The 110,551-nt window shown below is 72.9% G+C and carries 106 protein-coding genes and 5 pseudogenes (1 of these 111 cut by a window edge); 65 read left to right on the top strand and 46 right to left on the bottom strand.

The window, feature by feature from the left end; translation table 11 throughout:
* The first annotated feature begins 419 nt into the window (after positions 1–419).
* The 3 genes and pseudogenes from IEZ07_RS20310 (at position 420) to IEZ07_RS20300 (ending at position 5,080) form a co-directional block, all read left to right on the top strand.
* Complete coding sequence (locus tag IEZ07_RS20310) at positions 420–1,559, top strand: hypothetical protein (RefSeq protein WP_191896173.1); 1,140 nt, start codon at positions 420–422, stop codon at positions 1,557–1,559.
* 582 nt (positions 1,560–2,141) lie between these two features.
* Positions 2,142–2,887 (top strand): annotated as a pseudogene (locus IEZ07_RS20305) (DDE-type integrase/transposase/recombinase).
* A 198-nt stretch (positions 2,888–3,085) separates the two neighbouring features.
* Positions 3,086–5,080, top strand: a complete 1,995-nt coding sequence (locus IEZ07_RS20300) for a Xaa-Pro dipeptidyl-peptidase (protein ID WP_191896172.1) — start codon at positions 3,086–3,088, stop codon at positions 5,078–5,080.
* A gap of 140 nt (positions 5,081–5,220) precedes the next feature.
* Here IEZ07_RS20300 and IEZ07_RS20295 read toward each other — a convergent pair whose 3' ends face one another.
* On the bottom strand, positions 5,221–5,592 hold the full coding sequence (locus tag IEZ07_RS20295) for a PRC-barrel domain containing protein (RefSeq protein WP_191896171.1): 372 nt from the start codon (positions 5,590–5,592) through the stop codon (positions 5,221–5,223).
* 248 nt (positions 5,593–5,840) lie between these two features.
* Positions 5,841–7,088, bottom strand: a complete 1,248-nt coding sequence (locus tag IEZ07_RS20290; protein WP_239320243.1) for an alpha/beta hydrolase family protein — start codon at positions 7,086–7,088, stop codon at positions 5,841–5,843.
* 325 nt (positions 7,089–7,413) lie between these two features.
* Between IEZ07_RS20290 and IEZ07_RS20285 the strand changes: the two genes are divergently transcribed.
* Positions 7,414–7,584, top strand: a complete 171-nt coding sequence (locus IEZ07_RS20285; protein WP_189240065.1) for a hypothetical protein — start codon at positions 7,414–7,416, stop codon at positions 7,582–7,584.
* A gap of 103 nt (positions 7,585–7,687) precedes the next feature.
* On the opposite strand, the gene IEZ07_RS20280 is transcribed toward IEZ07_RS20285, so the two are convergent.
* Entirely contained in the window at positions 7,688–8,902 is a 1,215-nt protein-coding gene (locus tag IEZ07_RS20280) for a pyridoxal phosphate-dependent aminotransferase (RefSeq protein ID WP_191896170.1), read from the bottom strand.
* A 99-nt stretch (positions 8,903–9,001) separates the two neighbouring features.
* Between IEZ07_RS20280 and IEZ07_RS20275 the strand changes: the two genes are divergently transcribed.
* Entirely contained in the window at positions 9,002–9,637 is a 636-nt protein-coding gene (locus tag IEZ07_RS20275) for a winged helix-turn-helix transcriptional regulator (RefSeq protein WP_191896169.1), read from the top strand.
* A 100-nt stretch (positions 9,638–9,737) separates the two neighbouring features.
* Here the strand turns inward: IEZ07_RS20275 and IEZ07_RS20270 are convergent, their stop codons facing one another.
* The 5 genes from IEZ07_RS20270 to IEZ07_RS20250 form a co-directional block, all read right to left on the bottom strand.
* Entirely contained in the window at positions 9,738–10,307 is a 570-nt protein-coding gene (locus IEZ07_RS20270; RefSeq protein ID WP_191896168.1) for a TrmH family RNA methyltransferase, read from the bottom strand.
* An 83-nt stretch (positions 10,308–10,390) separates the two neighbouring features.
* Positions 10,391–10,984, bottom strand: coding sequence for a class I SAM-dependent methyltransferase (locus IEZ07_RS20265; protein ID WP_191896167.1), 594 nt, complete (start codon positions 10,982–10,984; stop codon positions 10,391–10,393).
* Between the two features lie 68 nt (positions 10,985–11,052).
* Positions 11,053–12,000, bottom strand: a complete 948-nt coding sequence (locus IEZ07_RS20260; protein WP_068904170.1) for a VWA domain-containing protein — start codon at positions 11,998–12,000, stop codon at positions 11,053–11,055.
* Positions 11,997–12,941, bottom strand: a complete 945-nt coding sequence (locus tag IEZ07_RS20255) for a DUF58 domain-containing protein (protein ID WP_204054457.1) — start codon at positions 12,939–12,941, stop codon at positions 11,997–11,999. Before IEZ07_RS20255 ends, IEZ07_RS20260 begins: the two co-directional genes overlap by 4 nt.
* Before the next feature lie 35 nt (positions 12,942–12,976).
* Positions 12,977–13,981 (bottom strand): AAA family ATPase, encoded by a 1,005-nt coding sequence (locus tag IEZ07_RS20250; RefSeq protein ID WP_191896165.1) that lies wholly within the window; start codon positions 13,979–13,981, stop codon positions 12,977–12,979.
* A gap of 115 nt (positions 13,982–14,096) precedes the next feature.
* On the opposite strand from IEZ07_RS20250, the gene IEZ07_RS20245 reads away from it, so the two are divergent.
* The 7 genes from IEZ07_RS20245 to IEZ07_RS20215 all read left to right on the top strand — a co-directional run bounded on the left by IEZ07_RS20245 (position 14,097) and on the right by IEZ07_RS20215 (position 21,773).
* A complete protein-coding gene (locus IEZ07_RS20245) occupies positions 14,097–14,864 on the top strand; it encodes a hypothetical protein (RefSeq protein WP_191896164.1) in 768 nt (255 codons plus the stop codon).
* Between the two features lie 144 nt (positions 14,865–15,008).
* A complete protein-coding gene (locus IEZ07_RS20240; RefSeq protein WP_068904163.1) occupies positions 15,009–15,221 on the top strand; it encodes a hypothetical protein in 213 nt (70 codons plus the stop codon).
* Between the two features lie 176 nt (positions 15,222–15,397).
* Positions 15,398–16,396: a LacI family DNA-binding transcriptional regulator gene (locus tag IEZ07_RS20235; protein ID WP_191896163.1), complete on the top strand. Its 999-nt coding sequence runs from the start codon at positions 15,398–15,400 to the stop codon at positions 16,394–16,396.
* Positions 16,397–16,704: 308 nt separating this feature from the next.
* The gene (locus IEZ07_RS20230) at positions 16,705–18,093 is read left to right on the top strand and encodes an ABC transporter substrate-binding protein (RefSeq protein ID WP_191896162.1); all 1,389 of its coding nucleotides are present in this window, start codon (positions 16,705–16,707) and stop codon (positions 18,091–18,093) included.
* 88 nt (positions 18,094–18,181) lie between these two features.
* Entirely contained in the window at positions 18,182–19,114 is a 933-nt protein-coding gene (locus tag IEZ07_RS20225; RefSeq protein WP_191896161.1) for a carbohydrate ABC transporter permease, read from the top strand.
* Positions 19,111–20,094 (top strand): carbohydrate ABC transporter permease, encoded by a 984-nt coding sequence (locus tag IEZ07_RS20220; protein ID WP_191896160.1) that lies wholly within the window; start codon positions 19,111–19,113, stop codon positions 20,092–20,094. The genes IEZ07_RS20225 and IEZ07_RS20220 overlap by 4 nt, the downstream gene beginning before the upstream one ends.
* Positions 20,095–20,147: 53 nt before the next feature.
* Positions 20,148–21,773 (top strand): glycoside hydrolase family 13 protein, encoded by a 1,626-nt coding sequence (locus tag IEZ07_RS20215; RefSeq protein ID WP_191896159.1) that lies wholly within the window; start codon positions 20,148–20,150, stop codon positions 21,771–21,773.
* A gap of 227 nt (positions 21,774–22,000) precedes the next feature.
* On the opposite strand, the gene IEZ07_RS20210 is transcribed toward IEZ07_RS20215, so the two are convergent.
* Positions 22,001–22,777, bottom strand: a complete 777-nt coding sequence (locus IEZ07_RS20210; protein WP_191896158.1) for an IclR family transcriptional regulator — start codon at positions 22,775–22,777, stop codon at positions 22,001–22,003.
* Between the two features lie 207 nt (positions 22,778–22,984).
* Here IEZ07_RS20210 and IEZ07_RS20205 point away from each other — a divergent pair, with 207 nt between their 5' ends.
* On the top strand, positions 22,985–23,752 hold the full coding sequence (locus IEZ07_RS20205) for a TSUP family transporter (RefSeq protein WP_191896157.1): 768 nt from the start codon (positions 22,985–22,987) through the stop codon (positions 23,750–23,752).
* Between the two features lie 164 nt (positions 23,753–23,916).
* Here the strand turns inward: IEZ07_RS20205 and IEZ07_RS20200 are convergent, their stop codons facing one another.
* Both IEZ07_RS20200 and IEZ07_RS20195 read right to left on the bottom strand, forming a co-directional pair.
* Positions 23,917–25,086, bottom strand: a complete 1,170-nt coding sequence (locus tag IEZ07_RS20200; RefSeq protein ID WP_191896156.1) for an MFS transporter — start codon at positions 25,084–25,086, stop codon at positions 23,917–23,919.
* Positions 25,087–25,130: 44 nt separating this feature from the next.
* The gene (locus IEZ07_RS20195) at positions 25,131–25,889 is read right to left on the bottom strand and encodes a DeoR/GlpR family DNA-binding transcription regulator (RefSeq protein ID WP_191896155.1); all 759 of its coding nucleotides are present in this window, start codon (positions 25,887–25,889) and stop codon (positions 25,131–25,133) included.
* A 53-nt stretch (positions 25,890–25,942) separates the two neighbouring features.
* Between IEZ07_RS20195 and IEZ07_RS20190 the strand changes: the two genes are divergently transcribed.
* On the top strand, positions 25,943–26,950 hold the full coding sequence (locus tag IEZ07_RS20190) for a helix-turn-helix transcriptional regulator (RefSeq protein ID WP_191896154.1): 1,008 nt from the start codon (positions 25,943–25,945) through the stop codon (positions 26,948–26,950).
* A 272-nt stretch (positions 26,951–27,222) separates the two neighbouring features.
* On the top strand, positions 27,223–27,426 hold the full coding sequence (locus IEZ07_RS20185) for a cold-shock protein (RefSeq protein WP_068904148.1): 204 nt from the start codon (positions 27,223–27,225) through the stop codon (positions 27,424–27,426).
* Between the two features lie 296 nt (positions 27,427–27,722).
* On the opposite strand, the gene IEZ07_RS20180 is transcribed toward IEZ07_RS20185, so the two are convergent.
* Together IEZ07_RS20180 and IEZ07_RS35810 are read right to left on the bottom strand one after the other, a co-directional pair.
* On the bottom strand, positions 27,723–28,022 hold the full coding sequence (locus IEZ07_RS20180) for a DUF6223 family protein (protein ID WP_239320245.1): 300 nt from the start codon (positions 28,020–28,022) through the stop codon (positions 27,723–27,725).
* Between the two features lie 203 nt (positions 28,023–28,225).
* A complete protein-coding gene (locus IEZ07_RS35810; protein ID WP_204054458.1) occupies positions 28,226–28,483 on the bottom strand; it encodes a hypothetical protein in 258 nt (85 codons plus the stop codon).
* Here IEZ07_RS35810 and IEZ07_RS20175 point away from each other — a divergent pair.
* The 3 genes and pseudogenes from IEZ07_RS20175 to IEZ07_RS20165 all read left to right on the top strand — a co-directional run bounded on the left by IEZ07_RS20175 (position 28,461) and on the right by IEZ07_RS20165 (position 30,457).
* Positions 28,461–29,501 (top strand): sensor histidine kinase, encoded by a 1,041-nt coding sequence (locus IEZ07_RS20175; RefSeq protein WP_301549330.1) that lies wholly within the window; start codon positions 28,461–28,463, stop codon positions 29,499–29,501. The two genes, IEZ07_RS35810 and IEZ07_RS20175, sit on opposite strands and share 23 nt — an antisense overlap.
* Before the next feature lie 20 nt (positions 29,502–29,521).
* Positions 29,522–30,186, top strand: a pseudogene (locus tag IEZ07_RS20170) (response regulator).
* A gap of 55 nt (positions 30,187–30,241) precedes the next feature.
* On the top strand, positions 30,242–30,457 hold the full coding sequence (locus IEZ07_RS20165) for a hypothetical protein (protein ID WP_191896153.1): 216 nt from the start codon (positions 30,242–30,244) through the stop codon (positions 30,455–30,457).
* A gap of 102 nt (positions 30,458–30,559) precedes the next feature.
* On the opposite strand, the gene IEZ07_RS20160 is transcribed toward IEZ07_RS20165, so the two are convergent.
* From IEZ07_RS20160 to IEZ07_RS20150, 3 genes are read right to left on the bottom strand one after another with little or no spacing between them, the layout of a single operon-like run.
* Complete coding sequence (locus tag IEZ07_RS20160) at positions 30,560–31,762, bottom strand: MFS transporter (protein WP_191896152.1); 1,203 nt, start codon at positions 31,760–31,762, stop codon at positions 30,560–30,562.
* A gap of 49 nt (positions 31,763–31,811) precedes the next feature.
* Positions 31,812–32,603, bottom strand: a complete 792-nt coding sequence (locus IEZ07_RS20155) for an SDR family NAD(P)-dependent oxidoreductase (protein WP_239320249.1) — start codon at positions 32,601–32,603, stop codon at positions 31,812–31,814.
* Entirely contained in the window at positions 32,600–33,076 is a 477-nt protein-coding gene (locus IEZ07_RS20150; RefSeq protein WP_301549329.1) for a MarR family winged helix-turn-helix transcriptional regulator, read from the bottom strand. Before IEZ07_RS20150 ends, IEZ07_RS20155 begins: the two co-directional genes overlap by 4 nt.
* A 120-nt stretch (positions 33,077–33,196) precedes the next feature.
* Here IEZ07_RS20150 and IEZ07_RS20145 point away from each other — a divergent pair, with 120 nt between their 5' ends.
* The 4 genes from IEZ07_RS20145 to IEZ07_RS20130 all read left to right on the top strand — a co-directional run bounded on the left by IEZ07_RS20145 (position 33,197) and on the right by IEZ07_RS20130 (position 39,994).
* Positions 33,197–36,442 carry an efflux RND transporter permease subunit gene (locus IEZ07_RS20145; RefSeq protein ID WP_191896150.1) on the top strand — a complete coding sequence of 1,082 codons (3,246 nt, stop codon included), beginning with the start codon at positions 33,197–33,199 and terminating at the stop codon, positions 36,440–36,442.
* 170 nt (positions 36,443–36,612) lie between these two features.
* Entirely contained in the window at positions 36,613–38,043 is a 1,431-nt protein-coding gene (purB, locus tag IEZ07_RS20140; RefSeq protein ID WP_191896149.1) for an adenylosuccinate lyase, read from the top strand.
* A 3-nt stretch (positions 38,044–38,046) separates the two neighbouring features.
* Positions 38,047–38,865, top strand: coding sequence for a GNAT family N-acetyltransferase (locus tag IEZ07_RS20135; protein ID WP_191896148.1), 819 nt, complete (start codon positions 38,047–38,049; stop codon positions 38,863–38,865).
* A gap of 124 nt (positions 38,866–38,989) precedes the next feature.
* On the top strand, positions 38,990–39,994 hold the full coding sequence (locus IEZ07_RS20130; RefSeq protein ID WP_239320252.1) for a DUF4037 domain-containing protein: 1,005 nt from the start codon (positions 38,990–38,992) through the stop codon (positions 39,992–39,994).
* Between the two features lie 38 nt (positions 39,995–40,032).
* Here the strand turns inward: IEZ07_RS20130 and IEZ07_RS20125 are convergent, their stop codons facing one another.
* A complete protein-coding gene (locus tag IEZ07_RS20125; RefSeq protein ID WP_239320255.1) occupies positions 40,033–40,365 on the bottom strand; it encodes a DUF3817 domain-containing protein in 333 nt (110 codons plus the stop codon).
* Positions 40,366–40,643: 278 nt separating this feature from the next.
* Between IEZ07_RS20125 and IEZ07_RS20120 the strand changes: the two genes are divergently transcribed.
* Positions 40,644–41,489 (top strand): MerR family transcriptional regulator, encoded by an 846-nt coding sequence (locus IEZ07_RS20120; RefSeq protein WP_239320257.1) that lies wholly within the window; start codon positions 40,644–40,646, stop codon positions 41,487–41,489.
* Between the two features lie 83 nt (positions 41,490–41,572).
* On the opposite strand, the gene map is transcribed toward IEZ07_RS20120, so the two are convergent.
* Positions 41,573–42,340, bottom strand: coding sequence for a type I methionyl aminopeptidase (map, locus tag IEZ07_RS20115; protein ID WP_191896145.1), 768 nt, complete (start codon positions 42,338–42,340; stop codon positions 41,573–41,575).
* A 66-nt stretch (positions 42,341–42,406) separates the two neighbouring features.
* On the opposite strand from map, the gene IEZ07_RS20110 reads away from it, so the two are divergent.
* Positions 42,407–42,661, top strand: a complete 255-nt coding sequence (locus tag IEZ07_RS20110) for a helix-turn-helix domain-containing protein (RefSeq protein WP_068904120.1) — start codon at positions 42,407–42,409, stop codon at positions 42,659–42,661.
* Positions 42,662–42,865: 204 nt separating this feature from the next.
* On the opposite strand, the gene IEZ07_RS20105 is transcribed toward IEZ07_RS20110, so the two are convergent.
* Positions 42,866–43,969, bottom strand: coding sequence for a tyrosine-type recombinase/integrase (locus IEZ07_RS20105; protein WP_191896144.1), 1,104 nt, complete (start codon positions 43,967–43,969; stop codon positions 42,866–42,868).
* A gap of 183 nt (positions 43,970–44,152) precedes the next feature.
* On the opposite strand from IEZ07_RS20105, the gene IEZ07_RS20100 reads away from it, so the two are divergent.
* Positions 44,153–44,590, top strand: a complete 438-nt coding sequence (locus IEZ07_RS20100; protein WP_191896143.1) for a 50S ribosomal protein L7/L12 — start codon at positions 44,153–44,155, stop codon at positions 44,588–44,590.
* A gap of 54 nt (positions 44,591–44,644) precedes the next feature.
* Here the strand turns inward: IEZ07_RS20100 and IEZ07_RS20095 are convergent, their stop codons facing one another.
* Positions 44,645–45,385 (bottom strand): CTP synthase C-terminal region-related (seleno)protein, encoded by a 741-nt coding sequence (locus IEZ07_RS20095; protein ID WP_191896142.1) that lies wholly within the window; start codon positions 45,383–45,385, stop codon positions 44,645–44,647.
* 77 nt (positions 45,386–45,462) lie between these two features.
* On the opposite strand from IEZ07_RS20095, the gene IEZ07_RS20090 reads away from it, so the two are divergent.
* Positions 45,463–46,434 (top strand): LysR family transcriptional regulator, encoded by a 972-nt coding sequence (locus IEZ07_RS20090; RefSeq protein ID WP_191896141.1) that lies wholly within the window; start codon positions 45,463–45,465, stop codon positions 46,432–46,434.
* Here IEZ07_RS20090 and IEZ07_RS20085 read toward each other — a convergent pair.
* The 3 genes from IEZ07_RS20085 to IEZ07_RS20075 form a co-directional block, all read right to left on the bottom strand.
* On the bottom strand, positions 46,377–47,771 hold the full coding sequence (locus tag IEZ07_RS20085; RefSeq protein ID WP_191896140.1) for a serine hydrolase domain-containing protein: 1,395 nt from the start codon (positions 47,769–47,771) through the stop codon (positions 46,377–46,379). The genes IEZ07_RS20090 and IEZ07_RS20085 overlap by 58 nt on opposite strands.
* Before the next feature lie 47 nt (positions 47,772–47,818).
* Positions 47,819–50,098 carry a HelD family protein gene (locus IEZ07_RS20080; RefSeq protein WP_191896139.1) on the bottom strand — a complete coding sequence of 760 codons (2,280 nt, stop codon included), beginning with the start codon at positions 50,096–50,098 and terminating at the stop codon, positions 47,819–47,821.
* A 164-nt stretch (positions 50,099–50,262) separates the two neighbouring features.
* Complete coding sequence (locus IEZ07_RS20075; protein ID WP_204054461.1) at positions 50,263–51,450, bottom strand: NAD(P)/FAD-dependent oxidoreductase; 1,188 nt, start codon at positions 51,448–51,450, stop codon at positions 50,263–50,265.
* A 93-nt stretch (positions 51,451–51,543) separates the two neighbouring features.
* On the opposite strand from IEZ07_RS20075, the gene recD2 reads away from it, so the two are divergent.
* From recD2 to ygiD, 4 genes are all read left to right on the top strand, one after another.
* A complete protein-coding gene (gene recD2 / locus IEZ07_RS20070) occupies positions 51,544–53,763 on the top strand; it encodes an SF1B family DNA helicase RecD2 (protein WP_191896138.1) in 2,220 nt (739 codons plus the stop codon).
* Between the two features lie 150 nt (positions 53,764–53,913).
* On the top strand, positions 53,914–54,885 hold the full coding sequence (locus tag IEZ07_RS20065) for a GlxA family transcriptional regulator (RefSeq protein WP_191896137.1): 972 nt from the start codon (positions 53,914–53,916) through the stop codon (positions 54,883–54,885).
* Entirely contained in the window at positions 54,882–55,577 is a 696-nt protein-coding gene (locus IEZ07_RS20060) for a DJ-1/PfpI family protein (RefSeq protein WP_239320261.1), read from the top strand. The genes IEZ07_RS20065 and IEZ07_RS20060 overlap by 4 nt, the downstream gene beginning before the upstream one ends.
* A gap of 186 nt (positions 55,578–55,763) precedes the next feature.
* A complete protein-coding gene (ygiD, locus tag IEZ07_RS20055) occupies positions 55,764–56,636 on the top strand; it encodes a 4,5-DOPA-extradiol-dioxygenase (protein ID WP_239320263.1) in 873 nt (290 codons plus the stop codon).
* Here the strand turns inward: ygiD and IEZ07_RS35805 are convergent.
* Positions 56,540–57,019: a cobalamin B12-binding domain-containing protein gene (locus IEZ07_RS35805; RefSeq protein ID WP_239320288.1), complete on the bottom strand. Its 480-nt coding sequence runs from the start codon at positions 57,017–57,019 to the stop codon at positions 56,540–56,542. The genes ygiD and IEZ07_RS35805 overlap by 97 nt on opposite strands.
* Before the next feature lie 130 nt (positions 57,020–57,149).
* A pseudogene (locus tag IEZ07_RS36315) lies at positions 57,150–57,401 on the bottom strand (hypothetical protein); the annotation flags it as partial.
* Positions 57,402–57,774: 373 nt separating this feature from the next.
* Here IEZ07_RS36315 and IEZ07_RS20045 point away from each other — a divergent pair.
* Positions 57,775–58,980, top strand: a complete 1,206-nt coding sequence (locus IEZ07_RS20045) for a L,D-transpeptidase (protein ID WP_239320265.1) — start codon at positions 57,775–57,777, stop codon at positions 58,978–58,980.
* 136 nt (positions 58,981–59,116) lie between these two features.
* On the opposite strand, the gene IEZ07_RS20040 is transcribed toward IEZ07_RS20045, so the two are convergent.
* The gene (locus IEZ07_RS20040; RefSeq protein ID WP_191896135.1) at positions 59,117–60,073 is read right to left on the bottom strand and encodes a radical SAM protein; all 957 of its coding nucleotides are present in this window, start codon (positions 60,071–60,073) and stop codon (positions 59,117–59,119) included.
* 209 nt (positions 60,074–60,282) lie between these two features.
* Here IEZ07_RS20040 and IEZ07_RS20035 point away from each other — a divergent pair, with 209 nt between their 5' ends.
* Together IEZ07_RS20035 and IEZ07_RS20030 are read left to right on the top strand one after the other, a co-directional pair.
* Positions 60,283–60,846 carry a GNAT family N-acetyltransferase gene (locus IEZ07_RS20035; RefSeq protein ID WP_191896134.1) on the top strand — a complete coding sequence of 188 codons (564 nt, stop codon included), beginning with the start codon at positions 60,283–60,285 and terminating at the stop codon, positions 60,844–60,846.
* A complete protein-coding gene (locus IEZ07_RS20030; RefSeq protein WP_191896133.1) occupies positions 60,843–61,250 on the top strand; it encodes a DUF952 domain-containing protein in 408 nt (135 codons plus the stop codon). Before IEZ07_RS20035 ends, IEZ07_RS20030 begins: the two co-directional genes overlap by 4 nt.
* 46 nt (positions 61,251–61,296) lie before the next feature.
* On the opposite strand, the gene IEZ07_RS20025 is transcribed toward IEZ07_RS20030, so the two are convergent.
* The gene (locus IEZ07_RS20025; protein WP_191896132.1) at positions 61,297–61,488 is read right to left on the bottom strand and encodes a DUF6203 family protein; all 192 of its coding nucleotides are present in this window, start codon (positions 61,486–61,488) and stop codon (positions 61,297–61,299) included.
* A 155-nt stretch (positions 61,489–61,643) separates the two neighbouring features.
* Here IEZ07_RS20025 and IEZ07_RS20020 point away from each other — a divergent pair, with 155 nt between their 5' ends.
* The 3 genes from IEZ07_RS20020 to IEZ07_RS20010 all read left to right on the top strand — a co-directional run bounded on the left by IEZ07_RS20020 (position 61,644) and on the right by IEZ07_RS20010 (position 63,453).
* Positions 61,644–61,898, top strand: coding sequence for a hypothetical protein (locus tag IEZ07_RS20020; RefSeq protein WP_068904094.1), 255 nt, complete (start codon positions 61,644–61,646; stop codon positions 61,896–61,898).
* Between the two features lie 162 nt (positions 61,899–62,060).
* A complete protein-coding gene (locus IEZ07_RS20015; protein ID WP_191896131.1) occupies positions 62,061–62,945 on the top strand; it encodes an MEDS domain-containing protein in 885 nt (294 codons plus the stop codon).
* A gap of 136 nt (positions 62,946–63,081) precedes the next feature.
* Positions 63,082–63,453 carry an ATP-binding protein gene (locus IEZ07_RS20010; protein ID WP_191896130.1) on the top strand — a complete coding sequence of 124 codons (372 nt, stop codon included), beginning with the start codon at positions 63,082–63,084 and terminating at the stop codon, positions 63,451–63,453.
* Here IEZ07_RS20010 and IEZ07_RS20005 read toward each other — a convergent pair.
* Positions 63,436–64,476, bottom strand: coding sequence for a tyrosine-type recombinase/integrase (locus IEZ07_RS20005; protein WP_373868867.1), 1,041 nt, complete (start codon positions 64,474–64,476; stop codon positions 63,436–63,438). The two genes, IEZ07_RS20010 and IEZ07_RS20005, sit on opposite strands and share 18 nt — an antisense overlap.
* Positions 64,477–64,785: 309 nt before the next feature.
* On the opposite strand from IEZ07_RS20005, the gene IEZ07_RS20000 reads away from it, so the two are divergent.
* Entirely contained in the window at positions 64,786–66,459 is a 1,674-nt protein-coding gene (locus tag IEZ07_RS20000; RefSeq protein WP_191896128.1) for an ATP-binding protein, read from the top strand.
* 332 nt (positions 66,460–66,791) lie between these two features.
* On the opposite strand, the gene IEZ07_RS19995 is transcribed toward IEZ07_RS20000, so the two are convergent.
* Both IEZ07_RS19995 and IEZ07_RS19990 read right to left on the bottom strand, forming a co-directional pair.
* Positions 66,792–67,055, bottom strand: coding sequence for a prolyl oligopeptidase family serine peptidase (locus IEZ07_RS19995; RefSeq protein WP_191896127.1), 264 nt, complete (start codon positions 67,053–67,055; stop codon positions 66,792–66,794).
* Positions 67,010–67,684, bottom strand: a pseudogene (locus IEZ07_RS19990) (hypothetical protein); the annotation flags it as partial. The gene IEZ07_RS19995 and the pseudogene IEZ07_RS19990, both read right to left, overlap by 46 nt.
* 389 nt (positions 67,685–68,073) lie before the next feature.
* Here IEZ07_RS19990 and IEZ07_RS19985 point away from each other — a divergent pair.
* Positions 68,074–68,451 carry a hypothetical protein gene (locus IEZ07_RS19985; protein ID WP_191896126.1) on the top strand — a complete coding sequence of 126 codons (378 nt, stop codon included), beginning with the start codon at positions 68,074–68,076 and terminating at the stop codon, positions 68,449–68,451.
* Positions 68,452–68,577: 126 nt separating this feature from the next.
* Here IEZ07_RS19985 and IEZ07_RS19980 read toward each other — a convergent pair whose 3' ends face one another.
* Positions 68,578–69,102, bottom strand: a complete 525-nt coding sequence (locus IEZ07_RS19980) for an Lrp/AsnC family transcriptional regulator (RefSeq protein WP_068903911.1) — start codon at positions 69,100–69,102, stop codon at positions 68,578–68,580.
* A gap of 128 nt (positions 69,103–69,230) precedes the next feature.
* Between IEZ07_RS19980 and IEZ07_RS19975 the strand changes: the two genes are divergently transcribed.
* Positions 69,231–69,917: a nitroreductase family protein gene (locus IEZ07_RS19975; protein ID WP_191896124.1), complete on the top strand. Its 687-nt coding sequence runs from the start codon at positions 69,231–69,233 to the stop codon at positions 69,915–69,917.
* Positions 69,918–70,168: 251 nt separating this feature from the next.
* Positions 70,169–71,698 (top strand): glycosyl hydrolase family 18 protein, encoded by a 1,530-nt coding sequence (locus IEZ07_RS19970; protein WP_191896123.1) that lies wholly within the window; start codon positions 70,169–70,171, stop codon positions 71,696–71,698.
* A gap of 62 nt (positions 71,699–71,760) precedes the next feature.
* Here IEZ07_RS19970 and IEZ07_RS19965 read toward each other — a convergent pair whose 3' ends face one another.
* The gene (locus tag IEZ07_RS19965; RefSeq protein WP_191896122.1) at positions 71,761–72,414 is read right to left on the bottom strand and encodes an HD domain-containing protein; all 654 of its coding nucleotides are present in this window, start codon (positions 72,412–72,414) and stop codon (positions 71,761–71,763) included.
* A gap of 71 nt (positions 72,415–72,485) precedes the next feature.
* Here IEZ07_RS19965 and IEZ07_RS19960 point away from each other — a divergent pair, with 71 nt between their 5' ends.
* Entirely contained in the window at positions 72,486–73,442 is a 957-nt protein-coding gene (locus IEZ07_RS19960; RefSeq protein WP_191896121.1) for a GlxA family transcriptional regulator, read from the top strand.
* Positions 73,443–73,486: 44 nt separating this feature from the next.
* On the opposite strand, the gene IEZ07_RS19955 is transcribed toward IEZ07_RS19960, so the two are convergent.
* Both IEZ07_RS19955 and IEZ07_RS19950 read right to left on the bottom strand, forming a co-directional pair.
* A complete protein-coding gene (locus IEZ07_RS19955; RefSeq protein WP_191896120.1) occupies positions 73,487–74,389 on the bottom strand; it encodes a PaaX family transcriptional regulator C-terminal domain-containing protein in 903 nt (300 codons plus the stop codon).
* Positions 74,386–75,003: a GNAT family N-acetyltransferase gene (locus IEZ07_RS19950; protein ID WP_191896119.1), complete on the bottom strand. Its 618-nt coding sequence runs from the start codon at positions 75,001–75,003 to the stop codon at positions 74,386–74,388. Before IEZ07_RS19950 ends, IEZ07_RS19955 begins: the two co-directional genes overlap by 4 nt.
* 106 nt (positions 75,004–75,109) lie before the next feature.
* Between IEZ07_RS19950 and IEZ07_RS19945 the strand changes: the two genes are divergently transcribed.
* Positions 75,110–76,141 carry an alpha/beta hydrolase family protein gene (locus IEZ07_RS19945; RefSeq protein ID WP_204054462.1) on the top strand — a complete coding sequence of 344 codons (1,032 nt, stop codon included), beginning with the start codon at positions 75,110–75,112 and terminating at the stop codon, positions 76,139–76,141.
* Positions 76,142–76,195: 54 nt separating this feature from the next.
* On the top strand, positions 76,196–76,492 hold the full coding sequence (locus tag IEZ07_RS36310; protein ID WP_204054463.1) for a transposase: 297 nt from the start codon (positions 76,196–76,198) through the stop codon (positions 76,490–76,492).
* On the opposite strand, the gene IEZ07_RS19935 is transcribed toward IEZ07_RS36310, so the two are convergent.
* The 6 genes from IEZ07_RS19935 to IEZ07_RS19915 all read right to left on the bottom strand — a co-directional run bounded on the left by IEZ07_RS19935 (position 76,425) and on the right by IEZ07_RS19915 (position 81,571).
* The gene (locus tag IEZ07_RS19935) at positions 76,425–76,835 is read right to left on the bottom strand and encodes a RidA family protein (protein WP_191896117.1); all 411 of its coding nucleotides are present in this window, start codon (positions 76,833–76,835) and stop codon (positions 76,425–76,427) included. The genes IEZ07_RS36310 and IEZ07_RS19935 overlap by 68 nt on opposite strands.
* A 149-nt stretch (positions 76,836–76,984) precedes the next feature.
* Positions 76,985–77,371 carry a TipAS antibiotic-recognition domain-containing protein gene (locus IEZ07_RS19930; protein WP_204054464.1) on the bottom strand — a complete coding sequence of 129 codons (387 nt, stop codon included), beginning with the start codon at positions 77,369–77,371 and terminating at the stop codon, positions 76,985–76,987.
* A 114-nt stretch (positions 77,372–77,485) separates the two neighbouring features.
* Complete coding sequence (locus IEZ07_RS35800; RefSeq protein ID WP_275413845.1) at positions 77,486–77,617, bottom strand: hypothetical protein; 132 nt, start codon at positions 77,615–77,617, stop codon at positions 77,486–77,488.
* A gap of 53 nt (positions 77,618–77,670) precedes the next feature.
* A complete protein-coding gene (locus IEZ07_RS19925; protein WP_191896116.1) occupies positions 77,671–78,360 on the bottom strand; it encodes an alpha/beta hydrolase in 690 nt (229 codons plus the stop codon).
* A 372-nt stretch (positions 78,361–78,732) separates the two neighbouring features.
* Positions 78,733–79,104 carry a spore germination protein GerW family protein gene (locus IEZ07_RS19920; RefSeq protein ID WP_068903895.1) on the bottom strand — a complete coding sequence of 124 codons (372 nt, stop codon included), beginning with the start codon at positions 79,102–79,104 and terminating at the stop codon, positions 78,733–78,735.
* Between the two features lie 151 nt (positions 79,105–79,255).
* Positions 79,256–81,571 carry a phosphoketolase family protein gene (locus tag IEZ07_RS19915; protein WP_191896115.1) on the bottom strand — a complete coding sequence of 772 codons (2,316 nt, stop codon included), beginning with the start codon at positions 81,569–81,571 and terminating at the stop codon, positions 79,256–79,258.
* 211 nt (positions 81,572–81,782) lie between these two features.
* Between IEZ07_RS19915 and IEZ07_RS19910 the strand changes: the two genes are divergently transcribed.
* Complete coding sequence (locus IEZ07_RS19910) at positions 81,783–82,196, top strand: pyridoxamine 5'-phosphate oxidase family protein (protein ID WP_191896114.1); 414 nt, start codon at positions 81,783–81,785, stop codon at positions 82,194–82,196.
* A 249-nt stretch (positions 82,197–82,445) separates the two neighbouring features.
* On the opposite strand, the gene IEZ07_RS19905 is transcribed toward IEZ07_RS19910, so the two are convergent.
* Positions 82,446–82,952 (bottom strand): hypothetical protein, encoded by a 507-nt coding sequence (locus tag IEZ07_RS19905; RefSeq protein WP_191896113.1) that lies wholly within the window; start codon positions 82,950–82,952, stop codon positions 82,446–82,448.
* A gap of 247 nt (positions 82,953–83,199) precedes the next feature.
* On the opposite strand from IEZ07_RS19905, the pseudogene IEZ07_RS36460 reads away from it, so the two are divergent.
* From IEZ07_RS36460 to narI, 7 genes and pseudogenes are all read left to right on the top strand, one after another.
* Positions 83,200–83,601 (top strand): annotated as a pseudogene (locus tag IEZ07_RS36460) (DUF8744 domain-containing protein).
* 6 nt (positions 83,602–83,607) lie between these two features.
* Positions 83,608–86,298 carry a multicopper oxidase domain-containing protein gene (locus tag IEZ07_RS19895; RefSeq protein ID WP_191896111.1) on the top strand — a complete coding sequence of 897 codons (2,691 nt, stop codon included), beginning with the start codon at positions 83,608–83,610 and terminating at the stop codon, positions 86,296–86,298.
* On the top strand, positions 86,295–86,732 hold the full coding sequence (locus IEZ07_RS19890; protein WP_191896110.1) for a hypothetical protein: 438 nt from the start codon (positions 86,295–86,297) through the stop codon (positions 86,730–86,732). Before IEZ07_RS19895 ends, IEZ07_RS19890 begins: the two co-directional genes overlap by 4 nt.
* A gap of 342 nt (positions 86,733–87,074) precedes the next feature.
* Positions 87,075–90,809, top strand: coding sequence for a nitrate reductase subunit alpha (locus IEZ07_RS19885; RefSeq protein ID WP_191896109.1), 3,735 nt, complete (start codon positions 87,075–87,077; stop codon positions 90,807–90,809).
* A complete protein-coding gene (gene narH / locus IEZ07_RS19880; RefSeq protein WP_191896108.1) occupies positions 90,809–92,473 on the top strand; it encodes a nitrate reductase subunit beta in 1,665 nt (554 codons plus the stop codon). Before IEZ07_RS19885 ends, narH begins: the two co-directional genes overlap by 1 nt.
* Complete coding sequence (narJ, locus tag IEZ07_RS19875; RefSeq protein ID WP_191896107.1) at positions 92,470–93,096, top strand: nitrate reductase molybdenum cofactor assembly chaperone; 627 nt, start codon at positions 92,470–92,472, stop codon at positions 93,094–93,096. The genes narH and narJ overlap by 4 nt, the downstream gene beginning before the upstream one ends.
* A complete protein-coding gene (gene narI / locus IEZ07_RS19870; protein ID WP_204054465.1) occupies positions 93,093–93,824 on the top strand; it encodes a respiratory nitrate reductase subunit gamma in 732 nt (243 codons plus the stop codon). The genes narJ and narI overlap by 4 nt, the downstream gene beginning before the upstream one ends.
* Positions 93,825–93,947: 123 nt before the next feature.
* Here narI and IEZ07_RS19865 read toward each other — a convergent pair whose 3' ends face one another.
* Positions 93,948–94,541, bottom strand: coding sequence for a TetR/AcrR family transcriptional regulator (locus IEZ07_RS19865; protein WP_191896106.1), 594 nt, complete (start codon positions 94,539–94,541; stop codon positions 93,948–93,950).
* An 83-nt stretch (positions 94,542–94,624) separates the two neighbouring features.
* Here IEZ07_RS19865 and IEZ07_RS19860 point away from each other — a divergent pair, with 83 nt between their 5' ends.
* The 4 genes from IEZ07_RS19860 to IEZ07_RS19850 all read left to right on the top strand — a co-directional run bounded on the left by IEZ07_RS19860 (position 94,625) and on the right by IEZ07_RS19850 (position 97,575).
* Positions 94,625–95,797 (top strand): DUF418 domain-containing protein, encoded by a 1,173-nt coding sequence (locus IEZ07_RS19860; protein WP_191896105.1) that lies wholly within the window; start codon positions 94,625–94,627, stop codon positions 95,795–95,797.
* Positions 95,798–95,823: 26 nt separating this feature from the next.
* The gene (locus tag IEZ07_RS19855; RefSeq protein ID WP_204054466.1) at positions 95,824–96,792 is read left to right on the top strand and encodes a LuxR family transcriptional regulator; all 969 of its coding nucleotides are present in this window, start codon (positions 95,824–95,826) and stop codon (positions 96,790–96,792) included.
* Between the two features lie 3 nt (positions 96,793–96,795).
* Positions 96,796–96,984: a response regulator transcription factor gene (locus tag IEZ07_RS35795; RefSeq protein WP_275413849.1), complete on the top strand. Its 189-nt coding sequence runs from the start codon at positions 96,796–96,798 to the stop codon at positions 96,982–96,984.
* A gap of 294 nt (positions 96,985–97,278) precedes the next feature.
* Complete coding sequence (locus IEZ07_RS19850; RefSeq protein WP_191896104.1) at positions 97,279–97,575, top strand: hypothetical protein; 297 nt, start codon at positions 97,279–97,281, stop codon at positions 97,573–97,575.
* A gap of 43 nt (positions 97,576–97,618) precedes the next feature.
* On the opposite strand, the gene IEZ07_RS19845 is transcribed toward IEZ07_RS19850, so the two are convergent.
* Entirely contained in the window at positions 97,619–98,863 is a 1,245-nt protein-coding gene (locus IEZ07_RS19845; RefSeq protein ID WP_204054468.1) for an MFS transporter, read from the bottom strand.
* 296 nt (positions 98,864–99,159) lie between these two features.
* On the opposite strand from IEZ07_RS19845, the gene nhaA reads away from it, so the two are divergent.
* The 4 genes from nhaA (at position 99,160) to merT (ending at position 101,938) form a co-directional block, all read left to right on the top strand.
* On the top strand, positions 99,160–100,482 hold the full coding sequence (gene nhaA, locus IEZ07_RS19840) for a Na+/H+ antiporter NhaA (protein WP_191896103.1): 1,323 nt from the start codon (positions 99,160–99,162) through the stop codon (positions 100,480–100,482).
* Positions 100,483–100,767: 285 nt separating this feature from the next.
* Positions 100,768–101,166 (top strand): hypothetical protein, encoded by a 399-nt coding sequence (locus tag IEZ07_RS19835; RefSeq protein WP_204054469.1) that lies wholly within the window; start codon positions 100,768–100,770, stop codon positions 101,164–101,166.
* Between the two features lie 8 nt (positions 101,167–101,174).
* The gene (locus IEZ07_RS19830) at positions 101,175–101,615 is read left to right on the top strand and encodes a MerR family transcriptional regulator (RefSeq protein WP_239320267.1); all 441 of its coding nucleotides are present in this window, start codon (positions 101,175–101,177) and stop codon (positions 101,613–101,615) included.
* On the top strand, positions 101,612–101,938 hold the full coding sequence (merT, locus tag IEZ07_RS19825; protein WP_191896102.1) for a mercuric ion transporter MerT: 327 nt from the start codon (positions 101,612–101,614) through the stop codon (positions 101,936–101,938). Before IEZ07_RS19830 ends, merT begins: the two co-directional genes overlap by 4 nt.
* A gap of 694 nt (positions 101,939–102,632) precedes the next feature.
* Here merT and IEZ07_RS19820 read toward each other — a convergent pair.
* Entirely contained in the window at positions 102,633–103,709 is a 1,077-nt protein-coding gene (locus IEZ07_RS19820) for a coiled-coil domain-containing protein (protein ID WP_191896101.1), read from the bottom strand.
* Positions 103,710–103,871: 162 nt separating this feature from the next.
* On the opposite strand from IEZ07_RS19820, the gene IEZ07_RS19815 reads away from it, so the two are divergent.
* The 3 genes from IEZ07_RS19815 to IEZ07_RS19805 all read left to right on the top strand — a co-directional run bounded on the left by IEZ07_RS19815 (position 103,872) and on the right by IEZ07_RS19805 (position 105,897).
* Positions 103,872–104,030, top strand: coding sequence for a hypothetical protein (locus IEZ07_RS19815; RefSeq protein ID WP_191896100.1), 159 nt, complete (start codon positions 103,872–103,874; stop codon positions 104,028–104,030).
* A complete protein-coding gene (locus IEZ07_RS19810; RefSeq protein ID WP_191896099.1) occupies positions 104,027–105,202 on the top strand; it encodes a tyrosine-type recombinase/integrase in 1,176 nt (391 codons plus the stop codon). Before IEZ07_RS19815 ends, IEZ07_RS19810 begins: the two co-directional genes overlap by 4 nt.
* A gap of 239 nt (positions 105,203–105,441) precedes the next feature.
* Positions 105,442–105,897 carry a restriction endonuclease gene (locus IEZ07_RS19805; protein ID WP_191896098.1) on the top strand — a complete coding sequence of 152 codons (456 nt, stop codon included), beginning with the start codon at positions 105,442–105,444 and terminating at the stop codon, positions 105,895–105,897.
* A 60-nt stretch (positions 105,898–105,957) separates the two neighbouring features.
* Here IEZ07_RS19805 and IEZ07_RS19800 read toward each other — a convergent pair whose 3' ends face one another.
* Complete coding sequence (locus tag IEZ07_RS19800) at positions 105,958–106,254, bottom strand: sulfurtransferase TusA family protein (protein WP_191896097.1); 297 nt, start codon at positions 106,252–106,254, stop codon at positions 105,958–105,960.
* Entirely contained in the window at positions 106,251–106,907 is a 657-nt protein-coding gene (locus IEZ07_RS19795; RefSeq protein WP_191896096.1) for an ArsR/SmtB family transcription factor, read from the bottom strand. Before IEZ07_RS19795 ends, IEZ07_RS19800 begins: the two co-directional genes overlap by 4 nt.
* Positions 106,908–106,965: 58 nt before the next feature.
* Here IEZ07_RS19795 and IEZ07_RS19790 point away from each other — a divergent pair, with 58 nt between their 5' ends.
* The 3 genes in view from IEZ07_RS19790 to IEZ07_RS19780 are tightly spaced (each overlapping or abutting the next) and all read left to right on the top strand, a layout consistent with a single transcriptional unit that may run on beyond the window.
* Entirely contained in the window at positions 106,966–108,309 is a 1,344-nt protein-coding gene (locus IEZ07_RS19790) for an MBL fold metallo-hydrolase (protein WP_191896095.1), read from the top strand.
* Complete coding sequence (locus tag IEZ07_RS19785) at positions 108,306–109,598, top strand: MFS transporter (protein ID WP_191896094.1); 1,293 nt, start codon at positions 108,306–108,308, stop codon at positions 109,596–109,598. Before IEZ07_RS19790 ends, IEZ07_RS19785 begins: the two co-directional genes overlap by 4 nt.
* Positions 109,595–110,551, top strand: the 5' portion of a protein-coding gene (locus IEZ07_RS19780; RefSeq protein ID WP_191896093.1) for a cysteine desulfurase family protein. It continues 210 nt past the right edge of the window; only the first 957 of its 1,167 coding nucleotides appear in the window; it begins with the start codon at positions 109,595–109,597; its stop codon lies beyond the right edge, outside the window. The genes IEZ07_RS19785 and IEZ07_RS19780 overlap by 4 nt, the downstream gene beginning before the upstream one ends.

Below are 110,551 nucleotides of genomic sequence, written 5' to 3'. Positions count from 1 at the left end.
AAACGCAAGTGGCCCGATCCCTTGCTCTGGACCGACTGACACCCAGCACGCCACCATGGGGACCGCGCGGCCCTCGTCTCCCGCGCTCCGGGCAGGACGGAGCGTAGCCGTCGGCGGCCCCGCCCCTCAAACCTGCTTCCTCGCCGACGCTCGGTCGGCGGGCTTGCCCGCCGGGACCGCCGACGGCTCAAGACGGCCTTCCGGCCCGGGGTACCCGAATGGGTGATGCGAGTTTCGCGAGCCGCCCGCGCGGGCGCGCGTGAGGACCGGCCGGCTGGCGTCCCCATGCGGTAACCATGCGAAGAGCATGCCCGGCCTCGTTACGGTCGCGGATGACACTCCTGAGGCTTTGGGAAAGCCGACATCGCCGATACCCCTGGAGTGTTTTCCTTTTCCGATCAGGTACGGAGCACGCTCTCATGAAACCCGGTTCCTCCCGCCGTCTGGCCGCCATGGCGACCGGCGCGGCCGTACTGGCGGGCATGGCCGCTCCGACCGCCGCGGCGGCCGACCCCGCCCCGCGCCCTACCGCGGCCGTCACCCACGTCCCGGCGGTGACCCGGCCCATGGCGCCCGCCCCGCGCCCCAGCGCGGTCGCCACCTACGTCCACCCGGCCCGCACCGAACTCCTGAACCCCGCCCCGCGCCCCACCGCGACCGTCAGCCACAGGCTGGCCCTGACCGGGCCGGTCCTTCCCACCCCGCGCCTCACCGCGGTGGTCACCCGCCCTCCGGTTTCGATCGATCGCTCCCTCCGGCCGACGCCCCGGGTCACGGGACCGCTCACTCCCTTCTCGACCCTGGGCGTCGATCTGCGGGTGAAGGCGAAGGACTGCAACCGGTTCGCCCTGGAGGGGCACATCGACTACTTCGGTCCCCGGCGTGAGGGTGCCTACGGCTGGACGTTCTTCGGGGAGTTCAACCCGCACGAGCCCATCACCATGGGTGGCACCACCGTCGTGGAACGCGAGTACGACACCCGGACCAAGGAGGACGGCAGGCACGGCAGGGCGTCCCTGTGGGTCGGCACCACCTCCGGCGACACCCTGCAGCACCGCGACGAGATCGGTTTCACCTCCTGGTGTGCGCGACGGACGCGCGACACGGACGGCCCGCCGGGTACGCCGACCCCGGTCCTGTGGCACCCGAAGGTCGTCGCCGCGGTGAAACCCCCCGTCGCCACGCACACCCGCGGCGACGAGGAGTACTTCGACTCGGAGAACAGCGGCCCCTGTCCCGCCGCCGCCCGCACTTTCACCGGCGCGATCACCTACAACGGCCCGATCCCCGAGTCGGGGGAGGCGACCGTGACCTACCGCTGGGTCCGCCACGATTTCGGGACCGATCCCGTCAAGAGCGAGCCGCGCACGGCCAGGTTCCGCCGCTCGGGCCAGACGGTCGCGGTGCACGACTCGTGGATCCCCCGGCTGAAGGAGAGCGGCAAGGCAGCCGGCACCGCACGGATGATCGACATCGATGACGGTGTGACGGACACCTTCGAACACCCCGACCCGCGCACCGGTTCCGTCGTCGACCGTTACATGTGCACGTCGGAGTGACCACGCAGGCGGGGAGGGAGCACATGTCCTGCTGTCGTGCCTTCTCCCCGTCCCGCGTCCCCCGAAACAAATAACGATCTGTATTGATTTTCCCACCTGCTCTGCCAGGCGGTGCTCCGACCAGGCCTGAGGCAGCGGTCCCGGAGACGGCCGTCCCGCCGTACATGTCCACCGTGAAGGTCGCCCCCGTCGAACGAGGCGCCGCCGGTGAAGGTCACCCCGATGAACCGGACCCCGACCATGTGGAAGTGCCGGAAGTCGAGGTCGATGAGGGTGGCGCCGGTCAGGTCGATGTGCATGCCGTCCCAGAAGCGGGGATCGGCCGGTTTACCGCTGTCCCGCTCTTCAGGGGCGCGGTCGTCGCGCAGGTGCCCGGCGAGGATGCGCTGCGCGGTCAGAGGGACTTGGCACTCGCCCTCACCACCCTCGGCAGCGCCGGCCGTAGGCGGATCAGTAGGGATAGCTCTTCCGGCGGTGCAGACGGCGTGGTAGCGGCGCCGGGCCGCGCGCAGGGGGCCTCGCCCCGAAGTGTGGACACCTTGAGTGCCGGATCATGGAGATCTGGGGGCCAAGAAGTTCCGCATGGCCGTGAAGGTCTACTCAGCCGAGTTCAAAGCCGACGCCGTCGCGCTGTACCTGTCGGGCCCGGCCCGGACCTACGCCTCGGTGGCCGAGGACCTGGGCGTCAACCGCGAGACACTGCGCCTGCGGGTGCAGCAGGCGCGCGCGGCCGGCACCGTCCCGGCCGCGGCGGCACCGGCCCGGCCGGCAGCCGCCGAGGTCGCGCTTGAGCAGGAGAACGAGCAGCTGCGGACCCGGATCCGGGAACTGGAGATTGAGCGTGACATCCTCCGCCGGGCGGCCGAGTATTTCGCGGGCGAGACCAACTGATGAGGAGCCGTCAACAGCCGGCCGATCAGGCGGTGCCCGACCTGCTGGAGCGCGTCTTCACCGCGTCCGCGCCGGACCGGCGCTACGTCGGCGACATCACGTATCTGCCGACCGGCGACGGCCGGTTCCTCTACCTGGCGACCGTGATCGATCCGCCCTCGCGCCGTCTGGCAGGCTGGTCGATCGCCGACCACATGTGCACCGAGGTGGTGACCGACGCGCTGCGGGCCGTGGCCGCCACCCGGGGCGGAGCCCTGGCGGAGTCGTTCTTCGCCACGTTGAAGGGCGAACTGCTCGGGGATCGGGCCTGGTCCAGCCGGGCCGCCGCCCGCAGCGCGATCTTCGAGTCCATCGAGGGCTGGTACAACCTGCACCGGCTGCACAGCAGTCTGGGCTGCGTCAGCCCTGCCGTCCACGAGGCCGCTGTCGCGGCCTGATCACCACACCGAAGGTGTCTGCCAAAGCGGAGCAAGCTCACATTCCGCCGTGGAAGCCATGAACTGCCGGATGTTCGATGTAGCCGGAAAACCCCTGACAACGTTTGATTCGTTACATCCTGGATCTTGCGAGAGAAGATCCATCCGAGGAGATTGACGGCAGTTGTCAAATCTCCATCGGCTTTCGGAGCAACCCCCATGACCAGATGGAAACACCTCCTGCTCGCCCTGGCGGTGGCCGTGCCCACAGGCGCCCTGCCGGCGGCGACCGCCCCCGCCGCGTCGGCGTCGTCCACGCCCACCCCGACGCCCCTGCCGTCCCCGCCGATCGAAAACGGTGAGACCCAGCCGGTCCACTCACGCGCCGACGCCCTGACCGAGACCGTGTTCGTGGAGGTCGCCGGGACCGACAGCGACGCCGACGGCCGCCCCGACCGGGTCGCCGTCGACATCATGCGCCCGGCGGCGACCGCCACCGGGCTGAAGGTCCCGGTCATCATGGAGGCCAGCCCCTACTACGCGGGCGGCAACGACGTGGACAACCACGTCGTCGACCTCGACGGCTCCGACCCCGCCGGCATGGAGTACCGCCGCAACAAGTTCAACGACCTGCGCGACGAGATGTTCGGCCAGGCCGAGGACCCGGCCGCCGCCCGCGCCGCCGCCGGCCCCTTCCCGGGCTATTACGATAATTTCTTCGTTCCGCGCGGTTACGCGGTCGCGCTGGTGGAGAATCTCGGCTCGGGCCGGGCCACCGGTTGCCCGACCACCGGCCTGCCCAACGAGACCGCCGGGCCGAAGGCCGCGATCGACTGGCTGAACGGCCGGGCCAGGGGCTTCGACGCGGCCGGGAACGAGGTCCGGGCCGACTGGTCCACCGGGAACGTCGGCATGATCGGCGTCTCCTACAACGGCACCCTGCCCAACGCCGTCGCCGCCACCGGGGTCAAGGGCCTGAAGGCCATCGTGCCGATCGCGGCCATCTCCTCCTGGTACGACTACTACCGCGCCAACGGCGGCGTCGTCGCCCCCGGCGGCTACCAGGGCGAGGACGCCGACGTGCTCGCCCGGTACGTGCTGACCCGGGAGAACGGGCAGGAGGTGTGCGGCGGGCTGATGGACGCCATCGAGCGCGACCAGGACCGCGTCACCGGCGACTACACGCGTTTCTGGCACGAACGCAACTACCTGCCTGACGCGCGCAAGGTGCGCGCCGCGGTCTTCGTCGTTCACGGCCTCAACGACTGGAACGTCAAGACCGGCCAGGCCGTCCAGTGGTGGGACGCGCTGGCGAAGCGCGGCGTGCCGCGCAAGATCTGGCTGCACCAGGGTGCGCACTTCAACCCGTTCAACTTCGCCGGGCGCAACGCCGAGTGGCTGCGCCAGCTGCACCGCTGGTTCGACTTCCACCTGTACGGCCTGCGCAACGGGATCATGGACGAGCCGCAGGCCGACGTCGAGCACGGGCCCGGCCAGTGGGCGCAGCACGCGGCCTGGCCGCTGCCCGGCACGCGCGACGTGCGCTTCGCCCTGGCGGCGGGGAAGGACGGTGGTACCGGAACGCTGAGTCCGCGTCACGGTCGCGCGGAGAGGTCCACCGAGTCCTTCACGGACGCTCCCGCGCGCACGGCCGAGCAGCTCGCCGGGAACGAGGCGGCCGCCGACCCCAACCGGCTGGCCTACCTGTCGGCGCCGCTGGCCAAGGAGGTCCGACTCTCCGGCACACCGGAGGTCTCGGTGAAGGCGGCGTTCTCCGGCGGCCGCTCGCCGTACCTGACGGCGCTGCTGGTCGACTACGGCACCGACGCCCGCGCCTACGGCCAGGTCGCCTACGGCGCCACCCCGGTCTGCTACGGCCAGGGCGTGCCCGGTGACACCGGCTGCGCCCGGCTGGCCGAGCACGTCACCGCCACCGCCCCGTTCAAGATCATAACTCGGGGCTGGCTGGACGTCCGCAACCGGAACTCCGCATCCAGGACCGAACTGCTGCGCGAGGGCCGGTTCTACGACTTCCGCTTCGACCTGCAGCCGAGCGACCACATCGTCAAGGCCGGGCACCGGATCGGCGTCGTGCTGATCTCCACCGACCGCGACTTCACCCTCCGCCTGCCCGCCGGGACCCGGGTGGAGGTCAAGCCGGGCGACAGCTCCGTGACGCTCCCGCTCGTCGGCGGGCGGCACGCGCTGGACTGACCCGGCCGGCTCCGGCCGCCGGGACCGGGTCCCTCCGGAGCCCGGCGGCCGCCGCGGCTCCCGCCCGGGCCCGGCCGGCCGCACGCCGTCCCCGCGTGGTGGCGGCGTGCGGCCGACCGGGACCGGCGGGCGCACACCCCTCACCCGGCAGGGGCCCGCTCCACGAGGCGCTGGGCGTAGTACGCGCCCAGCCGCTCGCGGGAGCGGGGCGCGCCGGCCTCGGCTCCGTGGAACTGCGGAGCCTCCATGATCTCCTCCCTGGTGGGGGAGACGTGGACCGTGCGCTCGACCGGGTCGACACGGGTGATCAGGCCGGCGGGCAGCAGAGTGCTCCTGTCGGAGATCCACGATCCGGTGTCGATGACGATGTAGCTGTCGTCCGCCATGGTGCTCTCCTCCTCCACGGGGCCGATCTCCCCGTCGGGGGCCTGCACCTCGAAACCGATGAGGTCCAGCGACCGGTCGCCGCCGTAGACGTCCGGACGGTAGTTCCACAGGTTCTCGTTCGTCATGATCGGGCTCTTCTCCTGTCGGGGAACGGATGTCGGCGGCTCGTCTACCCGCCCAGGTGAGAGCAAACGAACCCGGAGAACGGCTCGCGGGACGCGGCCGCGTCCCGGCGCTCCGCGCCTGCCGCCGACCCCCGGCCGGTCCGTTCCGGCGCTCCGCGCCTGCCGCCGACCTCCGGGTCCGCGCCTGCCGCCGGCCTCCGCCCGGCCGGTTCCGGCCCCGCCGCCCGGCGTGGAGAGCGGCCGAGGCGTCAGTCCCGGAACCGAGCCTCGGGGTGGCTCCGCGAGGGGCGGTCCAGCAGCGGCTGCGGCCGGCCGCGCAGGTGCAGGTCGAAGAAGGCCCCGACGTAGGCGCGGACGACGTCCACCGCCCGCGTTCCCGGCAGCGGCTTGACGGGGGCACCGCCCGCTTTCGGGGGAAGCGAGTACTCCTCCAGCGGGATGCCGAGCCGTTTCGCGAACAGCGGGTGGTCGGAGAAGGACGAGTGGTCGGCGCCGTCGACGGTCAGCCAGCGCTTCCAGCCGGTCATCCGCCGCCAGTCGCGGTCCCAGGAGCGGTCGGGTCCGCCCGGATCGTGGATCCTGGCCGCGCCCAGCAGCAGGAACGGGCGGGAGAGCCCCTTGCGGGGCAGCGGCAGGTAGAAGGTGCCGTCCATGTTCACCCCGGCGCGCACCCGGGAGTCGGTGAGCACGACCCGGGCGGCGCTGTTGCCGCCGATGGAATGGCCCGCCATCGCGACCCGGGACGCGTCGATCAGGCCGCCGTGCTTCCAGGCCGGATCCGCCCCGGTCAGCCGGTCGAGGACGAAGGAGACGTCGGCCGCCCGGCTGCGGGTGATCTTCTTTCCGTAGCCGGGGTCGCGCTCCGCGACCTCGCAGGCGGTGCACGTGGCGGTGCGCCCGCCGGGCAGCGCCGTCCCGAACGCCTCGTGGGTGTGGTCGATCCCCGCCACTGCGTACCCCCTGCTGGCCAGATCCTCCGACAGCGCCGTCAGGGAGGAGCGGGACTGGGAGAACCCGGGCGACAGCACGACGAGCGGAAGACCGCCCGCCCGCCCGATCGGTGCGGCGTCGGTGAAGGCGTTGGTGCGCGTCCGGCTCAGCAGCGTCGCGTTCCGGCGCGTCGCCGGTGCTCCCAGCCCTTTCAGGAGCAGCGACGCCTCCTCGAAGGTCATGTACGGGGCCCGCCGCGTCCCCGGCGCCCTGGCCGGATACCACAGCGAGACCATGAGCTCGCGCGGCTTCCCGCCGGTCGCCCAGGGGTCCGGCCGGGAGGCGTCGACCAGGTGCAACGTCGTGGTGCCCACCGGGTGCGGGCCGGTCGGCTCCGGCAGGGCCAGGCCCGGTCCGGGCGGGACGGAGCCGCCGACCGGGCCGGCGGAGGGCGAGAAGGAGGAGGGGGCGGCGGCCGCCGCGGCGGGCGCGGCGAGGGCGGGCAGCGCGACGGCGGGCAGTGCGAGGGCGGCGGCCAGCACTCCGCGGAGGACGCCTGCCGGCATCGGCGACATGGTTGACATGACGATCACTCTGCTGATCTCCGTCCGACACGGTATCGGTCGAAGAGTCAGCGAAAACTTAGACTTTCGGCGCAGAAGGCATCAAGGCGCTCGTTCCGAGTGAGGAGACCGGCCGAGAGGCCGTCACCCGGATGACGGGCGCCGGCGTGCCCGCTCCCGCGATCTTCCCGCCGCACGCCGCCTGCTTCGTCCCGCTTCGCCCTGCCCTGTACGGCGGGCGGGGCGACCCTGAGGGGCGACCCTGGCTTGTCCCTGATCTCGGTCCGTGGGACCGCCGCCCGGCCCCTTCGCGCCCTACGGTGGGCACATGGGACGAATTCTGCTGATCGTGGCGGCCGTGGTGCTCGCCTTCTTCCTGCTCGGCTCGGTGCTGGGCCTCCTGTTCGGCCTGCTCAAGTGGGCCCTGATCATCGGTCTGGTGGCCGTGGTGGTCATGTTCGCGGCCAAGCTCTTCCGCTCCTCGAAGGTCCGCGGCTGACGCCGGCCGGGTGACCGCCGTCCACCGCGTCTCCGCCGGGGCCGCACCCGGCGGAGACGCGGTGGACGGCGTGACCGCACCCGGCGGGCCCCGGCGGGCGGGGTCACGCCTGGCGGTAGCCGTCGAGGAACCGGCCGATGCGGCCGATCGCCGCGTCCAGGTCGTCGGCGTGCGGCAGGGTGAGGATGCGGAAGTGGTCGGGGCGCGGCCAGTTGAAGCCGGTGCCCTGCACGACTTGGATCTTCTCCCGCAGCAGCAGGTCCAGGACGAACCGCTGGTCGTCGACGATCTTGTGCACCTCGGGATCGAGGCGGGGGAACGCGTACACCGCTCCCTGCGGTTTCACGCACGAGACGCCGGGGATCCGGTTGAGCCTCTCCCAGGCGAGGTCGCGCTGCTCGCGCAGGCGGCCGCCCGGCAGGACCAGGTCGGTGATGCTCTGCCGGCCGCCGAGCGCCGCCTGGACGGCGTACTGCGCGGGGGTGTTGGGGCACAGCCGCATGGAGGCCAGCATGGTCAGGCCCTCAAGGTAGTCGCGGGCGTGCTCGCGGGGGCCGGACACCACCAGCCAGCCGGAGCGGTAGCCGGCCACCCGGTAGGCCTTCGACAGGCCGGAGAAGGTCAGGCACACCAGGTCGGGGGCGAGCGCCGCGACGTGGTGGTGGACGGCGTCGTCGTAGAGGATCTTGTCGTAGACCTCGTCGGCCAGCACCATCAGGCCGTGCCGCCGGGCCAGGTCGAGGATCCCCTCCAGGACCTGCTTCGGGTAGACCGCGCCGGTGGGGTTGTTGGGATTGATGATCACCACGGCCCTGGTGCGAGCGGTGATCTTGGCGGCCATGTCGTCGAGGTCGGGGTACCAGCCGGCCGACTCGTCGCACAGGTAGTGCACGGCCCGCCCGCCGGCCAGGGTGGTCACGGCCGTCCACAGCGGGTAGTCCGGGGCCGGGATGAGGACCTCGTCGCCGTCGTCGACCAGGGCCTGGACCGCCATCGAGATCAGCTCGGAGACGCCGTTGCCGAGGTAGACGTCGTCGACGTCCACGTCGGGCAGGCCGCGCTCCTGGTAGTGCTGGGCCACCGCCCGCCGCGCGGGCAGCACGCCCCGGGAGTCGGTGTAGCCGTGGGCCTTCGGAAGCATCCGGATCATGTCCTGGACGATCTCCTCGGGCGCCTCGAAACCGAACAGCGCCGGGTTGCCGGTGTTCAGCCGGAGCACGCTGTGACCCGCCTCCTCCAGGGCGTCGGCGTGCTCGACGACCGGTCCGCGGATCTCGTAGCAGATCCCGTTCAGCTTGCTCGACTGCCTGAACTCCATGCGGTGGTCTCCCGATCCGTGTCCGCGTCTCCGCCGTCTGCGGTGTTACTTGGTTCTACCAAGTGAGCACTTGGAAAGTCCAACCGTTAGAGTGGCGGCATGCCACGACGGAGCTACGACCAGTACTGCGCCATCGCGCGGGCACTCGACGCCGTCGGCGACCGGTGGGCGCTGCTGGTCGTCCGGGAGCTGCTGGCCGGTCCCCGCAGGTACACCGAGCTGCACGCCGACCTGCCGGGGGTGAGCACGGACGTGCTCGCCGCCCGGCTGAAGGACCTGGAGCGGGAGGGCGTCGTGACCCGCCGCAGGCTGCCGCCGCCCGGCGCCGCCGCGGTCTACGAGCTCACGCCGCGCGGCCGCGGCCTGCTGCCGGTCCTGGCCGCGCTGGCGTCCTGGGGCGCGGACGGCCTCGCCGAGCGGAGCCCGACCGACGCCGTCCGCGCGCACTGGTTCGCCGTCCCCCTGGTGCACCGGCTCGAGCGGGTCGCGGGCGGGCGCGCCGGGGTCGTCGAGGTGGCGCTGGAGGAGGGGACCTTCCACCTGCGGCTCGGCGGGGAGGGCCCGCCGTCCTACGGGGACGGCCCGGCCGAGGCCGCCGACGCGCGGCTCGCCACGGACGCGGACACCTGCGTCGCCCTCGCCCGGGACGTCCGGACGGTCGCGGACGCCGTGGCCGCCGGACGGATCACGGTGACCGGCCGGGGCCCGCTCGCCGACGCGCTGCGGGGCGCGTGACCGCGGCCGGGACGCGCGCCCCGCACGACCCGGGCGCCGGCCGCGTGCGGTGCGCGCCGAGGAGCGCCCGGCCGCGTCCGGCACCACCCGGCCGCTCCGGTCACTCCGATTCCGCGGCGCGGGCCGGCTCCAGGGCGGCCCACTCCCGGCGGCGGACCTCCGCCACGGCGATCGCCGTGGCGACCCCGACGTTGAAGGAGCCGACCCGGCCGACCTGCGGGATGTAGCAGACGGCGTCGGCGGCCTCCAGCAGCGCGGGGGAGCAGCCGTGGTCCTCGCTGCCCACCACCAGGCACACGTCGCCGGTCAGCTCCGCCTCGTGCAGCGGGACGGCGTCGCCGGTCAGCTCCACCGCGACCACCCGGAACCCGTCCGCCTTGGCGGCCCGTACGGCCTCCGTCACCGGGACCGGCTCCTCCCAGGCGACGAGCCGGTCGGTGCCCAGCGCCGTCTTCTGCGCCTTGGGGTTGGTCGGGGGAGTGGCGTTGCCGGCCAGCCAGATGCGGTCGGCCCCGAAGGCGGCGGCGGTGCGGAAGATGGAGCCGATGTTGAACGGTCCGGTCACCGATTCGACGATCAGGGCGAGGCGGCCTTCGGTGTTCCTGCGCCAGGTGCGGTTGAGCCGCTTGACGTCGGTCGGCCGCAGCTGCCTGCGCGGGTTGGCGGTCATGGGGCGTTCACCGTTCCTGGTCGTGGGTCTCGTCGTCGTGCTCTCGCCGTCCGCCGGCCGGCTCCGCGCGGGCCGGGCGGCGCTCACCGCGCCCCGACCCGGAGGATCCGGTAGGACGACCGGGAGGCCGTACGGGTCGTGGGCCAGCCCTGCTCGTTGAGCCAGCGCTGCAGGGAGTCGGATCCCAGGTGCTTCTGGACCACCAGGTGGGCGGCGCCGTCCGGGGTCAGGCGCGACAGCCAGCGCGTCAGCATCTCGTGCAGGGCGGCCTTGCCGATGCGGATCGCCGGGTTGGACCAGATGGCGCTGAACCTGACCTCTTCCGGGACCTCGTCGGCATGCACTGACCTTACTTTGTCAAGGCCGGCGGTCCGGGCATTCACAGCGCACAGGTCCACAGAACGGCGATTCACGTCGACCGCCCAGACGGTCGCGCCGGGAGCCCGGGAGGCCATCGTCAGCGCGATGGGACCGTAACCGCATCCCAGGTCCAGCAGGTCGCCCTCCGGCGGGGGAGGGGGCACGCTCTCCAGCAGGATGCGGGTGCCCTGGTCGACCCGCTCGGGGGAGAACACCCCGCTGTCGGTCTCCAGCCTCAGGTGGAGGTCGGGGAGGACGAGCGTGACCGAGCCCGGCCGGCTGGCGCTCTCGGGGCGCTCCTCGAAGTAATGTGCCACGTGCCCATTGTCCCGCCTCCGGCGCGGCGCTCCGCACACCCGGTGGCCGGTGCGGGCTCCCGGCGAGGTCAGGGGATGCGCGAGCCCAGCAGCAGGGCGGAGACGGCGAACAGCAGGCCCGTCACCACGCCCGCCACGGTGAACCACCGGCCGATCTCCTGGTTGACCGTCCGGTAGCCGAGGGAGGTGCCGATCTGCTCGTAGACCGCCCGCAGCTCGCTGCCCGACTCCGCCTCGTAGGCGCGCCCCCCGGTGCCCTGCGAGAGGGTCTGCAGGGTGACCTTGTTGACCGGGACGTTCACCTCCCTGCCGTCGATGGAGACGGTGCCGTCCTGGGTGCCGTAGGCGATCGTGGAGACGGGCACGCGGGCGTTGACCGCGGATTCGACGGCCTCGGCCACCGACCGGCCCGAGGTGTTGTCCCCGTCGGACAGCAGCACGATCGCGGCCGGCGGGGGGTCGCTGACGGCCTGCTGGTCGAAGAAGCGGATGGAGTCGATGGAGCTGAACACCGCCTCGCCGATGGCGGTGCCGGCCCGGGTGTTCAGGTTGGCGAGCGAGGTGGCCACGGCCTGGTGGTCGATCGTGGGGGAGACGACCACGGCGGCCGAGCGGGCGAAGGCGACCAGGCCGACGTTGAAGCGCTCCGGTAGATCCCGGACGAACTTCTGGGCGGCCTCCTTGGCCGCGGCGAGCCGGTTGGGCGAGACGTCGTCGGCCTCCATCGAGAGCGAGACGTCCAGCGCGATGATGATCGTCGCCCGGTCGCGGGGAACCCGCACCGCGTCGGCCGGGCGGGCGGCGGACAGCACCAGCAGACTCATCATCAGCAGGAACAGCGCGGGGGCGACGTGCCGGCGCCAGTCCGGCCCGGAGGGCGTCACCAGGTCGAGCAGCGGCAGGTTGGTGAAGCGCACCGCGTAGCGGCGGCGGGCGAACTGGGCCGCCACGTAGGCCGCGACGAGGGCCGCGAGCGCGGCGAACAGCCAGAGCCAGGCGGGAGACAGGAAGGTCACCGGGCCGCCCCCGCCGGGTGCCGGTGCGTCAGGTGCGCGGTGCGCCGCTGCCTCAGCACGAACTGCGCGATGTCGGCCACCCAGTCGCGGTCGGTCCGCAGCACCAGGTGCGCCGCGCCGCAGCGGCGCAGCGCCATCCGGTTGACCTCCCGCTGGGCGGCCGCCGCCCGGGCGTAGGCCGCGCGCACCTTCGCGGTGAGCCGGACCTGGCGGCTCCGCCCCGACTCGGGGTCGGTGAGGCTGACCAGTCCCACGGGCGGCAGCTCCAGTTCGCGCGGGTCGATCACCTCCACGGCCAGCACCTGGTGGCGGGCGGCCAGGCGGCGCATCGGCCGCTCCCAGGGCAGTTCCAGGTCGGGGTCGAGGGCGGGTTCGGCGTCCAGGAAGTCGGAGACCACCACCCGCAGGCCGCGCCGGCGCCGCGCCGAGGCCAGCACCTCGATGCCTTCGGCCAGGTCGGGGGCGTCGGCGACCGGGCGGCCCCGGGGCGCGTCCATCAGCGAGTGCAGCAGGCCGTACAGGGCGGGCCGGCCGCCGCGGGCGGGCATCCGGTGGACGTACTCGTCGTGCAGGACGTAGGCGCCGAAGCGGTTGCCGACCCGCCGGGTGAGGAACCCGATCGCGCCGACCGCGGCGACCACCAGCTCCCGCTTCTCCACGGCGGCGGTGCCGAAGTCCATGCTGGGGGAGAGGTCGGCCAGCACCCAGGTCTCCAGTTCCCGGTCGGCGATGAGGTCCCTGACGTGCGGGACGGAGGTCCGGGCGGTCACCGCCCAGTCCATGCGGCGGACGTCGTCCTCGCCGGGGACGTAGACGCGGCTGTCGCCGGCCTCGCTGCCGGGCCCGGGGAGCAGGCCCTGGTGCGCGCCGTGCAGCAGGCCGTCCAGCCGCCGCACGATGGTCAGCTCCAGCCTGCGGAGCGCCTGCTCGGCCGTACTCATGGCGACGCGGGAGCGTCGCGGCTCGGGGGCCGGGGTCATCGGGGGCCCTGGTTCCAGACCACCAGCGGCGGGGGCACGGCGGCGAGGATCTGCCGGACCACGTCGTCGGGGTCGATCCCGTCGGCGAGCGCGTCGAAGGTGAGCATCAGCCGGTGCGACATCACGTCCACGGCCACGTCCCGGATGTCGTCGGGGAGCAGGTAGTCGCGGCCGCGCAGCAGGGCCAGGCCGCGGCCGGCGGCGACCAGGCCGAGCGTGGCGCGCGGGCTGACGCCGATCTCGATGTTCTCCTCCAGTCCGGCCAGGCCGTACTCGGCGGGCGAGCGGGTGGCCATGACCAGCCGGACGACGTAGTCGGCGACCAGCTGGTGCACCGAGACCTGGTCGGCGAGGCTCTGCAGGGCGGACAGCCGCTCCGGGTCGAGGACCGCCCTGGGCGTGGGCGGGGTGACGCTCATCCGGTGCAGGATCTCGAGCTCCTCGTGGGCGCTGGGGTGGCCGACCCGGACCCTGAAGAGGAAGCGGTCGCGCTGGACCTCGGGGAGCGGGTAGACGCCCTCGGACTCGATGGGGTTCTGGGTGGCGAGCACGACGAACGGCCTGGGCAGCGGGTGGGTCCGCCCCGCCAGGGAGACCTGGCGCTCGGCCATGACCTCCAGCAGGGCCGACTGCACCTTGGCCGGGGCGCGGTTGACCTCGTCGGCGAGCAGGAAGTTGACGAAGACCGGACCGAGCTCGACGTCGAAGGCCTCGCGGGAGGGGTGGTAGACCCGGGTGCCCACGATGTCGCTGGGCACCAGGTCGGGGGTGAACTGGATGCGGGCGAAGGTGCCGCCCACCACGGTGGCCAGCGTGGAGGCGGCCAGGGTCTTGGCGACGCCGGGCACCCCCTCCAGCAGGCAGTGGCCGCGCGCCAGCAGCGCCACGAGCAGCCGCTCCACCATGTGATCCTGACCCACGATGACCCGCCGGACCTCGGTCAGGGCCTCGCGCAGCAGTCCGGCGTCGGTCTCGCTGGGAACTTCCTCGGCGACGGTCATGGTGACATTCCACCAAACAGAGGGCTCTGCCGCATGGCTGGAGTGGTGCGCATTTCCGGTTGATACCCACCTGCGCGAGGTGTGATCGCCGCCGCCGGCTTTCCCGTGTGCTTTCATGGCAGGCGTGGCCAGTCCGCTCCAGTACGGTGACCCGCCCCGGCTCGGGCAGTTCGTCCTGCAGGCGCGCCTGCGGGTCGGGCCGGCGGGGCTGGTCTACCTGGGGCAGGACTCCGGCGGCCGGGCGGTCTCGCTGGCGGTGCTGACCAGGGGCGCCGCGCAGGACCCGGCGGCCAGGGACCGCTTCGTCACGGCGATCCGCGAGGCGGCGGCCAGCCGCGGGGTCCGGGGCTGGATGGCCAGGGCGGCGCGGGGCCGGACGGCGGTGGCCGAGGCGGTCCCGCAGGTGCTGGCCATGGACGGCGGCGCCGCGCCCTGGGTCGCCACGCCGTACGAACCGGACCGGGCCGGGGCCGAGCGGTTCCTGGAGCCGGTGCTGGTGCGCGGCACGCTGACCGGTGAGCGGCACGGCCCGGACTTCGCGCCGCACTGGGTGGGCGACCGCTCGCCCGCGCTGCCGCCGCCCTCCCGCGGGGCTCCGCCGGCGGTGGAGACCCTCAGGACGGTGGTCCTGACCGGGGCGGTGCTGACCGTCCTGCTGGTGCTGCTGGCCGCGATGCTCTGGCAGTCGTTCCGCCCGGACGACGAGGTCGAGCGGTTCCCCGCGCCGCTGCCGCCGACGAGGTTCGAGCCGACGCCGCCACCGGTGCCGGCGACTCCGGAGCCGGGACGGCCGTCGCCCTCCCCGTCGCCGTCGGAGAGCGGGACGGGACCGGGGGAGCCGGGGGGCGAGGAGGGCCCGGAGGACCCCCGCGGCGGGATCTGAGGCCCGGGGGCGGACTGCGAACGGCGCCCGTCCGGCCGCCTCCTTCCGGGCCGGCGGCGCGGGGCGCCGTGCCGCAGGCGGGCGGCACGCCGCGGAGCGGCCCTGCCCACGTGATCCCGGGACATCCCTGGGTATGGACAGCGGATGAGCAACGGGGAAGAACTGCGCAGGCTCGACGAGGAGCTGGCGCGGCTGCGCGCGGAGGTCGCGGCCATGCGCGACCAGGTCGGCGGGCTGGGCGCCACGGACGCCAACGAGCGGGCGCAGATGATCAACTTGGCCGACGAGCAGGAGAACCTGATCAACGAGCTCGAGGCCCGGCGCGAGTCGCTGCTCAGATCCTCCGGCGAGGGCTGAGGCGGCGCGTCGCGGGAGCGGGCGCGGTACGGCGGGCGGTCCGCCGCCCGCCGGGGGACCGCCCGGGATCGGTGTGCAAGAGGCCGGGACCGTGCAGGACCGGTACGCAAGCGGTCGGCGGTCGGGCGGCGCAAATCCACGCAAATATTTGCGTGAAATGTCGTACAGTTTGCGGCATGACGCGACGACTTGCACATGTGGCGAAGAAGGTCGGGGTGAGCGAGGCGACGGTGAGCCGCGTCCTCAACGGCAAGCCCGGGGTGTCGGAGGCGACCCGGGAGGCCGTGCTCACCGCCCTCGACGTGCTCGGATACGAGCGCCCCACCCAGCTGCGCGGTGACCGCGCCCGTCTGGTCGGGCTGGTGCTGCCCGAGTTGCAGAACCCCATCTTCCCCGCCTTCGCCGAGGTCGTGGGCGGCGCGCTGGCGCAGCAGGGGTTCACCTCGGTGCTGTGCACCCGGACGGTGGGCGGGGTCTCCGAGGCCGACTACGTCGACCTGCTGCTCCAGCAGCAGGTGTCGGGGGTGGTCTTCGCCGGCGGCCTCTACGCCCAGGCCGACGCCTCCCACGAGCACTACCGGCTGATCCACGAGCGGGGCCTGCCCACGGTCCTGGTCAACGCGGCGGTGGAGCACCTGGGCTTCCCCCAGGTCTCCTCCGACGACGTGGTGGCCGCGGAGATGTCCCTGGGCCACCTGCGGGCGCTCGGGCACGAGCGCGTCGGCCTGGTGCTCGGTCCCCGGGACCACATGCCCTCCCGGCGCAAACTGGAGATCTTCATGGCGTCGGCCGGCGGGGACTCCGACCTGGTGGAGCACACCATGTTCTCGCTGGAGGGCGGGCACGCGGCGGCGACCCGCCTGCTGCGCAGGGGCGTCACCGGCATCGTCTGCGCCAGCGACGTGCTGGCGCTCGGGGTGATCAGGGCCGTGCGCCGCGCGGGGTTGTCGGTGCCCCGGGACGTCTCGGTGATCGGCTACGACGACTCGGCGATGATGAACTGCACCGACCCGCCGCTGACCACGGTACGCCAGCCCATCGACGCGATGGGCCGCGCGGCCGTGGAACTGCTGGTCGCCCAGATCGACAAGGCCGTGGTGCCCGCCGACGAGCTGTTGTTCGAACCGGAACTGGTCGTACGCGCCTCGACGGCGCGGGCCGGGACGGGAGGCTGAGGCCCGCGGAAGGAGGCCCGGCAGGGGAGGGCGGCGGGGTTCGGCGGAGAAGGCCGACGGCTGGGGAGCGAGCGGCTGCTCACAGGGGTGGAACGGTATCCCGTTCCACCCCTGCTGCATGCTCCTCCAGGATTCACGTAGCCCAGTCGTTATCTTGCAGTCTTCTGCTTAAATATTGCGGACATGTGTTGACGATGCTTATCGTGTGGGCCACACCAAGGGACGGCCGACCGCTCACGGCGCCGTTCCGTCCAGGCCGGGACGGGCACCGCGAGCGGCTCCGTTCCCCCGTCAGAAGGGTCAGCGCGATGAGGAGATCCGGCTACCGCGAGACCATGGGCGCGCTGCTCGTGGCCGGGCTCGGCCTCTCGGCCGCCGCGTGCGGTTCCGACGAGTCCGCCCGGCCGACGCAGGGCACCGGAGCCACGGCCGCCGGGAACGCCCCGGTGTCGATCTCGATCAACTGCGTGCCGCCGAAGACCAACAAGGCGGAACGGCAGAACTTCGAGGACGACATGGCGGAGTTCCAGAAGCTCAACCCGGACATCAAGATCGAGAAGGCTTCGGACGCCTTCCCCTGCTACGAGCCCAGGACGTTCGAGGCCAAGCTGGCCGGCGGCCGGCTCGAGACCGTCTTCTACGCGAACTTCCCCAACGTGGGCCGCCTCATGGAGTCCGGCCAGGCCGCCGACATCACGCCGTACCTGGACACCGTCAAGACGTACGGCGACCTCAACGGCTCCACGGAGATCTTCAAGAAGGACGGCAAGGTCTACGGCGTGCCGACCGACGGCTACGGCATGGGCCTGGTCTACAACCGAAAGCTGTTCACGCAGGCCGGCCTGGACCCGAACAATCCGCCCAGGACCTGGGCGGAGGTGCAGGCGGCGGCCAAGCGGATCGCCGCCCTCGGCCCCGGCTACGTCGGCTTCGGCGAGTACAGCGGCGGCAACACCGGAGGCTGGCACTTCACCGCGTCGATCTACGGGCACGGCGGGGACGTGATCACCCCCGACGGGAGGAAGGCGGCCTTCAACACCCCCGAGGGCAGGGCCGTCCTGGAGAACCTCAAGCAGATGCGCTGGGCCGACGACAGCATGGGCAGCAGGCTCTTCATCAAGTGGGAGGACCTGATGAAGGCCATGGCCGGCGGCAGGATGGGCATGATGCTCGGCGCCCCCGACGTCCTGGTGCCGCTCAGGAACGACTTCCAGGCGAGGTTCGAGGACTACGCGGTGGCCGCCCAGCCTGAGGCGAAGGCCCTGCTCAACGGCGGCAAGGGTTTCATGATCAACCCTAAGGCGACGCCCGAGCAGATCCGGGCGGGCCTGAAGTGGATCGAGTTCCAGTACCTGACCCCGGGCAAGGGCCAGCTCGACTACGAGCGGGCCAGGTCCCAGGACTACCCGGTCGGCCAGCCGTACCCGGATCTGTGGAAGGCCGGCAGCGCGACCGGCACGCAGGTCCTGGACGCGCGCAAGCAGCACGCCACGGTCGATCCCGCGCAGTACGCCCAGTGGGTCGAGGGCTCCAAGGGGCTGCCGGCCAAGCCGGAGCCGGGCCCGTACGCCCAGGAGATCTACGCCATCCTCGACACGCCGATGTCGGCGGTGCTCACCAGGAAGGGCGCCGACGTCGAGCGGCTCCTGGCCGACGCGGAGGCGAAGGTCGACGCCCTGCTGGCGAAGAAGGGCTGACCCGCCGTCCACGCCTCCGGGACGCCGGCCGGTCCGCCGGGCCGGTCGGCACCCCGCCCGTCACGCCGAGACCGAAAGACCTGTATCGATGACCACAGTGAGCATGCGGGGCGCGCGAGGGCGGCCCCCCACCAGGCGGCGGCGCGACGTCAAGCGCAACCTGACCGCCTACGGTTTCCTGTGCGGGGCGCTGATCTGTTTCGCGTTCTTCTCCTGGTACCCCATGGTGTGGGAGGTCGTGCTCAGCTTCCAGCGGACGAACTTCGTCGACCCGCCCGTCTGGGTCGGGCTGGAGAACTTCGTCACGGTGTTCGAGGACGCCGCCTTCGGGCCCGCCTGGAAGAACACCGCGCTGTTCACCCTGCTGGCGCTCGTCTGCGGCTACGGCATCCCGTTCGTCGTCGCGATCGTCCTGAACGAGCTGCGCCACGCGCGGGCCTACCTGAGATTCGTCGTCTACCTGCCGGTGATGCTCCCGCCGGCGGTCGGGGTGCTGCTGTTCCAGTGGTTCTACGACCCGGAGGCCGGCCTGTTCAACCAGATCCTGGGCTTCCTGCACCTGCCCCCGCTGGACTGGCTGAACTCCTCCGACACCGCGCTGATCTCGCTGGTCGTCGTCTCCACCTGGATGAACCTCGGCAGCGGCACGCTGATCTACCTCGCCGCGCTGCAGACGGTCCCGAGCGAGCTGTACGAGGCGGCGGAACTGGACGGGGCCGGGCTCCTCAAGCGGATCCGGCACGTCACGATCCCGCAGACCAGGCTGATCCTGCTGGTGATGCTGCTGCTGCAGATCGTCGCGACCATGCAGGTCTTCATCGAGCCCTACCTGCTCACCGGCGGAGGCCCGGAGAACTCGACCGTCAGCGTCGTGTACCTCATGTACCAGTACGCGTTCAACTTCGGCAACGTCAACGGCGGCAACGCGCTGGGCGTGATGCTCATGCTCGTCCTGATGGTGTTCTCCGCCCTCTACCTGCGCCTCTCGCGCGACGACACCAAGGAGGAGGCGCCGAGATGACCGAACTCACCACCGCCCCGGGGCGTCCCCCCGGCGCCCCCGCCGATCCCGGCCGCCGCCCCCGGAAGCAGGGGAGGGCCTCGCGACCCCGCAGACCCATCCCGACGGAGTTCCGCACGGCGGTCTCACCGCACCAGCTCAACTCCCGCAGGGGCAGGACCGTCTACTGGACCGTGCTGGTCACGGTGGTGACGGGCTTCACCGCGGTCTTCGTCTTCCCGTTGTACTGGATGGTCACCGGCGCGATGAAGTCGACCGAGGACCTCCTGCGGATCCCGCCGAGCCTCCTGCCGCCCCGGTTCACCCTGGAGGCGTACCTGGAGGCGTGGGAACTGCTGGACCTGGGCCTGCTGCTCGGCAACACCGCCCTGTACGCCGGCGGAGCCTGGCTGTTCACGCTCGCGATCGACGTCACGGCGGCCTACGCGCTGTCCAAGCTGCGGCCCGTGCTCGGCAGGCTCGTCCTGGGCCTGATGCTGGCCACGCTCATGATCCCGCCGATGGTCATCATGCTCCCCGCCTACCTGACGGTGAAGGACCTGCCGATCCTCGGCTGGGACCTGCTGAACACCCCGTGGGCGATCTGGCTGCCGGCCGCGGCCAACGGGTTCAACATCTTCCTGCTCAAGCGCTTCTTCGACTCGATCCCCGGGGAACTGCTCGAGGCCGCCGAGATCGACGGGGCCTCCCCGGGGCGGATCCTCTGGTCGATCGTGATGCCGGTCTCCCGGCCGATCCTCGGCGTCGTGTCCATCCTCACCGTGGTGAACGTCTGGCGGGACTTCGTCTGGCCGCTGCTCGTGCTACCGGACAACGAGAAGATGTCGGTGAGCATCGGCATCGCCTCGCTGTCGGCGCAGATGCCGCAGAACGTGCTCATCGCCTCCCTGGTGATAGCCAGCATCCCGACCATCGTCGTCTTCTTCGTCTTCCAGCGGCAGATCATGGCCGGCCTGACCGCCGGCGGCCTCAAGGGCTGAGCTCCGCCACCCGCCACCCGCCCACGACCACGACCACAAGGAGTTGCTGCAGCATGTCCGGCAGTGCCATTCCGGGGACGACCCCGGCCCCCGCCACGTCGGCCGGGACGGCCCCGCAGAGGGGGACGGAGGAGGGAGCGTGGTGGCGGGGCGCCGCGATCTACCAGGTCTACCTGCGCAGCTTCGCCGACGGCAACGGCGACGGGATCGGCGACCTGGCCGGCCTGCGGGCCCGTCTGCCGTACCTGGCGGAGCTCGGCGCCGACGCGATCTGGCTCAACCCCTGGTACCCCTCGCCGATGGCCGACGGCGGCTACGACGTAGCCGACTACCGCGACATCGACCCCGTCTTCGGCACCCTCGCCGAGGCGGAGAAGCTCATCGAGGAGGCCCACTCCCTCGGCATCCGGACGATCATCGACATCGTGCCCAACCACGGCTCGGTGGAGCAGGAGTGGTTCGTCCGGGCGCTGGCGGCCGGGCCCGGCTCGCCGGAGCGGGAACGGTTCTGGTTCAGGGACGGCCGGGGCGGCCTGCCGCCCAACGACTGGCGGTCCATCTTCGGCGGGCCCGCCTGGACGCGGGTCGCCGACGGCCAGTGGTACCTGCACCTGTTCGACCCGGGACAGCCCGACTTCAACTGGGACGCCCCCGAGGTCGTGGCGGAGTTCCACGACGTGCTGCGCTTCTGGCTCGACCGGGGTGTGGACGGCATCCGGATCGACTCGGCCGCACTGATCGTCAAGGACTTCGACAGCCCCACCGGCGCCGACGGCGACCTCGACGGCGTGCACGAGATCTACCGGGGCTGGCGGCGCATCACCGACTCCTACGAGGGCCGGATCCTGATCGGCGAGGTGTGGCTGCCCGACCAGGAGCGGTTCGCGCGCTACCTGCGTCCCGACGAGATGCACACCGCGTTCAACTTCGACTTCCTGGGGCGGGCCTGGGACGCCCGGGAGCTGCGGGCCTCGATCGAGCTGACCCTGGCCACCCACGTGCCGATCGGCGCCCCGCCGACCTGGGTGCTGTCCAACCACGACGTGCCCCGCCCGGTGACGAGGTACGGCCGGCGGGTCACCTCCTTCTCGCACGCCGACCGCCGCGACGGCGCCCCGTCCGATGCGGTGCTGGGGGAGCGCAGGGCCAGGGCCGCGGCGCTGCTCGCGCTGGCACTGCCCGGCAGCGCCTACGTCTACCAGGGGGAGGAGCTCGGCCTGCCCGAGGTCGATGACATCCCCGGCGAGCTGCGCCAGGACCCCATCTGGACCCGATCGGGGCGCACGGTCCCCGGCCGGGACGGCTGCCGGGTGCCGCTGCCCTGGTCGGGGCAGGAGCCGCCGTTCGGGTTCGGCACGGGGGAGCCGTGGCTGCCCCAGCCGGCCTCCTGGAAGGACCTGACGGCCGAGGCGCAGGCCGCCGACCCCGGCTCCATGCTCAACCTCTACCGGCGGGCGCTGCGCATCCGCCGCGCCGAGCTCGGCGACGGCGTGCTGCGCTGGCTGGAGGCCGGTGCGGACGTGCTCGCCTTCACCCGCGAGTCCGGCCTGGCCTGCGTGGTCAACCTGGGCCCCGACCCGGTACGGCTCCCGCCGCACGGGGCCGTGCTGCTGTCCAGCGGCCCGCTCGACGGCGACCGGCTGCCCGCCGACACCGCCGTGTGGCTCCGCACCGGCTGAGCCCTGCCACGCGGGAGCGGCCTGGACACCGGCCGGACCCGGCCGGTCGCCGGTTCGGGCCGGTGGTGTCCGCGTCGCTCAAGGTCCCGCCCCCGTCCCTCGATGTCACCTGATGTCCGCCAGTGTCCCTCAGTGTCCCTCGGTATACCCCTCAGGCTCCTCCGCCGATCGACGGCCGCTCAGTGCGACGGCCGCTCAGTGCGACGGCCGCTCAGCGTGGCGGTCGCTCACTGCGGCGGCTGCGGAGCAGCCAGAGCGGTCCGGTAGGCGTCGGAGATGTGCCCGGCGACGACCAGGATCGGCTCGACCAGGCGTTGCATCTCCCGGGCGCGGCGGGAGGAGACGACGATCCCGACGGCCGCCACGGGCCTGCCGTCCACCAGCACGGGGGCGGCCGCAGAGCACGAGCCGAGCGTCATCTCCTCGTGGGTGACCGCGTAGCCGCGCTCGCGCACCTGGCGCAGTTCGCGGGCCAGGCGCCCGGGCTCGGTGATGGTGTGCGGGGTGGGCCTCTCCAGGGGGCGCGATAGATAGGAGGCGACGACCCGGTCCGGTTCGAAGGCGAGCAGCGCCTTGCCGACGCCGGTGGGGTGCATGGGCAGGCGTCCGCCGACGCGCGAGACGATCGGCACCGCCCGCCTGCCGTGCACCTTGTCCACGTAGAGGACCTCGAAGCCGTCGCGGACGGCCAGGTGGACGTTCTCGCCGGTGCTGCCGAACAGCTCCTGCAACCAGGGGCGCGCGACCTGCTGGAGGGGGCCGGGGGCGAGCTGCCCGAGCTCCCACAGCCGCAGGCCCACGTGGAAGCGCCCGTCCGGGGCGCGGGTGAGCGCCTGCCAGGCCTCCAGCTCGCCGACCAGCCGGTGGACGGTGCTCAGAGCCATTCCGCTGCGCCGGGCGATCTCGGTCAGGGTGAGCCGGGGATGCTCAGCGTCGAAGGCGCCGAGAACGGCCAGGACGCGAGAGGTGACCGACCGCCCGGCCTGGCGTGCGCCACCGGGCACCGCGCCCTCCCCGTGGTCTCACGGCGGGACCCGTCGCGGGGATCCACCCGTTCACTTCCGCTGAGCGGAAGTGAACGCTACCTCACGCTCCTCCCTGCCGCCCGGACGGGGAGCCCCCGGGTCGTCCGCAGTCTGAGCCGCCGTCCTGCCCCTGGGGAAGCGGTCGGTACGCTCTGGCCGGCGGATATGTGATTTCGGGGGATATGTATGGACATATGGCAGGTCGTGCTGCTGATGGTGGCCGCTGCCGGGGCGGGCTGGATCGACGCCGTGGTCGGCGGGGGAGGCCTGGTGCAGCTCCCCGCTCTGCTGGTGGCGGGGGTGCCGCCGATCCAGGCGATGGCCACCAACAAGTTCTCCTCCGTCTTCGGTACGGCCTCGGCGGCCGTCACCTACGCCCTCACCACGAAGATCGACAAGCGGGTGGCGGTCCCCGCCGGGCTGGCCGCGGTGCTCCTGTCCGGGCTCGGCGCCTCGGCTGTGACGCTGATCTCGAAGGAGGCGCTGATCCCGCTGGTGATGGTCGTCCTGGTGGCGGTGGCGATGTTCGTCACCTTCCGGCCAGCCCTCGGCACCCGCCCCCAGCCCCAACTGGGCACCCGGGCCCGGACGCTGACGGCTATCGGTGTCACCGGGGTGGGCATCGCCTTCTACGACGGCATCATCGGCCCGGGCACGGGCACTTTCCTGATCATCGCCTTCACGGTGATCCTCGGCATGGACTTCGTGGACGGCTCGGCCCACTCGAAGATCATCAACTTCTGCACGAACGTGGGGGCGCTGCTGGTCTTCGGGTTCCAGGGGGAGGTGCTGTGGCTCCTCGGCCTGGCGATGGCCGCGTGCAACATCGCCGGAGCCCAGCTCGGCGCACGGATGGCGCTGCGCAGGGGAGCGAAGTTCGTGCGGATCGTCCTGCTGTGCGTGGTTGCCGCGATGGTCGCGAAACTCGGCTACGACCGGTTCCTAGCCGCCTGATCGGAGGAGGCCGGGAACGGGTTCAGGCGGTGTCCGGCGCGCTGCCGGACACCGCCGGCGCATCGCACCGCCACCGGCGGCCGTGGAGGCCGGCCGGTATCCCGCGTCGGCCCGGACCCCGCCTGAACCCGCTCCCGAGACGGTGGTGTGGCGAATTGAATGATCTACTTTGTAAAGGGAATGGTTTGTACAACTGAAGCGGCCAGAGCCACGAAGAACGCCAACAGAACGGGAACGGCCAGCGCACGCGAGAGACCGAAGACCTCCGCCGCCCCGCCGATCAGCACCGGGCCGGTGAGGAAACCGGCGTAACCGAGACTCGCCACCCGCGCCAGCGAGCGGCCCGCGTGGACCGGATCATGGCGGCCCGCCGCCGAGAAGACCTGAGGGACGATGCAGGACAGGCCCGCGCCGAAACAGGCGAAACCGATCACTCCGGCCATCGGCAGGTTCACCAACAGAGCGGTGCCGAGGCCGGCTGCGGCCAGGAGGCCGCAGCCGCGGACCAGGACGACCGGGCCGAGCACGGCGGCGAGGCGGTCCCCGGCGAGGCGTCCGGCGGTCATCATGACGGAGAAAGCCGCGTAGGCGGCCGCGGCGAGGCCGTCGGAGCCGCTGAGCTCGTGCAGGTAGACCGAGCTCCAGTCGGCGGCGGCGCCTTCCCCGATCATGCAGCAGAAGGCGAGCACGCCCAGCAGGAGCACGCCGCGGCCCGCGCGGCCCGGGCCGGTGTCCGTGCCCGCGGCTGCGGGTCCACCGTCCACCGTGAGCGCCCAGCGGGAGGCCCAGAGCGCCAGGCCCGCGATGGCGATGGCCACGGTGAGGAAGGTGAGGGCGGGGGAGAGGGCGGCGGCAGCGAGGAGACCGCCGACGGCCGCGCCGAGGAAACCGCCGATGCTGAACACGGCGTGGAAGGAGGACATGATGGACCGGCCGGCGGCGCGCTCGATCTCGACGGCGTTGGCGTTCATCGCGACGTCGAGGGTGCCGTGGACCGCGCCGAAGACGAACAGGGCGAGGGTGAGGGCGGCCAGGTTCGGGGCCAGGGCCGGCAGGATCAGGGCGACGCTCTGCGCGAAGGCCATCGGCAGCATCACCTTGACGCTGCCGAAGTGGTCGACCAGCCGGCCCACCACCTGCATGCCGGTGATCGCCCCGGCCGCGATGCCGAGCAGGCCGAGGCTGAGCTGGCCGTCGCCGAGACCGAGGTCGTTTCTGATGGCCGGGATGCGGGCCGTCCAGGTGCCGATCGCCATGCCGGAGAGCAGGAACAGCAGGTAGACGGCGACCTGGCCGCGCCGCAGGGCGGTCCGGTCGTCATGCAGGAGGGTCATGAGGGCTCCAGGGGCGTCGGTGCGCTTGTATCGCGGCTGCAGGATCAGACAGTGCGGACGGTGACACCGGCGGCGGTGAGTGCGTCGTGCTCGGACGGGGGGATCGCGTCGTCGGTGACGACCAGGTCGAGGCGGTCCAGGGGGCAGACGGCGCCGAAGGCGGTGCGGGTGAACTTGCTCGAGTCGGTGGCCACGACGACGCGCCGGGCGGAGGCGATCGCGGCCTGCTTGACGGCGACCTCCGACAGGTCGTAGGCGGTCAGGCCGTGCTCGGCGGACAGGCCGCAGCAGCCGATGACCGCCGTGTCGAAGCGCAGGGAGCGGATGGCGCCCTCGGTGAGGGGACCGGTGAGGTCGAGCTCGCCGGGTCGGACCTCGCCGCCGGGGAGGACGAGGCGGATCCGCGGTGCCGTACCGAGCTCGTGGGCCGACTGAAGGGAGAGCGGCAGGACGGTCATCCGGCGATCGCGGATCGTGCGGGCGATCTCCAGGGCGGTGGTGCCGGAGTCCAGCAGGACGGCCTCCCCGTCGGAGAGCAGTGACGCCACCTCGGCGGCGATGCGCCGTTTGACCTCCGCCGCCTCACGCTCGCGGACCGCGAAGGGGGACTCCTCCCCGCGCAGCAGGAGACTGACCGCACCTCCGCGCACCCGCCTGACCACACCCTGCTGGGCGAGCTCGTCGAGGTCGCGCCGGATGGTCATCTCGGAGACCGCGTGCTCGAGCGCGAGCTCGGCGACGGAGACGGAGTCACAGGCCCGCAGGGCGGTCATGATGGCGTGGATGCGATCGGCACTTTCCATGCGTTCATTTGAACACAGTCGATGTTCGGACGGCAACCGGGGAGAATGGGCGCATGCGTGCGAGTCGTCTCCTGTCCCTCCTCCTCCTGCTGCAGACGCGGGGACGGATGACGGCCGCCGAGCTCTCCGAGGAACTGGAGGTCTCGATCCGGACGGTCTACCGGGACGTGGAGGCGCTGTCGTCGGCCGGGGTGCCGGTGTACGCCGACCGCGGACCCGCCGGGGGCTACCGGCTCCTGGACGGCTACCGCACCCGCCTGAACGGGCTGACGGCCGAGGAGGCCTCCTCGATGTTCCTGGCGGCGCTGCCCGGGCCTGCGGCCGAGCTGGGGCTGGGCGAGGTGGCCGCCGCCGCGGAGCTGAAGCTGCTGGCCGCGCTGCCGCCGGGACCGCGTTCCCACGCCACCCGGATGCGTGAGCGCTTCCACCTCGACGTTCCGGGGTGGTACCGCAGCGCGGAGGAGGCGCCGTTCCTGGGCGAGGTCGCCAGGGCGGTGTGGGAGCAGCGCCCGGTGCGGATGACCTACCGCCGCTGGGGTCCGCAGGACGTGGAGCGCCTGGTCCATCCGTACGGCCTCGTGCTGAAGGGCGGGTCGTGGTACATGGTGGCGTCGCCGGGGGAGGAGTCGCCGCGCACCTACAAGGTGGCGCGGATCGTGGCCGCAGAGGTGCTCGACGGGTGCTTCGAACGGCCCGAGGGGTTCGACCTCGCGGACTTCTGGGCGCGTTACACCGTGGATTTCCGCGAGCGCATGTACACCGCTCACGCGCTGATCCGGCTGGCCCCGGGGCTGGAGGGCCTGCTGCGCTACACGGTAGGGGAGGACCCCGCCGACGCCGCGCTCGCCTGCGCCGGGCCGCCCGACGAGCGCGGCTGGAGGGTGCTGCGCCTGCCGGTCGAGTCGATCCGGCACGCCCGGTGGCTGCTGCTGCGCCTGGGGACCGACGTCGAAGTGCTGGAGCCGCCCGAGCTGCGCGCGGCGATGGCCGAGACGGCCGCCGCGCTCACCGTCCTGTACGGCCTGCCTCCGGCCGGCGGTCCCGCGCATGCGGAGGGCTGACGGTACGGTGTCGCCGGTCTGCGGCTGCGGCCGACGACACTCCACGCTCCGGGCCGGTCGGGGCGCCGGAGTCCGGGTTTGCCTTCCGATGCAGGGGACGCTAAGCTGGATGCAGTTGCAGTTGTGGTACCCATGAAACTTTGTGTGCACCTGACGATATGTAATCTTCAGGTGCATTTTTGTTTGCCGGTCACCTCCGGATGGGCTCATCTCGGCGACGCGGGATCCGTGCAGTGCGGGTTCCGGCTCTGCCCCTATCGAAGGAGATAGACATGGCTACTGGCACCGTGAAGTGGTTCAACTCGGAAAAGGGCTTCGGCTTCATCGAGCAGGACGGCGGCGGCGCCGACGTCTTCGCCCACTACTCGAACATCGCCGCCCAGGGTTACCGCGAGCTCCAGGAAGGCCAGAAGGTGTCGTTCGACGTCACCCAGGGCCAGAAGGGCCCGCAGGCCGAGAACATCGTTCCCGCCTGACCCTCAGCGCAGCCGAGCCGGGGTCCGCAGCCGAAAGGCCGCGGGCCCCGGCTTGCGTTGTGTCCGGCTCCGGAGCCGGACACAACGCACGGGAAGCACGACGGACTCGTGACGACGCCGGTGGCCGGCCGGATCTGCGTGGCGGACGTCCCGCAGATCGAGCGGTACACCGAGCGGCCCACCCGTACGCCGGCCGGGCCGTCGGATCGGTGACGCGCCGCGGCGGGTCTCCTGGGCACATCCGAGATCGAGCACGGACCAGGAGGTGCCGCCGAAGAACGGCACGGGCGCCGGGGTCAGGCGGCGCGGCGGGAGCGGACCAGGGCCAGCCCGCCGAGGGCCACGGCGATCGGCCCGACCACCAGGTCCACGTAGCCCCCGACTATTCCGTAGCCGGTGCTGGGACCGCCCTCGGCGGCGGCCACGACCAGCCCGCCGACGACCGTGCAGGCCAGCCCCGTGATCAGGGCCGCGATGCCTCCCCTCCTGCCGGTGCCGGTACGGCCGACGGAGCGGGCCAGAGGCAGCCCGCCGACGACGACGCCGGCCAGGCCCAGTAGCGCGGCCACCGCGGACCAGAGACGCCCGGTGGTCAAGGTGTAAGCCCCGACGGGCTGGGCCAGGACGTGCGCGGCCGCCGGTGCGGCGAGCCCCGCGATTCCGAGTGGGGCGGCTGCGGCGGCGGCCTCCGGCAGCGGACGGCGGCGTCTACGCGGTTCCGCGTAGCCGGCCCGTGGCCCGGTACGCCCGTCGTCGTAGGCGGCCGCGCGTCCGGGCGGACTGCTGGCGCGGGCGGCGATCATAGGATCGCGGCATGGAACACCGCATGGTGCCGTTGCGGCTGCCGGTGCCGGCACAGGACGCGTTGCTCGCGCTCTTCATCACCGTGATGCAGGTGCAGGGCACGGTGGTCCGCAATGCCGGCGAGGTGGTGCAGCGTCCCCTCATCCACCTCGGCAACCTGGGGTACGTCCTGCTGATCGCGGGCGGCGCGGTCGTCGCCGTCCGCCGCCGGTGGCCGGCGGCCGGTGCCGGTGTTCGTCACCGCCGCGCTCACCAGCCTGGTGTACTACACCCTCGACTTCCCGGACGGGTCCGGCTGGCTCGGGCTCTTCGCCGCCCTTTACACCGTCGCCGCCTACGGTGACGGACGCCGGTCGCTGGTGATCGGCGGCGTGGGCACCTCGGTGCTCGCCGTCGGCTGGCTGGTCGCCGCGGCCGACATCGAACCACGCGCCGCCATCGGCTGGGTGTACTTCCGGATCGGTGTGTCGGTCATGAGCGCGGCCCTCGGCGAGTCCGTCCGGACCCGGCAGGTCATCGCGGCCGAAGCCCAGGAGCGCGCCGATGCTGCCGAGCGGACGCGTGAGGAGGAGGCGCGGGCGCGGGTGGACGCCGAACGGCTCCGGATCGCCCGTGAGGTCCACGACACCGTCGCGCACGCCATGGCGATCATCAACGTCCAGTCCGGTGTCACCGCGCACGTGCTCGACAAGCGGCCGGAAACGGCACGCGAAGCGCTGCGCGCCATCGAGCAGACCAGTTCCCGGGCACTGCGGGAGATGCGGGCCGTCCTCGGGGTGCTCCGTGACGGCGACGGTGACGACGAGGGGCGGGCGCCGTACCCAGGGCTGGGGCAGCTCGGCGAACTGGCCGCCAAGGCGCGCGAGGCGGGACTCGACATCGAGCTCGAGGAGACCTCGCCCGCGGCGCCGTTGCCCGGCGCGGTGGGAAGCGCCGTCTACCGGATCGTCCAGGAATCGATCACCAATGTGGTCCGTCACGCCGGCCCCACCCGGGTGACGATAGTGCTGAGCCCCGGGATCGAGGACTTGGAGGTCCGTGTGACCGATGAGGGCCGCCGTGCCGCCCCAGATCAAGAGTCCGCGGATCCGCACCTGTCCGTCCGGCATCCGGAGGATACGGGTGGCTCGGCCGGGCCCGGCCGCGGGATCGTCGGCATGCGCGAGCGTTGCCGGCTGCTGGGCGGAGAACTCCACGCCGGGCCGGTTCCGGGTGGCGGGTTCGAAGTCAGGGCACGGCTGCCCGTCGCGCCGACCGGGTCGCGTCTGTGAACGCGGCAGCCGCCTCACCGCTGACCGGCGCTCCCATCAAGGTGCTGCTCGCCGATGACGAGGGTCTCGTGCGATCCGGGTTCAAGGTTCTGCTCGACCTCGAGGACGACATCACCGTGGTGGGAGAAGCCGCCGACGGCGCCGAAGCCGTCGAGCGGGCCCGTGCCACGCGTCCCGACGTCGTCCTCATGGACATCCGCATGCCCAGGGTGGACGGGATCCGGGCCACCGCCGAGATCGCCGGAACGCGCGGGCTGGAGCAGGTCCGGGTTCTCATCCTCACCACCTACGACACCGGCGAGTACGTCTTCGACGCCTTGCAGGCCGGTGCCAGCGGATTCCTGCTCAAAGACGCCGGGCCGGCCGAGCTCCTGCATGCCGTGCGGGTGGTCGCCGCGGGAGAGGCGCTGCTCGCGCCGCGGATCACCCGGCGCCTCATCGGCCAGTTCACCGCGCGGCGGACGGCCGCCCGGGCCGGGGAGGACCGGCTCGCGGTGCTGACCGGGCGCGAGCGCGAACTGCTGGCCCTGGTGGGGCGGGGCCTGAGCAACCACGAGATCGGTGCCGAGTTGTCTCTCAGCCCGGCCACCGCGCGCACCCATGTCAGCCGGGCGATGGCGAAGCTGAGCGCGCGCAGCTGGTCGTCATCGCTTACCGGACAGGGCTGGTCGATCCCGCGAGCTGAGCAGGTCGACGCGGGTGCGGCCGGATTGTCGGTGGCCGGGTGCACGATGTCGGCCATGGCTTCGTGGCAGGAGATCGAGAAGGAAGTGCCCGAGTTGGCGGGCAGGGTGCGCGAGCTGCTGGACGCGCACCGGCACAAGACGATGGCGACGCTCCGCAGGGACGGGTCACCCCGCATCAGCGGGACGGAGGCTCAGTTCAAGGACGGGGAGCACCTGGTCATCCAGATGCGGCATGAGGGCCGGGGCTTTCGCGAGGTACGGCGCCGCTAGATATTAATCTACATAGTAAAGACAGTCGGATATTTCAGAAATGTCCGACTGCTCAAAAAACACAAAGCCACAAAAGAAAAGGGCCTCTCTGCCGGCCCGGTCTCAGGGTTCAGGACGTACCGCCGCCGTGTCCCCGGCGTCGCGGGGCGCGCGGGGGCGCAGGGCGCCGGCGGAGGCCGCCATGAACGCCGCCAGGACGGCGGGGATGGCCAGCGCAGTGGGCAGGTCGGTGAGTTCGGAGACGCCGCCGATGATGGCGGGCCCGGCGACGAGCCCGGTGTAGCCGACGGTGGCGACCTGGGCGATCGCCTGCCCGGCCCGGGCGGGGTCGTGGTTGCCGGCCGCGGAGAAGACCTGGGGGACGATGGTGGCCAAGCCGAGGCCGAACAGGGCGAAGCCGACGATGGCGACCGGGACGCTGCCGATGAGCAGGGCGGCGCCGAGACCGAGTGCGGCGATGACCCCGGAGACGCGGACGAGGCGGACGGGGCCGTGCTTGAGCGCGAGGTGGTCTCCGGCGAAGCGGCCGACGGTCATGGCGATGGAGAAGACGGCGAAGCCGAGGGCGGCGACGGTCTCGGAGGCGTGGAGGTCCTCGAAGAGGTAGACGGAGGTCCAGTCGACGGCGGCGCCCTCTCCGACGAGTCCGGCGAAGGCGACGACACCCATGAGGACGATCCAGCCGGTCCAGCGGGCGGGTCCTGCGCTCTCCTGCTTCTGCCGGGCGGAGGGGTGGCGGTCGGCGGGCAGGAGGTGGCGGCCGGCGTACAGGGAGATGAGCGCGAGGGGGATGCCGGTGGCGGCGAGGGTGGCGCCCGCACCGAGGCCGAGGAGGGCGAAGAGCCCGCCGATGCCCGCGCCGAGGAGTCCGCCGATGCTGAACATGCCGTGGAAGGACGACATGATCGGGCGGCCGTAGGCGCGTTCGACCTCGACGCCGTGGGCGTTCATGGAGACGTCGAGGGAGGCGTTGACGAGGCCGTACAGGAAGAGGGAGGCGATGAGGGCGGGGAGGGTGGGGGCGTAGCCGGGGGGGATGATGGTGAGGGCGGTGCCGATGGCGGCGGGGACGATGACGCGGGCGCTGCCGAAGTGGTCGGTGAGGCGTCCGGCGAAGCGCATGCCGACGACGAGGCCGACGGCGATGGCGAGCAGGCCGTAACTGAGCTGGCCGTCGCTGAGGCCGAGGTCGGTTTTGACGGCGGGGATGCGGGCGGCCCAGGCGCCGGAGACGGTGCCGAGGACGATGAAGAAGTAGGAGACGGCGCGGCGGGCGTTGGCGGCCTGCCGGGGTGTGGTGCTCATTGGCCTCTCGGGTCGGTGTGCGGGTGTGGCGGGCGGGTCGTGCCCGGTGTCAGTGGACGGAGAAGCCGCCGTCGACGCAGAGGGCCTGGCCGGTGATGTAGGCGCCGGCGGGGCCGGCGAGGAGGACGGCGAGGCCGGCGAAGTCGGTGGGCAGGCCGTTGCGGCCGGTCATGGAGCGGGCGGCGAGGGCTTCGACGCGGCCGGGGACGGCTTGGACGGGCTGGGTGAGGGGGGTGAGGACGAAGCCGGGGATGATCGTGTTGCTGGTGACGCCGTGGCGGGACCAGGCTTCGGCCTGGGAGCGGGTCAGGCCGGTGAGGGCGGCTTTGGCGATGCCGTAGGCGCCGCTGTCGCCGAAGGCGCGGATGGACTGCTGGGAGCCGATGTTGATGATGCGTCCCCATCCGCGGGCGGCCATGCGGGGGCCGTAGTGCTGGCCGAGGAGGTAGGGGGCGGTGATGTTGACGGCCATGGTCTGCTCGTAGTCGTCGGTGGTGAGTTCGGCCATGGGGCGGCGGATGTTGTTGGCGGCGTCGTTGACGAGGATGTCGATGTCGCCGTGGTGGGTGGCGGCGTCGCGGCAGAGGCGGGTGAGGTCGGTGCGGTCGGCGAGGTCGGCGCTGATGGCGGTGGCGTTGACGCCGTGGGCGCGCAGGCGGGTGACGGCTGCGGCGAGGGGTTCGGGGCGTCGGGCGGCGATGACGAGGTCGGCGCCTGCGCGGCCGAGGGCTTCGGCGATGGCGTAGCCGATGCCGGAGCTGCCGCCGGTGACGAGGGCGGTTCTGCCGGTGAGGGAGAAGAGGGTATCGAGGTAGCCGGACATGGACAGAAAACCTATCATCCTACCTTTCTGGTGGGAGGATCTTCTTCCTGGAGCGCGGCGGCGACGGCCTGGATCCGGTCCATGACGGAGCACAGGTCGTGGAGGGTCTGGGTGTCGAGGTGCACGAGCAGGCGCCGGAAGTCGTCGAGGCCCGCGTTGGAGATGTGCTCCATCAGGGAGTGGCCGGCCGGGGTGAGTTCGGCGCGGCGGACGCGGCGGTCGTGGGGGTCTTCGCGGCGGGCGGCGAGGCCGTGGCCGACGAGGCGGTCGACGAGGCCGGTGACGGTGCCGAGACCGACTCCGAGGTGGTGGGCGAGCTCCTGGCCGGAGGCCGAGCCGCGGGCGGCCAGGAGCATGACGACCTTGAGCTGGCGCATGGTCAGGTTGGAGTCGAACAGGGGAGAGGACTGGCGGTTCTGGGCGAAGATGCGGCCCAGGTCGCGTTGTATGTCGCCGATGCGGTCGATCAGCCGGTCACGTTCGTCGTCCACGCTCACCTCTCGTTTCCTGAGAAGGTTATCAGGATCGTGAGGCTCCGTTAAATATTCGTTCGAGGCGAAGTGTTAGTCTGGCGGCAACATTATTCTGACGTCCTCTAGGAGCCCCCTCTTATGACAGCCCTGGCCAGGTTGAGCCTCGCCAACCGCAGCCTCGTCATAATGATCGCGGTCGTGGTGAGCGCGTTCGGCGCCTTCGCGATCCCGTCGCTGAAACAGCAGCTGCTGCCCTCGCTCTCGTTCCCGGGGGCGTTCGTGGTGACCGCCTACCAGGGCGCCTCTCCCGAGATCGTCGAGGAGCAGGTGACCAAGCCGATCGAGGACAGCTTCCAGGGCATCGCGGGGGTCACCGAGGTGACCTCCACCTCCCGGGAGGGTCTGTCCCAGGTCCAGGTGGCGTTCGAGTACGGCACGGACATCGACGACGCGGTCGCCAAGATGCAGCAGTCGGTGGCCAGGATCGAGGCCGCGCTGCCGGAGGGGACCGACCCGCAGGTGATGACGGGCGGCACCGACGACATCCCGGTGCTGGTGCTGGCGGTGGAGGACGGCGGCGACGGCCGGGCGATGGCCGACAAGCTCGAGCGGATCATGGTTCCGGAGCTGCGGGGCATCGAGGGCGTGCGCGACGTGGCGGTGACCGGCGTACGCGACGAGACCGTGGTGATCACTCCTGACCTGAGGAAGCTCGCGCTGCTCGGCCTGCAGCCGACCGCGGTCGCCGAGGTGCTGCGGGCCAACGGCCAGCCGGTTCCGGCGGGTGCCCTGACCGAGGAGAACAGGTCGCTGACCGTGCAGGTGGGCGACCGGATCGATTCTCTGAAGGAGCTGGAGGACCTCTATCTGACGCCGGCCGCTCCGGCGGCGCAGGTTCCGCAGGCCCAGCAGCAGACCGCGCAGCAGGGCCGTCAGGTGCCCGGCGCCGGGGGGCGGGCGCGTCCCGCGGCGGCGCCGAAGGCGCCCAAGCCGGTCAGGCTCGCCGACGTCGCCGACATCGAGCGGGAGCCGGCGGCGGCCACGTCGCTGACCCGGACGAACGGCGAGCCGAGCCTGGGCGTGTCGGTGACGATGGCGCCGGACGGCAACGCGGTGGCGATCTCCCATGAGGTGGCGAAGCGGATCCCGGAGATCGTCCGGGCGATCGGCGACGCGGCGGAGGTGACGGTCATCTTCGACCAGGCGCCGTACGTGGAGCGGTCGATCGAGGATCTGACGACCGAGGGCCTGCTGGGGCTGGCGTTCGCGGTGCTGGTGATCCTGGTGTTCCTGCTGTCGGTGCGTTCCACGCTGGTGACGGCGGTGTCGATCCCGCTGTCGGTGGTGATCGCGCTGATCGCGCTGTGGCTGGGCGACTACTCGCTGAACATGCTGACGCTGGGTGCGCTGACCATTGCGGTGGGCCGGGTGGTGGACGACTCGATCGTGGTGCTGGAGAACATCAAGCGGCATCTGGAGTACGGCGAGGCCAAGCGCGACGCGGTGCTGGCGGGTGTGCGCGAGGTGAGCGGGGCGGTGACGGCCTCGACGCTGACGACGGTGGCGGTGTTCGCGCCGATCGCGGTGGTCGGCGGCATGGTGGGGCAGCTGTTCGCGCCGTTCGCGATCACTGTGACGGTGGCGCTGCTGGCGTCGCTGCTGGTGTCGCTGACGGTGATCCCGGTGCTGGCGTACTGGTTCCTGAAGGCTCCGGTGCTGGGTGCGGAGGAGGCGCGGGCGGTCCGGGAGGAGGCCGAGGCCAAGGAGCTGCGCAGTCCGCTGCAGCGGGCGTATCTGCCGGTGCTGCGGTTCGCGACGCGGCGGCGGCTGGTGACGGTCCTGGTGGGTGTGGTGGTCTTCGTGGCGACGATGGGCCTGGCCGGGCGGCTGGAGACGAACTTCCTGGACTCCTCCGGGCAGGACACGGTCTCGATCAGCCAGAAGATGCCGGTGGGCACGGATCTGGCGACCACGGACGCGGCGGCCAGGAAGGTCGAGGAGGTGCTCGCCGGCCTGGAGGATCAGGGAGTGCAGTCCTATCAGGTGAACGTGGGTTCCGGTGGCGGGTTCATGCGGGCGATGGGCGGCGGCGGTGACAGCGCGTCGTACTCGGTGACGGTGGCCGAGGGCACGGACACGCCGGCGCTGGAGGAGACGCTGCGTGAGCGGCTGAAGGGCCTGGACGGCGTCGGTGAGATCACCGTGGGCGGCGGCCAGGGCGGCGGCATGGGCGGTTCGGCCAACCAGGTCCAGGTCATCGTGCAGGCGCCGGACATCGAGACGCTGGAGGCGGCCGCGGAGACGGTGCGCGGCGCGATGGCCTCTCTGGAGGGGCTGCGGGACGTGTCGTCCAACCTGGCGGCGAGCGCGGAGCGGGTCGAGGTCCGGGTGGACCGGGAGAAGGCGGCGGCCAGGGGGCTGTCGGAGTCGTCGGTCGGCCAGCTGCTGGCGCAGCGGTTCCGCGGCGCTCCGCTGGGCCAGGTGACGCTGGACGGGCGGGCGGAGGATCTGATTCTGCGCACCGGTGACGCGCCCGAGGACGTGGAGGCGATCCGGAAGCTGGAGCTGCCGACGGCCGCGGGGATGGTGGAGCTGTCGGAGGTGGCCGCGGTGGAGAAGGTCGAAGGTCCTCCGCAGGTGACCCGGATCGACGGCGAGCGCAGTGCGACGGTGTCGGGTACGGCGACCGCCAGTGACCTGGGCGGTGTGACGGCGTCGCTGACGACGCGGCTGGAGGGATTGTCGCTGCCGGAGGGGGCCTCGTACGAGATCGGCGGGGTGAGCGCGGATCAGGAGGAGGCGTTCGGTCAGCTGGGGCTGGCGATGCTGGCGGCGATCGCGATCGTCTTCATGATCATGGTGGCGACGTTCCGGAGTTTCGTGCAGCCGCTGATCCTGCTGGTGTCGGTGCCGTTCGCGGCGACGGGTGCGATCGGGCTGCTGCTGGCCACGGGCACTCCGCTGGGCGTGCCGGCGTTGATCGGCATGCTGATGCTGATCGGCATCGTGGTGACGAACGCGATCGTGCTGATCGACCTGATCAACCAGTACCGGGAGCAGGGGATGGGCATCGTGGAGGCGGTGGTCGAGGGTGGTCGCAGGCGGCTGCGGCCGATCCTGATGACCGCGGTGGCGACGATCTTCGCGCTGGTCCCGATGGCGCTGGGGCTGACCGGGTCGGGCGGGTTCATCTCCCAGCCGCTGGCGATCGTGGTGATCGGCGGGTTGCTGTCGTCGACGCTGCTGACGCTGGTGCTGGTGCCGACGCTGTACGTGATGCTGGAGCGGACCAAGGAGCGGCTGCGCCGCGGTCCGCGGAAGGCTTCGCGGGGCGGGTCCGAGGTGAAGGTGTACGACGCCGACGAGCTGGCGTCTTCGCGCTAGCGGTCCGGGCCGGTCGCCGTGCGGTGGTGCGCTGTGCTGCGCACGCCGTACGGTGGCCGGCTTGTCGGCGGGTCCGGTCCTGTCGCGGGCCCCGGCGGGCCGCAGGGGTGCCGGCGGGCGGGGGGACCCCGGGCGCGCGGCGCGCGGGGGCGCCGATAAGCTGAGGCAACGTGACTGCCAAGCCGCGTATCCCCAATGTCCTGGCCACCCGCTACGCCTCGGCGGAGCTGGCCCGTCTGTGGTCTCCCGAGTACAAGGTGGTGGCCGAGCGCCGCCTGTGGCTGGCCGTGCTGGCCGCCCAGGCCGAGCTGGGCGTGGAGGTCGGCGCGGGGGTGGTGGCCGACTACGAGAAGGTGGTCGAGCGGGTCGACCTGGCGTCGATCGCGGAGCGGGAGCGCGTCACCCGCCATGACGTGAAGGCCCGTATCGAGGAGTTCAACGCGCTGGCCGGGCACGAGCACGTGCACAAGGGCATGACGTCGCGGGATCTGACGGAGAACGTCGAGCAGCTGCAGATCCGCGACAGCCTGGTGCTGGTGCGGGACCGGTGCGTGGCGCTGCTGGCGCGGCTGGCGGGTCTGGCCGCCGAGCACTCGCAGACGGTGATGGCGGGCCGTTCGCACAATGTGGCGGCGCAGTCGACGACGCTGGGCAAGCGGTTCGCGTCGGCGGCCGACGAGCTGCTGGTGGCGTTCGCGCGGCTGGAGGAGCTGATCGCCCGCTATCCGCTGCGCGGGATCAAGGGTCCGGTGGGCACCGCGCAGGACATGCTGGACCTGCTGGGCGGGGACCGGGGTGCGCTGGCGGAGCTGGAGGAGCGGATCGCGGCGCATCTGGGGTTCGCCCACCGGTTCACCAGTGTGGGGCAGGTGTATCCGCGGTCGCTGGACCACGAGGTGGTGACGGCGCTGGTGCAGCTGGCGGCGGCGCCGTCGTCGCTGGCCAAGACGATCCGGTTGATGGCCGGGCACGAGCTGGTCACCGAGGGGTTCGCCGAGGGGCAGGTCGGGTCGTCGGCGATGCCGCACAAGATGAACACCCGGTCGTGTGAGCGGGTGAACGGGCTGGCGGTGGTGCTGCGCGGGTACGCGTCGATGGCGGCGGAGCTGGCCGGGGACCAGTGGAACGAGGGGGATGTGTCGTGTTCGGTGGTGCGCCGGGTGGCGTTGCCGGACGCGTTCTTCGCCTTCGACGGGCTGGTGGAGACGATGCTGACGGTGCTGGACGAGTTCGGGGCGTTCCCGGCGGTGGTGGCGGCGGAGCTGGACCGGTACCTGCCGTTCCTGGCGACGACGAAGATGCTGATGGCGGCGGTGCGGGCCGGGGTGGGCCGGGAGACGGCGCATGAGCTGATCAAGGAGCACGCGGTGGCGTCGGCGCTGGCGATGCGGGAGCGGGGGGCCGGTAACGAGTTGCTGGCGCGGCTGGCGGCCGATGAGCGGTTCCCGCTGGATGCGGCGGCGCTGGAGGCGCTGCTGGCCGACCGGGTCTCCTTCACGGGGGCGGCGGCCGAGCAGGTGGAGGCGGTCGTGGCGCGGGTGGGTGAGGTAACCGCCCGGCATCCGCAGGCGGCCGGCTACGTTCCGGGCGCGATCCTGTAGCCGGTGGTGGAGTTGTTCACGGTCCCGGACGTGGTGGCCGCGTCCGGGGGCGACTGCATGGTGGTGTGGGCCGCTCAGGGGCTGCGGGGCGGAGTGCGGGCGTGGGCGCTGGACGGGGCGGTGGCGGTGGCCAGTCCGCAGTTGAACCGGCGTGACCGGTTGACGGTGCGCGGTCCGGTGGCCGCGGTGGCGGAGCTGGTGCGGCGGGTGCTGCCGGGGCTGGGGCCGTCCTACCGGTTGCTGGGCGAGCGGTCGCTGGTGGCCGGGGTGGTGGAGCGGTTGCCGGGGGCGCGGCCGCCGGTGGGGTTCGAGTGGATGGACACCGCGGCGGACGGGGACGCGGACTCGGTGGAGGGCGCCGCGCGGGTCGCGGCGGTCGCGGCCGTGGACCGGCTGGGCGCTGGGGCGGGTGGCCTGGACGGCCCGGGCGCGGCGTGGCTGCCGGCGGAGGCCGACGGTGAGGTGGCGGCGCTGCTGGCGGTGGCGTCGCCGTCGGCGTGGGCGGTGCCGGGGGTGGCGGGGATCCGCAGGTGGGCCGGGATCCGGGGTCCCGGCGGGGAGCCGGTGGCGGTGGCCGCCGACGCGTGGTCGGCGCCGCAGGTGGGTTTCGTGGCGGGGGTGGGTACGGCGCCGGCCTGGCGGGGCAGGGGGCTGGGCGAGGCGGTGTGCCGGTTCGTCTTCGGTGAGCTGGCCGCCGAGCACGGCAGGGTGGCGCTGATGGTCGACACCGCCAACCGGGGCGCGATCCGCGTCTACGAGCGGTTGGGCATGCGGATCCGGCCGGTCGCCGCGGCGGAGCTGCCCGCGCGCTGCGGGGGTTGACGGGTTCTCCTCGGCCGGGGATGGCCTGGGGGCGGGCTGCTCCGGGCCGCCTCCGTGCGAGGGGAAAACCGGGTGCGCGGGGAGGGCGGGCCGGGGCAGAGTGGACGGAATGATGTCCAGTTTCGTGCCTGGTTTGCAGCTGTCGCGTGACTTCTACACGGAGGTGGTGCGGCCCCTGGTCGCGGGGGTGCCGCACAGTGCCGCGCTGATCGGCGCGGGTTCGGAGGTGCTGGCGTTCGACACCGAGCGCTCGGCCGGCCGCGGCTGGGGGCCGCGGGTGGTGCTGTTCACGGCCGCCGGGCTCGCCCAGGAGGTGGGGGAGGCGGTCGGGCGGGGCCTGCCCGAGGTCTTCGGCGGGTATCCGACGGTGTCCGGGGGCGGTAGCGGTGTCGTGGTCGCCGATCCGGGTGAGTGGTTCGCCGGGCGGCTCGGGTTCGATCCGGGCCGGGGGGTGGGCGTCCTGGACTGGTTGTCGGCGCCGTGGCAGCGGCTGGCGGAGGTCACCAGCGGGGAGGTCTTCCACGACGGGCTGGGCGTGCTGGAGCCGGCGCGGGCCGCGTTGCGCTGGTATCCGGCTGATCTGTGGCGGTATGTGCTGGCGGTGCAGTGGCGGCGCCTGGCGCAGGAGGAGTCGTTTCCGGGCCGGTGCGGGGAGGTGGGGGACGATCTGGGTTCGGCGGTGCTGACCGCCGGGCTGGCGCGCGAGGTGATGCGGCTGGCGCTGCTGATGCGCCGCCGCTATCCGCCGTACTCGAAATGGCTGGGCAGCGGGTTCGCCCGCCTTTCGGGGGCGGCCGAGCTCGGTGACGCGTTGTCGCGGGCGGTGGCGGCGCGGGAGTGGCGGGAGCGGGAGCGGCATCTGGGCCGCGCGTACGAGCGGGTGGCGGCGCTGTACAACCGGGTGGGGCTGGCCGGGCCGCTGGAGGCGCCGGTGCGGGGTCTGTCCGGCCGGCCCTTCCAGGTGATCGGTGCCGGGCGGTTCGCCGACGCGCTGGCGGCGGCGGTCACCGACCCGGTGGTGGCGGCGCTGCCGCCGGCCGGGTCGGTGGACCAGTTCGCCGGCTCCGCCGACGTGCTGACGTGCCCGGAGCGGTGCCGCGCCGTCACGCGGGCCGTGCTGGGTCTTTGACGGGCGTCCTGGGGGCAGGGGCCGGTAGGGAGGGGCTTTCAGGCCGCGGTGGCCGGCCCGGTGGTGGCGAGGCGGGCGGACATGCGCCGTTCGAACCACAGGGAGGTGAACGGCGGTATCGCGCACGCCAGGCCGAGGGCGATCGTGCCGGTGCTCCAGCGGGCCGTACGGCCGGCGGCGAGCGCTCCGAGGACGTACAGCACGAACAGGGCGCCGTGGACCGGACCGAAGATCTTCACGCCGAGGTCGCCGGTGGCGGCGATGTACTTGAAGTACATGCCGGCGAGCAGGCCCGCCCAGGAGCACGCCTCGGCGATCGCGACGTAGCGGAACAGGCGCAGCGCTGCGGGCGCGGCGGGGATGCTGGACACGGCGGGGGCGCCTTCCTTCGAACGGGACCGGGGACGGTCTTCAGCCTAGGGGGCCGGGGTCGTGCTCCCGGCCGGGAGGGCGGCGGGTCCGGCGGGTAGGGTGTCGTGGCGGTGCGGCGTGCGTGCCGTCGTTCCCGGTGGTGCGGGCGGATCCGCCCGGCCGGGCGGATCGCTTCCCCCTTTCCCTCCTTTCGGGCCGGTGTCTGCGGACGGGTCCCGCAGGGGGACCGGTCGAGGTGATGGGATCGTCCCCGCGGGGGAGGGCCCATGCTGGGGACGTGAACGAGGATCTGGAAGAGGCTCTGCTGCCGATCGGGCGGTTCGCCCGGTTGTGCCGCCTCAGCGTCAAGCAGTTGCGTCACTACGCCGAGCTGGGCCTGCTGCCGCCGGCGTGGGTGGATCCGGGTACGGGTTACCGCTACTACCGGGCCGGGCAGGCGCGCGAGGCGCTGTCGATCGGGTTGCTGCGCTCGCTGGACGTGCCGCTGGCCGCCATCGGGGAGGTGCTGTCGGGTACCGACCCCCACCGGGCGCTGGGCCGGGTCCGTGACGGCCTGGAGGCGGAGCTGGCGCGGCGGCGCCGTACCCTGGCGACGCTGGAGCGGGTGCTGGGCGCGGGTCTGCCCGCGCTGCCGGTCGAGGTGGTGGCCGAGCCCCCCCGCAGGGTCGCGCTGGCCCGGGAGGTGGCCGCCTCGCCTGAGGACATCGGCCGGGCCTTCGCGGCGTGCGTGGCCCGGCTGGGCGTCCCCGCTCCGGATCCCGGCGGCCCGGCCGGGGACGGCGGGGAGCCGGCGGGGCTGGTCGGGTTGTTCCCGGTGGAGCTGGAGGGTCCCCTGCCGGTGGCCGTGGCCGCGCCGCTGGAGGCCGGCGGCCCCGGGGGCGGCCGCCGCCCGCCGCCCGGGACGGAGTCGGACCTGCTGCCCGGCGGGGCCTTCGCCCGTGTCGTCCACGTCGGGCCCTACGACCAGTCGGCGCCGGCCTACCACTCGCTGCTGGCGTGGTGCGCCGAGCGGGGGCATCCGGTGCGCGGCCCCGTCCGCGAGGTCTACCTGTCCGACCCGGCCGTCACCGTGCCGGAGCGGCTGGTCACCCATCTGATGGTCCGGCTGGAGGATCCGGGATGACCGGGGCGGAGCGGGGCCGGGCGGGGAGGAGGTTCGGGGTCCGCCGGGGCCGGGTGCGTTCCGGCCCCGGCGGGCGCCGTGCGTCACGGCCGGGTCAGGACGCGCGGTCCGTCGTCGGTGACGGCGACCGTGTGCTCGACGTGGGCGGCGCGGCTGCCGTCGGCGCTGGACAGGGTCCAGCCGTCGGGGGCGGTCACGTAGCCGTCGGCGCCGCCGGCGGTGAACATCGGCTCGATGGCCAGCACCAGGCCGGGCCGGAGCGTCAGGCCGCGTCCGGGGCGGCCCCGGTTGGCCACATGCGGGTCCTCGTGCATGGTGCGGCCGATGCCGTGCCCGCCGAAGTCGTCGGGGATGCCGTAGCCTGCGGCCCGGCCGGTCCGGGCGATGGCGTGGCCGAGGTCGCCGATCCGGCCGCCGGGCACGCACAAGGCGATGGCGGCCTCCAGTGCGGCCTGCGTGGCTGCGATGAGCGCCAGGTCGTCGGGGCGGGGGCGGCCGACGGTGAGACTGACGGCCGCGTCGCCGGCCCAGCCGTCCAGCAGGGCGCCGCAGTCGACGCTGAGCAGGTCGCCGTCGCGCAGCCGGTAGCGGCCGGGGATGCCGTGCACGATGGCGTCGTTGACGGATGTGCAGATCACCGCGGGGAACGGGGTGGGTGCGAAGGCCGGCCGGTAGCCGAGGAACGGCGAGGTGGCGCCCGAGTCGGCGAGCACCGTGCGGGCGATCTCGTCGAGTTCCAGCAGGCTCACCCCGGGGACTGCGTGTGCGCCGACGGCGGCCAGGGCCGCCGCCACGATCCGGCCGGCTTCGGCCATGGCCTCTATCTCCGCCGGTGTCTTGATCTCCACCATGTTCCACTCTCCCGTGAATCCAATACTTATACCGGTATTGTTATCACGGTTGCTAGGATCGCGTGCATGGTGCGACCTCCACTGAGCGAACTGGACCGCGAACGCGGTCACCGGCTGGGCACGATCCTGCGCCAGGCGCGCGGCGACCGGAGCATGGCCGAGGTGGCCGCCGCCGCCGGGCTGTCCGCCGAGACCCTCCGCAAGATCGAGACCGGCCGGGTCCCCACCCCGGCCTTCTTCACCGTCGCCGCCCTGGCCCAGGCGCTCGGCGTCTCCCTGGACGTCCTGGCCGAGGTGAGCGCCGCCGAACGCGCCGCCTAGGAGACCGCCGGACCGGACCGGCGGCCGTGCCGCCCGAGCCGTTGCCGTCGGCGGGCACGACCTGCGCACCCTGGAACGTGCCGCCGAGACCGGGGACCCGGCCGCCGTTGGCGCACTGGATGGGGAAGGCGGTGGCCGCCAGGCGCGGGGGGAGGCCCGGCCGAGGACTCCGGCCGTCCGGGCCTCCCCCCGCGGGTCCGCGGGTCAGGCGCCGTCGGGGCGCTGGGCGGGCCCGCGCAGCAGGGGGTGGGCGCGCATGGCCACCTCCAGCTCGCCGGGCAGCTCGTCGCGGTAGCGGCCCAGCGTCGCCAGGTCGCTGTGGCCCAGCACCCGCCGCACCGCGTCCATGTCCACCGCGTCGGCCAGCAGGTGCGTGGCCGTGGTGTGCCGCAGGCCGTGCGGCGTCACCGAGCGCCGCCGGTCGGCCTCCACCCGCCGCTGCACCCGGTCGATCACCGCCTGCACGTCGCCTCGCGCCAGCCGGCGCCCCCGCCACGACAGCAGCAGCGCCTTGTCCGGCGAGCCGGCCCGGTCCCCCTCCAGGTAGGCGTCCAGGACCCGCGCCACGTCGGCGGGCAGCGGCACGTCCCGGGTCCTGCCGCCCTTGCCGAAGATCCGCCAGTAGCGCACCCCGTCGTTGGTGTAGAAGTCCTCGGCGTTGGCGCGGACCAGCTCCGACACCCGCGGGCCCAGCGTCGTCAGCAGCAGCACGATCAGCGCGTCCCGCAGCTCGGTGCGCTGGTCGCGGCGTCTGCGCCGCTCCCGGCCGGCATCCGGGCCCGCTCCGGCGCCGGGATCGGGATCGGGGCCCGCGTCCGCGCCGCCGCCCAGCCGCCGGGCCGCGCCGATCAGCCCCTGCGCCTGCTCCCGGGTGAGCGCCCGCCGCTCCGGGCGCAGACCTCCGCGCTCCCTGGAGGTCACCGTCGCCGCCGCCATCGGGTTGATCTGCACCCAGCCGGCCAGTGCCGCGTGCTTGAACAGCGCCGAGACCGACCGCCGGAACCGCGCCTGCGACGACGCCGACTGCACGGCCCGCCCGGGGGCCGGGAGGGCGGCCCCGTCCGGCCGGGTGCGCCGCTCGTCGGGCTTGCGGGCGAACGCCAGCAGGACCGCGTCGACGTCCTCACCGGTCAGGTCGTCCAGCACCCGGCCGGCGCCGGCCAGCCGCACGAAGGTGGCCACGTCCCGGGCGTAGACCTCCGCGGTGGCCGGGGACAGGGCACCGGTCGAGGTCTTGGCCCGGATCAGCTCCACATAGCGATCGGCCGACTCCTGCACGGTGAGACGGTTCAGCTCCGCAGGCCGCATGGTTTCGGGGACGCCCTTTCTCGATCTTCCCGGATGCTACCGGCCGGCACCGGCCTCCGGCCGCCGGATCGCCTTCCCGGCCGACGCCGCCGCAGACGCGGCGCGGTGGATCCCCGGGCGGGTACGGGCCCGCCGGGCGAACCCGGGCGAGACAGGACACGCAAGCGGCAATATGATCGGTCCATGCCGAACCTGGGACCGGTGGAGCTCCTCATCATCGGATCGTTCCTCGCGCTGCTCGCCATCGCAGCGATCGCCCTCATGCGGCGCAGTGCCCGGCCCCCGGTCCCCGCGCCCCGCCTGGGCCCCGCCGAACTGCACCACCGGGTCCGGGACCTGACCGCGCAGGGCAGAGCGATCCAAGCGATCAAGCTGATCCGGGAGCAGACCGGCCTCGGCCTGGCCGACGCCAAGCGCTACGCCGACGACGTGGCCGCGGGCCGGGCGCCCCTGCCGCCCGGGGATGCGCAGGGGATCGCGCGGCGAGGCGGTGCGGACCTGGCCGGCCGGGTGCGCGAGCTCAAGGCCGCCGGGCGCGCCGAGCAGGCGCTCTTCCTGGTCCGGGGCGAGACCGGGATGGCCGAGGCCGACGCCCGCCGGTTCGTCGACGCGATCGAGTAGTGCCCGTGCGGTCCGCACCGGCTCCGGACGGGTGGTGAACGGAGCCGGGGCGGCTCACCCGGCGGGCAGGTGCGCGGGCACCGCCGCGGTATGGCCGGTCCGGGAGGCGGCGCGGGCGACGGCGGCCGCGGCGAAGGCGGTGATGACCGGGTGCGGGCGGGTGCCGTCGCCGGCCAGTTCGGGCTGGAAGAGCGTGGCCAGGAAGAACGGGTGGCCGGGCAGTTCCAGGATCCGCGGCGCCCCCGCCCCGTCGCGGCCGGAGAAGCGCAGCCCGCCGCCGGTCAGGGCCGGCAGGTAGCGGGCGTCGGGCCCGTAGTGGCAGGAGTAGCGCTCCACGGTCTGCTCGGCGCCGATGATCTGCTCGGCCAGGGAGCCGGGCGCCAGCCGTACCGCGTCCTCGTGACCGGCCAGGGAGCACTCCAGGGGCACCAGCAGCGGCTCGGCGGCGGCGGAGGGGTCGTTCTCGGCGTGCGAGACGGCCAGGCCCAGGACGTTGCGGGCGTACTCCAGGAGGGCGTGCTGGAAGCCGCCGCAGGTGCCCAGGAACGGTACGGCGTGCTCGCGGGCGGTGCGGGCGGCCTGCAGCGCCCCGGCCTCGCTCCGGTACGGGCTGCCCGGCAGCATCCAGATCGCGTCGAAGCGCTCCAGGCCGCCGGTGTCGGTGGTGGGGATCCAGTAGGCGTCCAGGGTCAGCCCGTCGCGCCCGCGCAGCGCCGACAGCAGGGCGGGGATGCGGGCGTGGGCCTGGACGTGGGGGGAGCGGTCGCCGACCAGGGCGACGGTCGCGGTGGTCATGCGCCCATCCTGACCGGCCTCCCGTCTTAAGCGCCAACGATGATCCCTGCTGATCCGATAAGGGATACTGATGAGCTGTGGACCCCCACCTGCTGCGCACCTTCGTCGCCGTCGCCGACCTGCGCTCCTTCTCCGCCGCGGCCGAGCGGCTCGGCTACACCCAGTCGGCGGTCTCGCAGCAGATCGCCGCGCTGGAGGCCGATCTGGGAGTGGTGCTGCTGCTGCGGCGGCCGGTGGCGCCCACCCCGGCCGGGCGGCGCCTGCTGGAGCACGCCGGCCCGCTGCTGCTGCGTCACCGGGCCGCCCGCGCCGACGTGCTGCGCGCCGCGGACGGGCCGCCGCGGACGGTCGTGGTGGCCGCCTCGGCGCTGGCCTGCCCGCCCGTGCTCGCCCGGGCCCTGCGCGGGCCCCGGCTGGAGGTGACGGTGCGCACCGCCGGCCGCCGCCGGGTCGCCGAGCAGGTCGCCTCGGGTGCGGCGGACCTGGGGCTCGTCGACGGGATCGCCGCGCCCAGCGATCCGCTGCGCCTGCCCGACGTCGGGCCGCTGACCGCCGTCGGCGTGGCGTCCGAGCCTTTGGCGGTGGTCCTGCCGTCCGGTCATCCGCTGCAGGGGCGCGGCGGCCTGGCGCTGGACGACCTGGCGGGTGCGCTGTGGCTGCAGGCGCCGGCCGCGGTCGCGGTGGAGCGGCTGCGCGAGCTGGCGGGTGAGCCGCCCGGCTCCGGCGGTTTCCGGGTGGCCTGCCGCTACGACGGCCACGACCTGCACACGGTGCTGAACCTGGTCGCCGCCGGGCACGGCCTGACCCTGCTGCCCGTCTCGGCGGCGGCTCGCCCGGCGGCCGGGGGGACGGCCGCGGTCCCGCTGAGCGCGCCGCGCGTGGTGCACCGGGTGGAGGTGCTGCACGGCGCGCTCCCCGCCGCCGGCCGAGACGCCGGGGACGGTGCCGGGAACGGCGGGGACGCCGGCGACACAGTGGCCGCGCTCGTCGCTCAGCTGCGCCAGCCGCCGTCGTCCACGCCGCCGGGCACGCCGCCCTCCGGGTCGTAGGGGGTGCGGGTGAACACGAACGTCGCCAGGTCCAGGTGGCGGACCGAGCCGTCTCCCCGGCGGACCGGGCGCAGCGTCTCGCCGGCGTAGTAGCCGTCCAGGCCGAGCCAGGTGCCGTCGGCCTGCGCGGTGAAGCGGGAGGCGCGGCCGGTGCCGCCGAGCGGCGTCAGCGACAGGTCGCGGCGGCCCAGCAGCCGCAGCGCGTAGGGGGCCGGCCCCCAGTACCAGGGGCCGGCCAGCTCCAGCAGGGCCGGGTCGACCTCGGCGGGCGCCCACTCGGCGGGCAGCCGCGGCTCGCAGGCGTCCAGGATCGCCAGCAGGTCGGTCAGCAGGGTGCGGCTCGCCCCGGAGGTGGAGTTGGCGCAGAACAGCACGCCGGTCCGGTCGGCCGGGTCGGCCCAGACGGTGGCCAGGAAGCCCGGCATGGAACCGGTGTGCCCGGCCAGGCGGCGCCCGCCCGCCCTGGCCAGTTGCAGGCCCAGGCCGTAGCCGCCGGTCCAGGCGTCGCCGTCGTCGACGGTCGCCGGTTCGCGCATCTCCGCCAGCGTCGAGGCGGCCAGCACGCCGCCGGTGTCGCCGGCCACGAACGCCGCCCAGCGGGCCAGGTCGGCGGGGGTGGACCAGATCTGCCCCGCCGGGGCCATGGCGCCGGCGTCGTGCTCGGGCTCGGGCAGCAGCACGTCGGCCCACGGGTGGACGGCGTAGCCGCGCGCGTGCGGCGCGCGGGGCCGTGTCGTGGTGTCGCGCATGCCGAGCGGCCGGAGGACCTCCTCGCCTACGGCGGTGGCCCAGTCGGTGCCGCGGTGGCGGGCGACCAGCTCGCCCAGCAGGCCGAAGCCGAGGTTGGAGTAGTGGTAGCGGCGGCCGGGCCGGTGCCGGGCCGCCTCCGGGCCGAGCAGGGCCAGCAGCTCGGTGAACGGCAGGCCCGGGGTGCGCTCCCACCACTGGCCGGGCGGTTCGGCGGTCAGGCCGGAGGTGTGCGACAGCAGCTGGGCGACGGTCACCTCGTCTGCGGGAGTGCCGGGCAGGTGCTTGCCGATCGGGTCCGTCAGGTCCAGGCGGCCCTCGTCGCGCAGCCGCATCACCACGACGGCGACCATGCTCTTGGTGATCGACCCGATGCGGTACTGGGTGTCCACGGTGGGTACGGCGGGACCGGCGGGCTCCTGCGCGCCGCCGCCTCCGCCGGTCCCCTCGACGCGGCCGCGCGCGCCGAACCAGGCGATCTCCCCGTCGCGCACCACGGCCGCCGCCAGCGACGGCAGTCTCGACTCGGACTGCTCGGCCGCGATCCTGCGCAGCAGCGCGCGAGCCGTACCCTCCAGCACCGGTGACATCGACGGGGCTCCTCTTGTGAGACGACTGGGGTCACTGACCGCCCACGTTAGTGCCGGGCCAGCCGCGACAGCATCGGCGGGAGGTCGCCGGCGAAGACCACGGTCAGCCGGCGGGTGGCGCGGGTGACGGCGACGTACAGGTCCTGGCCGCCCCTGGGGGAGCCGGCCAGGATCTGGGCGGGCTCGACCACGATCACCGCGTCGAACTCCAGCCCCTTGGCGGAGGCGGGCGTCAGCACCGCGACGGGGCGGTCCAGCGCGGCCGGCTCCGAAGGGCCCGCCGCCAGGACGGTGGAGACCTCGGCGCGCCGGGCGGCGGGCACGATGACCGCCAGCCGGCCCTCGCCGACCGCCTCCAGCTCCTGCTCGACCAGGACCGGCAGCCGCCCGACGGAGGCGCGCACCGCGCGCGGCCGGTCGCCGCCCTCGCGCACCGACTCCGGCGGCCGCCGGTCCGGCGCGACCGCCGCCAGGACGTCGGCGGCGACCTCCATGATCTCCACCGGGGTGCGGTAGTTGACCTGCAGCCGTTCCACCCGCCACCGGCCCGCGACGTAGGGGTCGAGGACCTCGCCCCAGGAGCGGGCCCCGGCGGCCGAGCCGGTCTGCGCCAGGTCGCCGACGACCGTCAGGGAGCGGGCCGGGATGCGGCGCATCACGGTCCGCCAGGCCATCGCCGACAGCTCCTGGGCCTCGTCCACGATGACGTGCCCGTAGACCCACGTGCGGTCGGCGGCGGCCCGCTCGGCGGTGGTGACGTGCGGTCCGGCCGGGCGGTGGCGCTCGGCCAGCGCGGCGGCCTCCATCATCTCGTCCTCGGCCAGGCCGGTGAACTCCAGCACGCCGCGGGCGTAGGCCTCCTCCTTGCGCCGCACGTCGGCGGCGGCCCGCTCGGCGGCCGGGCTCACCGAGTCGTCGACGCCCAGCAGTTCGGCGGCCTCGTCCAGCAGCGGGATGTCGCCGGTCGTCCACGGCGAGCCGGACGGGCGCAGCAGGGCGCCGCGTTGGGCGGCCGTCAGCCGCGGCGCGGCCCGGTCCAGCGCCTGCGGGTCGGACAGCAGGTCGCCGATCAGCCGCTCGGGGGTCAGCAGAGGCCACAGGGCGTCCAGTGCTTCGCGCACCTGGGGGCGGCTCCACAGCGCCTTGCGGGCGTAGGCCAGGTCCTCGGCGTCGGCGGGGGCGTCCAGCCGGGCGGCCTCGTCGGCGGCCAGGGCCCGCAGCACGTCCAGGACGAACAGCCGGCGGGCGACGTTGTGCGGGCGGCCCGAGCGCCGGGCCCGGTCGCGGGCGGCCGCGCAGACGGCGCGGGAGGCGCGGAGAGTCATCTCCTCGACCACGACCTCGACGCCGCCGCGCAGGGAGGTCCGTACCGGGAAGGAGACCTCCAGGTCACCGTCGGGCAGGCGCTGGCGGTCGCGCACCGCGGCGGCGACGACAGCGGCCATGCGCAGGTCGCCCTTGACGACGGCGGCGGCGGGCGGGTCGTCGGCGCCGGCCCGCACGCCGGAGTGCAGCTCGCCCACGGTCGCCACCACCACGTCGGTCTCGCCGAGGGAGGGCAGCACCTGGCCGATGTAGCGGGAGAACAAGGCGGTGGGGCCGATGACGAGGATGCCGCGCCGCGACAGCACCTCGCGGTGGGTGTAGAGCAGGTAGGCGGCGCGGTGCAGCGCGGCGACGGTCTTGCCGGTGCCCGGGCCGCCCTCGACGACCAGCGCTCCGGCCAGGCCGGAGCGGATCACCCGGTCCTGCTCGGCCTGGATGGTCGCCACTACCTGGCTCATCCTGCCGGTACGGCCGCGCCGCAGCGCCGCCATGAGCGCGGCCTCGCCGACGAGGGTGCGCCGGTCGGGTTCGGCGAGGCGGTCCAGGTCGAAGACCTCGTCGTCGAGACCGACCACGGTGCGCTCGCGGGTGTGCAGGTGGCGGCGGCGCACCAGCGGGCCTGGGTCGGCGGGCGTGGCGGTGTAGAAGGGACGGGCGGCCGGGGCGCGCCAGTCGGTCAGGACGATCTCGCCGTCGGCGCCGCGCAGCCCGGTCCGGCCGATGTAGAGGGTCCGGCCCTCGGCGTCGTCGGTGCGGCCGAAGCACAGGCCGTGCTCCACGGCCGACAGCTGCGCCAGGCGGCGGGCGTGCTCGGCGGCGGAGACGTCGCGTTCGAGGCGGGCCTGGTGGGTGCCGCCGGCCGTACCGCCGGCGTGGGCGGCGGCGAGGGCGGCGCGGGTCCGCTCGCGGACGGCGTCCAGGCGGTCGTAGAGGGCGGTGAGGCGGGTCTGCTCGGTCAGCAGGGCTTCGGCGAGGGCGGGGTCGGGTTGACGGGATCCCATCTCTTTGGTAGACTCCTGCCTGATGGGCTACTTGTAAAATGAAGGCGATCGAGTATAGCGCTCTCGTCTCCTTCTCCGCATGCCCGTATGCCTGCACGCCGCGGTGAGCCGCACCCGCTCGACCGGCCCGCCCGCCGGTCGGCTCCGGGCAGGCCCGCCCGCGCTCACCGGCCGCGCAGCCGCAGCCCGTCCAGCAGCCAGCGGCCGGCCACCGCACCCGCCAGCCGCGGCGGCACGGTCCCCGCCCCCAGGCCCACCTCCACCAGCAGGTCGAACACCTCCCGGCGCCGGGAGGCGACGGCGATCGCCGCGTCGATGAAACCGGGCGAGCGGGCGGCCCGGGCCAGCACGTCGGTGGTGCGCAGATGACGCCCCAGCGCCCCGCGCAGCGCACGCCGGTAGGCGGGCAGCGGATCGCCGGCCGCCCGCACCGCCGCCTCCCCGGCCAGGCGGCCCGAGAGCAGCGCGTAGTAGATGCCCTCGCCGGTCAGCGGGTTGATGAGGCTGGCGGCGTCGCCGGCGAGCATCACCCGGCCCGCACCGGGCCGGGGCCGCCCGCACGACAGCGGCAGGCGGTGGGCCCGCAGGTCCCGGGCGGGCAGGTGGGGCAGCAGCTCGGCGAGCCGGCCGTGCAGGACCCGGCGGCCGGGCAGGTCGCAGGCCTGCAACCGGGGCAGGAGCATCCCGAAGCCGACGTTGGCGCTGCCGTCGCCGACCGGGAACGACCAGGCGTAGGCCGGCCAGCCCTCCCGCTGCATGGCGATGAGCTGGACGTCGTCGCCGGCCGGCACCTCGGCGTAACCGCGCACCGCGATCGCGGTGTGCCGCTCGGGGGTGGCCGGCAGGCCGAGGAGACGCCGCACGGTCGAGTTGGCCCCGTCGGCGGCGACGACGGCGCGGGCGGCGAAGACCCCGTCGACGAGCACGTGCGGGCCGCGCTCGGCCAGCGCCCGCACCCGGTGGCGGCGCACCTCGACGCCGCGGGCCCGGGCCGCCTCCACCAGGCGGGCGTCGAAGACGCGGCGGGGCACGACGTGGTTGGGCCGGGCGACGGTCGCGTGGACGCGCTCGCCGCCCGGGGAGACCACCTCCAGGCGCCGCGTCGGCCGGTGGTCGTCGATGAGGCCGGGCAGGCCGAGCCGGGCGAGCTCGTCGCGGCCGTGGGCGGCGATGCCGTCACCGCAGGCCTTGTCGCGGGGGAAGTCCTCGCGGTCCAGCAGCAGCACCCGCGCCTCGGGGCGCAGCTGCCTGGCCCGCAGCGCCGCCGCGGAGCCCGCGGGGCCCGCCCCGACGACCACCAGATCCCATACGCCGTCCGCTGCGCCGCTCACCCAGGTGGTCTGCCACGCCACGCCTCCGCGAAACCCGTCCGCGCCCGCCGCGGCGCAGGGAGGGACCGGGAGACAGGAGACAGGATGTCGGGGATCTGCGGCACAATACCCGCCATGACCACTGCGGAGGCGCAGCGTCCCCCCGGCACCGTGCTGGAGGCGGTGCTGGAGCGCATCACCTACGCCAACGAGGAGACCGGCTACACGATCGCCCGGGTGGCCACCGAGCGGTCGGGGTCGGAGCTGCTGACCGTGGTGGGTCCGCTGCTGGGCGCGCAGGTCGGCGAATCCCTGCGGCTGACCGGCCGGTGGGGCTCGCACCCGCGCTACGGCCGCCAGTTCGAGGTGTGGTCCTACACCACGGTGCTGCCCGCCACCGTCCAGGGCATCCAGCGCTACCTCGGCTCCGGACTGATCAAAGGCATCGGGCCGAAGATGGCCGAGCGGATCGTCGGCCACTTCGGCACCGCGACCCTGGACGTCATCGAGACCGCCCCCGACCGCCTGGTCGAGGTCCCCGGCCTGGGCCCCAAGCGCACCAAGATGATCGCGGCCGCCTGGGAGGAACAGAAGATCATCAAAGAGGTGATGATCTTCCTGCAGGGGGTCGGGGTGTCCACCTCCATCGCGGTGCGCATCTTCAAGCAGTACGGCGACCGCTCCATCGAGGTCGTCAGGAGCGAGCCGTACCGGCTGGCCGACGACGTGTGGGGCATCGGCTTCAAGACCGCCGACACCATCGCCCAGGCCGTCGGCATCCCCCACGACAGCCCCGAGCGGGTCAAGGCGGGCCTGCGCTACACCCTGTCGCAGGCGGCCGACGACGGCCACTGCTACCTGCCGGCGCCCAACCTGATCGGCGACGCCGTCAAGATCCTCGACGTGCCCGCCGAGCTGACCGCCCGGTGCCTGGAGGAACTGGTCGCCGAAGAAGGCGTGGTCCGCGAGGAACTGCCCGCAGGCGACGTGACGGTCCCGGCGGTCTACCTGGTGCCGTTCCACCGCGCGGAGCTGTCGCTGGCCCGCTCGCTGCGGGCGCTGCTGGGCGCCGAGCACGACCGGCTGGGCGTCTTCGCCGGCGTCGACTGGCCGGTGGCCCTGCAGTGGCTGCGCGGCCGTACCGGCGCCGAGCTGGCCGCCGAGCAGGAGAAGGCGGTACGGCTGGCGCTGTGCGAGAAGGTCGCGGTGCTGACCGGCGGCCCGGGCTGCGGCAAGAGCTTCACCGTCCGCTCCATCGTCACCCTGGCCCGCGCCAAGAAGGCCAAGGTGATCCTGGCCGCGCCCACCGGCCGGGCCGCCAAGCGCCTGGCGGAGCTGACCGGCCACGAGGCGACCACCGTGCACCGGCTGCTGCAGCTGCGCCCCGGCGGGGACGCCACCTTCGACCGCGACAACCCGATCGACGCCGACCTCGTCGTCGTCGACGAGGCCTCCATGCTCGACCTGCTGCTGGCCAACAAGCTGGTCAAGGCCGTCGCGCCCGGCGCGCACCTGCTGTTCGTCGGCGACGTCGACCAGCTGCCGTCGGTCGGCGCCGGGGAGGTCCTGCGCGACCTGCTGGCCGCCGAGGAGGAGATCCCGCGGGTACGGCTGACCCACATCTTCCGCCAGGCCCAGGAGTCGGGCGTGGTCACCAACGCCCACCGGGTCAACACCGGCCTGATGCCCGCGCTGGAGGGCATGAAGGACTTCTTCCTGTTCCCGTGCGAGGAGCCGGAGGAGATCGCGGCGCTGACCGTCGACGTGGTCGCCAACCGCATCCCGCGCCGGTTCGGCCTGAACGCCCGCCGCGACGTGCAGGTGCTGGCGCCGATGCACCGCGGCGCGGCCGGCGCCGGCAACCTCAACACCGTGCTGCAGGAGGCGCTCACCCCGGCCCGCGAGGGCATGCCCGAGCGCCGCTACGGCGGGCGGGTGTTCCGCATCGGCGACAAGGTCACCCAGCTGCGCAACAACTACGACAAGGGCGCCGCCGGGGTGTTCAACGGCACCGTCGGCGTGGTGACCGACATCCGGCCCGACGACCACAGGCTGCTGGTGCGCACCGACGAGGACGAGGAGGTCGAGTACTCCTTCGACGAGCTCGACGAGCTCGCCCACGCCTATGCGGTCTCCATCCACCGCTCCCAGGGCAGCGAGTACCCCGCGGTGGTGATCCCGCTGGCCACCAGCGCGTGGATGATGCTCCAGCGCAACCTGCTCTACACCGCGATCACCCGCGCCAAGAAGCTCGTCGTCATCGTCGGCTCGCGCCGGGCGCTGGGCCAGGCGGTGCGCACCCGCGGCGCCGGGCGCCGCCACACCAGCCTGACCCACCGGCTCCGCCAGGGCTGACCGGGACCGCCGGGCCGCCCCGGTCCCGCTGCTCCCGCCCGGGAAACACCCCGCGGCTCGCCGGGGAACGCGCTGCGGAGAAGCGGCATGGCGCAATCTGCAATACCTGTGTCGTTGACGCCGGAGCGCCCCGCTGACCAGCATGGGGGCATGCACCGACGCGTCGTCCTCGTCGTCTTCGACGGCTTCCAGCTGCTCGACCTGGCCGGTCCGGCCGACGTGTTCGCCGTCGCCGGCCTGCTGACGCGCGGGGAGGGCTACCGCGTGGAGGTGGCCGCCACCCGGGCGGGAGCCGTACGGGCGCAGAACGGGATCGAGGTCACCGCGCAGACGGCGCTGGCCGACGTCGAAGGGCCGATCGACACGCTGCTGGTCACCGGCGGGCTGCCGGTGGTGGAGCGGTTGCGCGAGGAGGAGCTGCCCGGTCAGGTCGCGCGGCTGGCCTCCGGCGCCCGCAGGGTCGCGTCCGTCTGCACCGGGGCGTTCGTCCTGGCCGAGGCCGGTCTGCTCGGCGGCCGGCGCGCGACCACGCACTGGCTGATGGCCGGCGACCTGGCCGAGCGGTACCCGGACGTGCGGGTGGACGTCGACCCGATCTACGTCAGGGACGGCGAGGTGTGGACTTCGGCCGGGGTCAGCGCGGGAGTGGACCTCGCCCTGGCCCTCGTGGCCGACGACCACGGCCACGCCCTCGCCCGCGACGTCGCGTGCGGGCTGGTGGTGTACCTGCACCGGCCCGGCGGGCAGAGCCAGTTCAGCACCCAGCTGAACGCCCTGACCCCGCGCAGCGAACCGCTGCGGGAGGTGCAGGCGTTCATCGACGCCAACCCCGCCGGGAACCTGAGCGTGCCGGCCCTGGCGCGGCGCGCGGGGATGAGCGAGCGCCACTTCTCCCGCCTGTTCACCGAGCAGACCGGCCTGCCGCCCGGCCGCTACGTCGAGCGCAGCCGGGCCGACGCCGCCCGGCGGCTGCTGGAGGTCACCGGCCATCCGCTGGAACGGGTGGCCAGGGAGTCCGGTCTCGGTGTGCCCGAGACCCTCTACCGGGTCTTCCGCCGGCACTGGCGCGTCTCACCCGGCGACTACCGCCGCCGCTTCCACTCCGAGGAGAACCGACCGTGAACCCTTCGCCGACCCCTTCGCCGCAGCCCTCCGGCCGCCCCGCGGAGCCTGCCGCGCAGCGCTCCGGTCTGCAGGTCGTCATCCCGCTCTACCCGCGCTTCACCGCCCTGGACGCCGTCGGGCCGTACACCGTGCTGGCCTTCGCCCCCGGCTGCACGGTCACCTTCGCGGCGGCCGGACCGGGTCCCGTCGCCGACGACCGCGGCAGCCTCGCCCTGACGGCCGCCGCGTCCTACGCCGACCTGCCGGACCCGGACGTGATCGTCGTGCCCGGAGGGCCCGGGACCGCCGAGGCGCTGGCCGACGAGGCCCTGGTCGGCTGGATCGCCCGCGCCCACGAACGGACCCGCTGGACGGCCTCGGTGTGCAGCGGCTCGTTCCTGCTGGGCGCCGCCGGCCTGCTGAAGGGCCGCAGGGCCACCACCCACTGGGGATGGCTGGAGCACCTGGCGGGCTTCGGCGCCGAACCGGTGAGCGAGCGCGTGGTCGTGGACGGCAGGATCGTGACCGCGGCGGGCGTCTCCTCCGGCATCGACATGGCGCTGACCCTGCTGGCCCGGATGAGCGGCGAGGAGACGGCCCGCGCCGTGCAACTGGCCATCGAGTACGACCCGGACCCGCCCTTCGACAGCGGCTCGGCCAGGACGGCCCCGGCCGGCCTGGCCGAGAAGGCCATGAGCCTGATCGGCTGAACGGCCCGCCGGAAGGGCCCCTGCGGCCGTTCCCAGCAGGGAACGGCCGCAGGGGAGCGCCGGGAGGCCGGCCGGAGCGGGCGCCGCCCGGGGCGCGCCTGCGCGGCGGGCCGGCGCCGCCCGGTTAGGCTGACCGTGCGCCGGGCCGGACGGCCCAGGGGCCGGAGGAGCCGGACGGGGGCCGGGATGAGCAGCGACACCACGGCGGGCCCGATGCCGGCGGCGTTCATCGGGCATGGCAGCCCGATGAACGCCCTGGACGGCAACCGCTACACCCAGGCGTGGCGGGCCTTCGGCGAGGGGGTCCCGCGGCCGCGCGCCATCCTGGTGGTCTCGGCGCACTGGTACATCAACGCCACCGCCGTCACCGCCATGGCCCGTCCCCGCACCATCCACGACTTCTACGGCTTCCCCCGGCCCCTGTTCGACGTCGACTACCCCGCTCCCGGCCTGCCGGAGCTCGCCGCCGAGGTCGCCGACGCCGTCCACCCCACCTGGGTGGGCGCCGACGTCGACAGCTGGGGCATCGACCACGGCACCTGGTCGGTGCTGGTGCACGCCTTCCCCCGCGCAGACGTCCCCGTCGTGCAGCTGAGCATCAACGCCGACAAGGACTTCGACTACCACCTCGAGCTCGGCGCCCGGCTGGCGCCGCTGCGCGAGCGCGGCGTGCTCGTCATGGGCAGCGGCAACGTCGTGCACAACCTGCGCGGCATGGACGGCTCACTGCCCGATGCCGGCTACGACTGGGCGCGGCGCTTCGACGAGCAGGCCAAGGAGTCGATGCTCGCCGACCCCGTCGCCGTCGCCGCCCTCGACGGCCACCGCGACTTCGACCGCGCCGTCCCCACCCCCGACCACTTCCTGCCCCTGCTCTATCTGGCGGGCCTGGCCGGCGCCGACGGCGGCGGCACCGAGGTCCTGGTGGACGGGTACGCCTACGGCTCGCTGTCCATGACCGCCTACACCCTCGGCCTGGCCTGCCCGGGCGCCGGCGACGGCACCGTCCCGGCGCCGCCGCTGCCCGGCGACGTCCCGCCCGACGGATCGAACATCTGACAGGCCGCCGCGGCCTCCGCCAGCATGCGGCCGGCGCGCGGGAAGTCCCGCAATTCGCGGCCGAAGGCGGCCAGGCCCGCCGCCAGGGAAGTGAGCGGCACGCCCCGGGCCCGCAGCACACCGGCGGTCCAACCGACGAACTCGGTGAACAGGGAGGCGTCGTCGACCGGCCCCGAAGCCGCGCCCGCCGGCCAGGACGGCACGCCGACGGCCCGGCAGGCGGCGATGGTGGCGTGGGCGCGCGGCAGGCGGGTGGGCAGCGTGCAGCTGAGCGCGACCGTGTCGGGCCCGGCCTGGTGCAGGTGGGTGATCAGGTGCGGGCCCGGCACGCCGGCGCCCAGGAAGTCGACGTGCCAGCCGCGCAGGCGCAGGACCTCGGCCAGCAGGCGGGTGGGCAGCGCATGATACTCGCCGTCGGCGCAGGCGACGGTGATCCGGCCCCGGGCGGGTGCGTGCCGCGACGGCCGCCACGACGCGCTCGCTGATCGCGGTGGCCGCGTGCTCGCGGGCCACCGACCACGCGTCGGCGGCCCACAGTTCGCCGACGCGCCGCTGGGCCGGGGCGACCAGGACCAGCAGCGGCGCCGCGGGGTTGTCGGTCGACCTCCAGCAGGAACGCGGTGGCCCGGTGCCCGCCCGGCAGAGTGCCGCAGGAGCAGGAGCAGGGGCCGGCGGCCCGCGGAACACCGGGGACTCGAGGGGCGGTCCGGGAAGGCAGGCCGCCGCGGGAAGGGCGGGGCCGCCCCTCGCGCATCCCTCTGGCATGCCGGACCTTCCGTACGGGGTCATATCGGACCCGGTCGGCCTATCCTCCGATCATCGCGTGGCGGCCGGTACGCGGTGGAGGCGGTGCTGTGGGGTGTCGAGCCACCGGTTTCCGGGCCGGACCCTGCCCGCGACCCTGCCCGCGACCCGCCCGCGGCAGGGCCGCGGACGCCTCCGGGGGTGGCCTGCCGGTGGGCATATGGGGCCGGATTCATCTTGATGAGCCGGTGACTCCATGTCAACGGCCGCATGACCTTTGAATGTTACCCAAATGTGACACTTTCGGTCTGAACCCTGCACACCCCACGCGCATCTCCTATTAGTGTTTTTAGACGCAGTTTGCTGCCGTATGGGGGATGGGGTTGTGTTGAACGTGGGATCACGACGACTCAGGACGCCGCTGGCCGGACTGGCCGCGGCGGCCACGGCCGTGCTCGTCGCCTCCTGCTCCAGCGGATCGGCCGAGACGGCCCCCGTGGCGGACCGCAAGGACGCCGGCGCCGGCAACACCCAGGCCACCCCGGCCGCACCGGTCATAAAGATCAGCCCCGCCGAGGGCAGTACCACCGTCCGCCCGGACAAGAAGGTGGTCGTCACCGCCGCCGGCGGCCCCCTCGAGCAGGTCACCGTGGAAAGCGACGGCGAGCAGCTCGAAGGCGAGTTCGACGCCGCCCGCGGCAAGTGGGTCTCCACGGGGCCGCTCAAGCCCGCCAGCGACTACACCGTCTCGGCCACCGCCGCGGGCGGAGTCACCGCCAGCAGCTCCTTCACCACGCTCAAGCCGAAGATCGAGCTGGCCGTGGCGGACGTGACCCCCGCGGTCAAGGGGGAGAAGGTCGGCGTGGGGGCGCCGATCATCGTCAGGTTCAACCACCCCATCCCCTCCAAGGCGGGCAAGGCCAACGTCGAACGGGCCCTGCAGGTCGCGGCCGAGCACCCCGTCGAGGGTGCGTGGCGGTGGATCGACGACACCACCGTGATCTACCGCACCGCCAAGTTCTGGAAGGCCCACCAGAAGGTGACCTTCACCGCCCACCTCGAAGGAGTGCAGGGCGGCAAGGAGATGTACGGCACCAAGAACCTGACCAAGACCATCCGCATCGGCGCCGCCCAGATCTCGACCGTCGACACCCGCAAGAAGAACATGATCGTCAGGCGGGACGGCAAGATCATCAAGAAGATGCTGATCAGCGCCGGCATGGCCACCACCCGCGCCTACACCACCACCAGCGGCGTGCACCTGGTGATGGGCAAGTCCAACCCCGAACGGATGATCTCCCCGGGGTTCGAGAAGGGCCACCCCGAGTACTACGACGTCATGATCAACCATGCCGTCCGGTTCTCCAACAGCGGCGAGTACGTCCACGCCAAGAACAACGTCTGGGCCCAGGGCCGCCGCAACGTCAGCCACGGCTGCATCAACGCCCGCCCCGACCAGGCCAAGTGGTTCTACGAGAACGCCCAGCGCGGGGACGTGATCACCATCAAGGGCACCGACCGCGAGGTCGAGTGGAACAACGGCTGGAGCTACTGGCAGCTGTCGTTCAAGGAGTGGAAGAAGGGCAGCGCCCTGTCCTGACCGGCCGCGCCGCCGCCGGCCGGAACGTTCCCGCCGCCGGCGCGCACGGCAGCCGTACACGGAGCCGCGCCCGCGCCGCGAGCGCCCGCCGCCGGCGCGCCGGACGGTCCCGTCCACCGCCTCGGACGGGCGCTCTTCAGATGAGCGACAGCTGCCGCGCCGCCGCCGCCGGCGGCCTGCCCGCCGGCGGGCCCACCGCCAGGCCGTACCGGGCGGCCAGCGCCTCCACCTGACCGGCCACTCGCGCCGCGTAACCCGCCTCGACCTCGGCGCCCCCGCCGTACAGCTCCCCGTAACGGGCCACCAGCTCCGGATGCCGCTCGGCCAGCCATGACAGATACCACTCCCGGGCGCCCGGCGGCAGGCGCAGCACCTGCGGCTCCAGGCTCACCGCCCCCGCGGCGGCGATACGGCGCACGGTGGCGGCCAGCTGGTCGGGGGAGTCGGTCAACAGCGGCAGGACCGGCGCCATCGCCACCCCGCACACCACCCCCTGCTCGGCCAGCGCCGCCACCAGCTCCAGGCGCTTCTGCGCGCTGGGCGCCCCCGGCTCGACCGCCCGGCGCACCTGGTCGTCGACGAACGCCACCGACACCGCCACCCCCGCCCCGGCCGCCCCGGCCAGCACGGCGGCGTCCCGCAGCACCAGCGGGCTCTTCGTGCGCACCGTGAACGCCGCCCCCGCCTCGGCCAGCGCGGCCACCACCCCGGGCATCAGCCGGTAGAGCTCCTCGGCGTGCTGGTAGCAGTCACCGGTCAGGCCCACCGCGACCGGCGCCCCGTCCCACCTGCGGGCCAGCTCGGCCCGCAACCGCCGCACGATGTCGGTGCGCACCACGATCCGCGAATCGAAGTCGGCGCCGGAGTCCAGGCCCAGGTAGCGGTGCCCCCGCCGCGCCGGGCAGTAGCGGCACGCCTGCACGCACCCGCGGTACGGGTTGACCGCCCAGCCGCCGGGCACGGCCTCCAGCGCGGTGCGGGCCCGCACCTCGTAGCAGGTCAGCGCGCCATGGACCCGCCTCACCGCGGTGCGCTCGATCCGCGGCCGGGGGTCGGGCGCCTCGGCCACCAGCGCAGGGGAGTCCCATCCCATACGGCCCAGTGGAACACGCTTTCGACTCCGTCCGCAACCGGTTCACCGCGGAGCGGCCCCGCGCGCCGCCGCCGCGGCGAGGCCCGCCGGAAAACCTCCCCGGACCCCGCCGCCGCGACCACCGGCCCCTCCCGCCCCCGCGCCGCCCCGCGCCGCCGCGGGCCGCCGCGGGCCGCTCGCTCCCGCGCCGCGTGTCCTAGGCTGGCGGAGTGCTGAAACCCGCCTACCCGATCCGCACCGAGCGCCTCCTGCTGCGCCCCTTCACCCCCGGCGACCTGGACGCCCTGCACGCCGTCCAGTCGCTGCCCGACGTCACCCGCTACCTGTACTGGGGACCCCGCGACCGCGAGCAGGTCCGCGAGGCCCTGGAGGCCAAGACCGGCCAGACCGCGCTGCTCGACGAAGGCCAGGCACTGTCCCTGGCGGTGGAGGTCGCCGCCACCGGCGAACTGGCCGGCGACGCCCTGCTGTTCTGGCACAGCCGCGTCCACCGCTCCGGCGAGATCGGCTACGTCTTCCACCCCGACCACCACGGCCGCGGCTACGCCACCGAAGCCGCCCGCGCCCTGCTCGAACTCGCCTTCGACGGCCTGGACCTGCACCGCGTCGCCGCCCGCCTGGACGGCCGCAACACCGCCTCGGCCCGCGTGCTGGAACGCCTGGGCATGCGGCGCGAGGCCCACCTGGTGGAGAACGAGTGGGTCAAGGGCGAGTGGACCGACGAGCTGGTCTACGCGATCCTGCAGCGCGACTGGCGGCGCACGACCCGATGAACCGCACCGCGCACGACCCCGGGGGCGCCCCGCGGCACAGCCGCACGGCCGTTCCCGCACTCATCCTGCACCTGGCCCTGAGCGCCGACTGGCAGGCCGCCCGCGCCGCGGGGGAGTACCGCGTCTCCACGCTGGGCCGGACCCTGGAGCAGGAGGGCTTCATCCACGCCTGCGCCGACCGCGCCCAGCTGGACGGCGTCGCCGGCCGGTTCTACCGCGGCGTCACCGAACCGCTCACCCTGCTCACCGTCGACCCCCGGGGACTCGACGTCCGCATGGAGGCCCCGGCCGGCCCCGCTACCGACACCGGCCCCGCCCCCGCGTCCACCGAGGCCTTCCCGCACGTCTACGGGCCGATCCCCGTCCGCGCCGTCGTCTCCGCCACCCCGTTCACCCTCCCCTGACACCCCGCCCGGGCGCGGCACCGCCGCAGCGCGCCTCAAGCGCACCTCACCGGCGCGCCCGCACCCGGTCGACCGGCCGCCGGCCCGCCCGCCGCACACCGGAACCCCGCACCGCACCGGCCTGCGCCGCCCGCCGCCTCCTGCGCCGCCCCAGCAACCAGCCCGCACCCAGCACGGCCAGCCCCAGCGGAGTACGCGACAGCCACCGCGTGGCCACGATCTTCGCCAATCTCCTCATCGCCGTCCCCTGCCCGGCCCGGCCGCCCCTATGCGCGCCCAGGACGCGCCCGCCCGGTGAGACACCCCGCCGACCGGCTACCGCCGCGGCGGCGACCGGGATTGAATAGGCCGGTGTAAGACTGATCGGCACCGAGAAAGCGAGACCGCGCCCCCATGACCGACACGCTCTCCATCATCCTGCTGACCGTGCTGTTCGCAGTGCTGGTCATCGGCCTGATCCTGCTGGCCGTACGGCTGGCCCAGCGGCCCCGCAACGCCCTGCTCGGCAGCACCCTCAGCCCTGAACTGGTCGAACAGGTCCGCGAACTCAAGACCACCGGCCAGTTCGACCAGGCGGTCTTCATGGTGCGCGGCGAGACCGGGATGAGCCACCGCGCGGCCAGCCGCTTCGTCAAGAAGATCCACTGACCGGGCCCGGCACCCGGACCCCGCACGAACCACCGGCACCCGGCCGCCCCCGGCACCGTAGGATGAGACGGCCACCCCCGCTCCACCGGGCCCGCGACACCCCGGCAACCGCCGGTCCGACCACCCCGCCGACACCACCGCGCAGATCGCGAGGCCGCTCCGATGACAGCAGGCTCCCTGGTCCGCCAGGTCCGCGACGTGGAACCGGGCGACCACCTGTGCCTGCCCTTCTCCGACGACGCCGAGCAACGCGAAGTGGCCACCGCCTTCATCGCCGGCGGCCTGGCCCGCGGCGAACGCGTCCTGTACTTCACCGACCGGCGTGCCCCCGAGACCGTGCACTCCTGGCTGCCCGCCGACGACCTCGCCGCAGCCCTGCGCAGCGGGCGGCTGAGCGTGCGCACCGCCGAGGACAGCTACCTCGCCGCCGGCCGCTTCGACCCCGACGCCATGGTCACCGCCCTCAAAGAGGAGACCGAACGCAGCCTGCGCGACGGCTGCACCGGCCTGCGCGTGAGCGGCGAGATGAGCTGGGCCCTGCGCGACGTGCCCGGAGCCGAAGGACTCGAGGACTACGAACGCAAGGTCGCCGCCGTCTTCGCCACCGGCCTGTCCAGCGCCGTCTGCCAGTACGACACCCGCCTGTTCGGCCCCGCCCGCACCCGCGTCTTCACCTGCTGCCACCCCGGGGTCGTGGGCATGAACGCCCTCTACCACGACGGCCTCGTCCGCATCGTCCCCGCCTACCAGGCAGGCCACCGGACCATCCGCGTGACGGGCACCATCGACCAGAGCAACGCCCACGGACTCGCCGCCGCCCTGCAGACCGCCGCCGGCCGGCACGGAGACATCCACGTGGACCTGAGCGAGCTGGAGTTCATCGACGTCGCCGGCCTGCGCACCCTGGCCCTCGCCGCCGGCCGCCTCGACCCCGCCCGGCGGCTCCGGCTCCTACACCTGGCCCCCATGCTCCGCGACATCATGCACCTGGTCGGCTGGGACCGCGAACCACAACTGGTCCTGGCCACCGAAGCGGACCGCCCATGACCACCGACCAACGCACCGGGCCCGCCCACCACGCACCGATCCACGACTCCGACCAGGCCTTCCACGACACCCGCGACCACCGGCTCACCGACTCACCGACCACGGACACGGACACGGACACGGACACGGCGCCAGCATGTACTTCGACAGCGACCTGAGCAAGGTCCGAACCTTCGTCACCGCCCAAGCGGCGACCCTCGGCATATCGGACGACGACACCGAGCTCCTCGTCTTCGCCGTGAACGAGGTCGCCACCAACGCCGTCCAGCACGGCGGCGGAACAGGCGAGATACGGCTCCACCGCCACGAGGGCAAAATCATCTGCGACATCGGCGACCCCGGCCACCTGACCGGCGGCTTCACCGGCCCCCCGCCCCCCACCGAACCCCACCACGGCCGAGGCCTGTGGATCGTACGCCAGCTGTGCGACCTCGTCGAGATCCACACCCACCGGCCCGGCACCGTGGTCCGCCTCCACCTCACCCTCACCTCAGCCGCCCAGAGCTGAAGCCCCGTCCCCGCCCGCCGCGGCCGGACCGGCCAGCAACCGGTCCAGCACGCCGTACGCCGGATTGCCCTGCGCGGCCCGCCGCACCTCACGAGCCGACGACGCCACATACGCCTGCCCCGTCACGATGGACGAATGCCCCAGCAACTCCATCAGCTCGTGCGCCGACGCCCCCCGCTCCGCCAACCGCGTCGCGAACTCATGCCGCAGCGCATGCACCAGCGTGCCCCGCTGCACCCGATCATGAACACCTGCGTACCGGTAGCACTGGCGCACGAGATACTGCAGCCCGCCCCGCCGCAACGGCTCACCCGCCGTGTCCACCAGCAACGCCGCCGACCGCGGCAGCGAAGCGAGCCCGAACCGCTCCATCCGGCTGCGCAGATAACGCTCGACCAGCTGCTCCACCGGAGGCTCGATCGGCAGCGACCGCGTCCGGCCGCCCTTGCCCAGCACCTGAACCCGCCGATCACCGGGAGAACCCCCGATCGACCCCAGCGTCAGCCCCAGCAGCTCCGCCGACCGCATCCCCGTCACCAGCGCCAGCCCCAGTACCACCAGATCCCGCTCCACCCACGGATCACGCGCCTTGCGGGCCCCCGCCGCGATCCGTTCCAGCAGCGTCGCCGACGCCGTACCGTCCCCCAGGAACGGCTTCGGCGCCTTGGCCGGCTGCCTCGGCCGGGGGACCGCCGCCATCGGATTGCCCTCCAGCAGCCCTTCCGCCACGCAGAAGGTCAGGAACTGGTTCCACGCACTCCACGCCCGGTTGACACTGGCCGCCGACCGGGGCTGCGAGAACTCCGCGAACGCCCCCCGCACCAGCCGGCCCGCCAGCGCCCTGACCTCCAGATCCGCCACCGGCACACCCGCCAGCCCCGCCGCGATCTCCGCCACCAGCCGCAGATCCCGCTCATAACCCGCCACCGTGTTCACCGACAGCTTCTTCGCCCGCAGCGAGGACAAGAACTCCGCCACAGCCTCCGGCACCCGCAGGAGCACCAGCGGATCACCACCCACCACAGCCTCCATCCGCTACGACGGCCTCCCACCACGCTGGGCAGAATTATGCACCGGCCGACCGGCCGACCGGCGCGACGCCACCCCCCGCCCCCACGGCCCTGCCCGCAGACGGCATACCGGAACGCGAGCAGGGAAGGCTCCCGCTTACGGACCCAGACCGCACCCAGCCCGCCCCCGCGCAGGCCGCCGAAGACCCACCGACCACCACATGAACCGACCCCGCCCCGCCCACTCGCCCGCCACCGCCGCCCACCGGCCCCGATCCGCCCGGCCCGACCCACCCGCCTCCCGGAAGTGAGGAGAACGGCCATGCCGGACACCGACCGGGAGAAAGCACTGGTGGAACTGCTCGACAGCACCACCGACTCGGTGCGGGCCGCCGACGAGCTCGAACCCGCCGCCCGGGCCGCACTCGAGGCCGTCTGCAAACTGACCGGCTGGCCCCTGGGCCACCTGTGCGTCCCCGCCGGATCCAGAGACGAGTTCGTCTCCTCCGGCATCTGGGTCGGCACCGCCGAAGAGTTCCCCGGCCTGCGCGAGGTCACCGCCCGCACCGTCTTCACCAGCGGCGCCGGCATCGTCGGCAGAGTCGCCGCCACCGGCGAACCCGTCTGGTCGCACGACGTCAACCGCGACCCCAACTTCGTACGGGCCCACCAGGGCGCCGACCTCGGAGTGGGAGCCGCGTTCGCCTTCCCCGTCATGGCCGCCGACGGCGTCGTGGCCGTACTCGAATTCTTCTCCACCCGCACCGTCCCACCCGATGCGCCGCTGATGCGCGTCATGGCCAACCTCGGACACCAGCTCGGCCGCGTCGTCGACCGGCGGCGAGCACGCGAAGCACTGGAAGCCAGCCGGGCCCGCACCGAGCAGATGATCGAAACCTCGGTCGAGGCGTTCATCGCCATGGACTCCGCCGGCCGCATCATCGGCTGGAACGCCGCAGCCGAACACATGTTCGGAATACCCTGTGGTGAAGCCCTCGGACGCATACTCGCCGACACGATCATCCCGCCTCGCTACCGCGCCGCCCACCGCGACGGCCTCAACCGCTTCCTCACCACCGGACGCCCCAAAGTCCTCAACCGGCGCTTCGAGATCACCGCCCAGCGCCCCGACGGCACCGAATTCCCCATCGAACTCGCCATCTGGCCCATCCGCGACCAAGACCAGTGGCTCTTCAACGCCTTCCTGCACGACATCACCGACCGCCGCCGCGCCGAAGAGGCCCTGCGCGCCGCCTACGAACAGGAGCAGGCCACCGTCACCCGGCTCAAGGAACTCGACCAGGCCAAGAACGACTTCATCGCCACCGTCTCCCACGAACTGCGCACCCCGCTGACCGCCATCAGCGGCTACCTGGAAATGCTCCTGGAAGGAGACGCCGGACCGGTGCCCGCCTCCCAGCAGCGCATGCTCAACGCGATGGCGGGCGGCGCCGCCCGCCTCCACCACCTGGTCGAAGAACTCCTCACCGCCAACACCATCGACACCGGCAAACTCCTCATCACCCCCGAACCCGTACACGTCCGCGCCGTCATCGACCGGGCCCTGCAATCCACCGCAGAGCTCACCCAACGCCACCGCCACACCATCGACGTCCACCTCGACGACGACGTCGGACACATCCACGCCGACCGCGCCCACCTGGCAGACGCACTCCGCGCACTGCTGTCCAACGCGATCAAAGCATCACCCCCCGGCGCGACCGTCACTGTGCACGCCTCCACCGCCGGCCGCACCACGTCCATCTCCGTGACCGACACCGGTGTCGGCATCCCCGCCGAGGAACTGCCCCTGGTCTTCGACCGCTTCTACCGCACCCGCCTGGCCGCCGAACAGGCCGTCCAGGGCATCGGCCTGGGCCTGACCATCGCCCGGTCCATCGCCGAAGCGCACGGCGGGATCATCACCGCCACCAGCACCCTCGGTGAGGGCTCCACCTTCACCCTCACCCTGCCCACCACACCCCAGGCACCGTGAACCGCGGACGCGACCACCCCAGCGCCCCGCCCCCCGACCACAGGCCCGGCAGGAAAGGAAATCCACACGACACCACCGCCACCCCGCACGATGAAAACGGATGACCGCTGGTCAGGAAGGATCGACCGGCCGTCATCAGCGCGTCCTCACGCAGCGTGCCGTTGCCGACCGCACCAGAGACACAGTGCCACAGCACCCGGGGGGAGCAGGGCGGCCATGCCGCACCCAGGCGGTCGGGACGAAGGCCGAGCGTCACACGCAGCCCGGGACCGACCGGGCCGCGACGTGGCTGAGGGGGCGTGCGCGTGCCGTACCCGGCATGTCCGTCGTCATCATGACCCGTCGGCCTCCTTACGCTCGCCGCGCCCGGCCTCGTGCCACTGACGGCCGTAAGCGCCGCCGCCGCGCAGGTGCGCGACGGCGTAGACACCGCCACGCTCGTACCAGGCGAGCATCTCGGGACGGAACTCCGGCAGGTCGATGCCGGTGAGCACGGCCGGGTTGTCGCCGTCCAGTTCCAGGTCCTTATGGTGGATGACGGTGAGCGGGATCAGCGTCCCGTCCCGCGCGGGCGCGTGCAGGGTGCGGGCGTGCACGTCGCCGAAGTCCAGACGATCGCCAGCATCCACTCGCCGTGCGGCGGCACCACGAGAAAAGGCCGGTCGCGCGGGGTCAGCTCGATGTGGGGGTTGAGGCCGCGGGCCAGCACCACCGCATCCTGCGCCGGGTCGGCGCTCAGGTGATGGGAGCGGCTGTCCAACAGGTGCTGCTCCGGATAGCGGTGATAGACGAACGACCGGCCATCTTCCAGCCGGCTCAGGAAGGCGAAACGCGTCGTGGGCGGGATCGACTCCCGCAGGGCTCCCGAATCGGCGTCGATCACGTGGATGGAGCCGTTCTCCGACCCGGAGGCGGAGACGGCGCAGGCGACGTGGCGGCCGTCGGGGGAGGGGACGTACCAGTCGATGGCGTGATGCCCGTCGCCGGGCACCGTGCCGGGATCGAACAGGACCCTGCGCGCTCCGCCGGCCTCGGTCACCGTCAGCACCGGCACACGGGCGTCCGGCTCGCGCACCAGGGCGAAGACCCGGTCGGCCGCCATCGCCAGGCCGAAGTGCTGCGTGAGCTCACCGCCGAGTTCGCGGATCCGGGTCAGAATGCCGGCGCGGTGCGGCAGCGCGTCCAGGTGCTCGCGGGCGTGCCTGGCCTGGCCGTCCAGCCAGTGGCGGAACTCCTCGCCTCCGGGTTTCCATCCGCCGGTAGGGGTCTTCGAGGGTGATGCCGTGCAGGGTCTCGCGCACGACGTCCACCCGGGCGATCGGGGGTTCGGTGATGTCGCTCATAGGCGCGTGATCATATGCCGGAGATCCGGCGACCCGTCGGACATTGGATCACGCGTCCCTCCGCCTCGGCGCGGAGGACGAAGTGGATGAGGGAGGGGTTCATCTTTGATGCATAAGTGCGATTATGCATCAAACATGCTCCGATCGGCGGGACGATCGGGGCGCCTTCCGGGGTAACCTCGCATTCCCGGGGAGAAACCCGCGCTGCCGGCGGATCCACGCACCGGCACCCGCCCCGGCGGGAAAGCGTCCCATCCACGAAGGAGGACGGATGACAGCGGCGCGAGTCCTGGTGATCGGCCTCGATCCCGCCGGAATCCAGGGCTGGGATCCGGAGCCGGTCCAGGCGGCGATCGCCCGCGGCCGGGCCCGTTTCGACGATCACGACCTCGAGGCCGACTGGTGCCTGGTGGCCCTCGACGAGAACCCCGAAGGGGCGATCACGCAGGCGCTGACCGGCGCGGACTACGGCTGTGTGGTGATCGGAGGCGGCATCCGCGGGCACGAACCGCTGCTCGAACTGTTCGAGAAGGTGATCAATCTGGTGCGCCGGCACGCGCCCGAGGCGGCCATCGCCTTCAACCGCGGCCCCGAGGACTGCGCCGACGCGGCTCTGCGGTGGCTGCGCCGGCCCGGCGGGACCGGTTGAAGGCGCTGCGCCGTCTCCCGATGCGGACTTCCGGCCCATCATCTCTCATACCGGACAGAAGCTGAATTCTGTCCGGTATAAGAGATTCAAGCGGATCTCCCCTGCCTCCGGAGAAAGGGACGAAGATCACGAGCGGTCCGTTGCCGGACCGCTGCGTCCGACCGCCGCATCTGGCGCCGTCGCGCTGTCGGCCAAGGGCTGGACGCGGTGGGCGACCACGGTGGACAGGGCGATCACGGTACTGCTCCGCCGTACACCCGGGATGGCCAGCGCGCGGTCGATGACCTCCCGGACGTGCTCGTGGTCCCGGCCGGCGATCCGGCACCAGACGTCACCGGGACCGGTGACGATGTGGGCCTCCAGCACCTCGGGAATCGCCGTGAGCGCGGCGGAGATCCCGGCGCGGGAGACCTGCTCCACCTCCAGCGTGGTGAAGGCCTGCACCGGGTAGCCCAGGGCATCCGGGGAGAGATTCGGGCCGAAGTCGGTGATGACGCCGTCGGTGACCATGCGGTCCAGCCGGGCCGAGACGGTGCCCCGGGCGACGCCCAGGAGGCGGGCGATCTCCAGCAGACCGGTCCGCGGACGCGCCCTGATCAGCTGGAGCAGTCTGCGGTCGAGGTCGTCCAGGCCCCTCCTGCGTGCTGCCAATCTGCCCACCTCCATGGTGCCGGGCCTCGCCGGAACGGTCGATTCGTCAGTATGGCGGCCCGTGTGTTGCCCGGATCGTGAGGGTGTTCCAGACTACGCCGGCAGATCCGGCAGCGATGGAGGCCCTCATGGCGCGACAGCACTCCCACCCGTTCGTCCCCTACCGGCCCGACCGCCGTCCCGGAGCGGAGATGGTCGCCCGGGGCCGGGAGTTCTTCGAGCACATGGACCGGCGGCGGAGCGTGCGCTTCTTCAGTGACGAGCCGGTCCCCCGCGAGTGCGTCGAACTGGCGGTCAGGACCGCGAACACCGCGCCGTCGGGCGCGCACCAGCAGCCGTGGACGTTCGCGGTCATCGGTGATCCGCAGACGAAGCGGCGGGTCAGGGAGGCCGCGGAGGTCGAGGAGCGGGAGAACTACGAGGGCGGGCGGCTGACCCCGGAGTGGCGCGAGGCTCTGGCCCCGCTGGAGACGGGCTCCGACAAGGGCTATCTGGAGGTCGCGCCGTGGCTGGTGGTCTGCTTCGCGGAAAAGTACGGCGTGCGCCCCGACGGCACCCGGGTCAAGCACTACTACGTCAACGAGAGCGTCGGCATCGCCTGCGGGTTCTTCATCGCCGCGCTGCACGCCATGGGGCTGTCCACGCTCACCCACACGCCCAATCCGATGGCGTTCCTCACCCGTATCTGCGGGCGGCCGGCCAATGAGCGGCCCTACATTCTGTTCCCGGTCGGTTACGCCGCGCTTGACGCCGAGGTGCCCGATCTGGCCCGCAAGCCGCTCGACCGGGTGATGGTGGAGGTCTCCGGTGCGTGAGGGCGCCGGCCTGCCGTGTTCTCCGCCTGGCACCGGCCGGTGCGGTCCGTGCCGGTCGGTGCTCGTGGTCTGGGCGCGTGCGGTGTGAGCGCGCCTGAGCCGTCGTCTCTGGGACGTGATCGGCCGTCGGCCATGGACATCGGGGCGGCTTGTTCCGATAATTCATTGAATCTACGGATCGCGACTTCCGTCATCGCGGCTCCCCCGTCAATTCCCGGTGTTCCTGCGGCCGGGTGACAGAAGGGCTGCCCATGAAACGGATCTCCCGCCTGCTGACGCTCGCGGTCTCGCTCCTGCTGGTGGTGGTCGCGGGCACGCTCGTCACGCGGGCGCAGGCCCACGCGGCCAACCTGCTCGGTAATCCCGGCTTCGAGAGCGGGACCCTCTCCCCCTGGACCTGTGCGGGAGGGCTGGGATCGGTGACCGGCTCCCCGGTCCGCTCCGGCACGAAGGCGCTCGCCGGCGCGGCGGGGGGCTCCGACACCGCCCGGTGCACCCAGACGGTGCCCGTACGGCCCGGCACCGCCTACACGCTGAGCGCCTGGGTGCGGGGCAGCCACGTCTACCTCGGCGTGACCGGCGGCGCTTCCGCCTGGACCTCGTCGGCGCAGGCCTACACGCGGCTCACCGTCTCCTTCACCACCGCGGCCGGCCAGACCAGTGCCACGGTCTATCTGCACGGCTGGTACGGGCAGGGGACCTACTATGCCGACGACGTCGACCTGGACGGGCCCGGAGGCACCCCGACCGTCTCCCCCACTCCGACGGTCTCCCCCACGGTTTCCTCCACTCCGACGGTCTCTGCGACGCCGTCTCCGACGGAAGGCACCTGCCCGGTGAAGGCCAGGCCCGCCGGTAAGGTCCTCCAGGGCTACTGGGAGAACTGGGACGGCGCGGTGAACGGTGTGCACCCGCCGTTCGGCTGGACGCCGATCACCGATCCCCGTATCCGGCAGCACGGTTACAACGTCGTCAACGCCGCGTTCCCGGTCATCCGCTCCGACGGCACCGTGCTGTGGGAGGACGGCATGGACTCCACCGTGAAGGTGGCCACCCCGGCCGAGATGTGCCAGGCCAAGGCCGCGGGGCTGACGATCCTGATGTCCATCGGCGGGGCGACCGCCGGTATCGACCTGGGTTCCAGCGCCGTCGCCGACCGTTTCGTGGCGACCGTCGTGCCGATCCTGAAGAGGTACAACTTCGACGGTATCGACATCGACATCGAGACCGGCCTCACCGGCAGCGGGGACATCGGCCGGCTCTCGCCCTCGCAGAGCAACCTCATCCGCATCATCGACGGGGTGCTCGCCCAGATGCCGCCGGAGTTCGGCCTGACCATGGCTCCGGAGACGGCCTACGTCACCGGTGGCAGCGTGACGTACGGTTCCATCTGGGGCGCCTATCTGCCGATCATCAAGAAGTACGCGGACAACGGCCGCCTGTGGTGGCTGAACATGCAGTACTACAACGGGAGCATGTACGGCTGCTCCGGTGACTCCTACTCCGCGGGCACGGTCCAGGGTTTCACCGCGCAGACCGCCTGCCTGAACGACGGGCTGGTCGTGCAGGGCACCACGATCAGGGTGCCCTACGACAAGCAGGTCCCCGGTCTGCCTGCCCAGCCCGGCGCCGGGGGCGGTTACATGTCGCCCGCTCTGGTCGCCCAGGGCTGGAACGCCTTCGACGGCGGTCTCAAGGGTTTGATGACCTGGTCCGTCAACTGGGACGGCTCGAGGGGCTGGACCTTCGGTGACAACGTCAGGTCTCTGCAGGGGCGTTAGCCGAGGGTGTGTTCCCGGCCCGCGGGAGGGCGGCTTCCCGCGGGCCGGCGGGGGCGGGCCTGTCAGGCGACGCCGGGCCAGGCCGCGGCGACCACTTCCCGCCAGGGCGGGACGGTCGTACCGGGGAGGTCCTGTCGCAGCAGTTGCGCCGGGAAGGAGAAGGGGGGTGCCTTGGCCGGGTTGCGTGCCGCCTGGCCGGTGATGAGGTCGGTCAGCTCGGTGCCGCCGCCCAGCCTCGGGTAGGCGGCGTGCACCCGGTCGGCGTAGCCCGCGGGGAGTTGCTCGGCGCCGAAGGCCGCCACGTCCGCTCCCGTGCCGGTGTGGGTGAGTGCGATCTCGGGCCGCATCCTGTCGGCGATGCCGAGGCTGGTGTGCAGGGCGATCGCGTCCCAGACCAGGCGGGTCCGGTCGGCGGCCAGTCCTTGTCCGGTGAGGAATTCCGCGGCCAGGTCCGCGCCGTCCGCCTCGAACCGTCCGCCTCGATCGCCCTGTTCGATCAGTCCGGCGTCGTGCAGGATGCATGCCAGGAACAGGACCTCGTCGTCGTAGTCGTGTTCGGCTCGGAGTCCGTGCCGCTCGCCGATGGCCCTGCCGAACAGGTAGCTGCGCACGCTGTGGGTGAGGACGGCCTGCGGGGCGGTCTCCTGGACGAACGCGTAGGTCTTGCGGGTCAGTGGGGTGTCGGGGATCGCGAAGTCGGTGAAGTGATCGGTCATGGGTTCGATCGTGGTCGTCAAGGGGGTGTGCGGAAAGCGGCTGTAATGCCGTAGTGCGCTAGATTCTGGCCATGCATGTGGTGGGTGTGCTGGCGATGGACGGGGTGGTCGCCTTCGACATGGCGGTGCCCGCGCAGGTCTTCGGCAGTTCCACCGGTGATCGGCGTCGGCCGCTGTACGAGACGCGGTTGTGCACCTTCGGCGGTGCCGTTCGGACCTCGGAGCCTTTCGGTGCGATGCGGGTGGAGACCGGGTGGGGTCTCGATGACCTCGCGGCGGCCGACACCCTGGTGATCCCCGGTCATTGGGGTTTCCTGGAGGAGCCGCCCGGGGATGTCCTGGAGGCGGTGCGGGCGGCGGCCGGGCGTGGTGCGCGGATCGCCTCGATCTGTGCCGGGGCGTTCCTGCTGGCGGCCACCGGGCTGCTCGACGGGCGGCGGGCGACCACGCATTGGGTCTACGCCGCCGAGTTGGCCCGGCGTCATCCCGCCGTCGAGGTCGACGCCTCGGTGCTGTTCACCGACAACGGTGATCTGCTCACTTCGGCCGGTGTGGCGGCCGGCATCGACCTGTGCCTGCATCTGGTCCGGCGCGATCACGGCTCGGCGGTGGCGGCTGAGACGGCTCGCCGGATGGTGATGTCGCCTCAGCGCGACGGTGGCCAGGCGCAGTTCATCCGGCACGCCGATCCCCGTGATCCGGGTGCCGCGCTTCAGCCCGTCCTGGCCTGGATGGAGTCCAATCTGCACCGGCCGCTCAGTCTCGGCGACATCGCTCGTCAGGCTTGCGTCAGCGTACGGACCCTGACTCGGCGGTTCCGTGCTCAGGTCGGGACGACTCCCCTGCAGTGGCTGTTGCAGGCCCGTATCCGCCGTGCCCAGCATCTGCTGGAGAGCACCGATCTGCCGGTGGGCCGGATCGCGGAAGTGGTGGGGATGGGTTCTCCGGCGACGTTGCGTGCCCATTTCGCCCGTGTCGTCGGCACCTCCCCTCAGGTCTACCGCGCCACCTTCCGGGCCCGTCCCTGATCCGGTGTGGTGCCCGGCGGATCAGGGGCGGGTGTCACGGCGGGTCAGGGGTCGGCTGCTTCGGCGGCCTCGTCGTAGAGCTCGAAGAGGCGGACGGGCGGGGCTTCGCCGTCGTGCCGGTCGCGCAGGGCGGTCCAGCAGTCGGCGACCGCGGCCCGGGCCCGGCCGCCGGGCCAGTCCGCGGGGAGCAGTTCGGGCGGGAGCAGGGGGTCGGGGTCCATCGCGCGGGTGAGTTCGGCGGCGAGCTCGATTTCGATGGCGAGCACTTCCGTGCGGGTGAGCGGTTCCGGTCCGGTCACCCGGTGCAGGCGGGGCCGGGTGACCTCGGCGAGCCGTTCGTAGCCTGCGGCGATCTCCTGCAGCGGCCACAGTGACGCGGCCAGTGCGCGTGGGTCGTGTTCGCCGCCCATGCGCAGGTGGGTGCAGGTGAGGTGGGTGAGTGCGGGAGCGAGGCCCAGCCGGTGGGCCTCGGTCTCGACGAGGTCTTCCCAGGGGTGGGCGGAGACGTAGAGGCCGTTGTGCAGGGGGGCGCCGCCGAGTCGCAGGATGGCTTCGCGCAGGCCGTCGCGTGCGGCCCGGGCGCTTTCCGGGACGGCGAAGGCGACCAGGTGCCAGAGGCCGTCCCATGGTTGCAGGCCCCGGTCCTGGCGGAAGGCGTGGCGGACGAATCCGGCGGTCAGGGCGGGTGAGTTCGTGACGCCGGCGGTGGCTCGCAGGACGGCCTTGCGTCCGCGGCCCTCGCGGGTGAAGCGTCCTTCGTCGGTGAGCCGCCCGATGCACAGGCGGACCTGCTGGTCGCTCATGCCGAGGATTTCGGCGACGGCGTAGAGTTCGCCGGCGTGGACGGTGCCGTCCCGGCGGACCAGTCCGTAGACGAGGGTGCGGGTCGGGACCTCGGCGCGCGGGGTTTCGCTTCCCGGGGATTGCGGTCGCCGGGTGGTCGTCATCCTCGGCCGCCTTGCGGGGTGGTGACGGGGCGGCGCATGGTCGTGACCGCTCCGAATCCCATGAGGGTGCGCAGGTACGGCGTGTGCTCGGTTCCGGTGGCGGTGAAGCCGCGCCGTTCGTACAGTGCCCGGGCGCGGGGGTTGGTGTCGATGACGTCGAGGCGTATCTGCCGGTAGCCGAGGGTGGCCGCGACCGAGGTGATCTCCTGCAGCAGGAGGGTTCCGACGCCGGTGCCCCGGTGGGCCGGGTCGACGGTGATGCCGTCCATCACCAGCTCGCCGGGGGCGGGGTCGCGTTCCAGCAGGGCCAGCAGGGCGAGCCGGGGCAGGCCGGAGAGCAGTCCGTAGGAGCGCAGCACGTCGCCTGCCGTTCCCCCGGTGAGGGTGCGGTCGGCGTGCCGGTATCCGGCCAGTCCGACGAGTCGGTCTCCTGCGAGTGCGGTGACGGCCCGGTCGTGGTTCAGGTGCGCCGCGATGAAGCCGACGGCCTTGTCCGGTGGGTTGAGGGCCGGGGCGAGCTTGCGGCCGAAGGCCTCCCAGTAGAGCTCGGCCGCCTGTCGTTCGGTGCCGGGTGGCACTCCTCGCCGGATGGTGATCGCTTGACTGCTCCTCATATCGCTCGATTCTATTACGATCGTCGGGGAAACGATAGTTTTATGAGGGAGATGTCATGGATTCCAGGAAGCCCGGCACGGGTGGGACCGCATGGTGAGCCGGCGCATGCGCAGATCGCTGATCGCGGTGCTCGTCCTCGTCCTCCTGGCGGCGGCGGGTGCGGGGGTGGTGCTCGTCCAGAACACCTACGACCTGCGTGAGGAGCGGGTGACGATCCCCGGGGGCCCGCAACCGCTGGACGGTGTGCTCGCCACCCCCGCCTCCGGGAGAGGACCTTTCGGGCTGGTCGTCTTCGTGCACGGCGACGGCCCCGTCGACGCGACCCACGACGGCTTCTACCGCCCCATGTGGGAGGCGTTCGCCCGCGCGGGTTACGCCTCGCTCTCCTGGAACAAGCCCGGGGTCGGCGGCTCGGCGGGCAACTGGCTGGACCAGGGCATGGAGGAGCGGGCGGAGGAGGTGCAGAGCGCCATCGCGTGGGCCCGTTCCCGCCGGGACCTCGACGCCGGCCGCATCGGGCTGTGGGGCGCCAGCCAGGCGGGCTGGGTGCTGCCCAAGGTCACCGCCCGCGTTCCGGATGTGGGCTTCGTGATCGCCGTCTCGCCCGCGATCAACTGGCTCCGCCAGGGCCGCTACAACCTGCTCGCCGAGATGCGGGCCGACGGCGCGACCGCCGCCGAGATCCGCAGCGCTGTCGAGCGCAGCGACAAGACGCGGCGCCTGCTGCGGGCGAAGGCGTCCTTCGAGCAGTACCGGCAGACCATGGGAGGGGAGGCGGACGGTCTCACCGCGGACCGCTGGCGGTTCATCCTGCGCAATCACACCGCCGACGCGACCGCGGATCTCAGGCATCCGGCGACCGGCCGGATCCCCACCCTGCTCGTCCTGGCCGGCCACGACCTCAACGTCGACGTCGCCGAGACCGAGGCCGTCTACCGTGACACCCTCTCGGCGCTCCGGGTCAGGCGCTACCCGGACGCGGACCACTCCCTGGTCCGCCGGAGTCTCGCGGACTCGGACGTCAAGCTCACACTCGCCGCGATCCTCGCCCCCCGGTCGCTGGCCCCCGCCGGCCTCTTCGACGACATGGTCGCCTTCCTGCGAGACCCCGGCAAAGCAGATCGAACCGTCCACTAAGGCCTGTCCTGTGAATCTTCTCAGGAGTTCTGCCTGGTCATCGATGGGGCGGGCATGGTGCCTCGGGGAGAACTCACCGACCGGCGGTGGGAGCAGATCAGCCCGCTGCTGCCGGAACGCGGTGGCCGGGGCGGCCAGTGGCGCGACCACCGGCAGGTGATCAACGGGATCCTGTGGCAGGCCCGGACCGGGGCGCCCTGGCGGGACGTCCTGGTCCGGGCCGGAGAGACCGGCCTGGACGAAGCCGTCTGCGAGCCCGGGGCGCCCGGCCGTACGCTTACGCTCAGGAGTCGAGGACGGCGGCGACGGCTTCGATCTCAACGAGCTGGTCGTCGTAACCAAGCACGGTGACTCCCATCAAGGTGCTCGGTACGTCATGTTCACCGAACGATTCCCGGACTATCTTCCAGGCAGCCCCCAGATCCTCCTGCCGGGTGGACGCGACCAGAACCCTTGTGCTGATGACGTCCTGCAATGATGCGCCGGCGGCAGTGAGGGCCGTCTGCATGTTCTCGATGGCTTTCGCTGCTTGACCTGCGTAGTCCCCAATCGCTGCCACCGAGCCGTCCTCGTTCAGGGGACACGCTCCGGCGAGGAAGATGAGCCGTGACTCGGCAGGCGCCGTGGCTGCATAAGCGTACTGAGCGACGTCGGACAGAGAAGCGGAGCGGATCAAAGTGATGGCGCTGGGCATGGCCCCTCAGGTCCTTTCACATCGGGCGCAAAGCGACCATGCCGGCATGGGCATGTGGCTGCCGCCTCCTATTTCCGTGGTGAAACGTTCGTGCAGGCGGCGGCGCTGCCGCCGACCCGGCGCCTGACCTCATCGGGGACCTGAAGGGCTCAGAGCCTCTTCTGTGCGTACGCGTACATGGCGCCGCCCAGGAAATCGACCATCTCTGGATGATAGGAATTATGGAACTCCTTCATGGCGGAGTCCTCCGCATAGAGGATCGCCATGCCGAGGTAGGCCTCCTTGGTGGGGACGTAGAAACGGCTGGCTATCTCGAAGTGCCTTTCGACGAACAGCTGGATGTGGTCATCCGCCGGTCGGGCCCCCGCCAGGCTGCTCGCCATCTCGCTGTAGAGGTCATGCCAATCCTTGTGGACCCGGTCCTTGTCGACATGGGCCCAGCCGCCGGTGGCCGCCAGGCTCCGGGCCTGCTCTTCGGCCAGGGACCTCCGGCAGAGGTCCGCGTACCGTTCATCCATGTCCTTGATGGCCGTCAATTCATCGCGCCTTCCCGGCGAAAACATTCATGGAGTGGCCGACGGATCACCAACGGTGACCGGCCGCCGGGCCATGACGAACCATGGCAGGCCGGAACCGGGCTGACAAATGATTTACGCGCGGGCCGAGTGGGCATCGGGCGCCTTCTGGGAGGCGCTCCCGGCCCGGACGGCCGCCCGGCGCGGGGTCAGGTCGGTTGCGGTGCGGCGTTGCTGCTCGTCGCCTTCCATCTTCTTGCGGACCATCTGTGCTCCTCCTGTCGTCGTCTCGGTTCGGCCGGTGGCGGGTGCGGGCGGGTTCATCCGCCGGTCCACCAGCGCATGGCGTCGGCGGCGGTCTGCTCGGGTACCTCGTGGCCGCCGGTGAACTCCTCGTAGGTGACGGGGTATTCGCTCTTGCGCAGCCGGGGGACGAGGCGCCGGCTGCAGTGTTCGATCGGCAGGACGCGGTCGCCGGTGCCGTGGGAGATGTGGAAGCGGGGGCGGCCGTGGCGGACGAGGGGGGCCATGAAGCCCGGGGAGAAGGCCAGGACGGCGGTGAACAGGTCGCCGTTGGTGACGCCGAGGGACAGGGCGTAGGAGGCGCCGTCGGAGAAACCGGCGATGGCGACGGTTTCGACGGTGGTGCGGGCGAAGGTCTCCCGCAGGGTGGTGTCGAGCCGGGTCACGTCGGGCCCGTATCCGCCGGTGATCATGTCCCAGGTGGGCGCGATGGACTGGGGGGCCAGGAGCATGGCGGTGGCGGCGGTCGCGTGGGGGGACAGCCAGCCGAGGGCCTGTCCGGCGGTGCCGCCGGCGCCGTGGAGGACGACGGCCAGTCGAGTGGGAGGGTGGGGGGTCTGCGGGACGTACAGCAGGGCCTGTCCGGTCAGGCGGTGGACGCCGGGTTCGGCGGTGGAGGAGGTGAGGGCGGGGCGGGCGGTGAGGCGGCCGTGCCGGGCTCCCTCGTCCGGATGGACGTGGGCGGTGGCCGTCTCCGGTACCGGCACTGCGGTCGCCTCTCACCGTGGGTGCTCTGGGTGCACCCTTCCTGTGCCCGCCGCCGTTGGGACGAAAGGGCTTACAGGTTCATATTTCAGTAATCACGGTGGTGCGGATGCTCTGTGCGGCCGGGGCGCCGGTTCGGAGGCGGGGCGGGCGGGACCCGCTCAGCGGGTGGCGAGGGTGGCGCCCGGTCCGGCGCCCTAGAGGCTTTCCGGGGAGGTTCGCAGGGGCCTGGGAGTCTCCCGGCGGAAGGACCCGGGGTGCGGGAAGCGCCCGTCCTCCGTGCCGGGGAGGGCGGGCGCTCGGCGGGCCGATGGCCGCTTGGTCACTTCAGGACGGGCGGGCGCTTGACCAGGGCGGCCCTTCCCCCGGCGTCGTCAGCGCCTGCCGCGCCGGCGGGTCAGCAGGCGGGTGACGGCGCGGACGGTCAGCAGCAGTACGATGCCGACGATCTGGCCGCCCAGCACGATGCGGTTGACGTCGAGGGCGGGTTGCCAGCGGACCTCGCCGTCTTTGATGACGAAGACTCCGGCGGGTGCGGCGCGGAGCCCGAATCCGCCTCCTGCGCCTTCGCCGGTGTCGGGGTGCTCGCCGCCCTGCCGCTTGCCGCTGCCGCTTCCTCCTCCCCCGCCGCCGCTGATCTTGGCGACGGGGATGACGGTGACGCCGTCGCGGGTGACGGGTTCACCGAACACGCGGCTGACGGCGGTGGCGTCCCCGGCCTGCTCGGCCAGTTTCATGATGTCCATCGTGGTCGTCCTCCCGGTGGGTGGGGGCCGCCCGGAGGGGGCGGTCCAGGTGCTCGTCTCCCCCATGATCATGCCTTGTGCGGCCGGTGGGCGGCGGCTGGAGCGGGCATCCCTCCCTCGGGAGGGGTGCCCGGGGCCGGGGAGGGCGCCGTCAGCGGGTCCAGGTCCAGTCGCGGATCTCGGGGAGGTCTTCGCCGTGCTCGCGGGTGTGGGCGCGGGCGCGCAGGCGGGCGTCGGACATCTGCTGGCGCAGGTGGGCGGCGCGGGTGCCCAGGCCGGGGACGCGGTCGATGACGTCCATGACGAGGTGGTAGCGGTCGATGTCGTTGAGCATGGCCATGTCGAAGGGGGTGGTGGTGGTGCCTTCCTCCTTGTAGCCGCGCACATGGATGTTGTGGTGGCCGGCGCGGCGGTAGGTGAGGCGGTGGATGAGCCAGGGATAGCCGTGGAAGTCGAAGATGACGGGTTTGTCGGGGGTGAACAGGGCGTCGAACTGGGCGTCGGACATGCCGTGGGGGTGTTCGCTGGGGGGTTGCAGGCGCATGAGGTCGACGACGTTGATGACGCGGACCTTCAGCTCGGGCAGGTGCTCGTGCAGGAGGGCGGCGGCGGCGAGGGTCTCCAGGGTGGGGACGTCGCCGGCACAGGCCAGGATGACGTCGGGGTCGTCTCCGGCGTCGTTGCTGGCCCATTCGATGATGCCCAGGCCGCGGGTGCAGTGGGCGATGGCCTCGTCCATGGTGAACAGGTCCAGGACGGGTTGCTTGCCGGCGACGACGACGTTGACGTAGTCGTGGGAGCGCAGGCAGTGGTCGCCGACCGAGAGCAGGGTGTTGGCGTCCGGCGGCAGGTAGACGCGCACCACGTCGGCCTTCTTGTTGACCACGACGTCGAGGAAGCCCGGGTCCTGGTGGCTGAAGCCGTTGTGGTCCTGGCGCCAGACGTGGGAGGAGAGCAGGTAGTTGAGCGAGGCGACGGGGCGCCGCCAGGGGATGTCGTGGCAGGCGTCGAGCCATTTGGCGTGCTGGTTGAACATGGCGTCGATGATGTGGATGAAGGCTTCGTAGCAGTTGAACAGGCCGTGGCGGCCGGTGAGCAGGTAGCCCTCCAGCCAGCCCTGGCACAGGTGCTCCGACAGCACCTCCATGACGCGGCCGCCGGCGGCCAGGTCGGTGTCGGTCGGCAGGATCTCGGCGTTCCAGGTGCGGTCGGTGGTCTCGAAGACGGCGCCGAGCCGGTTGGAGGCGGTCTCGTCGGGGCCCATGAGGCGGAAGGTGCGAGGGTTGGCGGCGATGATGTCACGCAGGAACGCGCCGAGGACGCGGGTGGGTTCGGTCTGCTGGGCGGCGGGTGTCTTGACGTCGACGGCGTAGTCGCGGAAGTCGGGCAGGGCCAGGGGGCGCAGGATCTCGCCGCCGTTGGCGTGCGGGCTGGCGCTCATGCGGCGGGGTCCGGCGGGTACGGTCTGCAGGATCTCCGGCAGCGGGCGGCCGTCGGCGTCGAAGAGCTCTTCGGGCCGGTAGGAGCGCATCCACTCTTCGAGCAGGCGCCGGTATTCGTCGTTGCCGCGGACGTTGGACAGGGGGACCTGGTGGGAGCGCCAGGTGCCTTCGACGGGCAGGCCGTCGACTTCGCGGGGCCCGGTCCAGCCCTTGGGGGTCCGCAAGATGATCATGGGTAGGCGGGTGGCCCGGCCGTTCTTGAACTCGGCGATCTGGTCGAAGACGGTGTCGAGGGTGCGGGCCGTCAGTTCGTGCATGGCGGCGGGGTCGTCGCCGGAGATGATGTGGGGGCGGTAGCCGTAGCCCTCCATGAGCTTGAGGAGTTCTTCTTCGGGGATGCGGGCCAGGACCGTGGGGTTGGCGATCTTGTAGCCGTTGAGGTGGAGGATGGGCAGAACGACGCCGTCGCGGTAGGGGTCGAGGAACTTGTTGGAGTGCCAGCTGGCGGCCAGCGGGCCGGTCTCGGCCTCACCGTCTCCGACGATGCAGGCCACCACCAGCTCCGGGTTGTCGAAGGCCGCGCCGTAGGCGTGGGCCAGGGCGTAGCCGAGTTCGCCGCCCTCGTGGATGGAGCCGGGCGTCTCGGGGGCGACGTGGCTGGGCACCCCGCCGGGAAAGGAGAACTGGCGGAAGAGCTTCCGCATGCCCGCGGCGTCCCGGGTGACGTCGGGGTATTTCTCGGTGTAGGAGCCCTCCAGCCAGGCGTGGGCGACCGCGGCGGGTCCGCCGTGCCCGGGACCGGCGATGTAGATCATCTCCTGGTCGCGTTCGGCGATGATCCGGTTGAGGTGGGCGAAGCAGAAGTTCAGCCCGGGGGTGGTGCCCCAGTGTCCGAGCAGGCGGGGTTTGATGTGCTCGACCGCGAGGGGCTCGGTGAGCAGGGGGTTGTCCAGCAGGTAGATCTGTCCGACCGACAGGTAGTTGGCGGCCCGCCAGTAGGCGTCGATGCGCTGCAGTTTCTCCATGGGGATGACGGTTCCCGCTTTTCCCTTGATCATCTAGGGCACAAGGTCCTTGTGTGATCAAGGGCGTTCGGCCCGGCCGGCCTGGTCGGTGCGCGGTGGGCCGTACGGGCTCGGCGTCCTGCCCGGGTGCGGTGCGGTCGGGGTCGTCCGGCGGTGACGAAGGGACTTTCGTCCCTGAACTCGCAGGTGGGCGGTCTGGCAGGCTGGGGGCATGAGACTCGACTCGGCCGGCCTGCAGGTGCTCTCCTACCAGGAGTGCATGAGCCTGCTGGGCTCATGCCCGATCGGGCGGATCGTCTTCACCGACCGTGCCCTGCCGGCGGTGCAGCCGGTGAATTTCTGCCTCGACGGGGAGGACATCGTCATCCGTACGACGGCCGGCTCCAAGCTGGCCGCCGCCACGCGCCGGACCGTGGTGGCCTTCGAGGTCGACGAGTTCGATCCGGCCGCGCGCACCGGGTGGTCGGTGACGGTGGTGGGACACGCGCGGGCGGTGGAGGACCCGGCCGAGGCCGCCCGGCTGGCCGGGCTGCCGCTGACGCCGTGGGCGCCGGGGACGCGTGACCACTTCATCGTCATCGCCACCGAGCAGGTGTCGGGCCGCCGCATCGATCAGCGGGACTGAGCGGCGCCGCCGCCGGATGCGACCGGACGCCGTTCCGGTCCCCTCCCCCATGGGCCTGGCGCCCCGCAGTTCCGCCAGGTCACCGATGAGCAGGAACACGCTCCACAGCAGGACGCCGCGTTCGCAGACCAGGTGGGCGATGTCGGGCAGGTCGATCAGGTTGGTGCGGGTCACCGTGGCAGGGGCCGGATGCGGGTTGCGCCCGGCCCCTGCGGTCCGGCCCGGCCCTGCCGGGGCGGGCGGGGGCGGTCAGCCGCCGGACGGCCCGCCTGCCGGGCGCAGCGCCGCGCTGACGGTGATGAAGGCGGCGCCGACGCCCATGAGGACCACGCCCAGGCCGACGGTCAGGGAGGTGAGCTGCCAGGCCTGGTAGGCGGTCATCAGCGAGGCGCGCAGCGTCTCGCCCATGAACGCGGTCTGGCGCAGCGCGCCGAGGGTCTCGTCCTGGCCGCCGGCGGCGTGCAGGTCGGCGCTGACCTCGGAGTAGGTGCGGCCCTGGGTGGCCTGGCGGACGTTGCCGCCGATCACGTCGGCGAACGCGCGTGCCTGCGGCCCGGTCTCCACCCGCCGGCCGGCCTGGGCGGCCAGTTGCCGCGGTAGTCCCTTGCCGGGGAAGGTGATCTTCTGGCGGATCAGTTCGTCGCGGATCTCGCCCCTGCCCTGCAGGCCGCGGGCCGTCATGACGGCGCCGGCCGTCAGTGCGGCGGCGCCGACGGCACCCACCAGTGCCGTGGCCGGTCCGCGCAGGTCGTTCATGCGTCTTCTCCTTCGGGCGCAGCGGCGGGCCCGCGGTCCGGGATCGCCTCCCTATGAGCCTTCGGTCGCGGACGGGTCCGCCTGAAGGGGCACAGGCCCCTGATCGGCGGGCTGAAAGTCCCGTAACGGGATGGAACGGGACTTTGGTCCCTGTGGTGACGGCCTTTGAGCCCAGGGCCGGCCGGTCACCGCCGCATAGCGTGGGAGGCGTTCCGTCCGGCCGCCGGGCGGCTTGCGATGCTGGCCGGTGCCGCTGCCGCCCTGCTCGCCGGCCTGTACGCGGTATGCGGCGGCGTGCCTGCTGGCCGGGTACGGGTGGCCGGCGGTCACCGGAGCCCCGTGGGCGGCCACCGGGCCGGCCGCAGGTGAGTACCTGTACGACGCGGCGCTGCACGCGCTGTTCCTGGGTTTCGTCGTGTCGATGGTGTTCGCGTGTTCGCGCACGCGCCGGTGATCCTGCCGGCCGTGCTTGCGGGTGGGCCTGCCGTACCGGCCGGTGCTGTATGTGCCGGTGGCGGTGCGCGTCGCCGGGGATCTGGCGGCCGCCGAGGCGGTGCGGGTGGCCGGTGGGCTGCTCGCTGGGATCGCTCTGCTCGTGTTCGCCGGGTGTGCCGCCGCGCTGGTGCGGCGGGCTTCGATGGGAAGGTGACCTGAGGTGGCATCGGTTGAGGTGCGTATCGAGAAGGACCCGCCGGTGGAGCCGCATGCGGGGCCGGTGCGTCGCCGCGCGCCCTGGCATCTGCGGGCCAATGCGCTGGTGGTGGGGTGGCTGGCGCTGACGGTGGCGGTGGCGGTGGCCGGTGACGGGCTGCCGGCGCCGCGCTGGCTGCTGATCCATGTCTTCCTGCTGGGTGCGGTGAGCACCGCGATCCTGATCTGGAGCGAGCACTTCGCGGTGGCGCTGCTGCGCGCCCGGACCCCGGATCCGCGGTGGAGCCTGGCCCGGCTCGGGCTGCTGAACGCCGCGGCGGTGGCCGTGCTGTACGGCGTGGCGGCCGGTCCGGCGGGGGTGGCGATCGGCGGGGCGGGGGTGGTCGTGGCGGTCGTGGTGTGGCATGCCGCGGCGCTGGTGCGGCTGGCGCGGCGGGCGCTGCCCGGCCGGTTCGGCCATGTCATCGCCTGGTACGTGTGCGCGGCCGGGGCACTGGCGGCAGGCGGCACACTGGGCGCTCTGCTGGCCGCGCACGTCGGGCACGGCGCGGTGCACGAGCGGTTGCACGCCGCGCACGCCCAGGTGAACCTGCTGGGCTGGGTGGGTCTGACGGTGCTGGGCACGTTGTTCACGCTGTGGCCGACGGTGCTGCGCACGCGCATGCCGGAGCGGACCCGGCGGGCGTCGGTGGTGGGGCTGCGGCTGGCGGTGCCCGGCCTGGTGCTGCTGACGGGGGGGCTGGCGGCGGATCTGCGGCCGGTGGCGGCGGCGGGGCTGGTGGTTTACGCGGCCGGGGCGCTGGCGGCGCTGGTGCCGCTGGCCGAGGCGGTGCGGGTGCGCCGGCCGCACACCGGGGCGGCCTGGATGCTGGGCGCCGGTGTCGTGTGGTTCGAGGTGGCGCTGGTCGCGGACGTGGTGGTGGTGGCCACCCGCCCGGCGGGTGGGGTCGCGGCCGGGCTGGAGCCGCTGCTGCCGCTGGTGGTGGCCGGGTTCGCAGGTCAGGTGCTGCTGGGGTCGCTGCTGCATCTGCTGCCGGCGGTGCTGGGCGGCGGCCCGGTCCGGTTCAAGGAGAACGCGGCGCTGCTGGAGCGGGGCTGGGTGGCGCGGCTGGCGGCGTTCAACGCCGGGGTGGTGCTGCTGGCGTTGCCGGTGCCGCGGCCGCTGGCGGTGCTGGGCTGGGCGCTGGTGCTGGCGGCGGTGGCGGTGTTCGTCGTGCTGGCCGTGGTGGCGCTGGTGCGGGCCGCTTCGGCCGAGCGGGCGAGCGGCGGGCATGAAGGCGGTGGGCCGGCCGGTGGGCGGGGCGGGGCGGGCCGGCCGGTCCTCTCCCCCGCGCTGGCCGGGGTGGTCGCCGGGTGCGTGCTGACGGCCGCCGCGGTGGTCGTGGCCGTCACCGGCTCTACGGGAGCCGGTCCTGTGATGGCCGCGACCGGCGCCAAGACGGTCGAGGTGACGCTGTCGGGGATGCGGGTGCGGCCTGCGGTGATCGAGGCGGCGCCCGGTACCGTGCTGACGCTGCGCGTCACCAACACCGACGCCCAGCGGCACGATCTGCGGCTGGCGAGCGGGGAGCGCACCCCGATGCTGGCGGCCGGGCAGAGCGCCGTGCTGACGCTGGCGCCGCTCGGCGGGCAGGTCGAGGGCTGGTGCACCGTGGCCGGGCACCGTGCCGCGGGCATGACGATGCGGATCGTGCCGGTGGGCGCGCTCGCCGGCTCCGGTAGGGGCACGGCCGGGGACACCGCCGGCGGCGCGGGGGCGGGGCACGGCGCGCACGGCGCGGCGGACGGCACGCGGGCCGGTGCGGGCGCCGCGGGTACGGGCCTGGACCTGGGGGCGGCGATGTCGCCCGGATGGAGGCCGTACGACGCGGCGCTGAAGCCCGCGCCCGGCGGCGCCGAGCACGAGGTGGAGATCCGGGTGGACGACCGCGCGGTGCTGGAGGTCGCCCCCGGGGTGCGGCAGCGGATGTGGACGTTCAACGGGACCGTGCCCGGGCCGGTGTTGCGCGGGAAGGTCGGGGACGTGTTCACGGTGACGTTCGTCAACGGCGGCACCATGGGGCACGGCATCGACTTCCACGCCGGGGCGAACGCCCCCGATGAGGTGATGCGCACGATCCAGCCGGGTGAGCGGCTGACCTACCGGTTCCGGGCGGGTTTCGCCGGGGCGTGGCTGTACCACTGCTCGACCATGCCGATGACCCAGCACATCGCTTCGGGCATGTACGGGGCGGTGGTCATCGACCCGCCGGATCTGGCGCGGGTGGACCGCGAGTACCTGCTGGTCCAGGGTGAGCTGTACCTGGGTGAGCCGGGGGGTGACGCCCAGGTCGTCAAGTTGCGTGAAGGGCGGCCCGACGGGTGGATGTTCAACGGCACCGCGGCCGGCTACGACCACGCTCCGCTGGAGGCCAGGGCCGGTGAGCGGGTGCGGATCTGGGCGGTGGCGGCGGGGCCGGGCTCGGGTACGGCGCTGCACGTGGTGGGGGCGCCGTTCGACACCGTCTACAAGGAGGGCGCCTACCTGCTGCGGGCCGGTGATGCGGGTGGTGCGCAGGTGCTGGACCTGGCGCCGGCTCAGGGGGGGTTCGCCGAACTGGTCTTCCCCGAGGCGGGTGCCTATCCGGTGGTCGACCACACGATGCACCGGGCCGAGGGTGGCGCGCACGGCCTGTTCGAGGTGGGTGCGCGGTGACCTGGTGGACGGTGGTGCGGTTCGCGCACGTGTTGTCGGCGGCGTTGTGGGTGGGCGGGCAGCTGACGGTGTCGCTGGTGGTGCTGCCGCTGGCCCGGCGGCTGCTGGACGGTGAGCGGCGCGCCGGGGTGATGCGCGCGGTGGGCCGGCGCTTCGGGTTGTTCACCGGCGCGGTGTTCCTGCCGGTGCAGCTCGGCACGGGGGTGGCGCTGGCCTGGCGCAAGGGCGTCACGTGGGCGTCGCTGGCCGAGCCCGGCTACGGGCGGATCCTGGCCGCCAAGCTGGTGCTGTTCTGCGCGGTCATGGCCGCGGCGGGCCTGCACGGGTGGGCCACGGGCGGCGGGCGACCCGCCCTGGCGCGTGCCATGGCGGTGACGGCGCTGGTGGGGTCGGCCGGCGTGGTGCTGCTGGCCGCGGCGCTGCCGGCGACCTGAGCGCGGCCGGTCCCCGCATCCCGGCCCGTCGTCCGCGGTCCGGCCGTCGCGCGCGGTTCCGTGCTGCTTCGGATCTCCCGAGGGGTGTTTGCGTAGATCTTTGGGTCTTTGGGCCTGACCTGCGGGACTAAAGACCCTGAGGCCGGGATATGCCCTGTCGGGAGGATGAGGGGCGGCGCTCCGGGGCACGCTCGGGGCGGCGGGGACCCGGCACGGACCCCGCAGCCGGAGCCGGCCGCTTCCCTCCCGGGGACGCACAGCCAAAAAATGATCAAGATGGATGGTCATGAGAGCGGGCATTCCGGGGATGTGCGGTCTGTGACGAGAGGAAGAGGATCACATATGGCGGGCATGGACGGGCCGGTCGACGACGCGCTGCTGCGGCTGGGCCGGCATCTGCGCGCCGGGACGGTCTCCGACGACCTGCGGACGCTGCACCAGATCGGTGGCCGGGCGGCGGACGCGTTCTACCGTGACCGGTGGAGCCACGACAAGGTGGTGCGCTCCACGCACGGGGTGAACTGCACCGGGTCGTGCTCGTGGAAGGTGTACGTCAAGGACGGCATCATCACCTGGGAGTCGCAGCAGACCGACTATCCCAGCGTCGGGGGCGACCGGCCGGAGTACGAGCCGCGCGGCTGCCCGCGCGGCGCGGCGTTCTCCTGGTACACCTACTCCCCCACCCGGGTGCGCTTCCCGTACGCCCGCGGCGTGCTGGTGGAGATGTACCGGGAGGCCAGGGCGCGCCTCGGCGACCCGGTGGCGGCCTGGGCGGAGATCACCACCGATCCGGACAAGCGGCGCCGCTACCAGGCGGCGCGCGGCAAGGGCGGCCTGGTGCGCGTCACCTGGGACGAGGCGACCGAGATCATCGCGGCCGCGCACGTGCACACGATCAAGGCCTACGGTCCCGACCGGGTCGCCGGGTTCTCCCCCATCCCGGCGATGTCGATGGTCTCGCACGCCTCCGGCGCCCGGTTCGTGTCGCTGATCGGCGGCACGATGCTGTCGTTCTACGACTGGTACGCCGACCTGCCGGTGGCCTCGCCGCAGGTGTTCGGCGACCAGACCGACGTGCCGGAGTCGGCCGACTGGTGGGACGCGGCCTACCTGATGCTGTGGGGCTCCAACGTGCCGGTGACGCGCACCCCGGACGCGCACTACATGACCGAGGCCCGCTACCGGGGGCAGAAGGTCGTGGTGGTCACCCCCGACTACAGCGACGCGACGAAGTTCGCCGACGAGTGGCTGGCGCCGCATCCGGGCACCGACGGGGCGCTGGCCATGGCGATGGGGCACGTGATCCTCAAGGAGTTCTTCGTCGACCGGCAGGTGCCGTACTTCACCGACTACGTCAAGCGCCACAGCGACCTGCCGTTCCTGGTGACGCTGGCCGAGCGCGAGGGCGGCGGGTACGTGCCGGGCAAGTTCCTGACCGCCGCCGACCTCGGGGAGAGCGGCGAGGAGGCGGCGTTCAAGACGGTGCTGCTGGACGCGGCGACCGGTGAGCCGGTCGTGCCCAACGGCTCGCTGGGCTTCCGCTACTCCGAGCAGGGCCAGGGCCGCTGGAACCTCGACCTGCAGGGCGTCGACCCGCTGCTGAGCCTGCACGGCGGGCGCAACGCGACGGTGCTGCTGCCCCGCTTCGACCAGGCCGGCGACGGCGCGGGCGGAACCGGCGGGGTGCTGCGGCGCGGCGTGCCGGTGCGCGAGGTCGCCGGCCGGCTGGTGACGACGGTCTTCGACCTGATGCTCGCCCAGTACGGCGTGGCCCGGCCGGGCGGCTCCAGCCGCGCCGGCGGCGCCGAGCCGGGCACCGACGGTGAGCGGCACTGGCCGGCCTCCTACGACGACGCGTCGGCGCCGTACACGCCGGCCTGGCAGGAGGCGATCACCGGGGTGCCCGCGGCGAAGGCGGTGAAGATCGCCCGGGAGTTCGCGCGCAACGCCGAGGAGTCCCGCGGCCGCTCGATGATCATCATGGGGGCGGGGACGAACCACTGGTTCCACTCCGACACGATCTACCGCTCCTTCCTGGCGCTGACCACGCTGACCGGCTGCCAGGGCGTCAACGGCGGCGGCTGGGCGCACTACGTCGGCCAGGAGAAGTGCCGGCCGGTCACCGGCTGGGCGCACATGGCGTTCGGCACCGACTGGTCGCGCCCGCCCCGGCAGATGATCGGCACCGCCTACTGGTACCTGCACACCGACCAGTGGCGCTACGACACCTACAGCGCCGGCACGGTCTCCTCGCCGCTGGGCGGCGGCGCGTTCACCGGCAAGGCGACCGCGGACCTGCTGTCGGCCTCGGCGCGCATGGGCTGGATGCCGTCGTATCCGACGTTCGACCGCAACCCGCTGGAGCTGGCCGAGGAGGCGGCCGCCTCCGGGCAGGAGGCCGGGCCGTACATCGCCTCCCAGGTGGCCGCGGGCGGGCTCGGCTTCGCCTGCGAGGACCCCGACTCCCCCGCCAACTGGCCGCGGGTGCTGACGGTGTGGCGGGCCAACCTGCTGGGCTCGTCGGCCAAGGGCAACGAGTACTTCCTGCGGCACCTGCTGGGCGCCGACTCCTCGCTGCGCGCCGCCGAGGCCGAGCCGGAGCACCGTCCCGGTGACGTGCGCTGGCACCCCGAGGCGCCGCAGGGCAAGCTGGACCTGCTGCTGTCGCTGGACTTCCGGATGACGTCGACGACGCTGTTCTCCGACATCGTGCTGCCGGCCGCCACCTGGTACGAGAAACACGACCTGTCCTCGACCGACATGCACCCGTTCGTGCACGCCTTCAGCCCGGCGATCGACCCGCCGTGGCAGACCCGTACCGACTTCGCGGCGTTCGCCTCCATCGCCGAGGCGTTCAGCACGCTGGCCGCCACCCATCTGGGGGTGCGCAAGGACGTGGTGGCGGTGCCGCTGCTGCACGACACGCCGGACGAGTTCGCGACCCCGGGCGGGGTGGTGCGCGACTGGCGGGCCGAGGGGCGCACCCCGGTGCCGGGCCGGGACTTCCCGAAGATCACCGTGGTGGAGCGGGACTACGGCGCGATCGCGCAGAAGATGGCCGCGCTGGGGCCGCTGATGGAGAAGCTCGGCGCCACCACCAAGGGCCTGACCTACGACGTGTCGGGGGAGATCGAGCGGCTGGGCCGGATGAACGGCACCGTGCGCGGCGGGGTGGCCGACGGGCGGCCGTCGCTGGCCCGCGACACCCACATGTGCGAGACGATCCTGGCGCTGTCGGGCACCACCAACGGCCACCTGGCCGCGCAGGGCTTCGCGACGCTGGGCCGGCGCACCGGCACGAGCTTCGACGGGCTCGCCGACGAGCACAAGCAGATCACGTTCGCCGACACCCAGGCGCGGCCGGTGCCGGTGACGACCTCGCCGGAGTGGTCGGGCAGCGAGACGGGCGGGCGCCGCTACTCGGCGTTCACCATCAACGTCGAGCACCGCAAGCCCTGGCACACCCTGACCGGCCGCCAGCACTTCTTCCTCGACCACGACTGGATCCACGAGGCGGGCGAGGCGCTGCCGGTCTACCGGCCGCCGCTGAACATGACGGCGCTGTTCGGCGAGCCGGGCATCGGCTCGGCCGGGCAGGAGGGCGCCGACGGGATCGCCGACGGGATCACGGTGCGCTACCTGACGCCGCACTCCAAGTGGTCGATCCATTCCGAATACCAGGACAACCTGCTGATGCTGACGCTGTCGCGGGGCGGGCCGACGATCTGGATGAGCCCGGCCGACGCGACGCGGGCGAAGATCCGCGACAACGACTGGGTGGAGGCGGTCAACCGCAACGGCGTCGTGGTGGCCCGCGCGATCGTCTCGCACCGCATGCCGGCCGGGACGGTGTACATGTACCACGCCCAGGAGCGGGTGGTGGACGTGCCCAAGAGCGAGACCTCGGGCAGGCGCGGCGGCATCCACAACTCCCTGACCCGCCTGATGATCAAGCCCACGCACCTGATCGGCGGCTACGCCCAGCTGTCGTTCGCGTTCAACTACCTCGGGCCGACCGGTAACCAGCGTGACGAGGTGACCGTGATCCGCCGCCGCAACCAGGAGGTCGACTACTGATGCGCGTCATGGCACAGCTCGCCATGGTGATGAACCTCGACAAGTGCATCGGCTGCCACACCTGCTCGGTCACCTGCAAGCAGGCGTGGACCAACCGGGCCGGCACCGAGTACGTGTGGTTCAACAACGTCGAGACCCGCCCAGGGCAGGGCTACCCCCGCACCTACCAGGACCAGGACAAGTGGAAGGGCGGCTGGGAGCTCAACTCCCGCGGCCGACTGAAGCTGAAGGCCGGCGGGCGGCTGAAGAAGCTGTTCTCGATCTTCGCCAACCCGCTGATGCCGTCGATCCAGGACTACTACGAGCCCTGGACCTACGACTACGACCGGCTGTTCTCCGCGCCGATGCAGGCCGACACGCCGGTGGCGCGGCCGCGCTCGCTGATCACCGGCGAGCCCACGAAGATCAGCTGGAGTGCGAACTGGGACGACAACCTGGCCGGCGGCCCGGAGCTGGCCCCGGCCGACCCGGTGCTGCGCAAGGTATCCGACCAGGTCAAGCTCGACTTCGAGAACGCGTTCATGTTCTACCTGCCGCGCATCTGCGAGCACTGCCTCAACCCCTCGTGCGCCTCCTCCTGCCCGTCGGGGGCGATCTACAAGCGCTCCGAGGACGGCATCGTCCTGGTCGACCAGGACCGCTGTCGCGGCTGGCGGATGTGCGTGACGGGGTGCCCGTACAAGAAGGTGTACTTCAACCACCGCACCGGCAAGGCCGAGAAGTGCACGTTCTGCTTCCCGCGGGTGGAGGTGGGCCTGCCCACGGTCTGCTCGGAGACGTGCGTGGGCCGGCTGCGCTACATCGGGATCATCCTGTACGACGCCGACCGGGTGACCGAGGCGGCCTCCGTGGCCGACGACAAGGAGCTGCTGGAGGCGCAGAAGAGCGTGATGCTCGACCCGCACGACCCGGCGGTGATCGACGCGGCCCGCGCCGCGGGCATCCCGGAGGACTGGCTGGAGGCGGCGCGCAACTCGCCCATCCACAAGCTGATCTTCGAGTTCGGGGTGGCGCTGCCGCTGCATCCGGAGTACCGGACGATGCCGATGGTCTGGTACATCCCGCCGCTGTCGCCGGTGGTGGACGTCTTGTCCGGCACCGGCCACGACGGGGAGGACGCCGGCAACCTGTTCGGGGCGATCGACGCGCTGCGCATCCCGATCGGCTACCTGGCGGAGCTGTTCACCGCCGGGGACCCGGAACCGGTGCGCGCGGTGCTGCGCCGCCTGGCCGCGATGCGCTCCTACATGCGGCGCCTCAACCTCGGCCAGGAACCCGACGAGTCGATCGCGGCCGCGGTAGGCATGACCGGTCAGGGCGTCCAGGACATGCACCGGCTGCTGGCCATCGCCGCCTACGACGAGCGCTACGTCATCCCCAAGGCCCACGCCGAGCAGGGCGCGCAACTGGAGGAGCTGGCGCTGGGCAGCGGCTGCAGCCTCGACTACGAGGGCGGCCCCGGCATGAACGGCCCGTTCGGGGAGGCCTCCGGCATGCCCGCCCCGATCGCGGTGGAGAACTTCCACGCGCTCAAGGAGCGCCAGCGCGGCGACGACCTGGACGACGCCGGCGAACTGCGCGGCCGGGTCAACCTCCTCAACTGGGACGGCAAGGGCACCCCGGACGGGCTGTTCCCCAAGAACGGCAAGAAGGAGGAGTCATGACGGCACTGGAGGAGGGCGCGCTGCGCACCGCCCACCTGGTGGCCTCGGTGCTGCTCGGCTACCCCGACGAGCGGCTGTACGGCGAGCGCGAGGTGCTCGAGCGGGCGGTCGCGGGCCTGCCGGAAGGGGAGGTCCGCGACCGGCTGGCCGCCTTCCTGGAGCACGCGCGGATCGCCGGGCAGGTCGAGCTGGCCGCCCACTACGTGGCGACATTCGACCTGAAGAGGCGCTGCTGCCCGTACCTGACGTACTACGCCTACGGCGACACCCGCAAGCGCGGGGCGGCGCTGCTGCGCTTCAAGCACGCCTTCCGCAGCGCGGGGTTCGAGCTCGCCGACGGCGAGCTGCCCGACCACCTGGCGGTGGTGTGCGAGCTGCTCGCGCGCGGCGCCGTCCGGGAGGCCAGGCGGCTGCTGACCGAGAACCGGGCGGGGGTGGAGCTGCTGCGCAGGGCGCTGGAGGCCGAGCACTCGCCGTACGCCGACGTGGTGGCCGCGGTGCTGGCCACGCTCGGCCCGGCGAGCCTGCGCGACCAGGAGGCCGCGCTGCGGCTGGCCTCCCAGGGCCCGCCGGCCGAGGAGGTCGGATTGGAACCGTACGCCGTGATGGAGGCGAGCAGGTGAACGCACTGGACGTGGTGCTGTGGGTGGTGGCGCCGTACGTGGCGCTGACGGTGTTCGTGCTGGGGCACGTGTGGCGCTACCGCTACGACAAGTTCGGCTGGACCACCCGCTCGTCGCAGATGTACGAGTCCAGGCTGCTGCGCATCGGCAGCCCGCTGTTCCACTTCGGCATCCTGGTGGTGCTGCTCGGCCACATCGGCGGGCTGGTCATCCCCAAGAGCTGGACCGAGGCGGCGGGCGTCAGCGAGCACGCCTACCACGTGGTCGCGGTCGTGCTGGGCACGATCGCGGGGGTGGCCACCCTGGGCGGCCTGGCCATCCTGATCTACCGGCGCCGCACCGTGGGCCCGGTGTTCACCGCCACCACCCGCAACGACAAGCTGATGTACGCGGTGCTGGCCGTCGCCATCGTGCTGGGCCTGGCCGCCACGGTGATGGCGAACATCGTCGGCGGCGGCTACGACTACCGCACGACCATCTCGCCGTGGTTCCGGTCGATCTTCTACTTCCAGCCGGATCCGGCGCTGATGGCCGGCGCGCCGCTGCTGTTCCGGCTGCACGCGCTCAGCGCGCTGCTGCTGTTCGCGATCTGGCCGTTCACCCGGCTGGTGCACATGCTGACCGCGCCGGTGGGGTACCTGACCCGGCCGTACGTGGTCTACCGCAGCCGTGACGAGCAGCCGACCGGCTCCCGCGCTCCCCGGCGCGGCTGGGAGCCGTCGCGCTGACGCACCCGCCGGCCCCGTGGGGCCGGCGGCGCAGGCTCCGACCGGTACGGCGCCGAAGAGCGCCGTACCGGTCGGCCGTGCTTTCCGGGCTCGTGCGCGCTGCTCGCGGTCCTCTTGCGGTCCTCACGGGCCGAGCCCGAGGGCGGGCAGGATCGCCTGGTCGACGATGGCGGAAAGGTCCTCGTCGCTGGGCGGCGTCCCGGTGTCGAGGAGGCGCTTGGTGACGAGGGCCTCGCCGATGTCGGCCACGACCGGGGTGAGCAGCTCGGCCGGGAAGCGGCCCCGGTCGGCGTAGTGCTGCAGCACGGTGCGGGTGAACGTGCCGCCCCGGTTGGCGAAGACCCGCTCGAACAGTGCCTCGGACATCAGCGCGGCGCTCTTGGGATCGGTGAGGATGGCGGCGACCGCGCGGCCGGCGGGGCTGAGGGCCCAGTCGGCCATGAGGCGCAGGGCACGGATGAGGTCGCCTCTCAGGTCGTCTGCGCCGGGGGTGGGTTCTTCGACCGGGTGCTGGTGGTAGAGGGCGTCCAGGAGCACGTCGAGCGGGTCCGACCAGCGGCGGTACAGGGTGGTGCGGGGTGTCGCCGCGCGCCGGGCGATGGCGTCCATGGTCAGCCGCCCCGCGCCCGCCTCCACCACTTCTTGCAGTACGGCGTCGTGGATGGCCTTGATCAGCTCTTCGCCGCGCCGGCGAGTCCGGGCGGGGTGTTCGCCCATCACCACCCCCTTGCTCAGCTACACGGCTGTATCCTACCTTGGTCTTGAGCTACAGTCGTGTATCTAATATCGAAGGGACGGTCATGTCCGTCGCCCCCCTCGCCCCCGTCCACGGGGCCACTCCCCTCGCCCGGCGCGCGCCGGCGCCCGATCTCGCGCGCGGGCTGATGCTGCTGCTCATCGCGCTGGCGCACGCGCACATGTACCTGTCGGGCCATGAGACGGGCTTCCGCGGCTACGCCCTGGACGGCGGCGCCCTGGACCGGCTGGTCGCCGGGGTGCAGATCCTGCTGGTGGACGGGCGCGCGCTGCCCATGTTCGCCGCCCTGTTCGGCTACGGCCTGGTGCAGCTCGCCGACCGGCAGCTCGCCGCGGGCCGGGGCTGGCCGCAGGTGCGCGGGGTGCTGCGCCGCCGGAGCCTGTGGCTGCTGGCGTTCGGGTTCTGCCATGCGCTGCTGCTGTTCTTCGGTGACATCCTCGGCGCGTACGGGCTGATCGGGCTGGTCTTCGTCGGGTTCGTCCGGCGCGAGGACCGGGCCGTACTGCGGGCCGCCGCCGCCGGGCTCGTGCTGCACGTCGTGGTGCTGTCCGGCTTCGGGCTGCTCACCGTCTCGGCACCGAAGGGCGACACGCCCGCCGCCATGGCGGACCCGATCGAGGCGACGGTGATGCGGCTCATCGGGTGGGCCGGGATGACGCCCACGTACTTCGCCGCCGGCGTGGTGCCGGCCTTCCTGCTCGGGATCTGGGCGGCTCGCCGCCGCCTGCTGGAGGACCCGCTGCCGCACCGGGACCTGCTCGTCCGGGTCGCCCTCGCGGGCGCAGGGCTGGCCGTCGCGGGCGGGCTGCCGCTGATGCTGATCGACACCCGCCTCTGGACGCCCTCGGACCCGGTGGCCGTGTCCGCGTACGTCCTGCACAGCACGACGGGCATCGCCGGCGGGCTCGCGTACGCGGCGGTCATCGCACTGGCCGTCGGCCGGATGCGGCGCGGATATCCCGGGCCGGTCGTCAGGGCCCTGGCCGCGTGCGGCCAGTGGTCGCTGACCTGCTACCTCCTCCAGTCAGTGATCTTCGTGGCGGTGTTCGCGCCCTACGCGGGAGGGCTCGGCACCCGGGTCGGCGACGCCGCGGCGTCCGGCATCGCCGTGGCCGCCTGGCTGGCCACCGTGGTGCTCGCCGCGCTGGCGGCACCCGGCGGGCGGAGGGGGCCGGCCGAGGCGGCGCTGCGGCGGCTGACGTACGGGCGCCGCTGACGCCGCTCCACGTCCCCGAAGCGGTTGTGACCTGGATCACGGTTGAGGTTGACCCTGGGTCAGGGTGGAAGCTCGGCGCAGCGGCACGAAGCCGACCCGGACACAACGAATTCGAAGGGCCCCGCCATGCCGGGATCCTGTCCACCACCGAGCGGGCCGCCGACGCGCTGGAACTCTTCAGCCGCGCCTCGGCCGGGCTGCGACGGCACCTGCCGTTCGACGCCGCGGTATGGACGGCCACCGACCCGGAAACGGGCCTGGTCACCGCGCCCATGCTGGTGGAGAACCTCGGCTCCGGCGAGGGATGCGCCGCCTACTGGGAGAGCGAGCTCCTGGAGGAGAACGTCCTGCCGTTCCGCGACCTCGCCCGGGCAGCCGTCCCCGTGGCCGGTCTGCGCGCGGCCACCGGTGACCTGCCCGCGCGCAGCGCCCGCTTCCGCCGCCTGCTCGGCGACCAGGGCGTGGACGACGAACTGCGGGCCGTGCTGCGGATCGGCGACCGGCCGTGGGGCGCGGTGAGCCTGTTCCGCATGCGGGGAGAGCCGGCGTTCGGCCCGCACGAGATCGCGTTGCTCACCGACCTGTCCGGGCCACTCGCCGACCGGCTGCGCCGGTTCTCCCGTCCGTCCGGCTCCGACGGCGCGCCCGGCTCCTGCGCACCAGGCCTGCTGCTGTTCGACGAGCACGGCGAGGCCACGTCGATCAACGAGGAGGCCCGGCGCCATCTCGCGCTGCTGCCGGACGGGCCGTCCACGGCCACGGCGCTCGGGCTGAGGCCGCCCATCTGGCTGATCGGCACCGCCCTGCAGGCGCGGGCCGTCGCGCAAGGCCATGACCGGGGCGACGCCAGGATGCGCATCCGAACCCGTGACAAGCGGTGGCTGACCTGTCGCGCCTCATGCCTGAGCGGTCCCGGCGGACGACCGGGACCGACAGCGCTCGTCATCGAGCCCGCCGCTCCCGCCGACCTGGCGGTCATCGTCGCCCAGGCATAGGGGCTGACGCCCCGGGAGTTCGAGGCCGCCCGGCTCGTGGCACGGGGCCTGCCGACCACCGAGATCGCCGCAGCCCTGTTCGTCTCTCCTCACACCGTTCGCGGCCACCTCAAGGCCGCCTTCGGCAAGGCGGGGATCTCCAGCCGCGGTGAGCTCGTCGCCCGGCTGTTCGCCGGCCATCGCCGGCCGTAGGCATGGCGATGTGCCGTACCGGCCGAAGCCGCGACGGCAGGTCGTCCAGCCGCATGCGGGTGCGCGGAGGGTGCCGTCGCCTGCCGGTCATGCCGGGAGCCTGGTATCCGGGCCGAGGCCGCGACCACCCGGGACGGGACTGTCTCCCCTGAGCTGCCGTGGGCGGGCATCGGCGGAGGCGCCTCCCCGAACGGCGGCCGGAGCGGTTTTGGCCGACGTCAACAACGGGAAGAAAGTGACAGGAAGGACAAATGGGATTAACGGTGCAAACCGCGAAAGAGAGAGGAACCCATCATGTCCCATCATCTTCGGCTCGCCACAGCCACCGCGTTCACCGGTCTCGGGCTGCTGCTGGCCCCGGCCGCGGCCGCGGCTCAGCCCGACCCCAACTTCCCGGAGCTGCCGGGTCTCGGCGGCTGGACGACCTCCTGCGAGTGCTTCACCGGCCCGGGGACACCGCTGAATCCGGCGCTGGTCACCCCCCAGGCCCCCACCGCGCCCCAGGCTCCCACGGCTCCCGCCGCGCCCTCGATGCCGACAGGCCAGGATGAGGCGGACGAGGACGATACCGCCGAGGGCTCCGCCGACTAGCGTCCCGGACGCCGGCGCAGCCGCCGGCGTCCGGCCGCCGACACTAGGATCCCGAGCCGGACACGCCCTGCGCCGCGCGCCGCAGGGCCGCCGAGCGGACCACGGTCACCGTCAGCGCCAGCGTCACCGCCGAGACCACGGCCAGCAGCACCAGCCCCAGCGCGTAGGAGCCGAACCGGCCGTACAGCAAGCCCATCACCAGCGGCGGGACGAACCCGCCCAGCCCGCCGGCGGCACCGACCAGACCGGTGACCGACCCCACCTTGTCGGCCGGGGCGACCTGGGCGACCAGCGCGAAGGTGGCACCGCTGCCCGCACCCAGAGCCGCCGCCATGATCAGGAACGCCGCGGTGCCCACCGGCACCAGCGGCGGGGTGAAGGCCACGACGGCCGCCGCCGCGCAGGTCACCGCGAAGACCCCGGCCAGGACGGGCAGCGGCCCGACCCGATCCGACAACCAGCCCCCCGCCGGGCGCATCAGGACCGCCAGCAGCACGAACCCGGCCATCCGGCGGGCGGCGTCGGCCTGCTCCAAACCGTAGGCGGTCTGCAGATAGGCCGGCAGGTACACCGAGAAGGCGACGTAGCCGCCGAACGCCACCGCGTACAGCGCGCAGGCCTGCCAGGTGATCGGCAGGCGCGCGGCGGCGGCCAGGCGCGCCGCGAGCGGCTGGGACGGCACGGTCCGCCCCGGCGCGTCGCGCAGGAACGTCCAGGAGACGGCCGCGTAGAGCGCCAGCACCACCGCGGTGAGCAGGAACGGGGTGGCGGAACCGCCGGTCCTCACCAGGGTGACGGTGGTCAGCGCGCTGATCGCGGTGCCGCCCATGCCCGCCCCGAAGACGCCCAGGGCCAGGCCCCGCCGGTGCGGCGGGAACCACGCGCCGACGAAGGGCACGCCCACCGCGAACACCGTCCCGCCGACGCCCAGGAAGAAGCCGCCGGCCAGCAGCGCCGCCAGCGAGCCCTGCCCGGCCACACCGATGAACAGGACCGGGACGATGGTGGCGGCCGACACCAGGGGGAACATCACCCGGCCGCCGAACCGGTCGGTCAGGGCACCGACGGGGATGCGGCCCAACGAGCCGACCACCACCGGGACCGCGACCAGCAGCGCCTGCTGGGCGGCCGACAGGCCCAGCAGGTCCTTGAACCGGGGCCCCAGCGGGCTCAGCAGCGCCCAGGCCCAGAAGTTCACCGCGAACCCCAGGGTCGCCAGGGCGAGCATCGCCGCCGCCCGCCCTCCGGAGACGGCCGGGTCCTGCCCGCCGGTCTTCGCCGTGGTCATCACATCGCTCCTCGTCGTCACATGGGTCGCCGTACCGGCGGCTTCCATGACATCGGCCCGCCCGTGGCCGCCGGTACCGGCGAAGGTCCTTTCCCGTCGGGACCTCGGGCCCCGGCGCGGGTGAGACGGGGAGGCAGGCGGGCGCGGGTGCGGCGCCGACGGGGGCCGCGGCCGGTGGCAGGCCGGCCGGGCACCCGCCCGGCGGGCGCCCGCCGGGCGCTCGGTAGAGTGGCACCCGGTGCGCCGGGAAGTCTGGTCGGCAATGTCCGACCCGTACCCGAAAGCCGGAGCACTCCATGACGCACCCCGTCCCGCCGCGCCGATCCGTCCTGCTGGGCCGGGGCTCCTGGGGCGAGGCCCGCCGCATCGCCGACATCCTGCGCAAGGAGACCGTCGGCGGGGCACTGCTGCTGGCCGCCGCGGTGGCGGCGATGATCTGGGCCAACTCTCCGTGGGCCGGCGCCTACGAGACGCTGCGCGACCTGCGCATCGGGCCCGAGGCGCTGCACCTGAACCTCTCCCTGGCCGGCTGGGCCGGCGACGGCCTGCTGGCCGTCTTCTTCTTCGTGGCCGGGCTGGAGCTCAAACGCGAGTTCGTCGCCGGCGACCTGCGCGACGTACGGCGGGCCGCGGTCCCGATCGCGGCCGCGCTCGGCGGAGTGATCGTTCCGGCGCTGCTGTACCTGCTCATCACCCGCGGCGTGGAGGGCGCGGGCAAGGGATGGGCGATCCCCACCGCCACCGACATCGCTTTCGCCCTGGCGGTGCTCGCGGTCATCGGCCGGTTCCTGCCGACCGCGCTGCGCACCTTCCTGCTCACCCTGGCGGTGGTCGACGACCTGGTGGCCATCGTCATCATCGCGCTGTTCTACACCGACCACCTGGCTCCGGTCCCGCTGGCTGCAGCACTGGTCCTGCTGGCGGTCTTCACCGTACTGGTGCAGCGCCGGGTGCGCTCGGCGTGGCTGCTGCTGCCGCTGGCCGCGGCCGTCTGGGCGCTGGTGCACGCCTCGGGCGTGCACGCCACCGTCGCCGGGGTGCTGCTGGGCTTCGCCGTACCCGTCCTGCGCAGCCACGACGCGGGCGGCCCGGAGGCGGGGCCCGGCCTGGCCGAGCACTTCGAGCACCGCTTCCGCCCGATCTCCGCCGGAGTGGCCGTGCCGGTGTTCGCGTTCTTCTCGGCCGGGGTGGCCCTGGGCGGGCTGGACGGTCTGACGGGTGCTTTCGGTGACCCGGTCGTCCTGGGGGTGGTGGCGGGCCTGGTGGCGGGCAAGCCGATCGGCATCATGGCCGCGACCTGGCTGACGGCCCGCTTCACCCGGGCCGACCTGGACGAGGACCTCGCCTGGGTGGACATGGCGGGGCTGTCGGTGCTGGCGGGCATCGGGTTCACCGTCTCCCTGCTGATCGGTGAGCTGGCCTTCGGCGTCGAGGGCGCCGAGCACGTCAAGGTGGCGGTGCTGACCGGTTCACTGACCGCGGCGCTGATCGCGACGGTGATCCTGCGGCTGCGCAACCGCGCCTACCGGCGCATCCACGAGATCGAGACCGCCGACCTCGACCACGACGGCATCCCGGACGTCTACGAGACCGATGAGGCCGGCACGGCCGACGCCTGAGCGGGCAGCGCCTGCGCGCCCGGTTCCCGTCCGTCCCGCTCCTGCTCGCCGCCTGCGAATCCGCGCCGAGGCGTCAGCGCCGTATCGGGACCTCCGGCCTCGACCACGACGGCATCCACCGGGCATTCCGCTGTGACCGCAGGCCCGGCGCCCACCACCGACCGCAGCGATCACGTCACCGGCCCTCGCCGCCGGCCACCGCACCGCCGGTGGTTTCCGCCCGTGCGAAGAAAACCCGCCGCGGGACTTGCATCCGGTACCCGGGTACAGGCTTACCGTCGGAACATGACCCAGGACATCATCCTTGACCGGCAGTGGGTGCCCCCGGCGTGCACCCTGCCCACCACCGAGCGGCCGCTTCGGGTGGCCGAGTTCGACGCCCTGTTCGCCGAGGCGGTCCAGGCGGTGCAGCGTCCCGAGCCGACCCGGCTGCACCTGCAGCTCGCCTCCAGCCCGCAGACCGCCGCCCGGACCGCCGAGCTGGCCGCGCGGGAGAACGGCTGCTGCTCGTTCTTCACCTTCACCCTCACCATCGCCGACGGCGGCCTGACGCTGGCGGTGGCCGTTCCGCCGGAGCAGGCCGACGTGCTGGACGCGCTGCAGACCCGCGCCGCCGGGCCCGTCCCCGGCGCGCGCGACGTGCCCGATCAGCCCGCGGCCGGCCCGCCCGCGCCGGGGCGGTGAGCCGACCGGTGGAGACCTTATTCGACGGGCTGCACCTGCGCACCGGCCAGGTCGCCGAGCGGGCCGGGGTCAACATCCAGACCCTGCGCTACTACGAGCGCCGCGGATTGATCGCCGAACCCGGGCGCAGCCCCGGCGGGCACCGCATCTACCCGCCCGAGACCGTCGCCCTGCTCGGCGTGATCAAAGCCGCGCAGAGGCTCGGCTTCACCCTGGAGGAGGTCGCCGACCTGATCGACACCGGCCGGCGCGGCCACCCCAGCCCGGACCTGCAGGAGCGCGCCAGGGCCAAACTCGCCGAAGTCGACGCCCGCATCAACGATCTGAGGACCATCCGCACGGCCCTGGAGCAGGTGGTGGCCGCCCGCTGCGACAGCCTCACCGACTGCACCTGCGCCGACTGCCCCCTGCCGTTCGCCGGCCTGGCCCACGATGAGGAGTCCCGATGACCCTGCACGACCACCCCGCCCCTGCTTCCGGCGCGGAGCCGGCCGTCCACGCGCAGGCCCCGCTCGGCGCCGGGCCGCCGGCGCGCAGCAAGGCCGCCGCCGCCCTGGCGGTGCTGGCGTGCGCGGCCTGCTGCACGCTGCCGCTGCTGATCGCCGGCGGGCTGCTGACCGGTGCCGGGGCCGCGCTGGTGGAAAACGCCCTGCTGGCCGTCTCCGGCCTGCTGATCGCCGCGGCCGCGCTCATGTGGTGGCTGCACTGGCGCCGCACCGCCCGTCAGGCCGCTGCCTCCGGGGCCGGCTGCGGCGGCGGGTGCGGCTGCTGACCCGGCCCCTTTCCGGCGTACGCGATCCGCCCCTCCCTCGGTGCGAATCTGCACCGAGGTGTCAGCGCTGTCGCCTGGGCGTTCTGCAGCCGTGTCGGCAGATCTGCATGTGCCGTCAATGAGAAAAACTCCGCCTTCCCTCCGGATCTCGTATCACCGGTGGAGGCCATCGACGATCGCCGGAGCTCAGAGCCCGAGGAGAACGGCCTTGTCACCGCTACCGGCAACTTGATCATGATGCCCAAGGCGGAGCCGGGGCATCCATCGGGGAACCCGCCTTGGGAACGCGAACTGACGCGGTAGGTGGAAACGGTCCGGTGCGCCGCCCTCCATTCCCCCGGTCAGAGCGGTTCCTTCGGGGTCACGGCGGCCGTTTTCCTGCGCCCGCGCGAAAGAGGCGGCAAGCCGCTGACACCGGATGCCGAGGAGAGGCTCTCCGCTGCTCTCCGAGGGCCACTGAGCTGCGAATTTGTCACTGGTGTCAGTGGCTTTCCGTCATCGGATGTCAGTAGCGCACGCCAGCAGTCGACCTCCCCGATCACCATCAGGCGGGCGTTCCAGGGCGCCCCAAGACATGGCGGGGCACCGGCGGCGCGGCGCCGGGAGCACGAGCGGCGAAGGTCTCGCCTCTAGGCGTGCCCGGACATGGGCGCCGGCTGAGCCCGTGGATACCGCCGCTCTTTGAGCTGACCCGTCAGAGACCGTCATCGACGCCGTCCGCGGTCGCGGGCGCCGAAAGCTGCACGGCCAGCTGGGCATGCAACTCGGCGATGGTGCGGGCGTCGGCGCGGGCGCGTTCGTCGTCGGCGGCGGCGCGGGACTCGGCCTGGCGGGCCTGATGCCGGGCCGTCTCGAGCTGGGCAGTGGCCACCGCCAGCGCGGTGCGATCGGCTTCGGCGGCACGCTGGGCCGCATCGCGGGCACGGCGCTCGGCGGTGAGCTCGGCGCGGGCCTGCTCGGCCGCGGTGCGCGCGGCTCCGGCCTCGGCCAGGGCGCGCTCACGTGCGCTCTCGGCGGCGCGAGCGCGTTCGGTGGCGGCGTTCAGCCGCTCGCCGGCCACGGTCAGATCGCTCTGGGCGGCGGCCAGGGCGCGTTCCAGGCCGGTGATGCGCGTGTGGGCGGCGGCGAGCGCCTCGGCGGCGTGCTCACGTTCGGCGGCGGCGGCGTCACGCAGCGCCTGCAGGTCGGCGGCCAGGGTGGCGCGGGTGGCCTCGGCGGCGGCGGCGCGGGACTCGGCCTTGCCGCGTTCGCGCTCATGGACGGCGATCTGGTGCCAGGCGTCGCGTTCGGTCGCCGCGGCGCGGGCCGTGGCCTGCTCGGCCGCCTGCTCGGCGGCCTGGCGCGCGGCCCGGTCGGTCGCGGCCTGCCGGTCGGCGGCCTCGGCGCGGGCGCGGGCGGCGTCGGCGGCGACGGCAGCGGCCTGGGCCTCGGTGAGGGCGCGCTCGGCCTCGGCCTCCAGGGCGCTGTTGCGGGCCAGCAGGTGCTCGCGCAGTTCGGTCAGCAGGTCCAGCTGGGTGCGCAGGGCCGGGGCGTGGCGGTCGGTGAGCTCGGCCAGCCGGGCCAGGCGTTCGTCGAGGGCGTCGCCGCCGTGCTGCTGGCGGGCGGCCTTGGCGTCGGCCGCGCAGGTTTTGTCCGGGCAGTACTTGGGTGGACGGCCGGTGGCCTTGGGCCGGGCGAAGCGCTCTCCGCAGTGGTCGCAGGTGAGCAGCTGGACGGCAGGCGCGCCGGCGGAGGGCGGCGGGGCGGGGTGCTCCGAGGAAGGGGTACTCATCCGGTCACCCTAGCGGTCGTCTCGTTTACTGAAATGGAAACGTTTATAGTTTCTGGAAACATGTACCGATCGACTTCGGAAGGCTTCACAGAATAAAAGTTCTGTGGAGTAGTATGATCGGCGCGTCCCTCTTCCCCCTCACCCGCCCGGGAGGCCCCGCCGATGCTTGCTCGCTCCCCCGCCGCCGCGGCTCCGGCGACCCGCCCGCCCCGCACCATGCTCGTGCTCACCACCGACGGGCGCATGCGCACCGCCACCCCGGACGGCTGCCGACGCGGCGGTGACGGCCGCGCGCTCACCGCTCGGCGGCCGGTCCGATGACGGCCGACGAGCTGACCCCGAGTGCGATCCTCCCGCCGGGGCGGCACGCCTTCTCCCCGGCGGCCACGCCGCTGTCCCCGCCCGCCGCGGCGGCCGAGCCCGCCCCCGCGGCGTCGGGCGCATCGCCACCGGCGCCGCTGGTCGACACCGTCGGCAAGATCCCCGGGCTGCGGCCCCGCCGCGCTCGCGGTGACGGCGGCGAGGTCGCCGGAGAGCTGGTCGACCGCATCGACGCCCTGGGCGGGACCGCCTGGCGCACCGCCGCGGCCTGGCTGGCCGACGCCCGGGCCATCACCACCCGCCAGACCCGCCTGGCCGACCTGGCCGCGTTCGTACGCTGGCTGCACGCCGCCGTGCCCGGCGCCGACCTGCTGCAGGCGAACGAGGACCAGTTGGTCGCCTACCGCGACGCGCTGGGCACCGGCACCGCCACCGCCGGAGTGCGCACCCCGGGCAAACCCCTGGGGCCGGCCACCGTGGCCCGGCGCCTGGCGCACCTGCGCAGCTTCTTCCGCTACGCCCGGCGCCGCGGCGCCGTCCCCGTCAATCCGGCCGAGAACGTCACCTCCCCGGCGGTCTCCACCGACGGCAGCACCCCGGCGCTCACCCGCGCCGAGCAGACCGCGCTGGCCGCCGGAGCCCAGGCGATGGCCGAACGGTACCCGGTCGGCGCCGCCGCGGTGCTACTGCTGATCGGCTCGGCCCTACGCGTCGGCGAGGCGCAGGCACTGACGGTCGGCAGCGTCATCCGCGACGGTGAACGGATCGCGATCCGCGTCCGGCGCAAGGGCGGCCGCCATGCCGACCTGCCGATGCCGCCGCGCGCCTGGCCGCTGATCATCCCCCTGCGCGCCGGACGCGCACCCGGTGAGGCGCTGTTCACCAAGGACGACGGCCGCCCGATCGACCGCTGGTGGACGGCCGCCATGCTGCGTCGCGCCGCCCGCGCCGGTGGCCTGCCTGACGACGTCGCCGACCGGCTGCACGCGCACATGATGCGCGCCACCGCCATCACCCTGCTGCTGGAGCACGAGGTGGCACCGCTGGACAAGGTCCAGCAGCTGGCCGGGCACCGCAGCTCGGCCACCACCATGCGCTACAAACGCCGCACCGGATCCCTGGCCGCGGCCGTCGACGGGCTGGACGCCCTGCTGGATCCCGAGGAGCCGTGAGTCTCGTCCATCTTCCTCGCCCTGTACCTCGAGGTGAAGCAGATTCCTGCGGCGTGCGTCCCGTTTCGTGGCATTGAGATGTAAGCGGGCCAGCCGTTGGATCTCGGTTGCTTTCCCGATGGGGGAGACCAAGACGAGTAGAAGAAGCTCATCGAGCTCAATCCCCTGCTGCGAACCTGATGATCTCCCACAATGCCCTGGGCCCATGGACGTAGTGCGCGGCCCGATGGCCGGGGACTGTGGTCGACTTCGGCCTGTCCCGCTACAAATTCATCGACGAGGTCGACGCCGCTTCCGGGCTCGACGGACGACCCAGCATCGTCGAGATGGACCCGCTGAAGTTCGAACAGCGCGGCTTGAAATTCTGGACGACGCAGTCGTCGAGAGCCGACGGCGTCGACGGCGTGGTGGTCAACGAGGACCCTGTCCTGGGCGGCGTCTGCACCATCCAGGCCAAACGGTACAAGAACGCCGTCTCACCCAACGACGTGCGTGCCCTGGCGGGATCGATCGAGGACATGCGCGCCTACAAGGGAATCCTGGTGACGACGTCATGGGTCGGCAGCGCCGGCCGCCAGTTCGCGGCACGGGCGTATCCAGCTCATCGAGGGTACCGAGCTCAAGCACCTCCTGAAGGAACACCTCGGCCTCGACGTACGCGTCGATCTTCCCAAACCGCCCCGCGACGGCGATGACACGCAGAGACCGAAACAACGTGGGACTGACCCGTCCCGGACATCCCGGCGGCGGTCTCTTCAGCGGTCATCGGGATGCCAGGGCCGGTCGGCCGCGGTGGGCCGGGCATGCACGGCCACCGCCAGGGCGTAGGTCGCGCGGGGAGCATGGGCGCCAACGGGACCGAGATAGGTGTGGCCGGTCAGATGGCACCAGGCGGGCAGGTCGACCGGTGCGGCCGGGTCGGCAGCGATGACGTGCACGATGGTGCCCGGGGCCAGTCCGGCGACCAGCCGCCTCAGCTCGATCAGCAGCTGCACGCACCGGCGGTCACCACCGTCCAGCACGACCGGATCGCGGGCGTCAATCATGTTCATACGGCCACCGGCAGCTCGGCCAGACGCCACTCCAGCATGCCGTCGGCCAGCCGTGCCGCGCGGCGGCCGCGGGCGGTCAGCTCCCGCACCGCCTCGTGGGCCATCACGCAGTAGGCGCCTCGGCAGTAGGCGACGATCTGCCCGTCGGCGGGCAGATCGGCCAGCCGGTCGGCGAGTTCGTCCAGCGGGACCGAGACGGCGCCGGGGATGTGCCCGGCGGCATACTCGGCGACCGGGCGCACGTCGACCACGATGACGTCCCCGGCCTGGACCCGGATCAGTAGCTCCTCGCGGGTGACCTGCTCGGCGTCATCGGACCCCAGATAGGCGACACGGGCGCGCTCTACCTCGGCCAGGTGTGCGGCGGCGACCTGGCGCAGGTGCGCCCAGAGCCCGGCCACGTCGGTGCCGGCCAGCCGGTAGAAGACCTTCGTGCCCTGCTTGCGGGTGGTCACCAGCCCGGCCTGGCGCAGCACCTGCAGGTGGCTGGAGGCGGTGGTCAACCCGAGCCCGGCCGCTTGCGCGAGGGCCTCGACGGAGCGCTCGCCCTGAGCCAGCAGGTCCACCAGCTCCAGCCGCTTGCCGCTGGCCAGGGCTTTCCCCACCGAGGCGAACGCCTCGAACAGCGCCGTCTTGGCGGCCGCATCACCCATTTGACAATCCTCCAAATATCTCTGGAATACTGTACTTACTGGAGAGCGGAGAGGCAACATGATCATTCCGATCGTGGACGAGGGCTTGGGCAACTCGTCTTACCTGGTCGATCTCGGTGACGGCCGTGCCCTGGCGGTCGACGTGAGCCGGGACCTGCGTGCCTTGCGCGCCGCCGCCGCAGGGCGTGGCCTGAAAGTGGCGTTCGCCGCCGAGACTCACCTGCACGCCGACTTCCTGTCCGGCGCCCGGCAGTTGGCCGCCGACGATCGAGCCCGGGTGCTGGCCTCGGCCGCCGGCGGCCGGGCCTTCGACCACACCGGCCTGGTCGACGGCGATGAGATCGACCTGGGCGGTCTGACCTTGCAGGCCCTGGCCACACCTGGCCACACCGGCGAGCACCTGGCCTTCATCCTGCGAGACGGCGCGACGCCGCTGGGAGTGTTCTCCGGCGGATCGCTGATCGTCGGCTCGGCCGCCCGCACCGACCTGTGCGGCCCCGAACGGACCGGGGCTCTGACGCGGGCCCAGTACCGCTCGCTGCGCCGGCTGGCGGAGTTGCCGGACGAGACCCGGCTGTGGCCCACCCACGGCGCGGGCTCGTTCTGCTCGGCTCCGCCCGGCACCGAGCGCACCTCCACCATCGGTGCGGAGAAGGCCGCCAACGCACTGCTGCGAGCACCGGACGAAGAGACGTTCGTCGCCGCCCTGCTCGGGAGCCTGAGCAGCTTCCCGCCGTACTTCCTGACCCTGCCCGAGGCCAACCGGCGCGGCGCGCCCGTCTTGATCGGTGAGCCTGGGATCGCCTTGCTGGACGCCGAGACGGTGCACTCCTTGCAGGCCGAGGGGGCGGTGGTCGTCGACGTGCGGCCGGTGCGCAATTTCGCGGCCGCGCACATCCCCGGCGCGATCTCCATCCCACTGCGGGAGCAGTTCGCCTCCTGGCTGGGCTGGCTGCTCGACCCCGGCACGCCGTACGTCATCGTCCGCGACCCCGGTCAGGACCTCGCGGAGATCGCCTGGCAGGCCGCCAAGATCGGATACGAGGCGTGCGCCGGGGAACTGGCCGGTGGCATGGGCGCCTGGCACGGCCCGACGCAGAGCATCGCCCTCATCCGCGCCGGCCGGATCGACGGCGAGCGTGTGCTGGACGTGCGACAGGAGGTCGAGTACGCCTCCGGGCACCTCCCCGGCGCGGCACACATCGAACTCGGCGCCCTGCCTGCCCGCATCGGTGATGCGCCGGACGGGCCGGTGGTGGTGATGTGCGGGCACGGCGAGCGCGCCATGACCGCCGCCAGCCTGCTGGCGCGCACCGGCCGTCGCGGGGTACGGGTGCTGGAGGGCGGCCCCGATGATTGGGCCAAGCACACCGGCCGGACGTTGCAGGATGGCCCGGCGTGAGTGCGACCACCCCCGCCACCGGCGATACCGGAGACGCTGAGAACGCCGAGTCGGCCATCCGGCTCGGCCTGGCCGCCAACCTTCCCCAGTTCGTCCTGCTGGTCGCGGTCAACGCCCTGGTCGGCGGCATGCTCGGCCAGGAACGCATCACGCTGCCGCTGCTGGCCGAGACCGTCTTCGGCCTGTCGGCCCACACCGCGGCGCTGACCTACATCCTGGCCTTCGGCGCCACCAAGGCGATCATGAACTTCTTCGCCGGCACCTGGTCGGACCGTTACGGCCGCAAACCCGTCCTGATCGCCGGGTGGCTGATCGCGCTGCCGATCCCGGCCATGCTCGCCTGGGGCCCGTCCTGGGCCTGGATCATCACCGCGAACGTGCTGCTGGGCGTCTCCCAGGGCCTGACCTGGTCGACGACCATCATCATGAAGATCGACCTGGCCGGGCCGGAGCGGCGCGGCCTGGCCATGGGCTTCAACGAGGCCGCCGGCTACCTCGCGGTGGCCGTCACCGCGCTAGCCACCGGTTACCTGGCCGAGCAGTTCGGGCTGCGGCCGGCACCGTTCCTGCTGGGCGCCGCCTACGCCGCCCTCGGCCTGGGATTGTCCACCCTGGTGGTGCGGGAGACCCGCGAGCACGCCCGGGCCGAGGCCGCCGCCCACCCGGCCGGCGGCCCCCACCACGCCGAGCTGACCACTCGGCAGATCGCCTGGCGCACCAGCGTCGGTGACCGCTCGCTGTCGGCGGCCAGCCAGGCCGGGATGGTCAACAACCTCAACGACGCCCTGGCCTGGGGCGTCTTCCCGCTGATCTTCGCCGCCCGCGGCCTGAGCGTGGCCGAGATCGGAGTGCTGGGCGCGCTGTATCCGGCCGTGTGGGGGCTGGGGCAGACGGCCACCGGCTGGTGGTCTGATCACGTGGGCCGCAAGCACCTGATCACCGCCGGGATGCTGGCCCAGGCCGCCGCCATCGCGCTCGTGGCGCTGGGCGGGTCCTTCACTGTCTGGGCGCTCGCCCAGGTGCTGCTCGGGGCCGGGACCGCGCTGGTGTATCCCACGCTGCTGGCGGTCATCGGTGATGTCGCCCACCCGGCCTGGCGGGCTCGCGCGGTCGGCGTCTACCGATTGTGGCGGGACGGCGGTTTCGCCGTCGGCGCGCTGCTGGCCGGGATCATCGCCGACATCTGGAGCCTGGAAGCCGCCGTCTGGACGGTCGCCGCGCTGACCGCGGCCTCCGGCCTGGTGGTGGCGGCGCGCATGATCGAGACCCACCCGGAGAAGACGCGATGAGCCATCCCGCACTGGCCGAGGGACCGATCTACCTCGACTACAACGCCACCACCCCCGTCGACCCGGCCGTACTGCAGGCGGCCCTGCCCTACCTGGCCACGCATTTCGGCAACCCCTCCAGCGCCCACGCCTACGCCCACGCCCCACGCGAGGCCTTGGCGCGGGCTCGGGTCCAGCTGGCCGACCTGCTCGGCGCCCGGCCGGAGGAGATCGTCTTCACCGGCGGTGGCTCGGAATCCGACACCCTGGCCATCCGCGGCGCCGCCCTGGCCCGGGCCGACGACGGCCGGCGGCAGATCCTCACGCTGGCCACCGAGCACCCGGCCGTGCTGCAGGCCTGCCGGAGCCTGGAGCGCGACGGCTACCTCACAGGGCTGCTGCCGGTCGACGCCTGCGGCCGCCTCGATCCGGCCGTCCTGCGGGAGGCACTGGACCGGGACACGGCGCTGGTGTCGATCGCCTACGGCAACAGCGAGACCGGCACCCTGCAGCCGCTTCCCGAGCTGGCCGCCCTGGCCCGCGCCGCCGGGGCGCTGTTTCACACCGACGCCGCCCAGGCCGCGGGCAAGGTGCCCATCGATGTGGCCGCACTCGGGGTGGACCTGCTGACCGTGGTCGGGCACAAGATGTACGCGCCCAAGGGGGTGGGCGCCCTGTATGTGCGGTCCGGGGTCGCGCTGGACCCGGTCATCGCCGGCGGCGGTCAGGAAGACGGGCGGCGCGCGGGCACCGAGAACGTCGCGTTCGTCGCCGCGCTCGGCGCCGCCGCCGACCTGGCCGGCCGCGAGCTGCCCGACAGCCTCGCGCGGCTGGCCGGGCTGCGGGACCTGCTCCAGGCCGAGCTGGAGCGGCTGCTGCCCGGCCGCGTCCGTCTCAACGGCCACCCCGCGATGCGGCTGCCCGGCACGCTGAACGTCGGCATCGACGGCATCGACGGACGGGCGCTGCTGGCC

The sequence above is a fragment of the Planomonospora parontospora genome (assembly GCA_014647935.1).
Classification (GTDB): domain Bacteria; phylum Actinomycetota; class Actinomycetes; order Streptosporangiales; family Streptosporangiaceae; genus Planomonospora; species Planomonospora parontospora.
Note: the sequence above shows the minus strand (reverse complement) of the source record. Positions and strands in the feature narration are given on the sequence as shown.

Coding starts and splice junctions, on each gene's coding strand:
- IEZ07_RS20310 (WP_191896173.1), top strand. CDS start 420: ATGAAACCCGGTTCCTCCCGCCGTCTGGCCGCCATGGCGACCGGCGCG.
- IEZ07_RS20300 (WP_191896172.1), top strand. CDS start 3,086: ATGACCAGATGGAAACACCTCCTGCTCGCCCTGGCGGTGGCCGTGCCC.
- IEZ07_RS20295 (WP_191896171.1), bottom strand. CDS start 5,592: ATGACGAACGAGAACCTGTGGAACTACCGTCCGGACGTCTACGGCGGC.
- IEZ07_RS20290 (WP_239320243.1), bottom strand. CDS start 7,088: ATGCCGGCAGGCGTCCTCCGCGGAGTGCTGGCCGCCGCCCTCGCACTG.
- IEZ07_RS20285 (WP_189240065.1), top strand. CDS start 7,414: ATGGGACGAATTCTGCTGATCGTGGCGGCCGTGGTGCTCGCCTTCTTC.
- IEZ07_RS20280 (WP_191896170.1), bottom strand. CDS start 8,902: ATGGAGTTCAGGCAGTCGAGCAAGCTGAACGGGATCTGCTACGAGATC.
- IEZ07_RS20275 (WP_191896169.1), top strand. CDS start 9,002: ATGCCACGACGGAGCTACGACCAGTACTGCGCCATCGCGCGGGCACTC.
- IEZ07_RS20270 (WP_191896168.1), bottom strand. CDS start 10,307: ATGACCGCCAACCCGCGCAGGCAGCTGCGGCCGACCGACGTCAAGCGG.
- IEZ07_RS20255 (WP_204054457.1), bottom strand. CDS start 12,941: ATGAGTACGGCCGAGCAGGCGCTCCGCAGGCTGGAGCTGACCATCGTG.
- IEZ07_RS20250 (WP_191896165.1), bottom strand. CDS start 13,981: ATGACCGTCGCCGAGGAAGTTCCCAGCGAGACCGACGCCGGACTGCTG.
- IEZ07_RS20245 (WP_191896164.1), top strand. CDS start 14,097: ATGGCAGGCGTGGCCAGTCCGCTCCAGTACGGTGACCCGCCCCGGCTC.
- IEZ07_RS20240 (WP_068904163.1), top strand. CDS start 15,009: ATGAGCAACGGGGAAGAACTGCGCAGGCTCGACGAGGAGCTGGCGCGG.
- IEZ07_RS20235 (WP_191896163.1), top strand. CDS start 15,398: ATGACGCGACGACTTGCACATGTGGCGAAGAAGGTCGGGGTGAGCGAG.
- IEZ07_RS20230 (WP_191896162.1), top strand. CDS start 16,705: ATGAGGAGATCCGGCTACCGCGAGACCATGGGCGCGCTGCTCGTGGCC.
- IEZ07_RS20225 (WP_191896161.1), top strand. CDS start 18,182: ATGACCACAGTGAGCATGCGGGGCGCGCGAGGGCGGCCCCCCACCAGG.
- IEZ07_RS20220 (WP_191896160.1), top strand. CDS start 19,111: ATGACCGAACTCACCACCGCCCCGGGGCGTCCCCCCGGCGCCCCCGCC.
- IEZ07_RS20215 (WP_191896159.1), top strand. CDS start 20,148: ATGTCCGGCAGTGCCATTCCGGGGACGACCCCGGCCCCCGCCACGTCG.
- IEZ07_RS20205 (WP_191896157.1), top strand. CDS start 22,985: ATGGACATATGGCAGGTCGTGCTGCTGATGGTGGCCGCTGCCGGGGCG.
- IEZ07_RS20200 (WP_191896156.1), bottom strand. CDS start 25,086: ATGACCCTCCTGCATGACGACCGGACCGCCCTGCGGCGCGGCCAGGTC.
- IEZ07_RS20195 (WP_191896155.1), bottom strand. CDS start 25,889: ATGGAAAGTGCCGATCGCATCCACGCCATCATGACCGCCCTGCGGGCC.
- IEZ07_RS20190 (WP_191896154.1), top strand. CDS start 25,943: ATGCGTGCGAGTCGTCTCCTGTCCCTCCTCCTCCTGCTGCAGACGCGG.
- IEZ07_RS20185 (WP_068904148.1), top strand. CDS start 27,223: ATGGCTACTGGCACCGTGAAGTGGTTCAACTCGGAAAAGGGCTTCGGC.
- IEZ07_RS20165 (WP_191896153.1), top strand. CDS start 30,242: ATGGCTTCGTGGCAGGAGATCGAGAAGGAAGTGCCCGAGTTGGCGGGC.
- IEZ07_RS20160 (WP_191896152.1), bottom strand. CDS start 31,762: ATGAGCACCACACCCCGGCAGGCCGCCAACGCCCGCCGCGCCGTCTCC.
- IEZ07_RS20155 (WP_239320249.1), bottom strand. CDS start 32,603: ATGATAGGTTTTCTGTCCATGTCCGGCTACCTCGATACCCTCTTCTCC.
- IEZ07_RS20145 (WP_191896150.1), top strand. CDS start 33,197: ATGACAGCCCTGGCCAGGTTGAGCCTCGCCAACCGCAGCCTCGTCATA.
- map (WP_191896145.1), bottom strand. CDS start 42,340: ATGGTGGAGATCAAGACACCGGCGGAGATAGAGGCCATGGCCGAAGCC.
- IEZ07_RS20110 (WP_068904120.1), top strand. CDS start 42,407: ATGGTGCGACCTCCACTGAGCGAACTGGACCGCGAACGCGGTCACCGG.
- IEZ07_RS20105 (WP_191896144.1), bottom strand. CDS start 43,969: ATGCGGCCTGCGGAGCTGAACCGTCTCACCGTGCAGGAGTCGGCCGAT.
- IEZ07_RS20100 (WP_191896143.1), top strand. CDS start 44,153: ATGCCGAACCTGGGACCGGTGGAGCTCCTCATCATCGGATCGTTCCTC.
- IEZ07_RS20095 (WP_191896142.1), bottom strand. CDS start 45,385: ATGACCACCGCGACCGTCGCCCTGGTCGGCGACCGCTCCCCCCACGTC.
- IEZ07_RS20085 (WP_191896140.1), bottom strand. CDS start 47,771: ATGTCACCGGTGCTGGAGGGTACGGCTCGCGCGCTGCTGCGCAGGATC.
- IEZ07_RS20080 (WP_191896139.1), bottom strand. CDS start 50,098: ATGGGATCCCGTCAACCCGACCCCGCCCTCGCCGAAGCCCTGCTGACC.
- recD2 (WP_191896138.1), top strand. CDS start 51,544: ATGACCACTGCGGAGGCGCAGCGTCCCCCCGGCACCGTGCTGGAGGCG.
- IEZ07_RS20065 (WP_191896137.1), top strand. CDS start 53,914: ATGCACCGACGCGTCGTCCTCGTCGTCTTCGACGGCTTCCAGCTGCTC.
- ygiD (WP_239320263.1), top strand. CDS start 55,764: ATGAGCAGCGACACCACGGCGGGCCCGATGCCGGCGGCGTTCATCGGG.
- IEZ07_RS20040 (WP_191896135.1), bottom strand. CDS start 60,073: ATGGGATGGGACTCCCCTGCGCTGGTGGCCGAGGCGCCCGACCCCCGG.
- IEZ07_RS20030 (WP_191896133.1), top strand. CDS start 60,843: ATGAACCGCACCGCGCACGACCCCGGGGGCGCCCCGCGGCACAGCCGC.
- IEZ07_RS20025 (WP_191896132.1), bottom strand. CDS start 61,488: ATGAGGAGATTGGCGAAGATCGTGGCCACGCGGTGGCTGTCGCGTACT.
- IEZ07_RS20020 (WP_068904094.1), top strand. CDS start 61,644: ATGACCGACACGCTCTCCATCATCCTGCTGACCGTGCTGTTCGCAGTG.
- IEZ07_RS20015 (WP_191896131.1), top strand. CDS start 62,061: ATGACAGCAGGCTCCCTGGTCCGCCAGGTCCGCGACGTGGAACCGGGC.
- IEZ07_RS20010 (WP_191896130.1), top strand. CDS start 63,082: ATGTACTTCGACAGCGACCTGAGCAAGGTCCGAACCTTCGTCACCGCC.
- IEZ07_RS20000 (WP_191896128.1), top strand. CDS start 64,786: ATGCCGGACACCGACCGGGAGAAAGCACTGGTGGAACTGCTCGACAGC.
- IEZ07_RS19985 (WP_191896126.1), top strand. CDS start 68,074: ATGACAGCGGCGCGAGTCCTGGTGATCGGCCTCGATCCCGCCGGAATC.
- IEZ07_RS19975 (WP_191896124.1), top strand. CDS start 69,231: ATGGCGCGACAGCACTCCCACCCGTTCGTCCCCTACCGGCCCGACCGC.
- IEZ07_RS19970 (WP_191896123.1), top strand. CDS start 70,169: ATGAAACGGATCTCCCGCCTGCTGACGCTCGCGGTCTCGCTCCTGCTG.
- IEZ07_RS19965 (WP_191896122.1), bottom strand. CDS start 72,414: ATGACCGATCACTTCACCGACTTCGCGATCCCCGACACCCCACTGACC.
- IEZ07_RS19960 (WP_191896121.1), top strand. CDS start 72,486: ATGCATGTGGTGGGTGTGCTGGCGATGGACGGGGTGGTCGCCTTCGAC.
- IEZ07_RS19955 (WP_191896120.1), bottom strand. CDS start 74,389: ATGACGACCACCCGGCGACCGCAATCCCCGGGAAGCGAAACCCCGCGC.
- IEZ07_RS19950 (WP_191896119.1), bottom strand. CDS start 75,003: ATGAGGAGCAGTCAAGCGATCACCATCCGGCGAGGAGTGCCACCCGGC.
- IEZ07_RS19945 (WP_204054462.1), top strand. CDS start 75,110: ATGCGCAGATCGCTGATCGCGGTGCTCGTCCTCGTCCTCCTGGCGGCG.
- IEZ07_RS36310 (WP_204054463.1), top strand. CDS start 76,196: ATGGTGCCTCGGGGAGAACTCACCGACCGGCGGTGGGAGCAGATCAGC.
- IEZ07_RS19935 (WP_191896117.1), bottom strand. CDS start 76,835: ATGCCCAGCGCCATCACTTTGATCCGCTCCGCTTCTCTGTCCGACGTC.
- IEZ07_RS35800 (WP_275413845.1), bottom strand. CDS start 77,617: ATGGTCCGCAAGAAGATGGAAGGCGACGAGCAGCAACGCCGCACCGCA.
- IEZ07_RS19920 (WP_068903895.1), bottom strand. CDS start 79,104: ATGGACATCATGAAACTGGCCGAGCAGGCCGGGGACGCCACCGCCGTC.
- IEZ07_RS19915 (WP_191896115.1), bottom strand. CDS start 81,571: ATGGAGAAACTGCAGCGCATCGACGCCTACTGGCGGGCCGCCAACTAC.
- IEZ07_RS19910 (WP_191896114.1), top strand. CDS start 81,783: ATGAGACTCGACTCGGCCGGCCTGCAGGTGCTCTCCTACCAGGAGTGC.
- IEZ07_RS19905 (WP_191896113.1), bottom strand. CDS start 82,952: ATGAACGACCTGCGCGGACCGGCCACGGCACTGGTGGGTGCCGTCGGC.
- IEZ07_RS19885 (WP_191896109.1), top strand. CDS start 87,075: ATGGCGGGCATGGACGGGCCGGTCGACGACGCGCTGCTGCGGCTGGGC.
- narH (WP_191896108.1), top strand. CDS start 90,809: ATGCGCGTCATGGCACAGCTCGCCATGGTGATGAACCTCGACAAGTGC.
- narJ (WP_191896107.1), top strand. CDS start 92,470: ATGACGGCACTGGAGGAGGGCGCGCTGCGCACCGCCCACCTGGTGGCC.
- IEZ07_RS19865 (WP_191896106.1), bottom strand. CDS start 94,541: ATGGGCGAACACCCCGCCCGGACTCGCCGGCGCGGCGAAGAGCTGATC.
- IEZ07_RS19860 (WP_191896105.1), top strand. CDS start 94,625: ATGTCCGTCGCCCCCCTCGCCCCCGTCCACGGGGCCACTCCCCTCGCC.
- IEZ07_RS19850 (WP_191896104.1), top strand. CDS start 97,279: ATGTCCCATCATCTTCGGCTCGCCACAGCCACCGCGTTCACCGGTCTC.
- IEZ07_RS19845 (WP_204054468.1), bottom strand. CDS start 98,863: ATGACCACGGCGAAGACCGGCGGGCAGGACCCGGCCGTCTCCGGAGGG.
- nhaA (WP_191896103.1), top strand. CDS start 99,160: ATGACGCACCCCGTCCCGCCGCGCCGATCCGTCCTGCTGGGCCGGGGC.
- IEZ07_RS19835 (WP_204054469.1), top strand. CDS start 100,768: ATGACCCAGGACATCATCCTTGACCGGCAGTGGGTGCCCCCGGCGTGC.
- merT (WP_191896102.1), top strand. CDS start 101,612: ATGACCCTGCACGACCACCCCGCCCCTGCTTCCGGCGCGGAGCCGGCC.
- IEZ07_RS19820 (WP_191896101.1), bottom strand. CDS start 103,709: ATGAGTACCCCTTCCTCGGAGCACCCCGCCCCGCCGCCCTCCGCCGGC.
- IEZ07_RS19815 (WP_191896100.1), top strand. CDS start 103,872: ATGCTTGCTCGCTCCCCCGCCGCCGCGGCTCCGGCGACCCGCCCGCCC.
- IEZ07_RS19810 (WP_191896099.1), top strand. CDS start 104,027: ATGACGGCCGACGAGCTGACCCCGAGTGCGATCCTCCCGCCGGGGCGG.
- IEZ07_RS19800 (WP_191896097.1), bottom strand. CDS start 106,254: ATGAACATGATTGACGCCCGCGATCCGGTCGTGCTGGACGGTGGTGAC.
- IEZ07_RS19795 (WP_191896096.1), bottom strand. CDS start 106,907: ATGGGTGATGCGGCCGCCAAGACGGCGCTGTTCGAGGCGTTCGCCTCG.
- IEZ07_RS19790 (WP_191896095.1), top strand. CDS start 106,966: ATGATCATTCCGATCGTGGACGAGGGCTTGGGCAACTCGTCTTACCTG.